The organism is Komagataeibacter saccharivorans, assembly GCF_004348195.1.
Taxonomy (GTDB): Bacteria; Pseudomonadota; Alphaproteobacteria; order Acetobacterales; family Acetobacteraceae; genus Komagataeibacter; species Komagataeibacter saccharivorans.
The window spans coordinates 2,265,315-2,380,657 of record NZ_CP036404.1; the positions used below are offsets into that span (position 1 = coordinate 2,265,315).

The 115,343-nt window shown below is 59.4% G+C and carries 87 protein-coding genes, 1 tRNA gene, 1 other RNA gene and 17 pseudogenes (1 of these 106 only partly in view); 67 read left to right on the top strand and 39 right to left on the bottom strand.

Annotated elements, in window-relative coordinates; translation table 11 throughout:
- Positions 1-149: 149 nt before the first annotated feature.
- Both KSAC_RS10410 and thiC read right to left on the bottom strand, forming a co-directional pair.
- Positions 150-413 carry a DksA/TraR family C4-type zinc finger protein gene (locus tag KSAC_RS10410; RefSeq protein ID WP_102325102.1) on the bottom strand — a complete coding sequence of 88 codons (264 nt, stop codon included), beginning with the start codon at positions 411-413 and terminating at the stop codon, positions 150-152.
- Between the two features lie 184 nt (positions 414-597).
- Positions 598-2,439: a phosphomethylpyrimidine synthase ThiC gene (gene thiC, locus KSAC_RS10415; protein WP_132305331.1), complete on the bottom strand. Its 1,842-nt coding sequence runs from the start codon at positions 2,437-2,439 to the stop codon at positions 598-600.
- Between the two features lie 397 nt (positions 2,440-2,836).
- On the opposite strand from thiC, the gene ade reads away from it, so the two are divergent.
- The 10 genes from ade (at position 2,837) to KSAC_RS10465 (ending at position 14,749) form a co-directional block, all read left to right on the top strand.
- Positions 2,837-4,537 carry an adenine deaminase gene (gene ade / locus KSAC_RS10420; RefSeq protein WP_132305333.1) on the top strand — a complete coding sequence of 567 codons (1,701 nt, stop codon included), beginning with the start codon at positions 2,837-2,839 and terminating at the stop codon, positions 4,535-4,537.
- A 24-nt stretch (positions 4,538-4,561) separates the two neighbouring features.
- Entirely contained in the window at positions 4,562-5,428 is an 867-nt protein-coding gene (locus KSAC_RS10425) for a site-specific integrase (RefSeq protein WP_132305335.1), read from the top strand.
- The gene (locus KSAC_RS10430) at positions 5,421-6,125 is read left to right on the top strand and encodes a hypothetical protein (protein WP_102325106.1); all 705 of its coding nucleotides are present in this window, start codon (positions 5,421-5,423) and stop codon (positions 6,123-6,125) included. Before KSAC_RS10425 ends, KSAC_RS10430 begins: the two co-directional genes overlap by 8 nt.
- Positions 6,122-6,967: a segregation and condensation protein A gene (locus KSAC_RS10435; protein ID WP_118962590.1), complete on the top strand. Its 846-nt coding sequence runs from the start codon at positions 6,122-6,124 to the stop codon at positions 6,965-6,967. Before KSAC_RS10430 ends, KSAC_RS10435 begins: the two co-directional genes overlap by 4 nt.
- A 607-nt stretch (positions 6,968-7,574) precedes the next feature.
- Complete coding sequence (locus KSAC_RS10440) at positions 7,575-8,216, top strand: TonB family protein (RefSeq protein ID WP_132305337.1); 642 nt, start codon at positions 7,575-7,577, stop codon at positions 8,214-8,216.
- An 86-nt stretch (positions 8,217-8,302) separates the two neighbouring features.
- Entirely contained in the window at positions 8,303-9,388 is a 1,086-nt protein-coding gene (locus KSAC_RS10445; protein ID WP_102325109.1) for a MotA/TolQ/ExbB proton channel family protein, read from the top strand.
- A 2-nt stretch (positions 9,389-9,390) separates the two neighbouring features.
- Entirely contained in the window at positions 9,391-9,813 is a 423-nt protein-coding gene (locus KSAC_RS10450) for an ExbD/TolR family protein (protein WP_102325110.1), read from the top strand.
- A gap of 54 nt (positions 9,814-9,867) precedes the next feature.
- A complete protein-coding gene (locus KSAC_RS10455) occupies positions 9,868-10,308 on the top strand; it encodes an ExbD/TolR family protein (protein WP_102325111.1) in 441 nt (146 codons plus the stop codon).
- A gap of 498 nt (positions 10,309-10,806) precedes the next feature.
- A complete protein-coding gene (locus KSAC_RS10460) occupies positions 10,807-13,308 on the top strand; it encodes a TonB-dependent receptor (protein WP_102325112.1) in 2,502 nt (833 codons plus the stop codon).
- Between the two features lie 70 nt (positions 13,309-13,378).
- Positions 13,379-14,749: a nucleobase:cation symporter-2 family protein gene (locus tag KSAC_RS10465; protein ID WP_243705194.1), complete on the top strand. Its 1,371-nt coding sequence runs from the start codon at positions 13,379-13,381 to the stop codon at positions 14,747-14,749.
- Positions 14,750-14,765: 16 nt separating this feature from the next.
- Here the strand turns inward: KSAC_RS10465 and KSAC_RS10470 are convergent, their stop codons facing one another.
- The 3 genes from KSAC_RS10470 to purD all read right to left on the bottom strand — a co-directional run bounded on the left by KSAC_RS10470 (position 14,766) and on the right by purD (position 18,440).
- Positions 14,766-15,578 (bottom strand): IS5 family transposase, encoded by an 813-nt coding sequence (locus KSAC_RS10470; RefSeq protein WP_132303502.1) that lies wholly within the window; start codon positions 15,576-15,578, stop codon positions 14,766-14,768.
- A gap of 55 nt (positions 15,579-15,633) precedes the next feature.
- Positions 15,634-17,034 carry an MFS transporter gene (locus tag KSAC_RS10475; protein WP_110548003.1) on the bottom strand — a complete coding sequence of 467 codons (1,401 nt, stop codon included), beginning with the start codon at positions 17,032-17,034 and terminating at the stop codon, positions 15,634-15,636.
- A gap of 125 nt (positions 17,035-17,159) precedes the next feature.
- A complete protein-coding gene (purD, locus tag KSAC_RS10480; protein ID WP_102325114.1) occupies positions 17,160-18,440 on the bottom strand; it encodes a phosphoribosylamine--glycine ligase in 1,281 nt (426 codons plus the stop codon).
- Between the two features lie 68 nt (positions 18,441-18,508).
- On the opposite strand from purD, the gene xseA reads away from it, so the two are divergent.
- The 4 genes from xseA to KSAC_RS10500 all read left to right on the top strand — a co-directional run bounded on the left by xseA (position 18,509) and on the right by KSAC_RS10500 (position 21,792).
- Entirely contained in the window at positions 18,509-19,969 is a 1,461-nt protein-coding gene (gene xseA, locus KSAC_RS10485) for an exodeoxyribonuclease VII large subunit (RefSeq protein WP_132305339.1), read from the top strand.
- Positions 19,970-20,038: 69 nt separating this feature from the next.
- Positions 20,039-20,377: a BA14K family protein gene (locus KSAC_RS10490; protein WP_180967552.1), complete on the top strand. Its 339-nt coding sequence runs from the start codon at positions 20,039-20,041 to the stop codon at positions 20,375-20,377.
- A 157-nt stretch (positions 20,378-20,534) separates the two neighbouring features.
- Positions 20,535-20,942: a DNA-binding protein gene (locus KSAC_RS10495; RefSeq protein WP_102325117.1), complete on the top strand. Its 408-nt coding sequence runs from the start codon at positions 20,535-20,537 to the stop codon at positions 20,940-20,942.
- 124 nt (positions 20,943-21,066) lie between these two features.
- On the top strand, positions 21,067-21,792 hold the full coding sequence (locus KSAC_RS10500; protein ID WP_102325118.1) for an OmpH family outer membrane protein: 726 nt from the start codon (positions 21,067-21,069) through the stop codon (positions 21,790-21,792).
- A 53-nt stretch (positions 21,793-21,845) separates the two neighbouring features.
- On the opposite strand, the gene ybaK is transcribed toward KSAC_RS10500, so the two are convergent.
- The 6 genes from ybaK to KSAC_RS10530 form a co-directional block, all read right to left on the bottom strand.
- Positions 21,846-22,319 carry a Cys-tRNA(Pro) deacylase gene (ybaK, locus tag KSAC_RS10505; protein ID WP_132305341.1) on the bottom strand — a complete coding sequence of 158 codons (474 nt, stop codon included), beginning with the start codon at positions 22,317-22,319 and terminating at the stop codon, positions 21,846-21,848.
- Positions 22,316-23,065 (bottom strand): SDR family NAD(P)-dependent oxidoreductase, encoded by a 750-nt coding sequence (locus tag KSAC_RS10510; protein ID WP_132305343.1) that lies wholly within the window; start codon positions 23,063-23,065, stop codon positions 22,316-22,318. The genes ybaK and KSAC_RS10510 overlap by 4 nt, the downstream gene beginning before the upstream one ends.
- The gene (gene purF / locus KSAC_RS10515) at positions 23,062-24,576 is read right to left on the bottom strand and encodes an amidophosphoribosyltransferase (protein ID WP_110547999.1); all 1,515 of its coding nucleotides are present in this window, start codon (positions 24,574-24,576) and stop codon (positions 23,062-23,064) included. The genes KSAC_RS10510 and purF overlap by 4 nt, the downstream gene beginning before the upstream one ends.
- 51 nt (positions 24,577-24,627) lie before the next feature.
- Positions 24,628-25,152, bottom strand: coding sequence for a CvpA family protein (locus KSAC_RS10520; protein ID WP_102325122.1), 525 nt, complete (start codon positions 25,150-25,152; stop codon positions 24,628-24,630).
- Between the two features lie 172 nt (positions 25,153-25,324).
- Positions 25,325-25,729 carry a phosphoribosyl-ATP pyrophosphatase gene (locus tag KSAC_RS10525; RefSeq protein WP_132305345.1) on the bottom strand — a complete coding sequence of 135 codons (405 nt, stop codon included), beginning with the start codon at positions 25,727-25,729 and terminating at the stop codon, positions 25,325-25,327.
- Positions 25,730-26,123: 394 nt separating this feature from the next.
- Positions 26,124-27,206 carry a polysaccharide biosynthesis/export family protein gene (locus KSAC_RS10530; RefSeq protein WP_243705196.1) on the bottom strand — a complete coding sequence of 361 codons (1,083 nt, stop codon included), beginning with the start codon at positions 27,204-27,206 and terminating at the stop codon, positions 26,124-26,126.
- Positions 27,207-27,673: 467 nt separating this feature from the next.
- On the opposite strand from KSAC_RS10530, the gene KSAC_RS17530 reads away from it, so the two are divergent.
- Entirely contained in the window at positions 27,674-27,802 is a 129-nt protein-coding gene (locus KSAC_RS17530; protein ID WP_132305347.1) for a transposase, read from the top strand.
- A 481-nt stretch (positions 27,803-28,283) separates the two neighbouring features.
- Here the strand turns inward: KSAC_RS17530 and KSAC_RS17825 are convergent, their stop codons facing one another.
- The 3 genes and pseudogenes from KSAC_RS17825 to KSAC_RS10550 all read right to left on the bottom strand — a co-directional run bounded on the left by KSAC_RS17825 (position 28,284) and on the right by KSAC_RS10550 (position 30,301).
- Positions 28,284-28,616 (bottom strand): integrase core domain-containing protein, encoded by a 333-nt coding sequence (locus KSAC_RS17825; protein WP_408884728.1) that lies wholly within the window; start codon positions 28,614-28,616, stop codon positions 28,284-28,286.
- Positions 28,556-29,340: pseudogene (locus KSAC_RS10545) on the bottom strand (IS5 family transposase). The gene KSAC_RS17825 and the pseudogene KSAC_RS10545 overlap by 61 nt, the downstream one beginning before the upstream one ends.
- Positions 29,341-29,453: 113 nt before the next feature.
- A protein-coding gene (locus tag KSAC_RS10550; RefSeq protein WP_207918678.1) for an IS5 family transposase occupies positions 29,454-30,301 on the bottom strand; the annotation gives its coding sequence in 2 pieces (ribosomal slippage) (positions 29,454-29,947 and positions 29,947-30,301; 849 coding nt in all).
- A gap of 305 nt (positions 30,302-30,606) precedes the next feature.
- Between KSAC_RS10550 and KSAC_RS10555 the strand changes: the two genes are divergently transcribed.
- From KSAC_RS10555 to KSAC_RS17835, 3 genes and pseudogenes are all read left to right on the top strand, one after another.
- Entirely contained in the window at positions 30,607-32,055 is a 1,449-nt protein-coding gene (locus KSAC_RS10555; protein ID WP_132305349.1) for a WavE lipopolysaccharide synthesis family protein, read from the top strand.
- 484 nt (positions 32,056-32,539) lie between these two features.
- A pseudogene (locus KSAC_RS17830) lies at positions 32,540-32,770 on the top strand (transposase); the annotation flags it as partial.
- Positions 32,771-32,851: 81 nt separating this feature from the next.
- Positions 32,852-33,286 (top strand): annotated as a pseudogene (locus KSAC_RS17835) (integrase core domain-containing protein); the annotation flags it as partial.
- A gap of 287 nt (positions 33,287-33,573) precedes the next feature.
- Here KSAC_RS17835 and KSAC_RS10565 read toward each other — a convergent pair.
- Both KSAC_RS10565 and KSAC_RS10570 read right to left on the bottom strand, forming a co-directional pair.
- On the bottom strand, positions 33,574-34,185 hold the full coding sequence (locus KSAC_RS10565; protein ID WP_110548340.1) for a sterol desaturase family protein: 612 nt from the start codon (positions 34,183-34,185) through the stop codon (positions 33,574-33,576).
- Positions 34,186-34,690: 505 nt separating this feature from the next.
- Entirely contained in the window at positions 34,691-36,004 is a 1,314-nt protein-coding gene (locus KSAC_RS10570; RefSeq protein ID WP_165927314.1) for an LTA synthase family protein, read from the bottom strand.
- A gap of 732 nt (positions 36,005-36,736) precedes the next feature.
- On the opposite strand from KSAC_RS10570, the gene KSAC_RS10575 reads away from it, so the two are divergent.
- From KSAC_RS10575 to KSAC_RS10620, 10 genes are all read left to right on the top strand, one after another.
- The gene (locus KSAC_RS10575) at positions 36,737-38,170 is read left to right on the top strand and encodes a capsular polysaccharide export protein, LipB/KpsS family (RefSeq protein WP_243705197.1); all 1,434 of its coding nucleotides are present in this window, start codon (positions 36,737-36,739) and stop codon (positions 38,168-38,170) included.
- 55 nt (positions 38,171-38,225) lie between these two features.
- Positions 38,226-39,515, top strand: a complete 1,290-nt coding sequence (locus KSAC_RS10580) for a capsule biosynthesis protein (protein WP_132306235.1) — start codon at positions 38,226-38,228, stop codon at positions 39,513-39,515.
- Between the two features lie 17 nt (positions 39,516-39,532).
- The gene (locus KSAC_RS10585) at positions 39,533-40,753 is read left to right on the top strand and encodes a glycosyltransferase family 4 protein (protein ID WP_243705198.1); all 1,221 of its coding nucleotides are present in this window, start codon (positions 39,533-39,535) and stop codon (positions 40,751-40,753) included.
- 612 nt (positions 40,754-41,365) lie between these two features.
- The gene (locus KSAC_RS10590; protein ID WP_243705199.1) at positions 41,366-42,529 is read left to right on the top strand and encodes a polysaccharide biosynthesis/export family protein; all 1,164 of its coding nucleotides are present in this window, start codon (positions 41,366-41,368) and stop codon (positions 42,527-42,529) included.
- A gap of 124 nt (positions 42,530-42,653) precedes the next feature.
- Positions 42,654-43,823, top strand: coding sequence for a capsule biosynthesis protein (locus tag KSAC_RS10595; protein WP_110548336.1), 1,170 nt, complete (start codon positions 42,654-42,656; stop codon positions 43,821-43,823).
- Positions 43,824-43,908: 85 nt separating this feature from the next.
- Positions 43,909-44,556: an ABC transporter ATP-binding protein gene (locus KSAC_RS10600; protein ID WP_110548335.1), complete on the top strand. Its 648-nt coding sequence runs from the start codon at positions 43,909-43,911 to the stop codon at positions 44,554-44,556.
- Between the two features lie 714 nt (positions 44,557-45,270).
- Positions 45,271-45,672 carry an HAD-IIIC family phosphatase gene (locus KSAC_RS10605; protein ID WP_132305355.1) on the top strand — a complete coding sequence of 134 codons (402 nt, stop codon included), beginning with the start codon at positions 45,271-45,273 and terminating at the stop codon, positions 45,670-45,672.
- Positions 45,672-47,291, top strand: coding sequence for a phosphotransferase (locus KSAC_RS10610; RefSeq protein ID WP_132305357.1), 1,620 nt, complete (start codon positions 45,672-45,674; stop codon positions 47,289-47,291). The genes KSAC_RS10605 and KSAC_RS10610 overlap by 1 nt, the downstream gene beginning before the upstream one ends.
- On the top strand, positions 47,288-48,037 hold the full coding sequence (locus KSAC_RS10615; RefSeq protein WP_102325126.1) for a glycosyltransferase family protein: 750 nt from the start codon (positions 47,288-47,290) through the stop codon (positions 48,035-48,037). The genes KSAC_RS10610 and KSAC_RS10615 overlap by 4 nt, the downstream gene beginning before the upstream one ends.
- A 56-nt stretch (positions 48,038-48,093) precedes the next feature.
- Complete coding sequence (locus KSAC_RS10620; RefSeq protein WP_132305359.1) at positions 48,094-49,230, top strand: WavE lipopolysaccharide synthesis family protein; 1,137 nt, start codon at positions 48,094-48,096, stop codon at positions 49,228-49,230.
- Between the two features lie 33 nt (positions 49,231-49,263).
- Here the strand turns inward: KSAC_RS10620 and KSAC_RS10625 are convergent.
- Both KSAC_RS10625 and KSAC_RS10630 read right to left on the bottom strand, forming a co-directional pair.
- Positions 49,264-49,933: pseudogene (locus tag KSAC_RS10625) on the bottom strand (transposase); the annotation flags it as partial.
- Complete coding sequence (locus tag KSAC_RS10630; protein ID WP_132303502.1) at positions 49,930-50,742, bottom strand: IS5 family transposase; 813 nt, start codon at positions 50,740-50,742, stop codon at positions 49,930-49,932. The gene KSAC_RS10630 and the pseudogene KSAC_RS10625, both read right to left, overlap by 4 nt.
- A 200-nt stretch (positions 50,743-50,942) precedes the next feature.
- On the opposite strand from KSAC_RS10630, the pseudogene KSAC_RS10635 reads away from it, so the two are divergent.
- Both KSAC_RS10635 and KSAC_RS10640 read left to right on the top strand, forming a co-directional pair.
- Positions 50,943-51,782: pseudogene (locus KSAC_RS10635) on the top strand (IS5 family transposase).
- 9 nt (positions 51,783-51,791) lie between these two features.
- A pseudogene (locus tag KSAC_RS10640) lies at positions 51,792-53,134 on the top strand (IS1182 family transposase).
- A gap of 57 nt (positions 53,135-53,191) precedes the next feature.
- On the opposite strand, the pseudogene KSAC_RS10645 reads toward KSAC_RS10640, so the two are convergent.
- Positions 53,192-54,161, bottom strand: a pseudogene (locus KSAC_RS10645) (Mu transposase domain-containing protein); the annotation flags it as partial.
- 105 nt (positions 54,162-54,266) lie between these two features.
- Here KSAC_RS10645 and KSAC_RS10650 point away from each other — a divergent pair.
- From KSAC_RS10650 to KSAC_RS17840, 3 genes and pseudogenes are all read left to right on the top strand, one after another.
- Positions 54,267-54,749 (top strand): annotated as a pseudogene (locus KSAC_RS10650) (IS5 family transposase); the annotation flags it as partial.
- A 112-nt stretch (positions 54,750-54,861) separates the two neighbouring features.
- Positions 54,862-56,082 carry a WavE lipopolysaccharide synthesis family protein gene (locus KSAC_RS10655; protein ID WP_132305361.1) on the top strand — a complete coding sequence of 407 codons (1,221 nt, stop codon included), beginning with the start codon at positions 54,862-54,864 and terminating at the stop codon, positions 56,080-56,082.
- 119 nt (positions 56,083-56,201) lie between these two features.
- Positions 56,202-56,831: pseudogene (locus KSAC_RS17840) on the top strand (IS5 family transposase); the annotation flags it as partial.
- A 25-nt stretch (positions 56,832-56,856) separates the two neighbouring features.
- Here the strand turns inward: KSAC_RS17840 and KSAC_RS10665 are convergent.
- Positions 56,857-56,991, bottom strand: a pseudogene (locus tag KSAC_RS10665) (transposase domain-containing protein); the annotation flags it as partial.
- 168 nt (positions 56,992-57,159) lie between these two features.
- On the opposite strand from KSAC_RS10665, the pseudogene KSAC_RS10670 reads away from it, so the two are divergent.
- Positions 57,160-58,318 (top strand): annotated as a pseudogene (locus KSAC_RS10670) (IS3 family transposase).
- A gap of 51 nt (positions 58,319-58,369) precedes the next feature.
- Here KSAC_RS10670 and tnpB read toward each other — a convergent pair.
- The 3 genes and pseudogenes from tnpB to KSAC_RS10690 form a co-directional block, all read right to left on the bottom strand.
- Positions 58,370-58,561, bottom strand: a pseudogene (gene tnpB / locus KSAC_RS10675) (IS66 family insertion sequence element accessory protein TnpB); the annotation flags it as partial.
- A gap of 467 nt (positions 58,562-59,028) precedes the next feature.
- Positions 59,029-60,371 (bottom strand): annotated as a pseudogene (locus KSAC_RS10685) (IS1182 family transposase).
- A gap of 66 nt (positions 60,372-60,437) precedes the next feature.
- Positions 60,438-61,153 (bottom strand): IS5 family transposase gene (locus tag KSAC_RS10690; RefSeq protein ID WP_243705372.1). Its coding sequence is split into 2 segments (ribosomal slippage): positions 60,438-60,853 and positions 60,853-61,153, totalling 717 coding nucleotides; the frame shifts between segments, so codons are not numbered across the junction.
- 204 nt (positions 61,154-61,357) lie between these two features.
- Between KSAC_RS10690 and istB the strand changes: the two are divergent.
- Positions 61,358-62,138: pseudogene (gene istB / locus KSAC_RS10695) on the top strand (IS21-like element helper ATPase IstB).
- 90 nt (positions 62,139-62,228) lie between these two features.
- Positions 62,229-62,384 (top strand): annotated as a pseudogene (locus tag KSAC_RS10700) (IS5/IS1182 family transposase); the annotation flags it as partial.
- A 160-nt stretch (positions 62,385-62,544) separates the two neighbouring features.
- On the opposite strand, the gene KSAC_RS10705 reads toward KSAC_RS10700, so the two are convergent.
- Both KSAC_RS10705 and KSAC_RS10710 read right to left on the bottom strand, forming a co-directional pair.
- Positions 62,545-63,345, bottom strand: a complete 801-nt coding sequence (locus KSAC_RS10705; protein WP_110548423.1) for an ABC transporter permease — start codon at positions 63,343-63,345, stop codon at positions 62,545-62,547.
- A gap of 288 nt (positions 63,346-63,633) precedes the next feature.
- Positions 63,634-64,824 carry an AGE family epimerase/isomerase gene (locus tag KSAC_RS10710; RefSeq protein ID WP_243705200.1) on the bottom strand — a complete coding sequence of 397 codons (1,191 nt, stop codon included), beginning with the start codon at positions 64,822-64,824 and terminating at the stop codon, positions 63,634-63,636.
- A 268-nt stretch (positions 64,825-65,092) separates the two neighbouring features.
- Between KSAC_RS10710 and rfaE1 the strand changes: the two genes are divergently transcribed.
- Positions 65,093-66,562 carry a D-glycero-beta-D-manno-heptose-7-phosphate kinase gene (gene rfaE1, locus KSAC_RS10715; RefSeq protein ID WP_132305365.1) on the top strand — a complete coding sequence of 490 codons (1,470 nt, stop codon included), beginning with the start codon at positions 65,093-65,095 and terminating at the stop codon, positions 66,560-66,562.
- Here the strand turns inward: rfaE1 and KSAC_RS10720 are convergent.
- Positions 66,539-67,293, bottom strand: a protein-coding gene (locus tag KSAC_RS10720) for an IS5 family transposase (protein WP_132305367.1) whose coding sequence is annotated in 2 segments (ribosomal slippage) — positions 66,539-66,954 and positions 66,954-67,293 — 756 coding nt in all. Because the reading frame shifts where the segments join, the coding sequence is not laid out codon by codon here. The genes rfaE1 and KSAC_RS10720 overlap by 24 nt on opposite strands.
- Before the next feature lie 217 nt (positions 67,294-67,510).
- Here KSAC_RS10720 and KSAC_RS10725 point away from each other — a divergent pair.
- Together KSAC_RS10725 and KSAC_RS10730 are read left to right on the top strand one after the other, a co-directional pair.
- A pseudogene (locus KSAC_RS10725) lies at positions 67,511-68,275 on the top strand (IS5 family transposase).
- An 83-nt stretch (positions 68,276-68,358) separates the two neighbouring features.
- A pseudogene (locus KSAC_RS10730) lies at positions 68,359-69,164 on the top strand (IS630 family transposase).
- 166 nt (positions 69,165-69,330) lie between these two features.
- On the opposite strand, the gene metH reads toward KSAC_RS10730, so the two are convergent.
- A complete protein-coding gene (gene metH, locus KSAC_RS10735; protein ID WP_132305369.1) occupies positions 69,331-72,840 on the bottom strand; it encodes a methionine synthase in 3,510 nt (1,169 codons plus the stop codon).
- A gap of 187 nt (positions 72,841-73,027) precedes the next feature.
- On the opposite strand from metH, the gene KSAC_RS10740 reads away from it, so the two are divergent.
- The 7 genes from KSAC_RS10740 to KSAC_RS10770 all read left to right on the top strand — a co-directional run bounded on the left by KSAC_RS10740 (position 73,028) and on the right by KSAC_RS10770 (position 84,311).
- Positions 73,028-73,399 carry a hypothetical protein gene (locus KSAC_RS10740; protein WP_102325143.1) on the top strand — a complete coding sequence of 124 codons (372 nt, stop codon included), beginning with the start codon at positions 73,028-73,030 and terminating at the stop codon, positions 73,397-73,399.
- Positions 73,400-73,486: 87 nt separating this feature from the next.
- Entirely contained in the window at positions 73,487-75,727 is a 2,241-nt protein-coding gene (locus tag KSAC_RS10745) for a peptidase domain-containing ABC transporter (RefSeq protein WP_132305371.1), read from the top strand.
- Positions 75,724-77,181 carry an HlyD family type I secretion periplasmic adaptor subunit gene (locus KSAC_RS10750; protein ID WP_132305373.1) on the top strand — a complete coding sequence of 486 codons (1,458 nt, stop codon included), beginning with the start codon at positions 75,724-75,726 and terminating at the stop codon, positions 77,179-77,181. The genes KSAC_RS10745 and KSAC_RS10750 overlap by 4 nt, the downstream gene beginning before the upstream one ends.
- 17 nt (positions 77,182-77,198) lie before the next feature.
- On the top strand, positions 77,199-78,959 hold the full coding sequence (locus tag KSAC_RS10755) for an SEL1-like repeat protein (RefSeq protein WP_132305375.1): 1,761 nt from the start codon (positions 77,199-77,201) through the stop codon (positions 78,957-78,959).
- A complete protein-coding gene (locus KSAC_RS10760) occupies positions 78,916-81,873 on the top strand; it encodes a glycosyltransferase (RefSeq protein WP_243705201.1) in 2,958 nt (985 codons plus the stop codon). Before KSAC_RS10755 ends, KSAC_RS10760 begins: the two co-directional genes overlap by 44 nt.
- A 91-nt stretch (positions 81,874-81,964) precedes the next feature.
- The gene (locus KSAC_RS10765) at positions 81,965-83,032 is read left to right on the top strand and encodes a hypothetical protein (protein ID WP_132305379.1); all 1,068 of its coding nucleotides are present in this window, start codon (positions 81,965-81,967) and stop codon (positions 83,030-83,032) included.
- 25 nt (positions 83,033-83,057) lie between these two features.
- The gene (locus KSAC_RS10770; RefSeq protein ID WP_132305381.1) at positions 83,058-84,311 is read left to right on the top strand and encodes a glycosyltransferase; all 1,254 of its coding nucleotides are present in this window, start codon (positions 83,058-83,060) and stop codon (positions 84,309-84,311) included.
- A 40-nt stretch (positions 84,312-84,351) separates the two neighbouring features.
- On the opposite strand, the gene ppa is transcribed toward KSAC_RS10770, so the two are convergent.
- Positions 84,352-84,879 (bottom strand): inorganic diphosphatase, encoded by a 528-nt coding sequence (gene ppa, locus KSAC_RS10775; RefSeq protein WP_110547539.1) that lies wholly within the window; start codon positions 84,877-84,879, stop codon positions 84,352-84,354.
- A gap of 240 nt (positions 84,880-85,119) precedes the next feature.
- Between ppa and KSAC_RS10780 the strand changes: the two genes are divergently transcribed.
- From KSAC_RS10780 to KSAC_RS10790, 3 genes are all read left to right on the top strand, one after another.
- A tRNA-Ile gene (locus tag KSAC_RS10780) sits at positions 85,120-85,193 on the top strand.
- Positions 85,194-85,293: 100 nt separating this feature from the next.
- Positions 85,294-86,973: an energy-dependent translational throttle protein EttA gene (gene ettA / locus KSAC_RS10785; RefSeq protein WP_132305383.1), complete on the top strand. Its 1,680-nt coding sequence runs from the start codon at positions 85,294-85,296 to the stop codon at positions 86,971-86,973.
- A gap of 74 nt (positions 86,974-87,047) precedes the next feature.
- Entirely contained in the window at positions 87,048-87,578 is a 531-nt protein-coding gene (locus KSAC_RS10790; RefSeq protein WP_243705202.1) for a GNAT family N-acetyltransferase, read from the top strand.
- 86 nt (positions 87,579-87,664) lie between these two features.
- Here KSAC_RS10790 and KSAC_RS10795 read toward each other — a convergent pair whose 3' ends face one another.
- The 4 genes from KSAC_RS10795 to KSAC_RS17305 all read right to left on the bottom strand — a co-directional run bounded on the left by KSAC_RS10795 (position 87,665) and on the right by KSAC_RS17305 (position 90,562).
- Positions 87,665-88,279 carry an MlaC/ttg2D family ABC transporter substrate-binding protein gene (locus KSAC_RS10795; protein ID WP_102325152.1) on the bottom strand — a complete coding sequence of 205 codons (615 nt, stop codon included), beginning with the start codon at positions 88,277-88,279 and terminating at the stop codon, positions 87,665-87,667.
- An 18-nt stretch (positions 88,280-88,297) separates the two neighbouring features.
- Complete coding sequence (locus KSAC_RS10800; RefSeq protein WP_102325153.1) at positions 88,298-89,035, bottom strand: MlaA family lipoprotein; 738 nt, start codon at positions 89,033-89,035, stop codon at positions 88,298-88,300.
- A gap of 417 nt (positions 89,036-89,452) precedes the next feature.
- Positions 89,453-90,403 carry an FAD-dependent thymidylate synthase gene (thyX, locus tag KSAC_RS10805; RefSeq protein WP_132305387.1) on the bottom strand — a complete coding sequence of 317 codons (951 nt, stop codon included), beginning with the start codon at positions 90,401-90,403 and terminating at the stop codon, positions 89,453-89,455.
- An 18-nt stretch (positions 90,404-90,421) separates the two neighbouring features.
- Complete coding sequence (locus KSAC_RS17305) at positions 90,422-90,562, bottom strand: hypothetical protein (RefSeq protein WP_165927315.1); 141 nt, start codon at positions 90,560-90,562, stop codon at positions 90,422-90,424.
- Here KSAC_RS17305 and ssrA point away from each other — a divergent pair.
- The 5 genes from ssrA to KSAC_RS10830 all read left to right on the top strand — a co-directional run bounded on the left by ssrA (position 90,552) and on the right by KSAC_RS10830 (position 94,800).
- Positions 90,552-90,872, top strand: a transfer-messenger RNA (tmRNA) gene (gene ssrA, locus KSAC_RS10810). The two genes, KSAC_RS17305 and ssrA, sit on opposite strands and share 11 nt — an antisense overlap.
- A 207-nt stretch (positions 90,873-91,079) precedes the next feature.
- Positions 91,080-91,664 (top strand): SspB family protein, encoded by a 585-nt coding sequence (locus KSAC_RS10815; RefSeq protein WP_102325301.1) that lies wholly within the window; start codon positions 91,080-91,082, stop codon positions 91,662-91,664.
- A 108-nt stretch (positions 91,665-91,772) separates the two neighbouring features.
- Positions 91,773-93,425 (top strand): fumarate hydratase, encoded by a 1,653-nt coding sequence (locus KSAC_RS10820; RefSeq protein ID WP_118962567.1) that lies wholly within the window; start codon positions 91,773-91,775, stop codon positions 93,423-93,425.
- A gap of 65 nt (positions 93,426-93,490) precedes the next feature.
- Positions 93,491-93,883, top strand: coding sequence for a VOC family protein (locus tag KSAC_RS10825; RefSeq protein WP_102325156.1), 393 nt, complete (start codon positions 93,491-93,493; stop codon positions 93,881-93,883).
- A 5-nt stretch (positions 93,884-93,888) separates the two neighbouring features.
- Entirely contained in the window at positions 93,889-94,800 is a 912-nt protein-coding gene (locus tag KSAC_RS10830; protein ID WP_132305389.1) for an MIP/aquaporin family protein, read from the top strand.
- Positions 94,801-94,809: 9 nt separating this feature from the next.
- Here the strand turns inward: KSAC_RS10830 and KSAC_RS10835 are convergent, their stop codons facing one another.
- Entirely contained in the window at positions 94,810-95,304 is a 495-nt protein-coding gene (locus KSAC_RS10835; protein WP_102325158.1) for a kinase inhibitor, read from the bottom strand.
- 103 nt (positions 95,305-95,407) lie between these two features.
- Positions 95,408-95,635 (bottom strand): hypothetical protein, encoded by a 228-nt coding sequence (locus tag KSAC_RS10840; RefSeq protein ID WP_102325302.1) that lies wholly within the window; start codon positions 95,633-95,635, stop codon positions 95,408-95,410.
- 202 nt (positions 95,636-95,837) lie between these two features.
- Between KSAC_RS10840 and queA the strand changes: the two genes are divergently transcribed.
- Genes queA through KSAC_RS10865 form a run of 5 tightly spaced genes read left to right on the top strand, consistent with a single transcriptional unit; the run spans position 95,838 to position 100,273 of the window.
- Positions 95,838-96,896, top strand: coding sequence for a tRNA preQ1(34) S-adenosylmethionine ribosyltransferase-isomerase QueA (gene queA / locus KSAC_RS10845; RefSeq protein WP_132305391.1), 1,059 nt, complete (start codon positions 95,838-95,840; stop codon positions 96,894-96,896).
- On the top strand, positions 96,893-98,053 hold the full coding sequence (tgt, locus tag KSAC_RS10850) for a tRNA guanosine(34) transglycosylase Tgt (RefSeq protein WP_132305393.1): 1,161 nt from the start codon (positions 96,893-96,895) through the stop codon (positions 98,051-98,053). The genes queA and tgt overlap by 4 nt, the downstream gene beginning before the upstream one ends.
- On the top strand, positions 98,053-99,138 hold the full coding sequence (queG, locus tag KSAC_RS10855) for a tRNA epoxyqueuosine(34) reductase QueG (RefSeq protein WP_207918682.1): 1,086 nt from the start codon (positions 98,053-98,055) through the stop codon (positions 99,136-99,138). The genes tgt and queG overlap by 1 nt, the downstream gene beginning before the upstream one ends.
- Positions 99,135-99,431 carry a ribbon-helix-helix domain-containing protein gene (locus KSAC_RS10860; RefSeq protein ID WP_102325303.1) on the top strand — a complete coding sequence of 99 codons (297 nt, stop codon included), beginning with the start codon at positions 99,135-99,137 and terminating at the stop codon, positions 99,429-99,431. The genes queG and KSAC_RS10860 overlap by 4 nt, the downstream gene beginning before the upstream one ends.
- 26 nt (positions 99,432-99,457) lie before the next feature.
- On the top strand, positions 99,458-100,273 hold the full coding sequence (locus KSAC_RS10865; RefSeq protein WP_110547516.1) for a TerB family tellurite resistance protein: 816 nt from the start codon (positions 99,458-99,460) through the stop codon (positions 100,271-100,273).
- 97 nt (positions 100,274-100,370) lie between these two features.
- On the opposite strand, the gene KSAC_RS10870 is transcribed toward KSAC_RS10865, so the two are convergent.
- Positions 100,371-101,519 (bottom strand): P-loop NTPase, encoded by a 1,149-nt coding sequence (locus KSAC_RS10870; protein WP_132305395.1) that lies wholly within the window; start codon positions 101,517-101,519, stop codon positions 100,371-100,373.
- Positions 101,520-101,765: 246 nt separating this feature from the next.
- Here KSAC_RS10870 and KSAC_RS10875 point away from each other — a divergent pair, with 246 nt between their 5' ends.
- The 4 genes from KSAC_RS10875 (at position 101,766) to KSAC_RS10890 (ending at position 107,195) form a co-directional block, all read left to right on the top strand.
- A complete protein-coding gene (locus tag KSAC_RS10875; RefSeq protein ID WP_132305397.1) occupies positions 101,766-102,926 on the top strand; it encodes an OpgC family protein in 1,161 nt (386 codons plus the stop codon).
- Between the two features lie 77 nt (positions 102,927-103,003).
- Positions 103,004-104,563, top strand: coding sequence for a DegQ family serine endoprotease (locus tag KSAC_RS10880; protein WP_110547513.1), 1,560 nt, complete (start codon positions 103,004-103,006; stop codon positions 104,561-104,563).
- Positions 104,564-104,569: 6 nt separating this feature from the next.
- A complete protein-coding gene (locus KSAC_RS10885) occupies positions 104,570-105,688 on the top strand; it encodes an FUSC family protein (protein WP_102325166.1) in 1,119 nt (372 codons plus the stop codon).
- A 43-nt stretch (positions 105,689-105,731) separates the two neighbouring features.
- Positions 105,732-107,195 (top strand): mannitol dehydrogenase family protein, encoded by a 1,464-nt coding sequence (locus KSAC_RS10890; RefSeq protein ID WP_132305399.1) that lies wholly within the window; start codon positions 105,732-105,734, stop codon positions 107,193-107,195.
- A gap of 18 nt (positions 107,196-107,213) precedes the next feature.
- Here KSAC_RS10890 and KSAC_RS10895 read toward each other — a convergent pair whose 3' ends face one another.
- Positions 107,214-107,762 carry a GNAT family N-acetyltransferase gene (locus KSAC_RS10895; RefSeq protein ID WP_243705204.1) on the bottom strand — a complete coding sequence of 183 codons (549 nt, stop codon included), beginning with the start codon at positions 107,760-107,762 and terminating at the stop codon, positions 107,214-107,216.
- A gap of 81 nt (positions 107,763-107,843) precedes the next feature.
- Between KSAC_RS10895 and KSAC_RS10900 the strand changes: the two genes are divergently transcribed.
- The 3 genes from KSAC_RS10900 to mdoH all read left to right on the top strand — a co-directional run bounded on the left by KSAC_RS10900 (position 107,844) and on the right by mdoH (position 111,986).
- The gene (locus KSAC_RS10900) at positions 107,844-108,188 is read left to right on the top strand and encodes a winged helix-turn-helix domain-containing protein (protein WP_110547510.1); all 345 of its coding nucleotides are present in this window, start codon (positions 107,844-107,846) and stop codon (positions 108,186-108,188) included.
- A 127-nt stretch (positions 108,189-108,315) separates the two neighbouring features.
- Positions 108,316-109,821 (top strand): glucan biosynthesis protein, encoded by a 1,506-nt coding sequence (locus KSAC_RS10905; RefSeq protein WP_110547509.1) that lies wholly within the window; start codon positions 108,316-108,318, stop codon positions 109,819-109,821.
- Positions 109,809-111,986, top strand: coding sequence for a glucans biosynthesis glucosyltransferase MdoH (gene mdoH, locus KSAC_RS10910; RefSeq protein WP_102325170.1), 2,178 nt, complete (start codon positions 109,809-109,811; stop codon positions 111,984-111,986). The genes KSAC_RS10905 and mdoH overlap by 13 nt, the downstream gene beginning before the upstream one ends.
- A gap of 21 nt (positions 111,987-112,007) precedes the next feature.
- On the opposite strand, the gene KSAC_RS10915 is transcribed toward mdoH, so the two are convergent.
- Positions 112,008-112,523 carry a hypothetical protein gene (locus KSAC_RS10915; RefSeq protein ID WP_243705205.1) on the bottom strand — a complete coding sequence of 172 codons (516 nt, stop codon included), beginning with the start codon at positions 112,521-112,523 and terminating at the stop codon, positions 112,008-112,010.
- A gap of 688 nt (positions 112,524-113,211) precedes the next feature.
- Between KSAC_RS10915 and KSAC_RS10920 the strand changes: the two genes are divergently transcribed.
- On the top strand, positions 113,212-114,528 hold the full coding sequence (locus tag KSAC_RS10920; protein ID WP_102325171.1) for an MFS transporter: 1,317 nt from the start codon (positions 113,212-113,214) through the stop codon (positions 114,526-114,528).
- A gap of 397 nt (positions 114,529-114,925) precedes the next feature.
- On the opposite strand, the gene KSAC_RS10925 is transcribed toward KSAC_RS10920, so the two are convergent.
- Both KSAC_RS10925 and hisC read right to left on the bottom strand, forming a co-directional pair.
- Positions 114,926-115,204 carry a mitochondrial import receptor subunit TOM20 gene (locus tag KSAC_RS10925; RefSeq protein WP_102325172.1) on the bottom strand — a complete coding sequence of 93 codons (279 nt, stop codon included), beginning with the start codon at positions 115,202-115,204 and terminating at the stop codon, positions 114,926-114,928.
- Positions 115,205-115,335: 131 nt separating this feature from the next.
- Positions 115,336-115,343: the final stretch of a histidinol-phosphate transaminase gene (hisC, locus tag KSAC_RS10930; RefSeq protein ID WP_132305401.1), read on the bottom strand. It continues 1,063 nt past the right edge of the window; 8 of the gene's 1,071 nt are visible here — the last part of the coding sequence; its start codon lies beyond the right edge, outside the window; its stop codon occupies positions 115,336-115,338.

Consider the following 115,343-nt stretch of genomic DNA (forward strand, 5'->3'; position numbering starts at 1 on the left):
CAGTCTGGCCGGATCATGCCTGAGACGGTGGGTGAGCGGATTGGTCTGGATTGATGCCGCAACCCGCCATCCCGGATTGGGTGGCAGTTCTTGTCAATAGGCAGGTCTGTGGTCATGTCCTGTGATACGGGATCGGTTCCCACGGGCTGCTAGCGAAGCTGGCTGTCCTTGCTTCCCCGGCGGTTGATGCCGGTGAAGACCGGCTTTCTGTCGCGTTCCGACTGGCAGTCGATGCACAGCTTGACGCCCGGCATCGCCTGCTGTCGGGCCGGGGGGATGTCTTCCCCGCATTCACGGCAACTGGTTTCGCTTTCGCCTGTGGGGATATGGGACCGTGCCCGTTTGACTGCGTCTGCTATCGTATCGTCGATCTGATCCTGTACGGCTCCGTCGGGAGCCCAACCGGTGGCCATGCGTGTTCTCCTGAAACGAAAGCACGCAGTATATCGCGTGGCGTATGTTCAGACAAAACGGTTCGTGATCGATATGACCGGAATTCGGTGCCAGCCCCGATGAGGCGGCGGGCGACGGGTCTGTGGTCCGGCACCCGTGCAGCAGCAGGCAGACATCTGCCGCACGGGCTGGATGGAGCGGCCGTTATTCCGCAGGCGTGACCGTTTCCTCAACGGGTACGTAAATGCGGTTGCCGCTGTTGCGGAATTCTTCCTTTTTCTGTTCCATGCCCGCCATACGTTCGGCATTGGCCTTCAGATCGTGGCTTATGCGCATGGAACAGAATTTCGGCCCGCACATGGAACAGAAATGCGCGTTCTTGTGGGCTTCACGCGGCAGGGTTTCATCGTGGTACGCGCATGCGGTATCCGGGTCGAGTGACAGCCTGAACTGGTCATTCCACCGGAAATCGAAGCGCGCGCGGCTGATGGCGTCATCGCGTATACGGGCTGCCGGGTGTCCCTTGGCCAGGTCGGCGGCATGGGCCGCAATGCGGTATGTGACCACACCGACCTTCACGTCATTGCGGTCGGGCAGGCCAAGATGTTCCTTGGGGGTGACGTAACACAGCATCGCCGTGCCAAACCACCCGATCATGGCGGCCCCTATGCCTGATGTGATGTGGTCATATCCCGGTGCGATATCGGTCGTGAGCGGGCCGAGGGTGTAGAACGGTGCTTCCCCACATTCGCGGAGCTGTTTTTCCACATTGACCTTGATCTTGTGCATGGGCACATGGCCCGGCCCCTCGATCATGACCTGACAGCCTTTCGCCCATGCGATTTTCGTCAGTTCGCCCAGTGTTTCCAGTTCGGCGAACTGTGCGGCGTCATTGGCATCCGCAATCGAGCCGGGACGTAGCCCGTCACCGAGCGAGAACGAGACATCATAACGGCGCATGATGTCGCAGATTTCCTCAAAATGTTCATACAGGAAGCTCTCGCGGTGATGGTGCAGGCACCATCCGGCCATGATCGACCCGCCGCGCGAGACGATGCCCGTCACGCGGTTGACGGTCAGCGGCACATGGCGCAGGCGCACCCCGGCATGGATGGTGAAATAGTCCACGCCCTGTTCCGCCTGTTCGATCAGCGTATCGCGGAAGATTTCCCATGTCAGGTCTTCAGGTACGCCATTCACCTTTTCCAGCGCCTGATACAGCGGTACCGTGCCGATGGGTACCGGCGCGTTACGCAGGATCCAGTCGCGGATGTTGTGGATGTTGCGCCCGGTGGACAGGTCCATGACCGTATCCGCGCCCCAGCGGATGGCCCAGACCATTTTCTCCACTTCTTCCGCCACCGAGGAGGTAACAGCCGAATTGCCGATATTGGCGTTGACCTTCACCAGAAAGTTGCGCCCGATCACCATCGGTTCCAGTTCGGGATGGTTGATGTTGGCGGGCAGGATGGCGCGACCCGCCGCGATTTCGGCGCGCACGAATTCCGGTGTGACGAAGGCGGGGATGTCCGCGCCAAAATCTTCGCCATCCGCGCGGCGTTCTTCCGCGTGCGCATCCATGGTGGCGCGGCCAAGGTTCTCGCGGTGGGCGGCGTAGATCATTTCTTCGGTAATGATGCCGGCACGGGCGAATTCGTACTGCGTGACCATCTGCCCCTGCCTGCCTTCATGCACCGCATGGGGGGCAGGGCAGGCGGGGACCAGATGTTCGCCCTGGGCGAAGCCGTTGTCTTCCGGGCGTACGGCGCGGGGTGTCACTGTGGGCAGGTCGCGTGCCGCAATCCACGGCGCACGCACCGGATCAAGCCCGCTTCGTACGTCGATGCGTGCCGTCGTATCGGTATAGGGGCCGGATGTGTCGTACACCCGTACCGGCGGTTCGTTCGCGCTGGGTTCCAGCGCTATTTCACGAAAGGGCACGCGGATGTCGGCGTGTCCGACGGGTGATGACCAGACCTTGACGGACCCCAGTATGGGGCCGGTGGTGACATGGTCGGGAGATGAAGGCGAAGCAACGGACGACATGGCTATGCTCCTCGTTTCCTCTCCGACAGGGGGTGTGGGGAGAAAACCGGGCTATGCGCCTGTATGCGCATGACCTTCGGCCACAGGGGCCAGCAGGGGTATGCCGATTGTCCGCACCAGTCCCTCCGCCGGTATGAGCCGGATCAGGTTCCCCGGGACGCACCATGCGCCCGGAAGGGTCCCCGCGCGCATGACCGGGTCATGCCAGCGGTATCTCAGCCCCTTGCCGGGACTCCCCTTGGTCGTTTCAGGATCATGAATCCTGCCGTCCTTGTCAACGATATTGCGAAAAGCGGGGCAGGCGGGGCGAAAAAGAATCCGTGTGCCGATTTGCCATCCGCGCCGTTGTGATAGAGTGCGGGCAGGCAACATCTTTTTTCCGGGGAAGCAGGACAGTATGACAGGCAGCGCCATTTCAGATCGGATTGCACAGGGCAGCGGGCGTGTGGTGGCGGATACCGTCATCAGGAACGTGCGCCTGTTCGATCTGGTGACCGGGGCGCTGCTGCCGACCGACATCGCCATGTGTGGCGATACCATCGTGGGCACGCTGGACAGTTACGAAGGCGCCACGGTGATCGAGGGGCATGGCCGCATCGCCGTACCCGGCTTTATCGATACGCATCTGCATGTCGAATCCTCCCTGATCACCCCGTTTGAATTCGACCGCTGCGTCCTGCCCCATGGCGTGACCACCGCCATCTGCGATCCGCATGAAATGGCGAACGTGCTGGGCCGTCCCGCGCTGGATTACTTTACCGAAGCGGCGCTGCGCACGGTCATGGACCTGCGGGTCAATCTTTCAAGCTGCGTGCCGTCCACCGCGCTGGAAACATCGGGCGCCACGCTGGGTGCTGCGGACCTGCTGGCCTATCGTGACCATCCCAAGGTGATCGGCCTTGCGGAATTCATGAACATTCCCGGCGTGCTCAATGGTGATCCGGTATGCATGGAAAAGCTGGAAGCCTTTGCCGGCGGTCATATCGACGGCCACGCCCCGCTGCTGCGCGGGCGCAGGCTCAACGGTTATCTTGCCGCGGGCATCACCACCGACCATGAGGCCACGACGGCGGAAGAAGCGCTGGAAAAGGTACGCAAGGGCATGATGGTGCTGATCCGCGAAGGATCGGTATGCAAGGACCTGCGCGCGCTGGTGCCGCTGCTCAACCCGGTTACGTCCCCGTTCTTCGCCTTCTGCACCGATGACCGCAACCCGCTGGAAATCGCGCATGAAGGTCATCTGGATTACCTGATCCGCCTTGCCATCTCGCTGGGCGTGGAACCGCTGGCGGCATATCGCAGTGCCTCGCTCAGTGCGGCGAACGCCTTTGGCCTGCGCGACCGGGGCCTGATCGCGCCGGGACGGCGGGCGGATATCGTGCTTCTGGACGACCTGCGTGAATGCCGGGTGTCGGACGTGATCAGCGCCGGGCGACTGGTCAATGATGCGCTGTTCGCCGCGCGTGAGATCATCCCCCCCGTTGGCATCGACAGCATCAACCTGCCCGCGCCCGTGACGGCACGGGACATGGAAATTACGGGCAGCGGCACGCAGCGTCCCGTGATCGGCCTGCTGCCCGGCCAGATCATCACACCCTTCCTGCATGCCGACCTGCCGGTGCGTGACGGGATTGTCCAGCCGGACCCGGCGCAGGACATCGCGCGGATCTGCGTGGTGGCGCGCCATGGCCATAATGACAATATCGGACGCGGGTTCGTTAAGGGGTTTGGCCTGTCGGGCGGGGCGCTTGCATCCTCCGTCGGGCATGACAGCCACAACATATGTGTGGTCGGCATGAACGATGCGGACATGGCGGTTGCGGTCAACCATCTGGAAAAGACCGGCGGCGGGTTCGTGGTGGTGCGTGACGGCAAGGTCGTGGCCGACATGCCCCTGCCGGTTGCGGGCCTGATGAGCGATGCCCCGTTCGAGGCCGTGCGTGACCAGCTTGAGATCCTGCGCGCTGCCGCCCGTGCGCTGGGCTGCGAACTGGATGAACCATTCCTGCAGCTTGCCTTCCTGCCGCTGCCGGTTATTCCGCACCTCAAAATTACCGATTTCGGCATGGTGGATGTCAACCGGATGGAGCTGGTCTGACACAGGCATGGATGGGAACGGTCCATGACAACGGTTGCTGAGGCCCCCGCGCGGGAAGCCACGGCCACCCTGCGTGCCTACCGTGCCGACTGGGTGCATTTCACCCAGTGGTGCGCGGCGCAGGCCGTATCCCCCATTCCCGCCTCGGCGGAGGTGGTGGCCGCCTATCTGCGCAGCCTGACGGAATTCGCCCCCGCCACCATCCGGCGCAGGCTGGCGGCGATCGGCAAGATGCACCGTTTCAATGAAATGCCATGGGATGTAAGGGACCACCGCGTGCAGCACGCGGTGACCGAAATGGTGGAGAAAACCGCCACCCCCGCGCTACCCCCGGCCGTCGTAACGCCGGAGATGCTGCACGCCATGGTCGCGCGGTGCGGGGACGGGGTGCGTGGCCTGCGTGACCGCTGCCTGCTGCTGTTCGGTTTTGCCGGGGCGCTGCGTCGTTCCGAACTGGTGGGGCTTCAGGTGGAAGACGTGCAGCCAGACCACGGACAGGTCGTTTTGATGATTCGGGATGAAGGCGGCGCGCAGCCCGTCATCCTGCCCCGGGCGCAGGACCGGACGCTTTGCCCGGCTACGGCATATGCGGCGTGGCAGCAGGTGGCGCACCGGCTGACTGGCCCGCTGTTCCGTGGCATTTCAAAGGGGGAGCGCATAGGCGGTCGTGCCCTGACCCCCTATGCCGTAACGCGTATCCTGCAGCGCCGGGCGCTTATGGCCGAACTTCCGCCTGATACGGTCGCCCGGTTAAGCGCCCATGCGCTGCGCTCCGGTTTTATCCTTGATGCCCTGCGGCGCGGGATGGAAACCACCGAACTGTGCCGCCATACCCGCTACCATGATCCACGCGCCCTGCGCCCTTATGAACGGCAGCTTGCCGATGGCTGAAAACCTGCGTCTGCCCTGGGCTGACCTGCCACCTCCCGCCGTGGCGGAGGAAGAGCCAACTGCCACGCCCGCCCGCCGGACACCGGCACGGCGGGGGCGACGGCCTCTTTCATCGTGGCCCAAATCCTCCGAACCTGCGCCGTGGAAGGGGTGGCACCTGCTGGTCCATGGACCCGATGCGGCCATGGATGCGTTCGTGGCGCAGGCATCCGGCCCCGGCCTGATTCCATGGCCGTTCGATGCCGAGCGGGTGGAGGAAGATGTGTTCGCCCTTGCCATCGGCGCCAGTGGCAAGGGACCGGGGCGCAGCGGTCTGTCGGTGGAAGGGTGCCGGATACTGGCCCGCCAGTTCCGCGAGGCGGCGGAAGTGCGTCATGCCCGGCTGGCCCTGCGGTCGGGTGCGGCCTGTCCGCTGGACTTTCACCGTCTGGTGCCGGTGCCGCAGCGGATACTGGAACTTGGCGCAACGCATCCCGATGCGCGGGCATGGTTGCGCACGCACTGGGGAATAGCCGAAGCACCGGTGCAGGTCAGCCTGCTGCCCCGGCTGAAGGCAGGTCGCCGCCTGCCGCGCGATCACCGGGCAGCCGTTTACGGGTTCTTTACCCGCAATGGCGCGCCCGCCCCTGTGGTGCGTCGTCTTGAGGAGCATTTCCCAACCCTGACCTTCCGGCTGTCGGAACGGTCGCTGGCATGAACGCGCAACTGGGCCTGTTTGACAGTGGCATGCCGGACGGGGGGGAGCCGGTCATCCGGCTGGAAGCCTATCAGGGCGGGCTGTCCCATCTGCTGCAACTGGCGCAGGCGCGCGAAATCGATCTGGGCCAGCTTGATATCGTCGCCCTGATCGACCAGTTGGCGGAAGCAGCGCGCATCCATGCGTCCCTGCCGCTGGGCATGAAGGCGCAGTGGGCGGTTATGGCATCGGGCCTTCTGCTGCTGCGCTCGCGGCTCATGCTGCCGGTCGATGATCCCCGCCAGCAGCAGGCCACGCAGGAAGCGGCCGACCTGCGTTCGCGCCTGATTGCGGCGGAAAACGCTACCCGCCTTGCCGGATGGCTTGCCGCGCGTGAACAGCTTGGGCACGACGTTTATGGTTTCGGGGGCGCAATACACGGCGATACGGACGAATCGATGCCGTGGGAAGTTGACCGCATCGAATTCCTGTGGGGCTGTCTTGCCGTGTTTGATGGCAACTGGGGCGTCATGCCGGTGGAAAGTCCCGCCTACGCGCCGGTCCAGCTTGACCTGTTTTCGGTAGAGGATGCGCGGGTGCGGGTGCGCTCCTGTCTGGCGCGGGCGCGCGAACGCGTGCCGCTTGAACGCATGCTGCCCGATTCCATGCGGAAGGGACCGCCGGGGCGCCTGTCCACCGGCCAGCGCCGCTCGGCTTGGAGCAGCACCTTTTCGGCCTGTCTGGAAATGGTGAAACAGGGCGAGGCGCTGGCCTTTCAGGACGCATCCGAAACCCTTCCGGCCTTCAGTGGCGTGCCCGATGCGGCCACCCCGGATACGCAATCCGTTTTCGCCAAGAAATAAGGGTGGCGGGGGACGTGATCTGTTGCAACCTATACTGATCCACGGCAGACTCGTATCGAATCCGAAATATTATTATGCCCGCCCGGAAGGCCACGGAAAGGAGGAAAGATTTTTTCGGGCGTTTTTTAACACTTTGCTTGACTAGGATTTTTTTTTGATGAAGCTGGAACGAACGGTTTTTCAGCGATCTTTCGAACGGTGGTGAAAACGGGTCCATCGGACCGTTTCCCGCCCCCTCGGTATGTTTCGCAAAGTTATGACGTGCACATAAGTTTATTTCGGATAAAATCGGGGTTGATTTCGAGATGTTAATAATGTTTATGGATAAAACGTGATGAATGAGTGGCTTGGCCTGTCATGGCGGCATGTATCGGGTGCTTCGGCACCTGCCTGCATGTTGCCGGAAGTCGCGGCGGTCGTGTTCTCCTGTTCCGCCAGGAGGGATGATTGCCGTGCTTCAGGGCCGGGTCAGGGAGAACAAGGCGGATCGCATCAGTCGTTTCGTAGAAATCTGGTCATACTCCCGCAGTAAAATTGGTGAAATCAGAACATCTAGAATAATTTTTGTAGTAATTCCTTCCTAAAACTATGCCGTTCTGAGTGAGGTATGGGTATGACGTATGCGGAACAGAGTGACAATACACTACAAAAGGTGATAATTTTCGCCATTGTCCTTGTGTTCGAAGCGGCGCTGGTGATGGCACTTTTGTTTGGGCTTCACTCACCACCTGATGCGCCAAAAGAACCACCGCGGCCGCCGGTGCAGGTGCACATGATCAAGGAGCCGCCGCCGCCGCCGCCGGAAATCACGCCGCCGCCGCCGCCCTATATTCCGCCGCCGAAGATTCAGGTGCCGACGCCGCCGCCGCCGATGCGCGTGACGCACACGAAGCCGCCGAAGGCCATGCCGCCCGTAAAGGCCATGCCGCCGTCCGATGCGCCCGTGTCCAACGCCCCGCCGGTGCCCGACCATTCGGCCGGAACGTCGCCGCTGAACCATGTGGTGCCGGAATATCCGGAGGAAATGTCGGAAGAAGGCCGTGAAGGCGTGGTCTCCGTCGCCTGTGACGTGGAGCCCAGCGGCGAGACCAGCAACTGCCAGGTCGTCAATGTAAAGGGTGGCGAACCGTTTGCTGAAGCCGCGCTGAAGGCGGTCCGCCGCTCACGGTATGCGCCGGCTGTTAAAAATGGTGTGCCCGTCAAGGAATATCACCATCTCTATACGATCACGTTCAGTCTGAATGACTGAGCCTGAATGTTAGGTCAGGCACGGCGGGGGCCGGCAGCACCCCGCCGCCTCGGAAAAAACATCCTGCTCCAGAGGATTTTGGTTAAATGATCAGACTGCATCGTAAACACACTCTTGTTGCCTCGGCCGCTTTCGCTGCCATGCTGTGTGCTGCCTCTCCGCTCGCAGCGCTGGCACAGGATGCCGCCCCGGCCGCGAACGATGCGGCCACGGCACCCGCACCGGCGGTTTCCGCTCCGCCGACCGATGGCAGCGGCGCGGCCGCCACGCCGGCTCCGGGTGCGGATGCCCCGGCTGCACAGACGCCTGCCCCGGCAGATGGCTCGGCACCTGCGGCCCCCACCCCGACCGACGCGGCGCCTGCCGCCCCGGCCGATGCGCCCGCCGCTCCGGCGCCCGCTCCCGCAGCGGATGCGACGCCTCCCGCCGATGCCCCCAAGGCACCCGAAGGCAATCCCTACGGTCTGGGCGCGCTGTGGGCCAACGGTGACTTCATCGCCCGTGGCGTGCTGCTGATCATGGTCTTCATGTCGCTTGGCACATGGTACATCATGATCACCAAGTTCTTCGAGCAGGCCCGCGTCATGGCTGCCGCCAAGAAGGTGATGAGCGATTTCTGGACCAAGGGTTCCATCAAGGACGGCGCCGCCGCCCTGCCCGCGAACTCTCCGTTCCGCTACATCGCCGATACGGGTGTGAAGGCTGCTGAGCACCACGAAGGCACGATGCAGGAATCCATCGACCTGCACTCCTGGACCACCATGTCCATCCAGCGTTCGGTTGACGTGATCCAGACCAAGCTGCAGGGCGGCCTTGCCTTCCTCGGCACGGTGGGTTCGACCTCTCCGTTCGTGGGTCTGTTCGGCACCGTGTGGGGTATCTATCACGCGCTGACCGCCATCGGCATCGCGGGTCAGGCTTCGATCGACAAGGTTGCAGGTCCGGTTGGTGAATCGCTGATCATGACGGCCATCGGCCTTGGCACCGCGGTGCCTGCGGTTCTGGGCTACAACCTGCTGGTGCGCCGCAACAAGGGCGCCATGGACAAGATCCGCAACTTCGCGGCTGACGTGCAGTCGATCCTGATGGGTGGTTACCGCCATGGTTCGGAAATCACCATCCATCCGGACAACTCCCCGACCACAACGACTATCGATAACCGGGTGGCCTGATCATGGGTATGCAAGTTGGAGGTGGCGGCGATGAAGACGAGGTGGTGTCGGCCATCAACACCACACCGCTTGTCGACGTCATGCTGGTGCTGCTGATCATCTTCCTGATCACCATCCCCGTCGCGACACACACTATCAAGGTCAGCCTCCCGATGGATGCGAACCAGCCCACCCGGACGATGATGAACAACGTCGTCATTGCGGTGACGCCACAGGGGCAGGCATACTGGGATGAAACGCCGCTTACCAGTTATGCCGACCTTGAGTCCCACCTGGAGCACGTGGCTGCGCAGAATCCGCAGCCACAGATCCAGATCCGTGGTGACCAGGCATCGAAATACGAAGGTGTGGGTCGTGTGATCGCGGCCTGCCAGCAGGCAGGTATCGTCCACATCGATTTCATTACCGAGCAGCCGCACGGCTGATATCCATTCCCGGCCGGGGTCTGATCCCCGGCCAATTTCGGGAGAGTAGACACCATGGGCATGAATGTCGGCTCAGACAGCACGACAGAGGATGAAGGTATTGTCGATATCAATACCACGCCCCTGATTGACGTCATGCTGGTGCTGTTGATCATGCTGATCATCACCATTCCGCTTCAGACGCATTCAGTTTCGATCGACCTGCCGCAGGGTAATCCCCCGCCGTCTTCTGTCCAGCCGGACCCGGTTGTGGATACTGTGGCGATCGATTTTGACAACACTATCACCTGGAATGGTGAACCGGTTCCGGATGATGCAGCCCTTCAGGCCCGTTTTTCGGAAGCGGCAGCCCAGCCGGTCCAGCCCGAGATGCACATCCATCCGGATCGTCTGGCCAGCTACAAGGTTGTGGCACGGGTTCTGGCTGATGCGCAGCGCCTGGGTGTGAGCAAGCTTGGCATTATGGGCAGCGACCAGTTCATGGATGCGCAGTAAGGCTTCTGCATTCCTGATAATGGTATGAATCCGCATGACAGAACGGCCCTTCCGCAAGGAAGGGCCGTTTTTTCGTACCATCATGCAAGATGTCAAAACTGCCTATTTTAAAGGCAGCCGGCCTGTTTCACCTGTGACATTAAAGCCACGAAATACACATTGTTGACGGTGAGATCGGCTTGGTCACGCAGGAACATTCATGGCAGGAATATGGAATATTTCTTGTTTTTTAGGGGGATAGAGCTTATTTGCCCCTTCCGGCAACGGTGTGTTGTCAGATAGATAAACAGCCCGTTGCATTTTTTGAGCTTTCCGTGTCCATGTGTATTTCTTAAGTCAACATATATGCGGAATGTTTAGTTTCCGTAACTACTTCAGCATTACCGAACAGGACGGGACCTGCTGGTAGGAAGGCAGACGGGGATGGCTGCCGCTGGAAAACAAAACCGTATGGCAGCCCCGAAAAGCGGTGCGCCAGACAGATTTGCGGGGGAATGAATGAAGACGGGCCGGGATTTCTATAGCGCAGTGATACGTCAGGTACGGAACGCGGGGGGACGCACCGGACTTGCGGGACTGTGCATGCCGGGGCTGAAAACGCGCCTGCGTGCCATGTCGTGCCTTGTGGGCACGGTCTGCATTGCCTCGGGTGCTGATGGCTGGGCGCAGGCGGCAACCACCACCACGCAGCCGGCGCAGCAGCATGCGACGACAAAGACGGGTGCGACGCCTGCCGCCAGGCACACCACGACTGCCGCTACCGCGCAGCCCGCCGGGCTGGTCAACCATCAGGCTCCCGAAGTCATCAACGTGGCGCGGTCCCGTCAGGCCAATGACGGCGGCGGCGGCATGATGCGGCTGGAAACGGCGCCGCATGCGGTCCAGACCGTGGGCAAGCAGTTCATTGACATGCGCAGCCCGACCAGCACGGCGCTCGATCTCGTCAAGAATCTGCCCAGCATGAACGTGACCACGCCTGATTCGTCAGGCATGGAAGGCGGCCAGATCCAGACCCGCGGCCTGACCGATCTGGATATGGGTCTCATGGTTGATGGCGCCCCGGCTGCCGCTGCCAAATACATGGCGGAAGACATCGATTCCGAAAACCTGGATAGCGTCGAAGTCACGCCGGGCAGTTCCGGCACCGACCTGCCGGTCATGTCGGCGGCGGGCGGCGTGATGAACGAGCATTCGCACACGGCATCGCACAAATTCGGCGGCATGACGGATTTCTCCTACGGGACGAACAACCTGTCGCGTGAATTCATCCGTCTGGAATCGGGCGACATCGGCAAGACCGGCCTGCGCAGCTACTTCTCGTTCTCCAACACGCATGCACGGTCGTGGATGGGGTCGGGCATCAACCAGCGCAAGCATATTGATTTCGGTCTGCAGAAGGACTGGAACAACGGTTCCACGGCCCGGCTGTTCCTGTCATGGAACTCGGAAGATTTCACCATCGACGCCTATCCCGACAGCACGGCATTCGAAGCCTACAAGCACGGTGGCACGGGCTATGGTCGCAATTCCGATCCGACCAGTGACAACTACTGGAAGAACAACAACGACCACTGGAACCAGATCTTCCTGACGGCGCCGATCCACGTCGTGCTGCCCGCCAAGTTTACGTTCGACCTGCAGTCCTATTTCAGCTTCGGTCAGGGCTGGGATGCTTCGCCGGGTAATAACACCGCGTACGGCGCCAACTACTCCCCATCCGAAGGGCGCAACTATACCGACTACTTCCTCGAAAACGAGTCCCGTCAGGTCGGTGTAGTGGCCAAGCTGGGTTATGATATCGACCGGCACAACCACGTTTCGGTTGGTTACTGGTATGAAAACAACCAGACGATCCAGTCCTATCCGCTCAGCTACACCATGGCGAATGGCGCGGCTCCCAGCCCCAATGCCTCGGCGTACCAGAATACGTATTCAAACGAGACGTTTGGCGTATCGGGTGTGAATGCGGGCTATGAACTGCATGCCCTGTTCATTCAGGACACAGCCAAATATTTCAATGACAAGCTGCAGATTCACGCAGGCTTCAAGTTCGTCATGTCCGATGCATGGAACAAGGGCTGGAATTCAGCCGCCAATGGCTGGACCTATGGCAAGAACCTGACGCCGGGGGCATCCGTTGGCCATAATGGCGCCAATACCACCGAACCGCTGCCGCAGCTTTCGATCGGCTATACCTTCAACGATCACCATCAGATCTATATCAATGCCGAAGGGGACTACCGCCAGCCGTCCGCCGTTGATCTGGGGTGGCTGACGCCTGTAACGGGTCAGTCGATGCTGAAGAACCAGTATTCCATCAAGGAAGAACTGGGCTATCGCTATCACGACAAATACGTGATGTTTGATCTGGCGCTGTTCAACTACAACGTGACCAACCGCCTGATGGACACCTATATCGGTGCGAACCAGTACATGCCGATCGAGGCGGGCAACCAGACGATGCGTGGTTTCGACGCCATGGTTGCCACCCGTCCGTTCCATGGTTTCAGCCCGTACGCATCGTTTGAATACCTGCATGCGACCCAGGATTCGAACGTCACGGACCCCACCTCGGGCATTACCTATGCCGCGAAGGGCAAGCAGGCGATCATGGCGCCGCATATCATGGCGAATTTCGGCCTGACCTATAAGTACAAGGGCTTCTTCGCCAACGGCAGCGTGCATTACACCGGTGCGCAGTCCGTGGCACTTGATAACAGCGAGCGCATTCCCGGCTACGTGACGGATACCCTGTCGCTTGGCTATCACTTCAAGCCGTTCATGTATGCGAAGTCGCCCACCTTCCGCCTGAACTTCACCAACCTGACCGGCTCCATCGTCCGGACGGGCGCGATGGGTGCGATCTATCACGCTGGCACCCAGGGTGGTTACCCGGTCTATTACGGTGCGTCCTCGGCCATGGGCCGCTATGCGAATGGCAACTCTTTCATGGTTGAACCGCGCTTCACCATGACAGGCACCATTTCCACCTCCTTCTGATCATTAATCGCGCACGGGGAACCCCGCCTTTGCTCCAAAGGCGGGGTTCTTTGTGTCAGGACCATCGCACATGGCGGAAAAAGCCATGCAGCAGGGGAATGGAACTGTGACAACGGGCACGACACACCCGGTTGATGAAATGCTGCCAGCGGGCATGCTGTTTGCCTTTGGTCTCCAGCACGCACTGGTGATGTACGCGGGCACCGTGGCGGTGCCGCTTATCTTTGCCGCCGCCATGCACATGTCAGCCGCCCAGACGGTGTTGCTGATCAATTGCGGGCTGATGACATCGGGCATCGCCACGATCGTGCAGAGCATCGGCTTCTGGAAATTCGGCTCCCGCCTGCCCATCGTGCAGGGGTCATCCTTCGCCATGCTGGCATCCATGCTGCTGATCGGGCAGATTTATGGCGTACCCTCGGTTTTCGGCGGGGTGATCGGGGCCGGGCTGGCGATGGTGCTTCTGGCGCCGGTCATGGCGCGGCTCATGCGGTATTTTCCGCCGGTCGTGATCGGCTGCCTCATCACCATAATCGGTCTGACGCTGGTTCCGGTGGCCGGGCGCTGGATTGGGGGCGGGACACCGGGTGCGCCCGGTTTCGGCAGTGTTGCGAACCTGCTGCTGGCCTTTGTCACCATCCTCATCACGGTGGCGGTACAGGCATGGGGCAGGGGATTCCTGGCCAATATCAGCGTACTGGTGGGGCTGATCGCGGGCAGCATTCTGGCGGCGCTGTGTGGCATGGGACATTATGGCATGGTGGCGGATGCGCCATGGTTTGCCGTCAGCATGCCCTTTGCGTTCGGCCTGCCGGAATTCCACCTTATGCCGGTGGTCATCATGCTGCTGAGCATGGTCATCATTGTTGCGGAAACCACCGGCAACTGTCTGGCCATAGGTCGTGTGGTTGACCGGCCCGTAACGGATGCAACCATCGCGGGCGCCCTGCGGGCCGATGGGCTGTCCACCGTGCTGGGCGGACTGTTCAACAGCTTTCCCTACAATGCCTTTACGCAGAATACCGGGCTTATCGCCATAACCGATATCCGCAGCCGCTTCGTTGTGGCGGCGGCGGGCGTGGTGATGATCGTGCTGGGCCTGTTCCCCAAGCTGGGTGCGCTGATCGCGGCCTTGCCGCCACCGGTTCTGGGGGGCTGCGGGCTGGTCATGTTTGGCATGACCACGATCGGCGGCGTGCGCGAACTCCTGCATGTTCCCTTCGAGGGCACGCGTAATGGCCTGATTGCCGCCGTGTCCATCGGGCTGGGCGTGCTGCCCATGGCGTGCCCTGACCTGTTCACCCACCTTTCCGGATTGTGGCGACTGTTGCTGGGCAACGGCGTGCTGCTGTGCATCCTGTCCGGTGTTCTCCTGAACCTGCTGGTGGGTGCAGGGGAAACCGATGCGGCGGATGGGAAAGGAGAACGGTCCGGCTCCTGAACCGGGCTAGAGGGTGTTATGCACTTTGGGCGAGCAGTTGAGCGGCATTTCTGAGCATGAAGCCAGCGAAGGCGATGGTGTGCATTGCGGCGAGGGTTGAGGCGCAGCGCTCGTAGTCTTTTACGAGCCTTCTGCACCGTGTCGCCCATGCGAACGATCTCTCCACGATCCATCGTCGGGGCAGCAGCACAAAACCCCGCTTTGCCTGAGGCAGCCTGACGATTTCGAGGGTGATATCCTGCTCTCTGGCAGCTTTCGCCGGTTTTGATCCGGTATAGCCCTGATCAGCCCATGCCAGTTCAACGCTACCGTCTGTTGCCTGCTGAATGGCTTGCGCGAGCGGAGCGACTTCTGCCCGATCATCTCTGTCTGCCGGGGTGACGTGCAGGGCCAGAAGATGCCCTAGGGTGTCGACCGCCATGTGCAGCTTCGATCCCTTTTTTCTTTTCGCGCCATCATACCCGGCGCGTGAACCACTCTCAGGGGTTGAGCGCAGTGTCCGGCTGTCGATAATCGCCGTTGTCGGCTCGGCCTGCTTTCCTGCAGCCAGACGCAGCACGGCCCGGAGATCGTGGACGACAACCTCGAAACATCCTGCGTCCATCCAGCGCCGGGATTGCTGATAAACCGCAGTCCACGGTGGCAGATCGTTCGGCATCGCGCGCCATGCTATACCGTAACGGATCACATACCGCAGGCCGTTGAACAACTCTCTCAGATCATGATGTCGCTGCTCTGCATCCTCTTTCATCAGAAGGAGATAGGGAACAATCAGAGACCACTCTTCGTCACTGATATCAGACGGATACGGTTTGCGAGCAGTATTCATCCACATATTCTGCAACAATTACACAAAAAAGTACATAACACCCTCTAGGGATGGGTCAGCGCGTGGCGGTGGCTGATGCCGGGCGGAAGGGGAGCAGCCGGGCGGCACTGCACAGCATGCCGGTAAAGGCGACAATGGACCCGAAGCCAAGGCAGCTCCGTTCCGCGTCATGCGCGATCAGGCCAAAGGCCATGGCCACGCACATGGCACCCGTCGCCTGTCCGCATTGCCGTGCGATCTGGACCATGCCCGAGGCACTGCCCGACCGCCCCGCCGGGGCGGTGACCATCATGATGCGGTTGTTTGGCGGCTGGAAAATGCCGAATCCCATGCCCGCTACCGCAATGCGCCACGCAATGTCGAACCAGCCGGGATCGGGTGGCAGAAGGTAGAGGGCCAGAAAACCCACCGCCGTCACGCACAGCCCGATCGAGGACAGGATGGCTGCGGGCACCTTATCCGCCAGTCGGCTGATGACGGGGGCCACGGCCATGATTCCGACGGGCCATGGCGTCATGAGCAGCCCGACGATGGAGGGCGGATAATGGAACAGGGCCTGTAGCGTGAACGGAAACGAAACCATGAACAGGTTTGACGAAACAAAGCCCAGAAACCCCACAAGCGTGCCCATGCGGAAGGCGGGGATGCGCAGCATGTCGACCGGGAACATGGGATGCGCCTGCCCGCGCTGACGGCGCACCAGCAGCCAGCCCGCCACAATCCCGGTCAGGGCCAGCAGCACGACCCGGCTGGTATCCGCGTGGTGGGCAATGGAATCACCCGCCATGATCAGCGCGCCGAAAGCCAGCACGTTCAGCACCGCGCTTGTCCCGTCAAACGATGACGGATTGATGGGCGTGCGCGGCAGGGAGATCAGCGCCAGCACAAGGGCGGTCAGCCCCAGCGGAATGTTGATGAGGAACAGCCACGGCCACGTGGCGAAGGACAGGATGATGGAGGCCACGGTGGGTCCGGCACCCACGCCCATTGCCACCATCACACCGTTCAGCGCGATGCCGCGCCCGATGATGGCATGGGGATAGATGAAGCGGATCAGCGCAATGCTGACGCTCATGATGCACGCGCCGCCCACGCCCTGTACCGCACGGGCGAGGGACAGGACCAGCAGCGTGTGGGACAGGGCGCAGAACAGGGAAGCCACGGTAAACAGCGCCAGCCCAAGCTGGCACAGCCGCGAAAACCCGATCCGCGTGCCAAGGGCCGCCATCGGCAGTAGCGAGACCACGCTGGCCAACTGGTAGGAATTGACGATCCACACCGCCGAGGCGGGTGAGACATGCAGGTCCGCCCCGATGGTTGGCAGCGCCACATTGGCAATGGCGTAGTCAAGCAGGGCAAGCAGCACGGACAGCGCCACGGCGGTCATCGCGCGTACGCGTGCCGCGCCATGCAGGCCTTCGCCTTCGATCAGGACAGGTTTTACGTGGGGAGACATGGGCACGGGCTTTTCGGGCGATGGGGGCAATATGTTCTGATTGGTAAACGATATGCGAGCGTGCCACCTGCATCAACACCCGTCCGGGGCGGGGCAGGTATGGCGATGGCCCGAAAGCCGCGCGGTCAGTCCTGTGCCGCCAGCGCGCGCTGGCCGATATCGTGGCGGTAGACGGCATCGGGCCAGTCGATCGCCTTTACGGCCTGATAGGCATGGTCGCAGGCTTCGCGCAGCGTGTCCGCCGCCGCACATACGGCCAGAACGCGGCCACCGGCAGCCACCAGGCGACCTTCATCATCCAGCTTCGTGCCTGCCTGGAACACCTGCACGCCGGGTATGGCCGCGGCGGCTTCAAGATTGCGGATGGCCCCGCCCGTGACCGGTTTGCCCGGATAGCCCCGCGCGGCCATGACCACGCTTATGGAGGACTGGCTGGAAAAACGGATATCGGTCCGGTCCAGTTCGCCCGCCGCCACGGCGGCAAGGGCGGCCAGCAGGTCGCTTTCCAGCCGGATCAGCAGGGCCTGTGCTTCCGGGTCGCCCAGCCGCACATTATATTCAATCAGCTGCGGTCCCTGCGGTGTCAGCATAAGGCCCGCGAAGATGATGCCGGTAAACGGCGTGCCCCGTCGCGCCATCTCGCGCAGCATGGGGCGCACCAGCAGGTCAAGGGCGGCTTCCTGCCGGTCGCGGTCGAAGCCGGTGGGGGGCGAGACCGCGCCCATGCCGCCGGTGTTGGGGCCGGTATCGCCATCGCCAATACGCTTGTGGTCCTGTGCGGCACCAATCAGCACGGCGGTTTCCCCGGCGCAGAAAGCGAACAGCGAGACCTCATCGCCGATCAGGCAGTCCTCGATCACCACGCTGTGGCCTGCCTGACCCAGCGTGCCGTCCGTCATCATGTCGGTGATCGCCTGTTCGGCTTCCGCGACACTCTGCGCGACGACAACGCCCTTGCCCGCGGCAAGTCCGTCTGCCTTGACCACAACGGGCGCGCCGTGGCGGCGCACGTAATCCAGCGCGGGCCGTGCCGCGTCGAATCGTGCCCAGCCTGCTGTGGGAATGCCCGCCGCGTCGCATATTTCCTTGGTGAAGGTCTTGCTGCCTTCCAGTGCCGCCGCCGCCTGCGTGGGTCCGGCACAGGCAATGCCGGCTTCGCGGCAGGCATCAGCGATTCCTGCGACCAGCGGTGCTTCGGGGCCGGGAATGACAAGGTCGATGCGCTCACGCCGCGCCAGCGCGATCAGTCCGGGTACGTCATCCGCGCGCACGGCGCAGTTCGTGCCCAGCGCCGCCGTGCCCGGATTGCCCGGCGCGATGAACAGGGCGTCCAGAAGCGGCGACCGCGCAATGGCAGTGGCCATGGCATGTTCACGTCCGCCCGATCCAACCAGCAGCACCCGCATCACTCTCGTACCTTCCGTTTTTCATCTCTGCCCTTTCGGGGTGGCCGTCTCTATCATACCTTGGGCGAATGGATGAACAGTTTCCCGACTCGGGGCCCATCATGGGCGGCAACACACCTGAATTTTCGGTTTCCGAAATTTCGGGCGCCATCCGCCGTACGCTCGAAGGTACGTTCGGCCGTATCCGCGTGCGGGGCGAGATTACCGAATTCAAGCGCTACCCGTCGGGGCATCTGTATTTCTCGCTCAAGGATGAAGGGGGCAAGCTGTCCTCCGTCGTGTGGCGCGGGACGGTCTCGCGCCTCGGGCTGAAACCCGAAAACGGGCTGGAAGTCATCGCCACGGGCAAGATTTCCGCGTACGGCGAGCGGTCATCATACCAGATGGTGATCGACCGGCTGGAATATGCGGGCGAGGGGGCATTGCTGGCCCGCATTGAACGCCTGCGGCTGCGGCTGGCGGCCGAAGGGCTGTTCGATGCCGGGCGCAAGCGGGCGCTGCCCTTCCTGCCCCGTGTCATCGGCGTGGTGACATCGGCGCAGGGTGCGGTGCTGCATGATATCCGCACCACCATTGCCCGCCGCTTTCCCCTTCCGGTTCTGGTCTGGCCGGTGCCGGTGCAGGGAGAAGGCGCGGCGGAACGGATCGCCCATGCGATTGCCGGTTTCGATGCTGTTGACGGCAGGGGAAGCGTGCCCCGTCCCGATGTGCTGATCGTGGCGCGTGGCGGGGGTTCGCTGGAAGACCTCATGGCGTTCAACGACGAAGTCGTGCTGCGTGCGGTGGCAGCCTGCCGCATTCCGCTCATTTCCGCCGTCGGTCATGAGACGGATACCACCCTGATCGATTTTGTATCCGACTGCCGTGCCCCAACCCCCACGGCGGCGGCGGAAATGGCGGTGCCGGTCCGCATGGAGCTTGAGGCCGGCCTGACACAGCGTGAGGCCCGCCTGCGCAGCGGTCTTGCGCGCAGCCTGCAACTGGCCCGGGCGCGTCTTGACCGGGCGGCAGCCAGCCTGCCGGACCTGCCCGCCGTGGTGGAGGGCGCCCGGCGGCGGCTGGATGACCGGAGTTACCGGCTGGATCTGGCGTTACCCACCCATATGCGCCACCTGCGCGCCAGCCTGCGCAGCGCATCCGACCGGCTGCCCGCCCCGCAGATGATCCTGGCGCTGCGCCGCGCGGACCTCGCCCGTGTGGATACGGCGTGCCAGCAGGCGATGACGGCGTACATCAACCGGCGCGAAGCCACGCTGGGCGGCCTGCGTGTACCGCCTGCGGTGCTGGTGTCACAACTGCGCGCCTGCGCCAGCCGCCTTGCGGGAGAGGGTGGGCGACTGGCTTCCCTCTCTCCGCAGGCCGTGCTGGAACGGGGTTACGTGCTGGTGACGGATCGGAAGGGCAAGCCACTTTCGCAGGCGGCGCAGGCGCGCAGGGCAGCACAGGTCGTCCTGACCTTCGCCGATGGAAAGGTTGCCGCCCGTCCCCTGCCATCGGGTGAGGCCGCGCAGCAGATTCTCGATCTGTAACGCATTACGGACAAGGCATATGACAGCATGACACGATGGACACGACTATACGCCACAGGCATGGTTTTCATGGCGCTGGCTGGCTGCACGCATCAGCCGCACCAGCCCCGCCCGCGCGTGGCGGGAGCCGCGGCATCCGTGCCGGGACGTATCCCGCCGCAGGGTTTCGCTCCTGGCCTGACCGGGGAAGAAGGGGCACCCCCGCCGGGTGTCGTCCTGACCAATGACCCGTCCGCCCCGGCTGACACGCCCCTGTGCGGTCATGCCGTGCGCGAAGCCAACAGCATCGGGGCGACGGTACATCCGGACATTACGCCCGTGGTCAGCAGTTGCGCGGCCAATGCCTGTTTCGATGCGCAGACGGGCACCTATATCGCGGCGGATGGCAGCCGCCGGGTCTGTCGCTAGACCAGCCCGCGTAATTCCGTATGGGTCATATACCGGGTATGGTCGGACCAGAGCCATATTCCAATTGACTTTGCGTGTGGGGATGGTTGACCCTTGAGCTACCATGACCGTCCCTACATCATCCGGTACGACAGGTGATTCACAGGCGACAGTGCACATGTTCCCCCTCAGGCGCATGCTGTCGCTGCCTGAGGCTGCGGAATATATCGGCATTACGCTGCTGCGGCTGCGCTGCCTGCGCCTTGTGCGCGCCGGGCCGCATGCCGCCATGCGCAACGGGCGTGAAGTGATGTTCCGGACCGAGGATCTGGATGCGTATGTGGATACGCTCTACCGTCGCGCCAACATCTCCCATGCCGAACAGGCCCGGCATCGTAACGAATGGCGTGGCAGGATCGCGGGTCTGTCCGATACGGCGCGGGGCAGCATTTCCGATTCCTTCATGCAGATCGTGACGCGTGACGAACTGCTGGAAACCGGGACGAACCGGGGGTTCCGGGTGCTGTTCCTCGGCGGGCTGTGCCTCATTTTCCTTTCCCATACGCCGCTGATCTGGCGGCTGTAGCGCAACAGGACGCCCATTTCGGGGCAGATGCATTTTTTGGCTGTGCGGGTATGTTCTTTCGCCATACGATCCGCTACGCAGAAACCACGATAGCGGAACAATAATGGATCGGATAATGACAGGTATGCGCAGCAGCATTATGGCCCGGACCGGACACGCGCGCCTGCGGGGCGCGTTTTTTGGGGCGGCCCTTGCGCTGACCCCGGCCATTGCCATGGCGCAGGATGCGGGCAACCAGCAACAGCAGAGCCCCCCCATCCTGCCCATGCCGCCGGTGCCCGACTTCAAGCCGCTGCCTGCCGGTACCCGGCCCGCAGCACCTGTCATCGGCATTTTCAACACACAGCAGATCATGGCGCAGTCCACTGCCGTGCAGAAGCTGCAGACCGAACTGGGTACGCGGCGCGAAGCCCTGGTGCGTGATGTCCGGGCGGAGGATGCCCAGCTTCAGGCCCTGCGCCAGTCCATCATCAAGGCGGGAAAGGCCCCCACGCCCGAGCAGCAGCAGGACCTGCAGAAGCGTGTGATGGCTGACCGGACCAAGTTCGGCAACCGTAACCGCATCCTTGAAGAGGACGCGCAGGTCGCCCTCAATCAGGTCCAGCGTGAAATGCAGCAGGTCGTCAGCGCCATTGCCGCGGCACGGGGCATGACCATGGTGCTGCAGGCTGGCACTGCCGCCCTGCATGACAACAGCCTTGATATCAGCGATCAGGTTGTGACCTACCTCAATCAGGCGCTGCCGACCGTCTACCTGCCCGGACCGACGGAAGACCCCGAGGAAATTGCCAAGAGCGGCAAGTACCCCGTCATGCCGTTCCAGCCCAGCGATAATGGCGGCGGCGAGTAATACAGACCCGATCATCCAGTCCCTGCGGTCCGGTACCGCAGGGCTGGCATGATTTATGCCAGAAGATCTGCCGTAATGGCCCCGGTGACCGCAATGGCATCGGCTGCGGCAAGGCGGACCAGATAGCCGCGTTTCCCCCCGTTTATGATGACATAGGGCTGCATCAGCGCTTCCTGCGCCAGCGCGGTGCGCACGCGGCGGCGCTGTCCGAACGGGCTTATGCCGCCCACGCGGAAGCCGGTGTTACGCTCGGCTACGGCAGGCGGCATCATTTCGGCTGACTTGCCGCCAAATGTAGCAGCCACCTTCTTCATGCTGATGCTCTCGGCCACCGGTACCACCACGCAGGCCGGTTTCCCGTCCACCAGAACCATGAGCGTCTTGAATACCCTTGCTGGTTCCTCCCCGATGGAGGCCGCGGCATGGTTGCCCGTCTGCCCGGCAGCAGGGTCATATCTGTATTCAATGACCGTAAATGCGATGCCTGCCTTTTCCAGTGCGGCGGCGGCGGGTGTTGCCTTGCTCATGCATGTAACTCCGGCTCGGGCACCGCCTGCACGTAGCAGCCCTGCGGCTGGGGACCGGGCAGGCACAGGCGGATGATCTGCGGGGCGATGGCCTGCGGTGTGGTCAGGCTGGCCATATCCAGCGCGGGCATGGCCAGTCGGCGCAGGCGGGTGGCGACCATGCCGGGTTCAAACAGGTTGATGCGTAAGGCGCTGTGCGGGGGCAGTTCCTGCGCCCATGTCCGGACAATGGCGTCCTGTGCCGCACGGCTTGCCGCCACCATGCCCCAGAACGGGGCGGGCTGGCAGGCATGGCGGTCCGTCAGGAAAACCGCCCGTCCCGCCTGCGAACGTTCCAGCAGGGGGGCGAGCGTGCGGATAAGCCGCCATGTCACGCCCGGTCCTGCATGCAGCGCGCGTTCCATGTCCTGTGGCCGGATATGGGGCAGGGGGGAAAGCAGCCCCAGTTCCCCGGCACAGTGGACCAGAATATCCAGCCCCCCTTCCTGAAGGGCTATGGAGGGACCAAGCGTATCCAGCCGTTCGCCATCCAGCAGGTCCAGCGGCAGCAGGACGGCGTCCTGCTTCGCATGCTGGCGGATCAGATCATCCGTCTGTTCCAGCCCGCCCTGCGTGCGCGCCACCAGAATGCAGCGTGCCCCCGCCTGTGCGAGGGCTACGGCAACCGCGCGCCCGATCCCGCGGCTGGCCCCGGTTACAAGGGCGGTACGCCCGTGCAGGTCTGGACTGGCGGGCTGGTCGTTCATGCAGGTTCGGGGTGGTGTTCGGCTTCGTAATCCACCAGTTCGATCGGGTAGTCACCGGTAAAGCAGGCATCGCAGTAACGGTTGCACGCGTCCTTGCGGTCCTTGTAGCCCAGCGCGCGGTACAGCCCGTCGAAGGAGATGAAGGCGAGGCTGTCCACACCGATCAGCTTGGCCATTTCCTCGACATTGTGCTGTGCGGCGAGAAGCTGGCCGCGTTCAGGCGTGTCGATCCCGTAGAAACATGAATGCGTGGTGGGCGGCGACGAAATGCGCATATGCACTTCCTTCGCGCCCGCTGCGCGCACCATGTCCACGATCTTGCGCGATGTCGTGCCGCGCACGATGGAATCATCCACCAGCACCACGCGCTTGCCATCCAGCACGGGGCGGTTGGTGGAATGTTTCATCTTCACGCCCAGATTGCGGATCTGGTCGGTCGGTTCGATGAAGGTGCGGCCCACGTAATGGTTGCGGATGATGCCCAGTTCGAACGGGATACCGCTTTCGGCGGCGAAGCCCATGGCAGAAGGGACACCGGAATCCGGCACGGGTACGATCACATCTGCTTCCACCGCACTTTCGCGCGCCAGCTCGACGCCGATCTGCTTGCGGGTGTCATACACGGCCTTGCCATCCATGACGGAATCGGGCCGGGCAAAATAGATGTATTCGAACACGCAGAAGCGCGACTGCTTGCTGCCAAACGGCTTGAGGGAACGGATGCCGTCATCATTGATGATGACGATCTCGCCCGGCTCCACGTCGCGCACGAACTCGGCCCCCACGATGTCCAGAGCACAGGTCTCGCTTGCCAGCACCCATGCGCCTTCCGTGCCGTTTTCCTCCCGGATGCGGCCAAGGATGAGCGGTCGTACCCCCAGCGGGTCACGCACGCCAATCAGTGCCTCACGCGACAGGACAATAAGCGAATACGCACCCAGCACCTGCTTGAGCGCATCGATCAGCCGGTCCACCACATTCGCGTAGAGCGATATGGCGATGAGGTGGATGAACACCTCGCTGTCGGTGGTGGACTGGAAGATGCAGCCGCGGCGCACCAGCGCCTTGCGCAGGGTTTCGGCATTGGTCAAGTTGCCGTTATGGGCAACCGCGAGGCCACCGAATTCGAAATCGGCAAACAGCGGCTGCACGTTACGGATAAGCGTGGCACCCGTAGTGGCGTAGCGGTTATGGCCAACCGCGCAGTGGCCGGGCAGGGTGGCCATGACGCGGGAATCACCAAACACGTCCCCGACCAGTCCCAGTCCCTTATGGGTATGAAAGCGCGTGCCGTCATACGACACGATGCCTGATGCTTCCTGCCCGCGATGCTGGAGCGCATGCAGCCCCAGTGCCGTCAGGGCGGAGGCGTCATTGATGTTCCATACGCCAAATACCCCGCATTCCTCATGCGGCTTGTCATCATCGTGTCGCCACTGGGCGGCGATATCGTCGCGTTCCGACTGCGTGGGGGAATTGTCGGAAGCGGCATGGAGGCGGGTGCGGGACATGGTCAGCGATCTTTCCTTGACGGACGGAGGCGGCGGGTACCGACGAAAGGTTCAGATGGGCGCGTCATGCCGCGTCCCGGCGGGTTGCGCAAGATGCACATGGAAGTTATCGGGCGAGAAAGCCTTCAGATAGGCCATGCTGGTGCCGATAAGGGGCGTAATGCGGCTTGAGCGCATCACATCGGGCCATTCCTCCTGCGGTACAAGGGCAGTGATGCCGGCATAGAGCACCACAAGAAGGATATAGCCCCGCGCCAGCCCGAACAGCAGGCCCAGCACACTGTCCAGCCCGGACAGGATGGAACCCTGTACCGCCCGTCCTGACAGATGGGCAGTCGTGGTGAAAATAACAAGAAGGACCAGAAACAGCACGACGAAGGACGTGATGGCGGCCAGCGTGTGGTTACTGATCCATTGCGCGGCATAGGGTAGCAGCGCGCCATACCAGGCTACCGCCAGCACTGTCGCCATGACCCAGGCGGCAAGCCCCAGTACTTCGCGCGAGAATCCACGTACTGCACCAACTATTGCCGACAGGCCGACAATGGCGATGCCTGTGATGTCAATCCAGTTCATGCTTGCCGATTATGCTGGGTGTCGGCAGGCATATAACGGGCACGGCCCCGGTCATCTGTCGCACTGTTCTCCGTTATTCGGCCAGCGGCCAGCTTATGCCACCGCCATGGCAGCGCGCATAGGCAAAAAAGTGGAGGCCAGCCATTTCCCCGCGTGGGCACGTAGTCGGGTTTCAGGGCAGTTTGGTGGTGCGAATTTTCCACGGACGCTTGCGCGCAAGGGCTGGGCCTGACTTGCGCTCCGTCGTGTTCAGGGCCAGCAGCAGGTTGCCCATGCGGGTGCGGCGGTCAAGCTCGATCCATACATCCTCAGGGCTGACGGCCTGTGCCGCCCAGATTTCCAGCAGATGGACCAGCACATCCGCACTATGGGCGATCAGGCCCGCGCGGTCTTCCGTCATGAGATCCATCACGCACTGTTCGGCCGCACAGGTAAAAGCCCGCCCCGCGCGACGGGCGCGGGCAGGGTCCTGTGTCGTATCCTTGCCGGGGATGGCACGGCCCGACCGGTCCTGAAACGGGCCAAGCGCATGGGCCGCACCCGACTGGCTGGCTGGCGTGTGATGGGGGCGGGACATGAAACGATGATGGGGATTATTTCACGTGCGGTCAACAAGACCCGTCCCGTATCGGCCCAGTGTTTTTTCAGGTCGGATTGAGCAGGGCATGCGCTGGATTGCGATCCGTTGCATACGCGACAGGACAGGGCCAGCACCTGGCATTGTGTGCATTTGATCATTGCGGAATGGTAAAAATGATCCGGGGGCGACTTCCCGTCTCCTGTTTCCTGCCCCGCCTGAGACACACCTTCTGGCAGCGTTGGAAAGCTGATCCTGAACAGGGAGGAAGACAGGGAGCAAAAGGTAAGAGATAACCCCAGATGGTAATATCTCTTTTCCACGGTGTCAGATGGCGCGTCGTAATGGTGTCGCCGATGATTTTCCTACACCATTACATGAACAGGGTCACCGCTCAGCGGGCTATGCCCCCCATTGATGTGCCGGGGGAGATGATGGTGGTAATCAGGCCAAAGAATTTATAGAATTTGTTGCTCGAAGAGTTGGCAATATAAATCAGGTCCCGATCCCGCATCATGAATTTCTGTGCTAGGAAGAAACTGGCCGGATTCATCATATCCAGCTGGTAAATGATGGGCGCAGTGGTTGCATTCTGGTCTACTGGCATGCCCAGTCGCCGCAGAATATCAGCATTTTCAAAGCGGAACACATAAACCGCATTCGGATCGGCGCGCGAATCAATCGGGCCGCCATTGCGGGAGACAGCTTCGGCCATGGTCAGTGTCGGGGTCGTGAACTGGGTCTGGGTAACCCGGCCGCTGGCGCCGAAAACCGTGAAGCTGCGGGGCTGGAAGGTCAATTGCACACGGTCGCCCGGCTGCACCACGATGTTCTGCTGTGGGTCAATTTCTATCGTTTTCAGCGGCATCTCGGCGATGCGTCCGTTACGGGTCAGCCGGACGGTATAATCCTCATGCGCCTGAGCGGGATGGTCCTGTCCCCCGGCGAGGGCGATGACATCCAGAATCCGTTCGCGGTTGGGGGTCAGCGAAATGCGGCTGGGATGCTGGACAGCGCCATAAACCATGACCGAATTGGCGATATCGGTGGCGATACGGACCATGACCTGCGGCGACTGGGATTTGCCTTTCAGTTGCGCGGTGATGGCCTCAACGGCCTGACTGGTCGTCAGACCCGCTACATGCACCTGACCTGCAAAGGGGACCGTAATGTTTCCGGCACTATTGACACTGAGCAACGGCAGGCTGGAACTGCTGGAACTGCTAGGTATCGCATTATTTCCTGGCGCCATGCCAATTAGAGGGGGGCTGAAAAGCGCGCTACCGACTTCATATATCGCAACCTGTAGCACATCACCCGGGCCGATTGTGTCATTCCTGGTTTGATGGACCGGCGCGTTTCCACTATCCAGATTGCTGAACTGGGGGGGGGCTTCACTTTCGAGCAGCGTGATGAGATCCGGGCTGATCTGTACGATCGCGTATCCGACCGTATTCTTTTTCGGGTCGCGCTGCATGTGATTGACCTGCGCTTCTGTCGGACCGCTGTCAGGCAGGGAATTACATCCGGTCAATAGCAACAGAAGCCCCCCCGCGACCGCGAAGCGTCTTTTTCTGCGCATGCTAGATGGAACGGGGCCCAAAGTTTTCGGAAAACAGAAGATGGTCAATGTGACACCGCGGATGAAGGTTTAAGGTGAAGCCGGTAATCAGGGTAGGCAAGGCACATGCATGCATCCAGCACGTCATGGATATAAAGCCCCGAAAAAATGGTGGGGCCTTTTATCAAATTCTGTTTCAACTGACTATAGGTAAAGGCCAGATCTGATATTGGATGTAGCCGTAAAGAAGATTATGAAGGGATATTTCCCTGTGAATCAATGCGCTATTGACTGAACTGTGGGTTGGCAACAGCCTGTATCCCTTTGGCACATCAGTTGAGTCCCATATCCAGTCCTGATGTGTGAGGGGAGGCAGCAGCACCATGCGTTACATGATCGACTACAGCATTAGTTTAAAGCGCATGCCGAATGACCTTCCTTCGTGGTCGTCGGTCTATTGGCAATTCCGTCGCTGGATGATGGCGGGCGGCTTCGATGTAGTGGTGGCCTGATCTGCATATTGCTTTCGGTGCGTAGGGTGTAACCTCTACGGAGGCCATTATAGCCAGCCGGGCTTCCCGCTCAACGCCGGAAAGTGAATCATGCGTTGTATATGGTGGAGGATAAACGCAAAAAGGGATCAAGGTTCCATCTTGGCGGTAGACGGTAGATCTACCTGCCAGACCCTGCATGTCATATCGGCAGTCGTGACGATTATTGTGTCGAGGTCGGACGTTTCGCTGTCACCATTTCGGATACGACGGACGGAAATCCTTGAACTTGGCTTATGTTGATCAGGGCTATATGGGAAAAAAGCCTGCTGCGGCACCCTTGAGGTCGTCAGCTTGCCTGCGACCAGACGAAGCTTGGTTCTACTCTCATGCTGATGGGTAAGAGATTTTTCGCATGGGCCACACACCTCACAAGCTCATCAGGAATTGCGAGGGTTAAGCCTCAATCTTCGCACGTCTCCATGTTGTCACGGCCGCATGTTTATGCTCTGAAATGCTTAAGATGGTAATATTCTCTACTACATGACGTGCCCCTCTTTTTGTTACCACTCAAAAGAGAGTTCTCGGTTTTTATGGTTTGGGGTTGATGGGATGGCAAGCGTCTCGGGGGGCATGCCCCCGAGACGCGTATCTGGCGACCTGATCCGGTGTCCTGCCATCGTGGGCGCACCGTATTGTAGTCTTCCTCCCAGTCAGCCAGAATCTGGCGGGCATGCGTCAGGGACGTGAACAGCGTTTCGTTGAGAGCCTGAATCAGAAAGCGGTTTGATTGATTTTCCTCAGAACTCTGCGGATATGGGCGATCATCAACCACGCGTGGGATGACGCGATTGTTGCCTCGACATCCTTCGTGAGGCGGCGGCAGCGTCAGGGCCATGCAAAGCTGCGCTCCACGATCCAGCGTTTGGGCAGGACGACGAAGCCTTCGGCCTGATCGCTACGCCTGATGATTTCGATCGTCCATCGACCGAGTTCAGCCAGCGCACCACGCAACTTCTCGCCAGCATATCCCCCGTCACCGATCAGATGGCGAAGCCAGGGAAACAATGAGCGTATTCTGGTTGCTACCAGCGGCGCGCCATCACGATCCTGAACGTCGGCAGGATGTACGACAGCAGCCACGACATGACCCGGCGTGTCGGTTGCGATATGCCGCCTGCGGTCCCTGATCTTCTTGCCCGCGTCATAACCGCGTGGGCCGCCATTTTCAGCGGTTTTAACCGACTGGCTGTCGATAATGCCCACTGAAGGCGTGGCGTCCCGCCCGTCCTGTTCACGCGACAGGATCACGAGAATATGGTTCATGGCTTCCCATCGTTCCTTGCGGATCCAACGGTAGAAATAGCCCTGTAAGGTTGTGAAGGCCAGAAAGTGCCGGGGCAACTGCCGCCATTGGCAGCCGGTCGTGACGATATGGAGGATCGCCTCCACGACCCGGCGCAAATCCGTACGTCGTGGTCTTCCCGGCCGCTTCTTCTCGGGCATCTGCGGTGCAATAGCGCCCACTCCGCATCGCGAAGGTCGCTTGCATATTCCAAGTCGTCCCTTTGATACTACGCGCGGGTGATTTCAGTCTAGGCCATCCTGATCTCATCAGGTTCTCGCAAACCCATGAATCATAACCCGCTGAAATAACCTAACTAATTTTCGGTCAGACACTTACATTCGCCAGCATGTGATCAGTGAATGTGTTCATTAAATTCTGTAACATGTCTCTTAAAGTCCACGCTGTTGACGAGGCTATGGACTTTTCCCAGTCTTTGGCGAGCCGCCTGCAGCGACCGAGCCAAGCGAATGTTCGTTCGACCACCCAGCGGCGAGGCAGGATTTCAAAGTCCTTGGCTGTGTCTGATCGCCTGATGATTTCGACCGTCCATTTTCCCATGCTCGCGAGCGCGGATCGCAGTTTATTACCGGCATAGCCGCCATCGGCGAAGATGTGGCGCAGCCATGGAAAGTGTTTGCGTATTGCCGCCAGGACATCGACAGCCCCGTCACGATCCTGAATGTCAGCGGCATGAACAAGGAGGAAGATCAGGAAGCCGCAGGTATCCGTCAGAATATGGCGCTTGCGACCTTTGACCTTCTTTCCAGCGTCATAACCGGAAATTCCCCCACTTTCCGTGGTTTTCACCGACTGGCTACAATCACGCCCGCGCTCGGGGAGGCCTCACGCCCTTCGATCTCCCGCAGGTTCATGACCAGTACCGTGTTCATCGCTTCGAACAGTCCGGCATCACGCCATGCGTAAAAGTAGCGCCTGACGGTCGAGACCGGTGGAAAGCATTTCGGCAGCAGACGCCACGCACACCCACCCGAGGCGATATAGAGTATCGCGTTTACAACCTCGCGCATATCCGCCGTGCGAGGCCGTCCGCCTCGTTTCGCCGGGGGCACGAACGGCATAATCAAAGCCCACTCGGCATCCGTCATATCCAATGGATATTGCAATCCCTCCCGGCTATGTTCGTGTCGGGCAATACCAGTCCATGCCACCATTCACTCCATCTCTTCGCAAAGACGGATGAATCACAACATGCTGGTATTGTTCAAAAACTTTCGGATTAGGCTCTTAATAAATGGCATGATTTTCTAAATTTCTTTCATGCTAATTGGTTTTTTGCGGGAATCATATGATTTATTTATTGAGTATATTCTGCAGTAATTATTATAAAATACTTTATGTAAACAGAATATGATTTTCTTTTCATGTTTTTTTGTGACCTAATATGAAAAAATCATTTCACATGAATTCGATATTATGATATAAAAAACAACATATATAAACTTTATTTGGCATAAATATGATGAAAATAGATAATAAATCAATAAGTATTGTTATACATGGTGGATGTTTCGAGAAAGATGCAGCCGATGTTGCAAATATACTTATTAATTATAGAAAAACATTTGAAGAATCAGAAATAATATTTTCTATATCCAGTTCGGATTTTATAGATTTCGATCTTTCTAATGAGAAGTCTGTATTTTCGTTTAAGAAAAATATGGTAAGTTTTTGTCATATTGTTAATAAATATGCCGACAAAATAGCTTATTCCTATATGGCTCAGCCTCTTCCTCCTGTTTTTCGGGGGGCACCTAACTGTCATGCCAATCATATGATTGAATCTGCCCGCAATGGGTTGGCATTGGCATCAAGAGAGTTCGTTCTGAGAACTAGGAATGATTTGCTCTTCAAAGATAGATCTATTGTAGAAGAATATATTAAATTATCTGAAAATTACTATAGGAAGGGGAAATATACAGTTTTCTCGTCTCCTGTTATGATTTCTTCACTGTACACGCTTAATCCCTTTGCCGGAGGTAGGTTGCCATTTCATTATAGCGATTGGTTTAACTTCGGCAAGTTGGTTGATATCCGTCCCATATGGGATGTACCTTTGGTTACATTGGATTTTATGACGTACTACAGTACTAATTATTATATGCCAGGAAGTAAGGAAAAAGAACGAAATTTCAATTCACGGACTGCTATAGAGCAGTATGTATATTTTAGCTTTTTTTCTAAAAAATTTAATAAATTCAAGCTTGATTACCATAACGATGATCGCTCTATTATGGAATCCATACAGGTATTATTAGATAATTTTATTATTTCTGATATTTATTATCTAAATGTATATTATCCAAAATACCTAAATGGATTCAATTCATATGGCGATAATAACACAAGAATCATGCAGCGTGCGTGGGAATATTTGTCCACTCATAGAAATGTAAACCCAGCTGAATTTCTTCATGTTCCTCGTGATAAAATCCGTCAGTACGCTCCTGTTATATTCCCACTGAAAATAGGCACGGAGCAACTCCATACGAAAACAGGTTTTCATTTTGGGAAAAGCATTGTTATCCCTTATGATGCGCCGCCAGGTGTTGCGTGCTTCGGCCCCTACATTACGCTAGGACAGGGTTCCTATGCTGCACGTGTTTCTTTGTCTGCTTTGTATCCAGAAGATGAACAATGCACAATAAAAATATCTGCCACAGGAGAGGAGGGAAAAATAGTTCTTGGATCGAGAGAATATAATTTTGATAAGGTTGAAAATTATAGCCATGAATTAGTTTATTTGGATTTTGAATTTGAGAATACGTATGAAAATCTTATCGAATTTGAGATTGTTATCGAGACATTTTCTAAAGTAGATCTTTCAATTGATTATATTTTGCTATCAAAAGTAGAAAATAAGGCAAAAAACAATTTCCCACTTATTAATAAACTTCTAAAAATTTAGGTATATATCTTATTCATTAATTGAATATCGGAGTTGCTCCGATTTTTATCAAGAATTATCTACGTTTTTGGTTGAAGTTCTGACTTAGGATTAGGGCCCGTTAATTTATTGAATGGGGCTGTGACTGATGGTTCATAGGTTTGCGTGGAGGCAAGCCTGTGAACACCTTGTTTCTGTTATCTGAAAGTCAGATGGTAGAGATCGGGTTGTTTTCCCCTCTGGCGCATGAACTGCTGCGGATGGATGATTATCCGTGTGATCCGTAACGGGCTTAAATGAAAAGATCTGCCAAAGGTGTATGATTCCCCTAACAGCCTGTCGGGTTGGGGTGCCCTGTGAAGGGGTGAGGTTGTAAGGTGGTGAGATGAGCAGCTTCATCCCGTTTGACCGGTCTCAGCCGTATCTTCTGCCACCTGATCTGAAGTCGTGGCTTCCGGCTGATGATATGGCGCATTTCATTGTCGCAGCCGTTGAGCGGGTTCCGATGAATGCGTTCTGCGTGCCAGTGCGCACGGGAGGCAAGGCGCAGTATCATCCGCGCCTGATGTTGGCCCTTCTGATCTTCAGTTACGCGAACGGGTTGTTTTCCTCACGCCGGATCGAGAGGGCGACATATCGCGACATCGGTGTGCGCTTCGTGGCGGCGAACCTGCATCCGGATCATGATACGATTGCGACCTTCCGCCGGACGAACCGGACAGCCATTGAAGCTGCATTTGCGCAGGTCCTGCTTCTGACGCGCGAGACAGGTCTGCTGCGTCTGGGTGTCGTATCGATCGACGGCACGAAAATCGATGCCGACACGTCATTATCAGGTGGACGTGTGGCGCGGGAACTGACGGTCCTGGTGGAACGATATGGCAAACCCTTCATGATTGTCAGCGACAACGGTACGGAGTTCACATCCCATGCCATCCTGAAATGGGCCGATGAGATGAAGGTTGAATGGCACTATATCGCCCCCGGGAAACCGCAACAGAACGGCTTTGTCGAAAGTTTCAACGGCCGGTTGAGGGATGAATGCCTCAACGAGACGCTGTTCACGTCTCTCAGCCATGCCCGACAGGTTCTGGCTGACTGGCGGGAAGACTACAATACGGTGCGCCCCCATTCCCAGCTGGGTGGCAGGACACCGGATCAGGTCGCCAGACAAGTGTCTCGGGGGCATGCACCCGAGACACTTGTCATCCCATCAACCCAAAGCCATAAAAAACGGGAACTCTCCTTTTGAATGGATACAAAAAAGGGGGCACGTCAATGTCTAGAAAACTAAAAGACAGGCGACGCATAGCAACCGTATACGGACGATGCGCTCATGCATTCCATGTTCGCAATTTGCATTGCGGCAAACTGTATCTTCTATTTTAAAGAATGAGTCCAGACCTAAGCCGCGTCAATTGGAAGGGAATGCCTGAAGAACGATTGGACGGCTATTTTAAATCGCTTGGGATTTTCAAAATTTTTGGCGAACCCTAAAGGTTTCTGTTATGCAGGCATTAATAAATTCTTAAAATATACTCAATGTATTTTGGTTCTGAACACACGGTCCAGAAAAATAGCCGTAATCGCAAAATTTGATTCTGGCGCAACATAATGATGCTGAACGTGATGTTTCTTTATGGAACGCAGGACCGGCAGCCGCATGGGAAACTGATGGCAGGCATAATGCACTACGTCATAAATGACATATCCCATGATAAAGCCAGCAACAAAGCACCCACCGTTACCCATCCCGCCGATCATGACCCCGCCTGCCCACAGCAAACCGGCCAGCGGGATGGACAGCCCCAGCGGCATGAGGTTGCGCAGCGGGTGATTCGGCTGAACATGGTGGTTGCCATGCAGCATGAAGATCAGCGCCTGTCCAATACGGGAACGAAGCTGCAGGTGGAAAAGAAAACGGTGGGTGAAATATTCGACCACGAACCACACGGCAAAACCACTGCCGGTCGCCAGCAGGAACGCGCCATAGGAATGGCTGGCCTTTCCCCCTACAATGAGCAGGACAAGCAACAGCGCACTCCAGACCAATACGAAGGTCCGGAAAGAAATTTGCGTCAGACGCTCAAGAATCTCGTTCTGAAACAGACGAACGGGAGCCTCATTATGTGATCGGGACGGGCGCTTCATATTCCCATTTTCCGTTTTCAGTCTTTTATTTTAGACGCATTAACAAAACTCTACAAGCCGGGATATTAATGCATACCGTATCAATACCATGCTTTCTTTAACCCTTTGGGGAAGGACATACCATTCCTGTCCGGGGGACTGGCTGGAAAAAACCGCCATCATCTTAACGGGACGCAGACAGGTGCGCAGAGTTGCATTGTAGCCGCACTTCCTTCCAATCCCGTCATGTTTCTACCGTCCTGAGGCCGTTTAGGGATTGCGCCCCGCTCTCTCCGGGCATTCCTTACCCGTGTGGGTTGATACCCGCAATAGAAGCCGGGACGGGTCGGTATCATCATGTGCATGGGGGATTGCAGAACTGCATATCGGTAGACGATATCGGCCTGCCGCCTTTTCCTCATCACGCCTATGCTCCATGACCTTTCCTCCTCGAAGGCTTCTGATCGCGGGGATCAAGAATGTGACGCGGGGGATGTCAGTTACAGCTTTCTGCGTCCCCATACAGTCATCGTTCCAGTGCGCGGGCTTCGATCAGATCATGAAGGCCTGCAGGAGAAATGTTCTGTGCGGATAAAGCGTTTTTATGGCCGGAAAGAGGAAAATCCACGACAACGAAAGGCGTATGCCGCGCCCCGCCGGGAACAACCGAACCGGGGATGGACGGGCGATGATCCCCAAAAAATACCAGCGTGGCCTTACAGTCCCGCTCCTGAAACCCCTTAACCAGCGCGGCCAGCATCTGATCGCTGCCCTGTAAATGGCGCAGGTAATGGGTCACACCCTCGCCTTTCCCGTTTGGCCAGGGACCGTGATTTTCCATGGTCACGGCATATACGAACAGGGGTTCCGCTCCCTCCGCATCGACCAGCCGAAGGATCGCATCCGCAACATCACAGTCCTGCGTGTAGGGCATACTGGCGGACTCAGCATGAGCAAAGGCATCATCGCCGATCAGGCGCTCGAAACCGATGGCGGGCATAAGGCGGTCCCGACCGTAAAACCCCAGATCGTGCGGATGGACGAACACGCTGCGGTATCCTGCCGCACCCAGTCGGTATGGCAGTGCGAATTCCTTCTCCCGCGCAGCTGTCAGAAACGGGTCGAAATAACGGAAACCGAGCTGTGCTTCCGTGCGTCCAAACAGCACGCCGTATTCCGTGCGCATTGTATAAGCACCAAAACCACTGACCTGTAGTGCGCCCCATGCGGATGCAGTCGCCTGTGCACTCAGCAGGCCACTCATGATCGGCAGGACAGTTTCGCTCAGGCCAAGGGTGTAAGGGTCAGCAAAGGATTCACACTGCACCACCACTACCACATCCCGCGCGGGTTTGGCCGTGGATGGCACCGGCGGCGGTGGAACACCCTCAGGCTCCGCCTGCCAGCGACGCCAGTAAAGATAAAGCGAACCGATCAGCCCCAGACGGCCAATATCCTTACTGATATCCGGCACCGGTGCCCAGCGTGACACGGGCACGAGCCGCAGCCCAAGGGATGCCGCGACCACCATGCACAGCCCGGCGATTCGCGTGCCCGGTCGCAGCCCCTCAACGGAGACATAAATAAATAAGGCGGGAACAATCAGCACGATTGCAACCACCGCCACCCGCGCGAGCGGAGGAATGGAAAACAGATAAAATTTCGGATTGCGCAGGAAACTTTGCGCAACAACCACATCGCTGAACAGCAGCGGCTCACCCAGAAGCGACCATTTTATGTTGGAGGCCACAACCCCCACCACAGCCAGCAGCACCATGACGCAGCCCGACAGCCACGCCGAGCCGGAAAGAAAGGCACACAGGCCATAGATCTGCCCCATGATCAGACCATGGATGACAAAGCGGGGATATGACCACCCCACCTGAACAGATGGCCGCGTCAGGCGTTCTGTCAGGAAGGTTATAAAAAACGCCGTCCCGAAAACTGCCACAGGAAATCCAAAGTTTGATGCGATGTTCATTCCAACCTGCTTTTCCAACCCATCCTACAGGCAGAACATGCCCCATACCATCCAGCCCGCCGCACTTCGCTTACCCGGCATGAAAGGACATAAACAGTGGATACGGCACAATGACCCTTCTCTTTTGATTTTCTGAATATATAACGTGTCGGCTGATGCTGGCACCCCAGATGCCGCATCGCCATAATATTGACAATCAGGAAGACAGATACACGGACTGATGAAACAAGAATAATGAGAAATTGAATTATGCCCCCCCTCTTACGGTCCCCCCCAATGCGCAGGGGTATGCCTTCCCTTTCTGTCAGCCGTTCTTCCTGTCATCCCGCAGACCGTACCGCTACACTTGCTCCCGACGATGAAGATACTGCAAATCTGATCGTAAGCGGACGTATTGGTGGGACATTCTGGGGTCCAGCGCCGCATGTAACGCGGCCCATCGTGATATGCGATGGCCATCTTCCCGCAGCGGACCAGAAGCTGGCCTCCCGCCTTCTGTCATGGGCGCTACGGCACTATCCATCTGAGAGTCTACTGCTGGTTGTCCGTCATCCCCACGGCTCAGCCGTAAGGATTGCACGACGCCACGGCGTGGCCGTCACAGATGCGCAGGTCGATCCGCATGCCCTGCTGGATGGCGCGCGCGAAGTGCATTGCACGGGGCCGCATGATCTGGCCGATCTGGCCGCCATGCGTGGCCTGCCGGTTCTCGTACATAGGGAAACCGGCGCTCTCCCCACCGTCTGGACACGATCAGATGCCTGCCTCCGCCTGATCCGGGGCACGCGGTATATAGACCCCTATACCGGAAAGCCGATCGGATGCCGCGAGGCCATCGCAATCCTTACGCTATGGCATCGCACGATCCTGTCCAACCGACAGGTCGCGGCCTGCGCGGGCATGTCCCTGTGGAAACGGCGCAGGATTGCCGAATTCCTGGCTACAGCCCCCGGTTCACCACCCTTCATCCGTTATCCCAGTGCGCTTCGGCGCATTAAGCGTTCCCGGTTCGGCCACGATGCACAGGGTGTCGCCGTGTGGGCCACGCGCATTCCGCAGGGGCTGGAAGCAGCAGCCCGTACTGCCGGGCTGGAAATCTGGCGGGTGGAAGACGGGTTCATACGGTCCGTTGGTCTGGGCAGTGGATTACAGGTACCGTGTTCCATTTTTCTCGACCGGCGGGGAATTTATTACGATCCGTCCCGCCCCAGCGATCTTGAGCATATACTGGCAACCCACCCCTTCGACGACACGCTGCGTGAACGGGCACGGAAACTGATCGACCTGGTGGTCGCAGGCGGCATTTCCAAATACGGTGTCGATACGGATGGAGCATTACCCGAACGGGCGGATGCGCCCGCCGGCAGGCGTCCCGTCATTCTGGTGCCCGGTCAAGTCAGTGATGATATGTCGGTCCTGCTGGGTGGAGGGACCATTACCAGCAATATGGATCTGCTTCGCGCCGTCCGTGCCCGGAATCCGGACGCTGTCGTCATTTACAGACCTCACCCTGACGTGAATGCAGGGCATCGCGCGGGGGCATTGAATGACGCGGAAGTAAGGCAATATGCTGACCAGATCAGTCGCGGCGGCTCCGTCATCTCCCTTCTGTCGAAGGTGGATGCGGTTCATACGCTGACATCCCTCGCCGGGTTCGAGGCCCTGCTGCGCGGGGTGCAGGTCGTTACTTATGGCGCGCCATTTTATGCCGGATGGGGACTTACCACAGATCTGGGGCCGGTTCCCCATACGCGTCGGCATCGCAGCCTTACGCTGGAAGAACTTGTCGCGGGCACACTACTCCTTTATCCGTCATATATTGACCCGCTAACCCGCCTGCCGTGCGAACCTGAAATGCTTATTGACAGAATCCAGGATGCACGGCTGTGGCGTCCCACTTTACTAATGCGCGCGCGCGAAATACAGGGGCGGGTCAGGCGCAGGCTTGGCCAGATGAAAACGGAACGGGTTACCCCTGTTGCAGGTGAGAAACAAAATACAAAAAGGGCAAACCCTGATGCATGATCCTTTCGTCAGGAAAGAGACATCACCCAGGCGGTTTCTTCTGCTTCAGGGACTGATGGGGCCTTTCTTCCGCATGGTCGGGATCGCGCTGCGTAAAAGCGGGCATGAGGTTTACAAGATCAATTTCAATGGGGGCGACCAGCTATTCTGGCGCCTGCCCCATGGCATTGATTATACAGGCGACGGGCAGCACTGGCCCGCCTTTCTGGAAGACGTGATCAACCGCCACCAGATTACGGACGTCATGCTGTTCGGGGATTGCCGTCCGATGCATAAGGCCGCGATTGAATTCTGCGGCCAGCGCCACATTCCGGTCCATGTATTCGAGGAAGGCTATATCCGCCCTGACTGGGTCACGCTGGAAGTGGACGGGGTAAACGGCAATTCCAGCCTGCCGCGTGACCCTGCGTGGTACAGGGCGGAGGCGGCCCGTCTGCCACCCGCACCAGTACACAATACGGTTCCCTCATCCTTCCGCAGGCGCGCACTGGAAGCTGTAGCCTATAATGCTGCTGACATCCTGACCCGGTGGTATTTCCACAAATGGAATGACTACCGTCCCTGGCATCCATGGACCGAAGGGATCGGCTGGCTCAAGCGCCTGCGTAACCGCAAGGCTGCCGAAATCCTGACACAGGAAATCATGCAGCATATTACCGATAGCGGTCACCCCTACATGCTGTTTCCGTTGCAGCTTGATGCGGATGCACAGGTACGTCTCCATTCATCGTTTGCGGGCATGGAACCCGCGATCCGGCGTGTCATCAGTTCCTTCGCGGCCCATGCACCATCTGATACCGTCCTGCTGATCAAGGAACATCCCCTTGATAACGGCGTGCGGGACTGGCGCAGCCTGATCAATGATATCGCCCGCGAACATAAGGTAGGCGACCGGGTTTTCTACATTGAGACGGGCGACATCGCCCTGCTGGTGCAAAAAGCACGGGGTGTCGTCACCATCAACAGCACAACGGGCACGCTGGCGCTTGCCTGTGGTGTGCCGGTGCTGGCGATGGGACAGGCTGTATACAACATTCCCGACGTAACCGATCAGTGCGACCTGGATACGTTCTGGGTATCTCCCACACCGCCCGACAAGGCGACCTATGATGCTTTCCGCCGGGTGCTGATTGACCGCTGCCTGATCCCCGGCGGCTTCTTCTCCGAACAGGGCCTGAAACAGCTGATACAGGGCGTGCTTGAGCGGATCAGCCGCAGTCCGGCTCCCGAACGGATCGCATCGGAAACCGTCGCCAGCGGCACACCGCACTTCAGGCTCCACCTTCCCACCCGGAAACCGTCGCGCGCAAGCCAGCCTACTGTCGTGACCCACGACCGGGTATGAATATTTTGTCAGGTCGTATGCCACAGATTTTTATGGATGTTTCGCGGCTGCTTTCGCGTGCCGGCAATCCCGTACCCACAGGTATCGATCGGGTTGAGGTGGAATATGTCCGCTATCTGCTGCGCCACGCAGCCGAGCGGACCATTTTTACCGCGATCCACCCACTGGGACATATCGGGCTGCTGCAGCGCGATGAGGTCATTGCATTCATCGATCAGATGGAAGCGGTATGGAACGGCGAAAAAGTATCGCCCCGCACCACAAAATGGACGGCCCGGCACCTGACCTTTGTCAGGACGCTGGCATCAGGCTCCGCAGTGCAACCGGGCGGCATATACCTGCTGGTATCCCATCATCACCTGACACGTCCTGACTCCATTGCGCGCTTCCTGCGCCGTCACAGGGCCGTATTCGTACCGATGGTGCACGACCTGATTCCCATCGAATTTCCTGAATACGCACGACCTGCCGAACCAGAGCGTCATCTGCGCCGCATCACCACCGTTACGGATCTGGCCGACGGTGTCATTGTGCCATCCAAGGCAGTCGAAGCCTCCCTTGCTCCCTTCATCGCCCGGTCGGGACGGAAGATAACGGTAAAAACCATTCCGCACGGCCTGCACCTGCATGCAATGCGCGAAGAGACCGCAACCATGCCCCGCACATCGCAGGACCAGCAGCCCTACTTCGTTTCCCTTGGCACCATCGAACCCCGGAAAAACCATCTTCTGCTCCTCAACCAGTGGCGGAACATGGTTCAAGAACTGGGGGAGCACGCGCCGCAACTGATACTGGTCGGACGTCGGGGCTGGGAAAACGAAAACGTCCTCGACATGCTGGAGCGCTGTCCGGCCCTTCAGGGTCATGTTATCGAACATAATGACCTGTCAGATCCACAGGTTGTCGCCCTGATGCGCCGTTCGCAGGGACTGCTGTTCCCCTCCTTTGCGGAGGGTTTTGGCCTGCCTCTGGCTGAGGCCCTGATGCTGGGTGTTCCCTGCATATGCAGCGACCTGCCCGTTTTCAGGGAAGTTGCGGGGGATGTGGCACTTTATCTGGACCCCACCAATGGACCGGCATGGCAGACAGCCATCATGGACCATATGCCCGACCGCCATCCGAAAAGACCCGGTCCCGCAGATATTGCACCACTCGGTTTCGCCGACTGGCCCGTCCGCGCGGCCGAAGGCGTTGCTTTTGCGGACGCCATTGCGACTGAACATCACATATCAGGTTGAGGGCTGTCCGGATATTCCCTGCTTATCGGGAGCACCGATATACTGCTGGCGGATTTTCTGGATAAAACTGAAGAAATTGTAGGGAATCAGAGTCAGGAAAGTAACAAAATCTGGCAGCCGCCGGGAGGGCAGAGTATCACAGCCTGTATCCGCCGAAAAAACCGGCAATCAAGGTCTGATTGCCACTGGCATCTGCATAATCAGGAGCCATCACATCAAAAATATGTTCAGAACGCTAAAGAACTGCCAACGTCCTGCAACCCCGATATGGATTGCTGCGCTCACACATTCACAGCGCGCTGCATCTCCTGTCTTAAAGCGTATGGCCTGAACCGGAATCGTAAGTAGATTCTTTAGCCGGAGCCATTCATTTTTTGAGGGGGTTACCCTGTGCATATGGCCAGTTTAAATAGAATCTGATAAAAGGTCTGACCTTCAATTCTCAGCTTTCATATCTGTAGGCATGTAGGTGCGCCTTGCGGGTCTGATATCGGCTCTACCATAACTTTTATCTGCGGTGTCCCATTGACCATCTTCTGTCTGTTGAAAAAATTGGGTCCAATACAATCTCCTGCCCTGAAGAGAGGATGCCTTGTCGCAATCGGGGGGGGATTGTTGCTTCTGGCGGGATGCAATTCGCTGCCAGACAGCGGTCCAACAGAAGCTCAGGTTAAACATTCGCAGCGTGACCCGAAAAAAAATAACCTTGGTTATGGCATCGTTCAGATTAGCCCCGAACTGGTAGCTTTGCTACAAAGTAAGGCTCCTCCACTTTTCAGCAGTTTCGACGTCGAAACTGCTGGGAGCGCCTCTCATGCCAGTAATGATACGGTTGGCCCTGGGGATGTCCTGCAAATATCCATATATGAAGTCGGCAGTGCGATTTTCAGTCCCAGCAGCGCGACGATGGCTGCATCTACTGCAGGGGGCACCAATGCGATGCCCACTTCGTCTACCGCTTCCAGTCTGCCACCTGTCAATGTGGATGGAAGCGGCAACATCGAAATTCCTTTTGCCGGTCAGATCCATGTTACGGGAATGACCACCAATGATGTCTCTCTGGCCATCGCAGCCAAGCTCAGGCAGAAATCAATGGCGCCGCAGGTCGTGGTGCGTATTGTCTCTGATATTGCCAATTCAGTTATGGTTTACGGGGGCGTCAGGCATCCCAGCCGTATAACCCTGACACCGAATCAGGAGCGGATTCTGGATGTTATCGCTCTCGCCGGCGGAGAAGATCATACATCCCAATCGGATGAAGATTACACTGTCAGGCTGATACGCAATGAGCAGGTTGCCGAACTGCCCCTTAAAACCATAGAAAACGACCCGCAGCAGAATATTGTCATGCAGCCGGGCGACCGGGTGCAACTTGTCTTTCAGCCGCGTAGCTACACGGTTTTTGGTGCGAGCGGACAGGTTACCCAGACCCAGTTTTCAACGCCGACACTGACCATGGCCGAGGCCATCTCACGTGTGGGTGGTCCAATAGATTCCCGGGCAGACCCAAACGCGGTTTATCTGTTCCGTTTTGAAAGTGCTGATGTCTTGCGTCATCTGGGCATGCCCATTGATGAAAACGCAACTACTGGGCCAGTTATCTATCAACTCGACATGATGAATCCTAGTAATTATTTTCTGGCAGATAAATTCATGATGCGTGACCGGGATCTACTGTACGTCGCTAATTCTTCAAGTAATAAATTTTATAAATTCTTCGGATTAATCAGTACTCTTGTTTCGCCAGGCATTACAGCGGCTTGGATAGCAAAATAATGAGTAGGCGCCAGGAATATAAGGTTTTTATGAGGATGTATGTAATGCCCTGTATGGGTGATCATATCCTTGGAAAAGCTCTGCCCAATATCCTCTCCTGCGTTTTTGACCGGAATGATGCTCCATGAATATCGACATACACACTCATGATGGTGAAGATCAGTATCAGGAGGACTCCCTGCTGACCAAGATATTAAACTGGTTTCGGGGGCATATATACTTTGTTATATTCGTTCTGGGCCCAACGTTCATAACATTCCTTTATTTATCGCTCATAGCAACACCGCAGTACATATCTGAAGCGCATTTCGTAGTGCGTGGGCATTCAGCCCAGTCGGGTATATCCCTGAGCAGTATTCTGCAATCCAGTAGCGGGGGGAGCGGCTCCACGTCTGAAAATACGTATGTAGTTCAGGATTATATGCAATCACGTGATGCGGCTGAACTGCTTATCAAGCAAAATAAATTGCTGGATGTGTATTCTCGCCCTGAGGCGGATTTTCTGGCGCGGTACCCATTTTTTCTTTTTCAAAGAAACTTTGAGCATTTTTATAATTATTACAAAAGACATGTCCTGGTTGAACAGGATTCGGAAACGAATATTTCTATTCTGACGGTTCGCACTTTCCGTGCAGAGGATTCTCAAAAAATTGCCCGAGCTTTGTTGGACGCTGGCGAGAACCTTGTAAACGATATTAACCAACGTCAGAGGGAAAACCTGATTCGTGCAACTAGCGCAGAAGTGAAGACAGCCGAATCCAAGCTGCGCGATCTTAACCAGAAGCTGGCTGAATATCGTAATGTTGTCGCTTTAATTGATCCCATGCGGCAATCTGGCCCCATGGTTGGTTTTGTTACCAGTCTTCAGAATATGCTGACATCTACCCAGATGCAGTTGAATCAGCTACGCGAGGCTGCTCCCAATAGTCCCTTGATATCTGCTTACCAGCATCAGGCCGATGTCCTGTCTGAGCAGATCAAGAAATCAGGAAGTGAGATTACAGGGTCCGACACATCCCTCGTGCCCAAGATTACCGGGTATGAAGACCTTATGGTACAACGGGACATCCAGCAGCGGATTTTGCTCAGTAATGTTGCATCGCTTGAAGGAGCTAAGCAGCAGGCAAACCAGCAGATGATCTACGTTGATGAGGTCGCTCAGCCAAATGCTGCTGATTGGCCCGAATATCCTCGCAATATCGTTGTGCTTGTCATTGTCTTTTTTTCCTGTCTGGGACTTTTTGTTATGGGTCGTCTGCTTATTGCCGGTGCACAGGAACGCCACCTTCGGTAATTATGTGTAATCTATGATTCGTCCTGAATATTCGCTGAATAGGCAGGCCTTCTGCCTTTCAGTTTTTTGAGGAAAAAATCCTGACATGTTGCGTTGTATTGATATTGTTAAAGATTATCATGTAGACGGGCAGACAAGGCGAATTCTTGATCACGTCAGTTTCCAGGTTGAGCGCGGAGAAAAGCTAGGAATTCTCGGAAGGAATGGCGCGGGTAAGTCAACACTCATTAAGATTCTTGGAGGTGTTGAACTGAGTACTTCCGGTCGGGTTCAACGCAATATGTCAGTTTCCTGGCCCCTTGCATTTGGAGGTGCCTTCCAAGGAAGCTTAAGTGGACTGGATAATCTACGATTTATTTGTCGAATATATAATCTTGATTATAAAAAAACCCGTAAATACGTTGATGATTTCTCGGAACTTGGGAAACAATTAATGGATCCAGTCAAGACGTATTCTTCAGGAATGCGGGCTCGGTTGGCATTCGCTCTTTCTGTAGTTATTGAATTTGATTGCTATCTTATTGATGAAGTCATCATGGTGGGCGATGCTCGCTTTTTTGAACGCTGTCGGGACGAACTCTTTATCAAGCGTGCCGATCGTGCCCTTATTATTGTCTCACATGATATGAACTTTATTAAAGAGATATGTGATAAAAGTGCAGTCATTCACAATCGAAAAATGATAGAATGCCCAAGTGTGCAGGATGGTATCGATTTATATCATTCCTTATAAATAAAATATAAAAGTAATTCCCATAATTTTAGAATCGTGGCCGATTTGTTTAACTGTTTAGACGCTCCACGGTGGGTAATTCACAGGTTTGTAGAAGGTCAAGCCTGTGGGCAGCCTATTTTTTACTATAAAAAAGTCAGATGATACGGATTGAGTTGTTTTTTGCAGGCGTATGGCCGCGCGAGGACGATCGTCACATGCAGTGGGACCATGTATGTGATTCGTAATGGGCGGAAGATGATACGGGAGCATATGAACTGCACAAGACCTTATACAACCGGTTTATCAGCTGGAGCCGTGGCTTTCGTCCAAGCATTCTATATCCGCGCAGAGATCCGGTAGTCGCCTGTCCCAAATGGGTTTATGAGCATCGGCATCTGCTTTGAAATTTATGGGCAAAGAGTTCAAGGGATGGCGGGCTGTCGCGCTCCCAATAGCGAGAAGATAGACGCATCCTTCTTCTCCGTCATTCTCATTGCCGCCTCAATAGGTTACATCAAGACCTAACCGGTTTTGGATGCAAAGCTTGCGACTGCTGTATTGTCTATCGTTCGGACAATCTGCGTGTGGTTATGAAATTCTCTTCCCGTTTCGTGAAACACGGGCGTCATCAACCTGATACTAAAACACCAATAACATTTCCAAACAGAATGGAGATGATATAATGGGCGACCACATCATATAGCGCGTTACGTAGGGCTGGCAGGAGATAAGATGAAGAATCTTGTAATTGACTTGGATTATACGATTTGCACACCGTATGAAAATGAAGATCAGATCGAAGATCCTGCTTTAAAATATAGCCAAGCTGCCCCCATTCCAGATATTATAAAAAAAATATGTGAATATAAGAAAAACGGATTTCATATTACCATCCACACAAGCCGTAATATGCGGACATACAATGGTGATGTCTCGGCCATCATAAAGAACACTTTGCCCATTATCACGGAATGGCTCGAGAGGCATAAAGTGCCTTATGATGCAATCGTCGTTGGTAAGCCCTGGTGTGGAAATGATGGGTTTTATGTGGACGACAAGGCGATTCGTCCGTCTGAATTTCGTGATCTAAGCTACGATCAGATTACAGAACTTCTCAATAAAGAGAAAATATAATGAGCAGCGCTTACTTTATCATTCTGAGCGGGGCATATATCTGCCCGGAGCTGGTTGCAGAATTTGGAAATCTTCCACCTGCGTTTCTTCCTAATGGTGGTCGTCGTCTTTACGAAGACCAGTTGAAGCAGGCAGTCGCTCTGAATGCGCAGCCCATTATTGTGCTGCCTGATAATTATCCTCTGCCGCATTATGATATGGAGCGTATTGAAGCTGCCAATATCCATATTGAACGGGTTCCGCCGACGGCGTCCATCTTGGAAAGTCTGTCGCAAGGACTTGCTTCTGTAGAGAAGGGTAGTTCTGTATATGTTCTATTTGGCGATACGCTGATCGAAAGCGCGTCGCCTTGGCCGCAAAATGGTTTTGCCGCTGGCGGTACCCATCATCTTGCTCGGTGGAGCGAGTTTGAAGTTAAAGATGGTCAGTGCGTTTTCTACGAGTATCAGCGCGACAGCGAACGGACCACCGATATCGTTGCTGGCTTCTTCAATTTCCATAACGGCGATGCGTTCAAGGGGCTTGTCCAGTCGAACCTGGTGCACAAGCGGAGCTTCATTGAAGTTCTGAATGAATATGCCCAGGAAAATACGCTTGAGCCCATATACGACATAACGTGGCTGGATTTTGGCCATCTTTATACCTACCATCAGTCCCGTTGCCGTGAACTGCTGGCCCGGTCCTTTAACAGCATCGTGAGTGATGGCTGCTCGGTAGTCAAAACGGGAACTCCCGAACGTAAAATTTTTGCGGAAGCAGAATGGTTCAGGAATCTGCCTCCCAAGCTACGTCCCTATACGCCGCATTTCATTGATGCCGGCCTTGCGGAAACGTATAGCTATGAACTGGAATATCTATATTTTCCCCTGATATCCGAACTCTTCTGCTTTGGGCGACTTCCTGGCCATACATGGGAACTGATCTTGGGCAACTGCATGGATTTCCTTGGGAAAATGCAGTCCATCCGGCCCAAGGCTTTTGAAATCGGTGATAATTATCCTGCGATCTTCTTTAACGATATGATCCAGGGAAAGACAGGTAAGCGACTGGAAACCTTTGCACGGGACAACGACATCTCCCTGACAAAGGAATGGCGTTACAATGGCAAGGCTGCACCTTCATTGCAGGCACTTGGTGAAGAACTGATCGCGGCCATTCCGCCCACCACGCAGGAAGATATCACCATGTGGCATGGTGATTTCCACTTCGGAAATATTTTCTATAATTTCCGCTCAAACCGCGTCAACGTGGTAGACCCGCGGGGCATGTTGTCAAATGGCACCCTTACCATGTTCGGGGATGCGCGCTACGATATTTCCAAGCTTGGGCATTCCATATTCGGGTTTTATGATTTCCTGATCGCAGACAGGTTTGATCTGCAATCTTCCGATTATGACCTAGATCTGAGTTTCGGCTCAGACCCGGCGCGCGAACATCTGTTGAATCTCTATAAAAATACGCGTGTGGGGAAATATGCCTGCATGGACCGTTCGGCCATCGCGATGACAGCGTTGCTGTTCCTGAGCATGCTACCACTCCATACAACCAACAAGAAGCGCCAGAAAGCGATACTCGCCAACGCATTCAGACTGAAAGAGATGATGGAGACAAGCGCGTGATTATTTTTCCTATGGTCGGGATGAGCCGTCGTTTTCGTGAAGCCGGATATGCAAAGCCCAAGTATATGCTACCGCTTGGCAAGCATACCTGTTTTGATTATTCCGTGATGGGATTCATCAAGGCCGCTCAGGACGATACCCTTACTTTTGTCATGCGCCGGGATTTTGATACGCCAGATTTTGTTCGTCAGCGTCTGGATGCCCTTGGAGTGACCAATGCACGCCTCGTTATCCTTGACGAAATGACGGCAGGGCAGGCGGAAACCGTTGAACGTGGCATTGATGGTATCACGGATGCGGGCCCCAACGGCATGACTATTTTTAACATAGATACTTTCCGCCCTGGTTTTACGTTTCCTGCGCAGCTTCACCAGAAAGATGGTTATCTGGAAACCTTCGTAGGCGAAGGCGATAACTGGTCGTTTGTCGAACCCGATGGCAGCGATCAGAATCGCGTTATCCGCACTACTGAAAAAGAGCCGATTTCGCGCTTTTGCTGCACAGGACTTTATCAGTTTGCCCAGGTTGATGCTTTCCGTTGGGCCTTGAACGAAGAACGGAAAAATCCAAGCAAGAACGAACTGTATGTAGCTCCGATCTATAACCATCTGATCAAAGCAGGGAAAGAAATCGGATATACCGTTGTTCCTAAGGAAGACGTTATATTCTGTGGCGTGCCTGCGGAATATGAAGCTCTGATTGCAGATGGTGGCGAAAAATTAGCTAGCATCTTCGCTTCAAACTGAATGGACTACGCTTGTTAATTTAATACATGCGTTAATATTTGAGTCTGGAGATTTTTTTGTCTGCCGAATTTATTATTAAAGAGCTAGAGGGCCTTGCTGAGGATGGAGCACAGCTTTCCATCGTCATGCAGGGGCCTTTATTAAAGACGAACCTCAATGACTGTGCTCTGATCTGCCGTCATTGGCGCCAGCTATTTTCGCAGGCAGAAATTATATTTTCAGTTTCATCATGTGATTTTCTGAAATCTGGGAACCATATTTCTGGATTGTTCCCAGATGATTTTGTAACGACGGTCGCTGAATTTGATACAATTAAAAGAAATTCTCTAAAAGTTTTGTTTGATTGTGCAGATATCATTGTAAAATCTCGTGATGAAATACCACTTCCGCCAATAAAAAATGATACCAATTCTTTAAATAATATAAACCTACAGATAGAGTCTGCAAGGAAAGGTCTGGAATGCGTTTCCAGAAAATACACGCTTCGAATCAGAAGTGACTTATGCTTCACAAGTAAAAAATTTATAGAAATATATAAAAATAATCTATTTAGACCACGAGGGAAATATGGAGTTTTCTCTCAAAAAGTTCTTATATCAGAAACTTTTACGATAAACCCCATAACACTATATAAAATGCCGTTCCATTATAGTGACTGGTTCCATTTTGGGTTAAGCAAAGACATAAAAGATTTATGGGAATGTGTAAGGAAAATCTCTTTTCCAGATAGTGTTTACTATCAGAGCAATAATTTTTTAAAAAATACAAACCTACTGGAAAAGAGATTTCTTATCAGGCTGGCTTGTGAACAGTATATCCATTTTCCTTATTTCAAAAAATCATTTCCGCATTTAAAACTTGATTATCATAATGATACAAAATTCGTGAAAGAGTCTTTGTACATTATGGCAGATAATTTCATTGTAGCCAATTTAAGAGATATGAATGCTTATATAAAAAAATATCAGCATATTGTAAGGAAAATGAGCAAGCATACACGGATCGAATGTATGTCACAGGCTATTTTAGATGAAATTATAGAAGATCCACAAAGTAATATTGATAAAGTTTTTTCAAAACAAACAAAAATATCAAATGACAGAATGTTTTGGGCGCATGATCGCAGAACAGCTCTGTTTAGGCGTTTTATTAAAAAGGTTAACCGCTTTCTTGCTTGGTACAGAAGTAGTTAGAGCCAGTTTAGAAAATCTATGGATGAGCGTTTCGGCCCTCATGGCGACGAGAATCATGGCCTTTGATACGTCGGTGCGACGCTCGTAATTCCGGACTAGGCGCCGCCATCTGGTCATCCAGCTGAAGGTTTGCTCCACGACCCATCAGCGCGGCAGCACCCCAAACGCTCGGGCACTCTTGCGATGGTGGATGATCTGAAGGACGAAGTCGAAATAAATTTCCTTGTCCATGAGCTTGAGCCGATCGCAGGCGCCATCGGCGAACAGGTGCTTTATCTAGGGCCAGATCATCTGGGCACCTGCACTATCCGAGATACCGGCAGAAGCAAGATTGATCATCAACAGGCGTCCGTCCATATCGACGGCAATGTGGCGCTTGCGGCCGACGACCTTCTTACCGGCGTCGTAACCTCCTGTTTGGGCGTGAGACACCTTGATGCTCTGGAACAGGAAGCGTTGGGCCTGTTCGCGAAACCAGCCGTGAACAGTCCACCCGTGCCCGAAATGGATCGGCAGCATCCGCCAGCCACTGCCTGAACGCACCAGATGGCGCACCGCGTTGATCACCTCGCGGAACTCAATTTAACGCGGCCTTCCTCGCCGTCCGGGGGAGGGGCATCAAAGGTGCGATCCGCTCCCATTCCTCATCCGTTATGTCAGACGGATAGCGTTTCGTCTTGCGGGTGATCCTAGAGGGTGTTATGCACTTTGGGCGAGCAGTTGAGCGGCATTTCTGAGCATGAAGCCAGCGAAGGCGATGGTGTGCATTGCGGCGAGGGTTGAGGCGCAGCGCTCGTAGTCTTTTACGAGCCTTCTGCACCGTGTCGCCCATGCGAACGATCTCTCCACGATCCATCGTCGGGGCAGCAGCACAAAACCCCGCTTTGCCTGAGGCAGCCTGACGATTTCGAGGGTGATATCCTGCTCTCTGGCAGCTTTCGCCGGTTTTGATCCGGTATAGCCCTGATCAGCCCATGCCAGTTCAACGCTACCGTCTGTTGCCTGCTGAATGGCTTGCGCGAGCGGAGCGACTTCTGCCCGATCATCTCTGTCTGCCGGGGTGACGTGCAGGGCCAGAAGATGCCCTAGGGTGTCGACCGCCATGTGCAGCTTCGATCCCTTTTTTCTTTTCGCGCCATCATACCCGGCGCGTGAACCACTCTCAGGGGTTGAGCGCAGTGTCCGGCTGTCGATAATCGCCGTTGTCGGCTCGGCCTGCTTTCCTGCAGCCAGACGCAGCACGGCCCGGAGATCGTGGACGACAACCTCGAAACATCCTGCGTCCATCCAGCGCCGGGATTGCTGATAAACCGCAGTCCACGGTGGCAGATCGTTCGGCATCGCGCGCCATGCTATACCGTAACGGATCACATACCGCAGGCCGTTGAACAACTCTCTCAGATCATGATGTCGCTGCTCTGCATCCTCTTTCATCAGAAGGAGATAGGGAACAATCAGAGACCACTCTTCGTCACTGATATCAGACGGATACGGTTTGCGAGCAGTATTCATCCACATATTCTGCAACAATTACACAAAAAAGTACATAACACCCTCTAGCCATCCGGCCCCTCTGTTCTGGCGCCCACAGCCAGAGCTTGAATCATATCTTGCCGATTGTCCAAACAGGCTCTGAGTGTCTGATCGAAAATGAGTTGAGTGATTTCAGCCGGTTATGTTTCATGGGTTTGCGAGAACCTGATGAGATCAAGATGGTTTGGACTGAAATCACCCGCGCGCAGTATCAAAGGGACGACTTGGAATATGCAAGCGACCTTCGCGATGCGGAGTGGGCGCTGGTTGCGCCGCTGATGCCCGAGAAGAAACGACTGGGCAGACTACGATGTACGGATTTGCGCCGGGTCGTGGAGGCGATCCTCCATATCGTCACGACCGTACAGGGCTATTTCTACCGTTGGATCCGCGAGGGACGATGGGAAACCATGAACCATATGCTCGTGATCTTGTCGCGTGGGCAGGATGGGCGAGACGCCACGCTTTCGGTGGGCATTATCGACAGCCAGTCGGTTAAAACTGCTGAAAATGGCGGCCCACGCGGTTATGACGCGGGCAAGAAGATCAGGGGCCGCAAGCGGCATATCGCGATCGACACGCCGGGTCATGTCGTGGCTGCTGTCGTACATCCTGCCGACGTTCAGGATCGTGATGGCGCGCCGCTGGTAGCGGTCAGGATACGCTCATTGTTTCCCTAGCTCCGCCATCTGATCGGTGACGGGGAATATGCTGGCGAGAAGTTGCGTGGTGCGTTGGCTGAACTCGGCCGATGGACGATCGAAATCGTCAAACGTAGCGATTGGGCCGAAGGCTTCGTCGTCCTGCCCAAACGCTGAATCGTGGAGCGCAGCTTTGCATGGCTCGGACGCTGCCGCCGCCTCACGAAGGATGTCGAGGCAATAATCTCGTCATCCCATGCGTGGTTGATGATTGCCCATATTCGCAGAGTTCTGCGGAAAATCAATCACACTGCTTTCTGTTTCAGGCTCTTAGCAGCCTGTCGGGTTGGGGTACCCTGTGAAGGGGTGAGGTTGTAAGGTGGTGAGATGAGCAGCTTCATCCCGTTTGACCGGTCTCAGCCGTATCTTCTGCCACCTGATCTGAAGTCGTGGCTTCCGGCTGATGATATGGCGCATTTCATTGTCGCAGCCGTTGAGCGGGTTCCGATGAATGCGTTCTGCGTGCCAGTGCGCACGGGAGGCAAGGCGCAGTATCATCCGCGCCTGATGTTGGCCCTTCTGATCTTCAGTTACGCGAACGGGTTGTTTTCCTCACGCCGGATCGAGAGGGCGACATATCGCGACATCGGTGTGCGCTTCGTGGCGGCGAACCTGCATCCGGATCATGATACGATTGCGACCTTCCGCCGGACGAACCGGACAGCCATTGAAGCTGCATTTGCGCAGGTCCTGCTTCTGACGCGCGAGACAGGTCTGCTGCGTCTGGGTGTCGTATCGATCGACGGCACGAAAATCGATGCCGACGCTTCGAAATACCGTTCCCTGCGTTACGACCGGATCAGGGCGCTGCGCAAACAGCTGGCGGTGGATATCGCGAAACTGCTGGAGCAGGCGGAGCACGCAGATGCCACAGATAGCGATCCGCAGGCATTGCCGGAAGAGCTGGCCCGACGGGAAATACTGAAAGCGAAGCTGGACGAAGCCTGCGCCCGGCTGGAAGCAGATGCGAAGGCGCAGGCCGAAGCTGCACGTCCGGCATACGAGAAAAAGAAGGCGCGTATGACGCAAAAACAGGGCGTCGCGGCCGGGCGCCCAAACCGCCTGATGATGAACCACTACCTGAGCGGCAGATCAGCCTGACCGATCCCGACAGCCGCCTCATGCGGCGTTCGGACGCCCACGAGTTCCGGCAGGCTTACAATGCCTAGGCCGTGGTCTGCGCCGAAGGCAGTCAGCTGATCGTGACAACCGACGTTGTCGCCACGTCAGCGGACGCGCCGTCCTTTGCCAGCACCGTGCTGTCGATGGAAAACACGATCGGTCTCCCAAATACAGTGCTCGCCGACACCGCTTACGCCAACGGGCAGGCGGTCCGGGACCTGCGGAAAAAAGGCATCGATCCGCTGGTCGCCATCGGACGACCTCGCGCCCGCAGACCATATGATTTCCGGCCCCCTCCTGAAAACAGGGAGCCGCGCCGGATAACCGAACCCTGGCGGCTTGCCATGAAGGACAGGCTGGAAACCACAGATGCCGGAGATGTTTACAGACTACGAAAACAGACCGTTGAACCGGTCTTTGGAATTATCAAAAGCATCATGGGGTTCAGAAGATTCAGTCTGCGCAGCCTTGCAAAAGTCACGACCGAATGGACACTCGTCGCTCTCGCATACAACTGCAAAAGAATGGCACGGCTTCACGCAGCATAAGCCGGGTCAGCCTCGGCGTCATCCGCCGCAAAATGCCCAACCCGACAGGCTGCTAGGTCGCCTGAGCAGTTGATCCTGCAGGGTCCGGAAGGGCGGCTGGCAATTCGGTAAACGGCGCGCCATTGCGCAGGGCGCCCGGTTTGCGCTGTATGATCGCCAGATAATGCCGCCAGTCATACACCGTGCGGCCTGGCACGCCATGCGAACGCGTGATGATCCGGTCATGCACGCACAAACCCTGCCCTTCGGCGATAATGCGCAGCCTGTCGGGATAAACCCGCAGGCTGACCGGACGATTGGCAAAGGAGGCCGGCACGCTATAGCGGTTGCCTTCGAACTGGATCAGACAGGTTGGTGAGACGCGCTTGGTCTGTTCGACAAACCCGTCAAAGAAGGGACGCCCCGGCACCATGAGGTGAGGACGCTCGCTGGCATGGACCTCGGCGATGGTCCGGGCCAGTTCGATATGCTGCAGCCGTTCCCATCAGTCTAGGCAACGGGCTTCCAGTCAGGCGTTCAGCGCCCCCAGATCCGGAAAGACGGGCAGATCCTGCCAGATCTGGCGCCGGGCATCCTGCAGCTTGATGCGACGCCCGGCAGTTACCGTCCAGTCCTCGCCCCGGTCAAACTGGAAGGCTTCCCCGGGCTGGAAGCGCAGGGGCACGAAAACACCACGACCCGTTGTCTGGCGTGCTTGGTGCTGTTCGTGTTTCCACTGCCGGATGAAAGCAGCCACCCGTCCATAGGATCCATCATAGCCCAGTGCCACAAGATCCTCATGCAGTCGCCGCGCCGTGCGCCGGTTCTTGCGGGAGCGGGCGGCTTTCAGGACCAGCCATCCCCTCAGCCTGTCAGCAAACGGGTCCAGTCGGCTGGGACGTTCGGGGATCTGGAACCGCGGTTCAATACTCTGTGCCCGGAGATATTTCCGGATCGTATTGCGTGACAGCCCCGTCCGGCGTTCGATCTCGCAGATCGGAAGATGATCCCGGGAGTGCCACCGACGGATCACACTCAGAAACTCCATGCCTATCACTCCTCAAACCCCCAGCAGATGATGCCGGGGAGTGTGAAGGCATGGGTCAAATCTCGATGAAAATTTCCGGCCTACCCGGGGCAGTTCTCAGTGAAAATCAACAGCCAGTCGGTTAAAACTGCTGAAAATGGCGGCCCACGCGGTTATGACGCGGGCAAGAAGATCAGGGACCGCAGGCGGCATATCGCAACCGACACGCCGGGTCATGTCGTGGCGACTGTCGTACATCCCGCCGACATTCAGGATCGTGACGGCGCGCCGCTGGTAGCAACCAGAATACGCTCATTGTTTCCCTGGCTTCGCCATCTGATCGGTGACGGGGGATATGCTGGCGAGAAGTTGCGTGGTGCGCTGGCTGAATTCGGCCGATGGACGATCGAGATCGTCAAACGTAGCGATCGGGCCTAAGGCTTCGTCGTCCTGCCCAAACGCTGGATCGTGGAGCGCAGCTTTGCATGGCTCGGACGCTGCCGCCGCCTCACGAAGGATGTCGAGGCAATAATCTCGTCATCCCATGCGTGGTTGATGATTGCCCATATTCGCAGAGTTCTGCGAAAAATCAATCAAACCTCTTTCTGATTCAGGCTCTGAGTGATTTGAAGACCGTCATTGATGACGTTATCATTTTAATATAAATATGATATATAATTAGTCACATTCTATCGCATAAACAGATGGGTAAAAATAAAATATGACTAACAGCACAATAAAAAAAGATGACATACTAAATTCTTTGTCAATCGTAGTACAAGGGCCTTTGTATGACTGGAATATTGTCCAGACTGCCCAATTAATATCGCAATGGCGGAGTATTTTCCCAAAATCTAAAATTATTTTTTCGATATCGCAATCGGATCTTATAATTTTCGAGGGTTCAGGAATTATTCCTAAATTACGTATTGTTAGAATACATAGAAACAATATTGTATTCCAAGATGCACTGGCATTAATAGATAAGTTTTGCGATATAGTTGTTATGTCGGACTCGGCCATCGTGTTGCCACCCGTCAAAAGCGGCCTTCGTGAAAATAATTGTAACCTCCAGATAGAAGCCGCCAAAGCTGGACTCAGGCTGGTAGATACAGATTATGTTTTAAGAATTAGAAATGATATTGTTTTTTCAGATACATCATTAATAGATTACTATATTGATAATTACAATCTTCCCCGCGGAAAATATGCCGCGTTAAAGCAACGTGTATTAATTTCTGAATTCTTTACGCTTAATCCATTCACATTTGAAAAACTTCCTTTTCACTATAGCGACTGGATGCATTTCGGTCTTATCGAAGATGTAAAAAAATTATGGGATGTTCCATCCTATGGCATAATTGATGCCACTTATTATCAGCGCAATACTTATAAGAAAGGCTCCGGACCACGGGAAAATACGTTTATTAGCCGATATGCTGTCGAACAGTATCTAGCCATAACTGTTTTCAAAAAATTCTTTCATAATATAAAACTAGATTACCACAATGACACGGCATCAATAAATGAGTCTCTTTATATACTCGCAGACAATTTTATAATATCTGATTTTACAAAAACAAAAATTTACTTTGCAAAATATCAACACATAATGCGACACAACAATATTAATATTGTATGCATGACCCATGAGGCATGGAAAAAAATCGTTTTCAATGCAGAGAAAAATATTAATATTCAATATTTATTCAAGAAAGAAATTGAAATTGCAAATAAATCATTAAAAAATAATCCAAATAATGAGGATTTCCCTCCACCAAAAGATATAATGACAAAAATTTTCTTTAAAATATTGATTTACTTTTTGAGTGAAAATAAAAAAAATAAATTGAAAAGAAACCCCAAGAAGTTTTTTGCCGATTCCAAAAACTCTATTACAAAACGTTTTGGAGAAAAATATATATCTTCAATGGGTCTATAAACCAGATTTCTTAATCATATTATTATGATCTTGTTAGGCCCTAAATAACAGAACAGGCTGCACAGCTATTTATGATGAGCATGATGCAGCCTGTCTTTTCTGATCAGGCCTAGTCTGTCTTGGAGCCGCTGATCGAGAGAGTCTGTCCGAAGGGCAAAACCCCGCCGAGGAACCTTCGATGGACGATATCGGTGATTTTCTGGCGCCATCAGAACGGCGCGAAGTGGCGCGTCCTGCCGTCCGGGTTTGGTCCTTGGTGGATTGCCGCACAACTGTTCATTCGCTGGTCGAAGCCCGGTGTCTGGGAGCGCCTGTCTGAAAAGGTCAGGGGCACGGACCCGGCACCGGGCATGGTTTTTCCTGATGGCACGACGATCCGTGCCCATCACAAGGCGGCCGGAGCCACCAAAAAAGGGGATACGACGAACGTCACAGGGATCGTGAGGCGCCTGGCCGCTCATGTGGAGGTTTTGGCGCCAGGGCCTGCGTAGCCGCAGATGGTCATGGCAGGGCACTGTCTTTCACGCTTTCGCCCGGACAGGCACATGAACTGCCATCCGCGTATTCCATACCCACCGACCTATGTCGTCTGTGATCGTGGATATGCCTCGCATAAATTCCGTGAATATCTCTGGGACCGGGGAGTTCGTCCCGTCATTCTGCCAAGGAAGAATGATCCGAAAGTCGCCTGTCCCAAATGGTCTTACAGACACCGGCATCTGGTCGAAAACCTGTGGGCGAAGCGTAAGCATCCGGGGAGTGCCGCGTGCGTGTTCAGGGGGCATGGGTATTCTGGTGCTGTCCTGAGGTTTTCCAGTTCCATGGCAGGAGTTCGTGCAGGCGTGAGACCGGCAGATCGTTGATCCGGGCAAGGACGTCAGCGAGCCAAGCGTGGGGATCGATTTCCGACCTGCCGGTTTCCATGTCGGCCATAAAAACACGGATCGACCCGGTTGGGTACCAGCAACTGCGCTCAGCCTGCTAGTTCCAGCCGCCATGTGTGCTGCGGATAGAGGAGGCCCCGGAAAATCGGACAGGGTGATAAGCTATCCCCGGCCTGGATAAGGACAGGGACTGATGGGCAAGGTTACGAGGAAACGGTATTCGTGTGAGTTCAAGTCTCGTGTGGCTCTTGAGGCGATCCGTGGCGAGCAGACGTTGTCGGAACTGGCGTCGAAGCACGGTGTGCATCAGACGATGATTGCCCAGTGGAAGCGTCAGGCGATCGAGGGCATGGCAGCGACCTTTTCGGGCAAGGCCGTTGCGGAGCCTGCGACGAGTGCGGCCGAGGTTGAGAAGCTTCATGCGAAGATCGGCCAGCTTTTGGTGGAACGGGATTTTTTGCGGGATGCCTCTGTTCGCTTGGGCGTGACCAGAGGCGGGAAATGATCGACCCGCAACGTCCCCGCTTGCCGATTGTCAGGCAATGCACCTTGCTGAGGCTCAACCGATCTGGGGTATATTATCAGCCTGCGCCCGAAAACGCGTTCAACCTGATGCTGATGCGGTTGATCGACGAACAGTTCATGGAAACGCCGTATTATGGCGCCCGGCAGATGGCGCGGCACCTTCGCCGTCTGGGCCATGAGGTAGGCCGCAAGCGGATCGGACGGCTGATGGCCCGGATGGGGCTGTTGCGATCTACCAGAAACCCAGGACGACGGTGCCCCACCCGGAGCATCGCACATATCCTTATCTCCTGCGGGACCTGACGATCGACAGGCCCAACCAGGTCTGGTGTTCGGATATCACCTACATTCCGATGCGCCGGGGTTTTCTGTATCTGACGGCGATCATGGACTGGGCGACGCGCAAGGTTCTGGCCTGGCGCCTGTCCAATACCATGGATGCGGACTTCTGCATCGAGGCCTTGTAGGAGGCGTTGGCCCGCTACGGGACGCCGGAGATTTTCAACACGGATCAGGGCAGCCAATTCACCACGCCGCGCTTCACCGAAGTGCTGCAGGGCCGGCAGATCCGCATCAGCATGGACGGGCGCGGCCGCTGGATGGACAATGTCTTCATCGAACGGCTCTGGCGGTCATTGAAATATGAATGCGTGTATCTCCACGCTTTCGAGACCGGCTCGGAACTTCGTGCCGGCCTGGCGAAATGGATTGGTCATTATAATTCGCGGCGCCCACACTCGGCGCTCGCTGGACGCACGCCCGATGAGGCGTATCATGGATCCGCTCCGACACCGAGAAATTGGCGGCATAGCAACATCGGGCGATAGCTTATTCAACCCGCAAATCTGTCCGAACAAATGGGGCCACCTCTGATGCCGCCAGTCGATCCCTTCCAGCAGGTAGCCGAGTTGGGCGGCAGAAAGAGCCACCACGCCATCCGCCGGCGACGGCCAGATGAACCGGCCGCGTTCCAGCCATTTGGCGTAGAGCGACAGGCTCGGCATGCCAAGGCGCATGTCAATCGAACCCGTTGCCAGCCAGACCCGGACGCCCGACGGAACCGGGATCATCGCCTCAGCAGCGTCAGCACACGCGCGACCAGATCCAGGTCCGTCCTAGTCGTCACGCGCAGGTGCAACCCGTCAGGCAGCACAATCTCCAATCCCGTGTCCGCGCGCCCGTCGAGCAATGTCGGACCCGACGGCAAGGTCGGGAGCGTCACCGCCAAGAAGCCCCGATCCGTCCCGCCGCCGACGCCGCTCCACACCCGTGATGATTTCCATCCGATCTTCCGCTCTTAAAAACGTCCTTAAGCTCGCTCTTAAGATCAGAAATCACTGTTCACCCCAGCAAGGCGATCTTCACCGGACGGATACGGCGAGGCTCAAGGAATGACAGGCTGTCACAACCCGATACGAGAAGACAGCCTCATCCTTCCTTTCCGTCATTCTTATCGCTGCCACAGCAGACTACATCAAGCTCTAACAGCCTGTCGGGTTGGGCATTTTGCGGCGGATGACGCCGAGGCTGACCCGGCTTATGCTGCGTGAAGCCGTGCCATTCTTTTGCAGTTGTATGCGAGAGCGACGAGTGTCCATTCGGTCGTGACTTTTGCAAGGCTGCGCAGACTGAATCTTCTGAACCCCATGATGCTTTTGATAATTCCAAAGACCGGTTCAACGGTCTGTTTTCGTAGTCTGTAAACATCTCCGGCATCTGTGGTTTCCAGCCTGTCCTTCATGGCAAGCCGCCAGGGTTCGGTTATCCGGCGCGGCTCCCTGTTTTCAGGAGGGGGCCGGAAATCATATGGTCTGCGGGCGCGAGGTCGTCCGATGGCGACCAGCGGATCGATGCCTTTTTTCCGCAGGTCCCGGACCGCCTGCCCGTTGGCGTAAGCGGTGTCGGCGAGCACTGTATTTGGGAGACCGATCGTGTTTTCCATCGACAGCACGGTGCTGGCAAAGGACGGCGCGTCCGCTGACGTGGCGACAACGTCGGTTGTCACGATCAGCTGACTGCCTTCGGCGCAGACCACGGCCTAGGCATTGTAAGCCTGCCGGAACTCGTGGGCGTCCGAACGCCGCATGAGGCGGCTGTCGGGATCGGTCAGGCTGATCTGCCGCTCAGGTAGTGGTTCATCATCAGGCGGTTTGGGCGCCCGGCCGCGACGCCCTGTTTTTGCGTCATACGCGCCTTCTTTTTCTCGTATGCCGGACGTGCAGCTTCGGCCTGCGCCTTCGCATCTGCTTCCAGCCGGGCGCAGGCTTCGTCCAGCTTCGCTTTCAGTATTTCCCGTCGGGCCAGCTCTTCCGGCAATGCCTGCGGATCGCTATCTGTGGCATCTGCGTGCTCCGCCTGCTCCAGCAGTTTCGCGATATCCACCGCCAGCTGTTTGCGCAGCGCCCTGATCCGGTCGTAACGCAGGGAACGGTATTTCGAAGCGTCGGCATCGATTTTCGTGCCGTCGATCGATACGACACCCAGACGCAGCAGACCTGTCTCGCGCGTCAGAAGCAGGACCTGCGCAAATGCAGCTTCAATGGCTGTCCGGTTCGTCCGGCGGAAGGTCGCAATCGTATCATGATCCGGATGCAGGTTCGCCGCCACGAAGCGCACACCGATGTCGCGATATGTCGCCCTCTCGATCCGGCGTGAGGAAAACAACCCGTTCGCGTAACTGAAGATCAGAAGGGCCAACATCAGGCGCGGATGATACTGCGCCTTGCCTCCCGTGCGCACTGGCACGCAGAACGCATTCATCGGAACCCGCTCAACGGCTGCGACAATGAAATGCGCCATATCATCAGCCGGAAGCCACGACTTCAGATCAGGTGGCAGAAGATACGGCTGAGACCGGTCAAACGGGATGAAGCTGCTCATCTCACCACCTTACAACCTCACCCCTTCACAGGGTACCCCAACCCGACAGGCTGCTACGGCGTGTCGTCAGTTAAGCAGGATGATGATTGAGGCGAACTGCACGGCTGCGAGGAAGGTCGATTTCAGTTTATCGTAGCGGGTTGCGATAGCACGAAACTGCTTGAGTTTATTGAAGAACCTCTCAACAAGGTTCCGTTCACGGTAGCGAGAAAAATCGGTTTTCCGTCGTGTCGTTCTGTTGTGTTTTGGCGGGATGACCGGGGTAATCCCGCGCTGTATCAGCCGATCGATCAACCTGTCCGCGTCATACGCTTTGTCAGCAAGGAAAGCATCCGGGTCGATGTTTTCCAGAAGCGGTTCTGCTTGGGTGATATCGGCATCCTGTCCCGGTGTGATGCCGAGTTTCACCGGATTGCCCAGAGCGTCGCAGATGGCATGGATCTTTGTAGTCAACCCGCCTCGTGATCGTCCGATGGCCTGATCCGTGCCCCTTTTTTGAGAGCTCCGGCACTATGCTGATGCGCCCGGACAATTGTGCTGTCGATCATCATGTATTCGTTGTCGTGATCAGCGGCCAGATAACGAAATATCCGTTCGATGACGCCGCTTTCACACCAGCGGCGCAGACGCCGGTGCACGTTTTTCCAGTCCCCGAAACGGGCAGGAAGGTCGCGCCATGGAATACCCGCGCGATAGCGATACAGCACCGCCTCCACGAACAGACGGTTGTCCGCCGCAGTGCCGCCGACATAGCCTTCTCGACCGGGAAGAAGATCCTTTATCCGCTCCCACTAGTCATCGCGTAAACTATAGCGCCGCATCTGTCTGTCTCCCTCAAAAAACGGGAAAACAGTCAGCACACGCAGACACAAAGTACAACCCTCACATGCCACATTCAGAGCTTAACTGACGACACGCCGTAGTGCTCGAACACGAACCGTGCGCCGATACAGGGCGGTATGACATTCTGCGAAGGGACAGCCGCCATGCGTCATGATCCCGCCGCCGCTTCACTTGTCGTCATGCTCCGTGGATTGCGGATGTATGGCATGTCCTAGGCTGCGGCTGACCGCATCGAGCAGGGCGCACCCGCCTTCGAGGCGGCCATCCCCATCCTCTCGCAGCTTCTGAAGGCGGAGCTGGCTGAACGCGCAGTGCGCTCCATCGCCTGCCAGACAAAGACAGCCCGGTTCCCTGCCTACAGGGACCTGTCCGGGTTCTCCTTTGCCGATACGCAGGTCAACGAGCCCATGGTCCGCCATCTCCATGGCGGGGACTTCATCGAGCGTGCTGAAAATATCGTGCTGATCGGCGGTCCGGGAACCGGGAAAACCCACCTGGCGACCGCGCTGGCCATCCAGGCGATCACCTATCACAGGAAGAAGGCGCGCTTCTGCGTCAACGGTCGACCTGGTCAATGCGCTCGAACACGAAAAGACCGCCAGCCGCGCCGGGCAGACTGCCGACAGGCTGCTCCGCCTGGATCTCGTGATCCTTGATGAACTCGGTTATCTTCCCTTCAGCGCGTCTGGGGGCGCCCTGCTGTTCCATCTGCTCAGCCGCCTCTACGAGCGCACCAGTGTCATCATCACAACCAATCTGAGCTCCAGTGAATGGGGACACGTCTTTGGTGACGCGAAGATGACAACGGCGCTCCTCGATCGGCTGACCCATCACTGTCATATTCTCGAGACTGGAAATGACAGCTACAGGTTCCGCGCCAGCACTGCTGCGTCAAAAAACAGAAAGGACAGATCCCCTTCTTGACCGCCCGCATGACTATGCCTGAAATAGCATCTGACTGGGTCAATTCCTGAGGCAAAACCCGGGTCAGTTCTCAGTGAAAATCAACACTGACGCCCTTATGACTTCCGGCCAGAGCCCGCCATCCAAGGAGCCGCGCCGGATCACCAAACCCTGGCGCCTGGAAATGAAGGCCAGGCTGCAACAGAATGGACGCTCGTCGCCCTCGCATACAATTGCCGCAGGATCACGCGACTGAAAGCCGCATAAACGCCATCGCCTCCGTCACTCATCACTACGGCAGAGCCCAACCCGACAGCCTGATAGGACTTTATTTTACCCTAATCGATTTACGTAATAGTTTTGTGATGAGCGGGTGCTCGTATAACACACCCGCACAGGCATCATTGCAATAATAAATATATATTAATCATTGCACCAAAATATAGCGTCGTATCCGTATTGTTAAATAAAACCCGATTATAAGTAGTAAGAGGGTGATCCAGCAGTCATAAAATATATCATAGTGGGCATGTGCGTTTAGACCAAACTGTCCTTCCCGGATCATTTCTATATTGTCGACACTCGGGGAAATCATCATGTACCATCTATATTTGGGCGGAAGCCAATCTACCATGGAAAACGCCCCGGTAAATGGCAGAGAAAGATAACTCAGAACGCCGACGGCCTTTTCAACCAGATCAGATATTTCACTTAAAGAGGCAAAAATCATGGCGATTGCTATACACAGCAGCATATGGAATGCCATGCCTAAATATATCATACCATAATATTGGGGAGGCTTCATGAAACCGGTAAATATTGTCCCACACGTGACAATCACCCCTGCCATCAGGGTGCCGGTTATTTCCAGAAACGTTCGAGCCAAGATAATCGATGCTGGCGTAACCTGACGGTGAAACAATAAACTGCCGTTAGCTTCAAAGGCCTTGACGGAATGACCTAAACAGTGCCGCCACATGGTAAGAGGAATATAGCCGGTCACCACGATTGCTGTCATAGGCAGGCCATGTTCATGTGAGGGACGTATCGCTGTCCACAAGATGATAACGCCCGTACAAAATAGAACAGGCTCCCCCAAGACCCATAAGAAGCCAAGATTTTCTCGACCGTAACGTGTATGGATTTCACGCATCATCAATGCATAAATGACCTGTAACTGGACTCTGAAATCTACTTTCAGCTCCTTTATTTTGTCATACATGGTCATTGACGTTCTCATCGGATATCATGCTTTCAGGACCTTATTTCTGTAGAGAGTATAGAATAAAAATGCCTGTGAAGCGAGGGGGGCGGTCTGCCGTCAAAAAGATACCCCTTTCTGTTGAGAAGCCATGCCCTGACAGTCTGATCAAAGGCCGTAATCCATTCATGGAGAAGGGCACTATGTCATGCCATTTAAAAGACCTAATGATGGAGAAGATTGCTCGTTATCAGACGATGTGACAGGTTTCCGCATTTGTATCTGCTAGCGCAGAAAGGACGGAGCACACGGGAATCAATTGGGTTGTGCCGACACTGCGGTCTGTTCCTGCGTAACGGACACCCGCGCGATTTCCCGGGCCGCACCGTAGATATGGTAAAGCGAACTGGCAGGCATATAATCAACGAGCGTAAGCCCGTCAGGCGTCAACCTGTCTACCCAGCCACCATGCAGGCGTGCCGGTGCATAAAGGGTAAAAAACCGTGTAGCCTGCATAGACAGGAGCGTCCTGTCACAGGGCAGTCCGTTTTTCAGGCGCTGGCACAGCAGGCGCATGAATTCGGTCTGGGGCCATATGCGGGTGGATAATTCAAGCTGCGTGCCGGATTCCGTAATTGCATCATATACATCGGCTGTGTCGGGAGCGGTCCCATGGCGACTGCCTGTCTGGAAAAGGCCATCGGCTACCCGCAGCAGGGCATCTTCATGGGACTCGCCGGACGCTAGTGTGCAGTATTCGGTAAACAGCCACGACCATTCGAAAAGATGACCGGGCTCTACCCTGTTCTGGCCTGCAGGCTGCAACGGGATCCATTTGGAATCAAAGTATTCCAGCAGCATTCCCGATCCGGGATCGATAAAATGTTTCAGGGCCAATGCAACGATCTGCCGGGCATAATCGAGATAGAAACTGTCAGAGGAGACTTCAAAGAGGGCGAGATAAGCCTCCAGCAGATGCATGTGCGGATTCTGACGGCGGATCATGTCGGGCGTCGGCATGGCGTCACGATAGCCACCGTTTTCCGCCTTGAAGATCAGGTCAATTTCCAGAACGGTCTGGCGGGCCGTAGCCAGATAAGTCCCATTACCCGTAAGGCGATAGGCCCATGCGTAACCAAAAAGAATGAACGCATGTGCATACAGGTCGCGCGTACGATTGCCCGGCCTGCCATCGGGCGCGAGGGAGAAAATCCATCCCTTTTCCCCATCGCTGCCATGGTAGCGCCGGCCAATCTCCTCCAGACAGTCAATTGCCTGTTCCGCCGCATCATGCACGCCATCCAGTGCGGCACGGCAATAGGTCGCCACCTGACGGGCCTGCACCATCAGACGCAGTTCCGGTAGCAAAACCGGCGTACCCTCAAAGGTCAGACGTTCGTGGTAAAGTGTTCTGCTGCGGTCAAAACCACACTGGCTCCACAGGGGAAGTGCCGATTCCTTCAGCCAGTCCTGCCACATGGTCTTACACAAGCCGAAGTCAATCATCAGGGGTTCCGCAAACACGAAGGACTGAAAATATGGACAGGAACCATCACCCTATCAAGTGCCCTGTCCCATTTCCGTGTGCCTGCCACAATCCGCATGGCGATACAAAACTGTTTTCGTGAAATACAACTCGTGAACGCCAGCAGGCTGGGATACTCCCATTGGCAGAACGACCTGTAACCCAGACCTGTCCGTTTTTGATGGGTGAATTTTCATGATGTTGCCTGTATCTATATCCCTGTAACCCACTCCTGATCGTAAGAAGTTCATGATTGAAAATTTCCAGTTTGGCTCTCTGGTCGTCATCGGTGATCTTCTTCTGGATCAATACATCTATGGTTCGGTGGAACGGATTTCACCTGAAGCGCCGGTGCCAGTGCTCCGGCGCGACCGACAGGCTTCCGTGCCAGGGGGCGCTGCGAATGTCGCGGTCAATGCGGCAGCACTGGGCTGTGCCGTAAAACTGATCGGTGTGGTGGGCTGCGATCCCGCGGCGGATGCGCTGCACAATGCGCTGGCGCCATGGGACACTATCGACTGCACCGGCATTCTGGCGGACCCTCAATGGACTACCATTACAAAAACGCGCGTGCTGAGTGGGCGCCAGCAGATCGTGCGTATTGATGATGAACGCATTGAAACACCGTCGGTACAACTGACCGCCCGGCTCATCGCTGCTGGCAAGGCTGCGATTGCCACATGTGATGTGCTGGTCTGTTCCGATTACGCCAAGGGCGTATTGTCCGAGGATGTTCTGGCAGAACTTATAGCGACCGCCCGCAGTCGGGACATTCCCGTTATCGTCGATCCCAAACGCAGGGATCTGGCGGCTTATCGTGGCGCTTCGCTCATTACTCCAAACCGCAAGGAACTGGCCCAGGCGACCGGCTTGCCCCTGCACACGCATGATGAAATCGAGTGTGCCGCTCGCGCGGCATCGGCCGCGTTTGGGGGGGATGTGCTGCTAACCCGCTCGGAAGAGGGCATGACCCTGTGGCGCACGGATGGAACCATGACCGATGCGGCCACCCGTAAATCGGAAGTCTATGACGTGTCCGGTGCGGGCGACACGGTTGTGGCAACGGTGGCGGCAGTGCTGTCCGCTGGCCAGACACTGGATACGGCCATGGTGATTGCGACCACAGCAGCCTCCATCGCTGTTGGCAAACTGGGCACTGCAAGCGTGTCAAAAGAGGAACTGAGCCGCGCGCTGCGGGCTGAAATGGTTGAAACCGGGCAGACCCTACCCCTCGATCAGGCAGTGCAGGTGGTCCAGAACTGGCGACAGCATGGCGCGCGGGTCGTTTTTACCAATGGCTGTTTCGATCTGGTGCATCCCGGTCACATTGCACTGCTGCATGGCGCTGCCCGTGAAGGGGACAAACTGATCGTGGCGATCAATAGCGACCAGTCGGTCAGGCGCCTGAAGGGTGAAAGCCGACCGGTGCAGGATGAGCAGGCACGTGCGATGGTAATCGGCGCCCTGCGGGATGTGGATATGGTGGTGATTTTTGATGAGGACACGCCACTTGAGACGATCAGGGCCCTGAAACCCGATGTTCTGGTAAAAGGCGCTGATTATACTGAAGAAAATGTGGTTGGCGGCGATTTCGTCAAGCAGAATGGCGGTCGGGTCGCGTTGATCGATATTGTTTCCGGTCGCTCGACAACATCGCTGGTCAGGAAAATGCAGCAGGCGGTTTACGGCGTGTCGTCAGTTAAGCAGGATGATGATTGAGGCGAACTGCACGGCAGCGAGGAAGGTCGATTTCAGTTTATCGTAGCGGGTTGCGATAGCGCGAAACTGCTTGAGTTTATTGAAGAACCTCTCAACAAGGTTCCGTTCGCGGTAGCGAGAAAAATCGGTTTTCCGTCGTGTCGTTCTGTTGCGTTTTGGCGGGATGACCGGGGTAATCCCGCGCTGTATCAGCCGATCGATCAACCTGTCTGCGTCATACGCCTTGTCAGCAAGGAAAGCATCTGGGTCGATGTTTTCCAGAAGTGGTTCCGCTTGGGTGATATCGGCATCCTGTCCCGGTGTGATGCCGAGTTCCACCGGATTACCCAGAGCGTCGCAGATGGCATGGATCTTTGTAGTCAACCCGCCTCGTGATCGTCCGATGGCCTGATCCGTGCCCCTTTTTTGAGAGCTCCGGCACTATGCTGATGCGCCCGGACAATTGTGCTGTCGATCATCATGTATTCGTTGTCGTGATCAGCGGCCAGATAACGAAATATCCGTTCGATGACGCCGCTTTCACACCAGCGGCGCAGACGCCGGTGCACGTTTTTCCAGTCCCCGAAACGGGCAGGAAGGTCGCGCCATGGAATACCCGCGCGATAGCGATACAGCACCGCCTCCACGAACAGACGGTTGTCCACCGCAGTGCCGCCGACATAGCCTTCTCGACCGGGAAGAAGATCCTTTATCCGCTCCCACTGGTCATCGCGTAAACTATAGCGCCGCATCAGTCTGTCTCCCCCAAAAAACGGGAAAACAGTCAGCACACGCAGACACAAAGTACAACCCTCACATGCCATATTCAGAGCTTAACTGACGACACGCCGTAGGAAGGCAGTTACTGGGCAGGCAACTTCGAGTTGATAGATGGGTTAATTTAAAAAAACAGGGCCTGTTAGGTCCTGAATGACAGAACGGGCTGCACAGCTATTTATGATGAGCATGATGCAGCCTGTCTTTTCTGATCAGGTTTGGTCTGTCCGGAAGCCTTTGATCGAGGAAGTCCACCCGAAGGGCAAGACCCCGCCGAGGAACCTTCGACGGACGATATCGGCGATTTTCTGGTGCCATCAGAACGGCGCGAAGTGGCGCGCCCTGCCGTCCGGGTTTGGTCTCTGGTGGATTGCCGCACAACTGTTCATTCGCTGGTCGAAACCCGGTGTCTGGCTGCGCCTGTCTGAAAAGGTCAGGGGCACGGACCCGGCGCCGGGCATGGTTTTTCCTGATGGCACGACGATCCGTGCCCATCACAAGGCGGCCGGAGCCACCAAAAAAGGGGATACGACGAACGTCACAGGGATCGTGAGGCGCCTGGCCGCTCATGTGGAGGTTTTGGCGCCAGGGCCTGCGTAGCCGCAGATGGTCATGGCAGGGTGCTGTCCTTCACGCTGTCGCCCGGTCAGGCGCATGAACTGGCATCCGCTTATGCTCTACTCGACGACCTGTCGCATCCACCGACCTATGTCGTCTGTGACTGTGGGTATGCCGCGCAAAAATTTCATGAATATCTCTGGAACCGGTGATCCCGCCAGGAAAGAATGATCCAGAATCGCCTGTCTCAAATGATCTTACAGGCATCGGCATCTGGTCGAAAACCTGTGGGCGAGGCTCAAGGAATGGCGGGCTGTCGCAACCCGATACGAGAAGACAGCCTTATCCTTCCTCTCCGTCATTCTCATCGCGGCTACAGCAGACTATATCGAGGCCTAATACTAAAGGATGTAGCCACTGACTCGTGTGTGAAGTGACGAATGGTGTTGGCTCGATTCTCTTGCTGCGGGAGGAACTGGCTGATGACGAGAGCGGTGAAGCTACGGGATGACTATTCGGCCTCTGACCCTGGCGGCGATCTGTGACGGAGCGAGCCGCACCGATGCGGCCCGGGTGGTGGTATGGACCGCCAGACATTGCGAGACCGGGTTCACCGCTTCAATGCCGAAGGGCTCGATGGCCTGTGCGGCTATCAGCACCCGGCCGCGTCATCCGGGGCAGGGTCCTGCCGTCATGGAGGCATTCAAAAAAACTTCCCCGCATCCTGAGCGGCCATACCGGCCCTCTGCCAAAGGGAAAGCCGATCGAGATATGGTTCCAGGACGAGGCCCGCATCGGCCAGAAGAACGGCATCGTCCGACAATGGGCCAGACGCGGCACGCGGCCACGCCAGCCGGTTGACCAACGCTACGAAAATGCCTAGCTGTTCGGGGCGATCTGCCCGGCGCGCGGCAAGGGCGCCGGCCTGGCGCTGCCGTTCATCGGTACGGCCAGCAGGCAATTGCATATCGAGGAAATCTCGCGCTGCATCGCTCGCGGCGTTCACGCCGTCGTGCTGCTCGATCGCGCAGGATGGCACATCACCGACAGGCTGAAGCTGCCCCGCAATGTCAGCCTGATCTTCCTGCCGTCCCGTGCTTCCGAACTGAGCCCGGTCGAGAATATCTGGCAGTTCCTACGCGCCAACTGGTTGTCCAACACCGTATTCGACGGCATCGAGCATATCATCGACGCCGCCTACTGCGCCTGGCACAACCTTGTCGCCCTGCCTGATACCATTCAATCCATCGGTCTCAGAAAGTGGGCTTACACAGATCAGTCTCTATAACCGTTGGTATAATACGATGTACACAGCGGCCCGGATTTCATAAGCATGAGCCCTGTGCCGGGTACCAGTCGTTTTGGTCTACCTTTCCTTTCGGACGGAGCGGCATGTGTATCCATTATTCCGGATCACATACCGCCGCCTGCGACGCAGTATGGTATGCCCTGCGTCAGATCGAGAAGTACTTGGCGTGCGGGTTCAGGATCACGAGCGCCGATGTGGACTGTTCCGGATGAAGCTGAAAGCCGTCTGTCAGTGATACACCGATCTTTTCCGCATCCAGCAGTTTCAGGATCGGTTCCTGTTCCTCCAGTCGGGGGCAGGCGGGGTAGCCGAATGAATAGCGTGAACCCCGGTAACCCTGCTGGAGCAGTTTCGCCATGTCGCGGTCATCCTCGGCCGCGAAACCCATTTCGGCGCGGATGCGCTTGTGGGTGTATTCCGCCATGGCTTCCGCCATTTCGACCGACAGGCCATGCAGGTAGAGGTAATCCTTGTAGCGGTCAGCCTCGAACCATTCCCGCGCCCGGTCCGATGCATCCTGCCCTACGGTTACGACCTGCAGGCCGATTACGTCGCGCTGGGCGTCGTCGATATCGCGCACGAAGTCGGCAATGCACGCACCGTCCTCACGCGGCTGGCGGGGCAGGGTGAAGCGGGCGACTTCATTCGTGCCATCCTCGCCAAACAGCACAAGGTCATTGCCTTCGCCCGCCGCTTTCCAGTAGCCGTAGCTGGCGCGGGGATGCAGGATGTCCTGCTCTGCGCATATGGTCAGCATCTGACGCAGCACCGGACGCAGTTCCTTGCGCGCCCAGACCATGAAGTCATCCAGCGAACGGCCCTGTTTACGGAAGCCCCACTGGAACTGGTACAGCGAGCGTTCATTCAGGAACGGCAGTACCGCCTCCGGTGTCGCTTCCAGAACGCGTGGTCCCCAGAAGGGCGGGGTGAGGACGGGTTCGTCTGCGGTCATGCGCGCGCGACGGGCACGGCTTGCGGCGACATCCACCGGGCCGAAGCCCCGGGTCGACGCCTCCTCGATATCCTGCGTACGGTTGGTGCGGGTGGCCTTGCCTGCGCGGCGGGACTGGATGGCGGCAAGATAGGTGTCGAACTCGCCCTTCACCACCTTGTCCATAAGCGACAGTCCATCGAATGCGTCACGCGCATAGGCCACGCGCCCGCCTTCGCCATAGGCGGCGGTGCAGTCCTCCTCCACATAATTGCGGGTAAGGGCGGCGCCTCCCAGCATGACGGGTGCATCAATGCCCTGGCGGTGCATTTCCTCAAGGTTTTCGCGCATGATGACGGTGGACTTGACCAGCAGGCCGGACATGCCGATGGCATCAGCCTTGTGTTCCCGGGCGGCGGCGATCATGTCCGCCACCGGCACCTTGATGCCAAGGTTGATGACCCGGTAGCCGTTATTGGTCAGGATGATGTCAACAAGGTTCTTGCCGATGTCATGCACGTCACCCTTCACGGTGGCCAGTACCATGGTGCCACGGACCTGGCCTTCGGTGCGTTCCATGTGGGGTTCCAGCCAGGCCACGGCAGCCTTCATCGTCTCGGCGGACTGGAGCACGAACGGAAGCTGCATCTTGCCTGCGCCGAACAGTTCGCCCACCACCTTCATGCCATCCAGCAGCACGGTGTTGATGATGTCCAGCGGGGCCATGTCGCGCATGGCTTCAGCAAGGTCATCTTCCAGCCCCTTGCGGTCGCCATCGACAATGCGGTCCTTCAGGCGCTCGGGCGCGGTTTCGGCCCGGGCCTTCTTGACCGCGTCGGCGGCCTTGCGGTCGGCGAAGATTTCCAGCATGCGCTGCAGCGGGTCATAGCCTTCGCTACGGCGGTCAAAGATCAGGTCTTCGGCAACCTTCACCTCTTCCTTCGCGATCAGGTGCAGCGGACGGATCTTGGATACATGCACGATCGCCGCCGTCATGCCTGCACGCACCGCATGGTCAAGGAAGACGGAATTCAGCACCGCGCGCGCCGCCGGGTTCAGGCCGAACGAAATGTTCGACAGCCCGAGCACGATCTGGATATCGGGGAAACGTTCGCGGATCAGGCGGATGCCCTCCAGCGTCCATTCCCCCAGCTTGCGGTCATCTTCAGTGCCGGTGCCGATGGTGAATGTCAGCGGGTCGATCATCAGGTCGGATTGCGGCAGGCCATGCTTCCCGCACGCGAATTCGACCAGACGCGTGGCGATGCGCAGCTTGTCTTCCGCCGTCTTGGCCATGCCGACTTCATCAATGGTCAGCGCGATGACGGATGCCCCGAACTTGCGCGCCAGCAGCATGCGTTCGCTGGCGATCGCCTCCCCATCCTCGAAATTGATGGAATTGATGATCGGCTTGCCGCCATGCAGCTTCAGTGCGGCCTCGATCACGGGGGTTTCGGTGGAATCGATCACCAGCGGCGCATTGACCGAGGCGGTGAAGCGGGTCACGACCTCGTTCATCTCGCGCATTTCATCCCGGCCGACGAAGGCGGTGCAGATATCCAGCGCATTCGAACCTTCAGCCGCCTGTTCGCGGCCAAGGGCCACGCAGCCGTCCCAGTCGCCCGCTTCCTGCAACTGCCGCCATTTCTTCGACCCGTTGGCGTTGCAGCGTTCCCCGATGGAGAAATAGCTGTTTTCCTGACGCAGCGGGACCTGTGAATACAGGCTGGCGACCGACGGAATCCACACCGGCTTGCGTGCCACGGGTGCCGGGCGGATGCGGCCCGTACCTTCCGCGCGGCGGCGCAGCATCTGGTCCAGCGCCTGCGTATGCGGGGTGGAGGTGCCGCAGCAGCCGCCGATGAGGTTGAGCCCGTCCTCGGTAATGAAGCGGTCAACCCAGCTTGCCATTTCCTGCGGGGTCAGGGGGTAGTGCGTCTTGCCGTTGACCAGTTCGGGCAGCCCGGCATTGGGCTGGACCGAGATCAGGCCCGGCCAGTTTTCGGCCAGCCAGCGTACATGTTCGGCCATTTCCTGCGGGCCGGTGGCGCAGTTCAGGCCCATGAGCGGCACGTCCAGCGCGTTTATGACCGTGGCTGCCGCCGCGATGTCGGGCCCGACCAGAAGCGTGCCGGTCGTCTCGACCGTGACCTGCACGAAAATGGGGGTATCCGTGCCCATCTCCGCCCGCGCGATCTTGGCGCCATTGACGGCGGCCTTGATCTGGAGCGTGTCCTGACACGTCTCGATCAGCAGGCAGTCCACGCCCCCTTCGATCAGGCCACGGCACTGTTCGGCCAGACCGGCTTCCAGCGTGTCGTAATCGATATTGCCCAGCGAAGGCAGCTTGGTGCCCGGCCCGATGGAGCCGACGACATAGCGGTGGCGCCCGTCCGAAAAGCTTTCCGCCGCTTCGCGTGCAAGATGGGCTGCCGTGCGGTTGATTTCCCGCGCCCTGTCTTCCAGCCCGAATTCACCCAGCGTGATGGGCGAGCCGCCAAAGCTGTTGGTTTCCACCATGTCTGCCCCGGCCTCGAAATAGCCACGGTGGATTTCGCGTACCAGTTCGGGGCGCGACAGGTTCAGGATCTCGGTGCAGTTTTCCTGCCCCCAGTAATCGCGCTCGACTTCCAGATCCAGTAGCTGCACGCGGGAGCCCATGCCGCCGTCACACAGCAGAACCTGGTCGCGAAGGGCATCGAGAAGATGGGGACGAGTGGTCATTGTTATCCTGAAATCTCATGACAGGGGCATGTCACCACGCGCGGGCGGCAGGTTCAGGCCCGTATTCCGGCTGTCTTGCATTGGGTATGTCTGGTGCTCTTTATTCCCCCAACTTCCGGCCGGTGTCCAGTATCATTGCCCATAAGGGGAGAATGCCGTCGGCCCGGCCCGATGAACGGAGAAAGTCATGACCGCTGACGGGCGTATCCCACTGGAATTCGTGACCGCCATACCCGTCCCGCGTTCCGATACGCTGCTGGTGGTGGGCGATGGCCGCACGCCGCCAGCCGTCGGGGCATGGGCCGATGTGGCGGTGATCAACGCCGTAACGTCCCCGTTCGCGCATGTGGCCGGATGCCTGTGCTGCACGGGGCGGGGCGAGGGGATCGCCGCCGCACTGGGCGATATATTCCGCAGGCGTGCCACGGGGGGCGTGAAATGGTTCACCCGCATCATCGTGCTGCCCCCGACCGGGCAGGAGGCGGCATGGCGTGCGGCGCTGGCGGGGGACGTGCTGGCCAGCGCGCGTTTTGCCATATGTCCGCCGGGGCCTGCATGAAAACATGACCTGTTAAGGAACCCTTCAGCTTTGTGTCCCTAGATCTGGTGGCCGTGATGGACAGAACCTGCAAAGCAAAGGGATGCCGTGGGCCATTCAGACCAGACAGCGGACCAGGCGGGCGGCCCGTCCCGCCCCGCGCCAGCCCTGATCCGGCTACAGGCGGTGCTGCGTGCGGCACGGTTTCACGGCATTGATCTTGATGTGCATGATTTCGTGGGCGCATCCGACGATGCGGCTCCTTCCATCCCCGCCCTCGCACGGTGGGTGGAGGAAAATGGCGGGACCGCCCGTGGCTTGCACCTGCAATGGCGCGACCTTGTTCGCCTGCGTGATGTCCCGCCCGTAGCCCTGATGTTCAACGACGGTTCGGCAGGGCTTATGGTCGGTGCGGACGAGGTGAATGGCGTCATCTGGCTGGTCGATCCGTTCGCCAGTCCCGACAGTCCGCCTGTCGCGGTCGATGAACTGCGCCTGTGCGCCGTATGGGGGGGCGACGTGCTGCTGGTGCGCGGGCGCGGTGGTGGGGCACCGGTCGAGGAACCGGTCGATTTCGCATGGCTGCGGCGGCTTGTACTGGGGGAACGGCGGCTGCTGCGCGATGTGGTTCTGGCTTCCGTCGTCATAAGCGTGCTGGCGGTTTTTCCACCGCTGATCGTGATGCAGGTGATCGACCGGGTGGTCAGCTTCCATTCCATGGCCACCCTCATTTCCCTGACCGGGCTGGTCGTGGTCATGGCGTTTTACGAAATCCTGCTCAGCTACGCGCGGCGCGAACTGACGCTGGTGCTGACCACGCGGCTGGATACGCGCATCTCTCTGGCGGTTTTCGACCGGCTGCTTGCCCTGCCTCTGGAGTTTTTCGAACGCGAGCAGACCGGCAACGTGATCGGCCGCGTCAGCGCCATCTACAGGGTGCGCCAGTTCATGACCGGCAGGCTGCTCAGTACCTTTCTCGACCTGTTCACGCTGCTGGTGGTGCTGCCTTTCCTGTTCTGGCTCAGCTTTTCGCTGGCGTGGATGACCGTGGCGGCGGCGGCCCTGATCGGCGGCATCATATTGGTGGCGATGCCGGGCATGGGGCGCATGGTGGGGCGGCAGGTCCGTGCCGAAATGGACCGTAGCGCCACGCTGTACGAAACCGTCGCCGGTATCCGTACGGTCAAGACACTGGCGCTGGAACCCGTGCGGCGGGAAGCATGGGATGAAAAAACAGCATCTGTCGTAACGGCATCGCTGGATGCGGGACGCATGGGCAACTGGGTGGCGAGCGCCGTCATGCCGCTGGACCTGTTCATCAATCGCGGCATCATCCTTGTCGGTGCGTACCTGGCCCTGACCGCCCCCACGGCGGACATGGAAGCCGGGGCGCTCATGGCGTTCATGATGCTGGGGGGGCGCGTGGCAGCACCGCTGGTGGGCATGGCGCGGCTGATCGATGACCTGAACGAAGTGCGCAGCGCCCTGTCCGAAGCGGGCTCCGTGCTCAACCGCCCGACCGAGACGCGCGCCCTTACCACCGGCCTGCGTCCGCCCATCCGCGGCGCGCTGGCGTTTTCGGATGTCTGTTTCACCTATCCCGCCGCATCCGGTCCAGCCCTGTCGGATGTCACGTTTTCGGTGCCTGCGGGCACCATGCTGGGGCTGGTGGGGCGCAGCGGGTCGGGCAAGTCCACCATCACGCGGCTGCTGCAGGGCGTCAGCCGCAACTATACGGGGCAGTTGCGCCTTGACGGCATCGACCTGCGCGAGATCAACCTGACCTACCTGCGCCGCTCGTGCGGGGTGGTGCTGCAGGACAATTTCCTGTTCCGGGGCACGATACGCGACAACATCATCGCCGGTCGTCCCGGCCTGACGCTGGAGGACGTGATCCGCGCCGCCCGTCTGGCGGGGGCGGAAGAGTTCATCGAACGGATGCCGGCAGGCTACGATACGTGGATCGAGGAAGGTTCCACCAACATCTCCGGCGGACAGCGGCAGCGGCTTGCCATAGCGCGCGCGGTGATTTCCGACCCGAAGCTCATGATCCTTGATGAGGCGACCTCCGCCCTCGATCCGGAAAGCGAGGCCGTGGTCAACGCCAACCTGCGTCGCCTCGCCCACGGTCGGACCATGGTGATCGTCTCGCACCGTCTCGCCTCGCTGGTGGACTGCAACCAGATCTGTGTGATGGACCGGGGACGTGTCGCGGCCATCGGCACGCATGCCGAACTGCTGACGCGCAGCCCCATCTACCGCACCCTGTGGATGCAGCAGAACCGTTTCAACGATGGTGGCGGCAACGATGCGCCGCCCCCGTCCTCCCTGCATGGAGACGCGGCATGAGCGACGGCGACCTCGCCCCCCCCGCGCCGGACGATGCGGGCGATGATGGCGTGGGCGGTATCCTGTCCGTCCTGCCGCCCCCGGTCGCGGATGTTCCGGCCGATCTGCCGCCCGCGCTGCTGGCGTTCTACTCACCCAGTGCCGCGCTGGTGGATCTGCCGCCATCCGATGCGGCGCGGTATGTGGTCTGGCTGGTCGCGGCCCTTGCCGGGGCGGGTCTGCTGGTCATGACCTTCTTCCCGCTGGATCGGGTCATCAGCGTGAATGGCACACTGACGCCCTTTGACGAGACGATGGTCATCCAGCCGCTGGAAACCTCGCTCATCCGCTCGCTTGACGTGCATGAGGGCGATACCGTGCATAAAGGGCAGGTGCTGGCCCGTCTTGATCCGACCATGACGGATGCGGATGTGACCAACCTGCGCCATCAGGTCATGGCGTACCGGGCTGAGGTCGCGCGCCGTACGGCGGAAGCGGCGGGCAGGCCCTACCGGGCTGACATGAACGACCCCGCATCGGTGCAGGAGGCGGCAGCCTATCTGCGCCGGCAGGCGGAATATGACGCGCAGATGGCCGGGTATGACCGTCAGATCGCAGCATTGCAGAGCGAACTGCAGGGCTATGAGGCCAGTGCCGCGATGTATGGCGCCCGCGCGCGCGTTGCCCGCGACGTGCAGGACATGCGCCAGCGCCTGCAGCATGAACAGGTCGGCAGCCGCCTGTCCACGCTGGCGGCACAGGACACCCTGATGGAAGTGGTGCGTTCGCAGGTATCCGCCCGGCATGAGGCCGACAGCACGCGCGCCCGGCTGGATGCGATGAAGGCGCAGCGCGATGGCTACGCCAGCAACTGGCACGCGACCGTGTATCAGGATCTGGCGCTGGCCCAGCACCGGCTGGCGGATGCCGATGGCAGCTACAGCAAGGCCATGCTGCATCATGACCTGATCGTCATGCGGGCGGATCGTGACGCGGTGGTGCTGAGCATCGCGCACCTGTCCGCCGGTTCGGTCATTCAGGCGGCCAGTCCGCTCATGACGCTGGTGCCGACCGGCAGCCACCTTGATGTGGAAGCGACCCTGCGCGGCGTGGATGCGGGTTATGTGCGTGCGGGCGATCCGGCACTGCTGAAATTCGCGGCCTTTCCCTACACCCAGTACGGCGGCGGGGAAGCGACCGTGCGTGTCATCAGCGCGGATGCCTTTGCCGGTCAGCCTGCCCGCGCGGGCGGCGATGCCCAGCAGGGCAGCGACGGGACCGGCGATCCGCTGACGGTCTATTACCGCGTGCGCCTGTCAGTCGACCGTTACACCCTGCATGGGGTGCCGCCCTTTTTCCAGCCCCGGCCCGGCATGCCGGTGGAAGCCGACATTCATGTCGGGCGGCGGACCATGATGCAGTATCTGCTCAACCGCCTGCTGCCCGCCGTGACCGACGGCATGCGCGAACCTTAGGCCGGGGGCGCACGGTCATGCGCAGGCTCCTGTCGGGATTGCGGGATGGTCTTACCCCCGCCGCGCGCTTCCGGCGTGCATGCGACCTGCTGGAACGCGAAGGGCGCGCGGCACAGGGGTTTGCGCTGCTCGGGACACTGGCGCGCGGGGGCATGCTCGCCGCGCAGTATCAGGTGGCCCGCGCCTATCTGGAGGGAACGGGCGTCCCTCCAAGTCCGGTCGAGGGCCTGCGCTGGATGCACGAGGCCGCGACCGCAGGCCATGTGGAGGCCGCTTTTTCCCTTGCCCTGCTGCTGCTGGGGGCGCCGCCCCGTACCGTTGGGGCTGACAGCCTGCTGCCTGTATCCCTGCCCGAAGGTATTGCCGGATGGCCCGATCCTGTTGCCGCCACCACATGGGCCGCGTGCGCGGCGGAAAAGGGCCTGCCGGATGCGCAGGCTTTGTACGGCTATCTGCTCGCTACCGGCCCGGATAGCGTGCGGGACCCGCAGGCGGCGCGGTCATGGTGCGCACAGGCCGCACGGGCAGGCTGCCCGCAGGGTGATCTGGGTCTGGCGCTGGCGCATCTCAGCGCATCCGGCATGGCACCCGGCAGTGATCCCGATGCGGTCGCGGCACTGACCCGCGCGGCACAGGGGGGGCTGCCGACGGCGCAGTACATGCTGGGCCTGCTGCATGAGCGGGGCTGGGGCGTGGCGCAGGACCGGGCACAGGCCGCGCACTGGTACGCATGTGCCGCCGGGCAGGGCATACGGCCGGCACAGGCCCGTTACGGCGCCCTGCTGTTACAGGGCGTGCAGGGAGCGCGCGATGTCATGGCCGCCGAGACATGGCTGCGTCGTGCCGCCCATGCCGGGGACCGTGAAGCCGCCTCCCTGCTGGGGGACATGCACGCGCGCGGGGAAGCCGCCGTGCCCTGCGCCCATGAAGCCGCGACATGGTACCGCATGGCGGCGGAACAGGACCATGCCGTGGCCTGCCGCATGCTGGGAATGCTTTACATACAGGGGCGTGGTGTTCCCGCCGACCTTACGCTGGCCCGTATGTGGGTGAAGCGTGCGGCCGTGCTGGGTGATGTCGCGGCCATGACCGACCTTGCGGCAACCCTGCTGACGGAGGGAGCGGAGGCAGACGCGCCGGGTATTGATTTTCATGCGGCCGCGCAGGCGGGCGATCCGGTGGCCGCCTTCAATCTGGCGGTCAGCCTGTACCGGGGAACGGGAACTGCTCCTGAACGCAGGCAGGCCGTCATATGGATGGAACGCGCGGCCCGGGCGGGTGTGGTCAATGCGCAGTACTGGCTGGGACGCATGCTGCTGGGTGAAGGGGGCGGAACGGCTGATCCGATACGTGCCCGCCAGTGGCTGGAACAGGCAGCGGAACATGGCCTGCCCGATGCCTGCCTTGTCGCGGCCCAGCTTCGGCTGGATGGCCATGGGGGACCGCGCGACCATGCTGGCGCGCTTGCCCTCTATCATGTGGCGGCGCGTGCCGGGCGGGTCGAAGCCATGTTTTCCCTTGGGGCCATGTACGGTGGTGGCCACGATATCGCGCCCGACCGCATGCAGGCGCTGCACTGGTTCCGTCAGGGCGCACAGGGGGGCAATGCCCTGTCGCAGCTCATGCTGGGGCGGTATATGGCCCGCGGGCTGGCGGGGCCGGCAGACCCGGTGCAGGCGCGGGAGTGGTTCGCCCGCGCGGCGGCGCAGGGGCTGGGCGCGGCGCAGGATGAATGTGACCGGCTGGCATGGGTGGAGGCAGACCATACCGCGTCCTGAATCCGGTCCATCCGTTGCGCCGGGCGCGGATGTGGCGGCCGCCGTGGGGCATGCCCGGCTGCTGGCGGGGCAGGGACGGCATGCGCAGGCCCTTGCGTGGATGGAACGCGCGGCGCGGCTGGCACCCGATGACAGGGCTGTGCTGTACGCGCTGGCTGCGGTTCGGCTGGGTGCTGGCGATGGCACGGGTGCCGCGGAAGCGGTGGAAACCGTCATGGCCGCAGGGCAGGGCTTTCGCGCGGGGCTGCGCCTGCTGGTGCTGGCCTGTTGCGCGGCGGGCGCATGGGCGCGCGCGGCGGTAGCTCTGGAGCGGTTTTTTACCCGATACGGCTTTGATCCGGCACTGTCCGTTCCGGCGGATCTGACATGCCAGCATATGGGCCGGTCCAGCTGGTGCGCGCTGGACGGAGGACGGGGCGTGCTGCATTGGGGCGGCCTGCCACAAGGATGCGTGCCGGTGGTCTGGCTGGACGGCAGCAGGTTCGGCCCGCGTCGTGTGGCCGGCACGTCCATGTCCCTGCCGCCGCGCTGGCGGCAGGCGCGGGAAATCGGGATATTGCATGATGGCATGCCCCTGCTGGGCGGCAGCCCCGATCCGGTGGCCTTATGCCAGGTCGCTGGTGTTGCGTTGCCAGACGGGCAGGGCATTGCGGGATGGGCGATCATGCCCGCCCGCCCGGAGGGCCGCCCCGCACTATATCTGATGGATGCACATGGCAGGCGGCGGCTGAAGCTTACACGCAGGATCGTGCCGATGGCGGCGGCCAGCGCCGGTCCTTCCACGTCGGTATGGGCATTCCGGGTCGGGTGGGCAGATATCGCTCCACAGGGATGCGTGCGCATTGTCACGGGGCAGGGGCGGGATCTGACCGGTTCTCCTCTCCCGGTCCGCCTGCCACGCGCGCGACGGGTCTTTCCCGCCATGCGGGCGCGCGGGGATGGACTTCTACACCCGCCCGGACGCGCCGCGCGCTGCCGGGTCGTGGTTGCGGTCCATGCGGACCGGGAGCGCACCCTCGCCTGTCTGGACAGTGTGCTGGCGACGCTGGCCCGACGTGTGGAAGGGCCAGTAGTGGAAATCATGGTGGTGGATGATGCCTCCCCTGATCCCGTAATGGCCGCTGTACTGGATGATCTGGCGACGCAGGGGCGGATCGTGCTGCGGCGGCATGAAACCAACCGGGGCTATCCCGCAGCGGTCAATACGGCGCTTTCTGATGTGGCCGGGATGGATGTCGTGCTGCTGAACAGCGATACGCTGGTGGCCGATGGCTGGCTGGATGAAATGCTGCGGGCAGCCTATGCGCGCGCCGATGCGGGCACTGTATCCCCCCTGTCGAACGATGCCACGATCCTGACATGGCCTGATCCCGAACGGCCATCCCCACTGGCTGGCGGGATGGATGATGTGCGCCACTTCATGGCCGCGGCATTAACGGCCAATGGCGGGCAGGGCCCTGAAATTCCCACAGGCCACGGTTTCTGCATGCTGATCCGCCATGACTGCCTGCGTCATACCGGCCTGTTCCGTCCCGAACTGTACGGCCGGGGATATGGGGAGGAAAATGACTTCTGCATGCGCGCCCGGCTGGCGGGATGGCGGCATTATGCAGCGCCCGGTGTATTTGTGGGGCATGCGGGCGGTGCGTCCTTTGGTCTCAGCCGTCCGGCGCTGCAACAGCGCAACCACTGGGTGCTGAACCGGCTGTTTCCCGGCTATGACCGGCTGGTTCAGGACCATATCGCGGCCGATCCGCTTGCCGCTGCCCGCCAGCGCCTGTCACTGCTGGTCTGGCATCGCGCCGTCCTGCGCGCGGGACTGCGTGGTACGGTGCTTCTGGTCAGCCACGGCAGGGCGGGCGGCGTGGCGCAGGTCGTGGCCGACCGCGCGCGGATGTGGCTGACGGAGGGCGTGCTGCCTGTCGTTGTGGAACCGTTTCCCGATGGTTTTGTCATAAGGGATGGCAGGCATGAGGGGTCATGTCCGCCCCTGCATTTCGTATGGCCCGCACAGGGCGCGGCCCTTGTGGCGCTGCTGCGCGCGCTGGGGCTGGAGCATGTCGAAATCCACCATCACATGGGCCATGGCGACCGGGCGCGTGAACTGTGCCAGCAACTGGCGGTGCCGTATGACCGGTATGTGCATGATTACGCCGGAATCTGTCCGCGCGTTACGCTGGTTGGCAGGGAGGGCCGTTACTGTGGCGAACCTGACATTACGGAGTGCCGGAGATGTGTCCGCGCACTGGGGACGCGGGTGGAGGAAACGGATGCTGATCGCCTGCGGCGCAAGACAGGATGCGACCTGAGCCGTGCGCGGCGCGTGGTCGTACCCTGCGCCGATGTGGCGCGCAGGCTGGCGCGCTATTTTCCCGATATCCGGTTCGGGACGGAACCGCTCGAAGATGACCGCCCTGACCAGACCCTGCGGCAGTTTGCCCAGCCCCTGCACGATCATTCCCTGACCCTTATGCCGGATACGGGGTTGTGCCGGGTCGTGGTGGTGGGCGCGATCGGGCCGGACAAGGGATATGCGGTCCTGCTGGCCGCTGCGCGGGATGCGCGCATGCGTGACCTGCCGCTGGAATTCGTGGTGGTGGGACATACATCCGATGACGCGCCGCTTCTGGAAACGGGGCGGGTATTCATTACAGGTCCCTACGAACCGGGGCAGGCCGTGGCCCTGATACGGTCCTGTGGGGGGCAGGTGGGGCTGGTGCCATCCATCTGCCCCGAGACATGGTGTTTTACCCTGACACTTCTGTGGCGGGCGGGGCTGCGCAGTGTCGCCTTCGATCTCGGGGCGGTGGCGGCGCGTATCAGGGCGACGGGGCGCGGGATATGTGTGCCGCATGGTCTGCCCGTTCACCAATTGAATACGTTTTTACTGTCTTATGCCTCTGCCCGTTCATGACCACAGGAAAGAGGCCTGTCTTGATCCCTATCTCTCCCGCCGGTCAGCCCGCCGTATTCCCCCCCTTTTTCCGTAATGCGGGGAGAGGGTGATGGAAAGCGGACACGCTGCCGCCCGTACGGGGCAGGCCGATACGATACAGGCCACCGCCCGGCTCATACGGCTGGCAGAAGGCACATACTGCATTTTCCATGCTGCTCCTCCGGCGGATATGCGGACTGGCGGGCTGTCAGGCATGCGGATCAGTTCCCCGCCGGGAATGACGGCGGTGCAGGTCAGTACGTTCGACGCGGATGGCTGGATCGGGGGGCGCGATGGCGCGGCGCTGGTCCGCATACCCGCGCGGGGCGCCGCAGTTCTGGTCACGACCTACCACGATACGGAGCATGCCCGCGACCTGCCCGGATTGCAGGTGGTCCGCCTGTCCGGCGGGACCGGACGCGTGGCGCCGCCTGTATCCGACCCCGACCCTGCGGAGACCGCCCTGCCGGCAGGGGATCATGACGGAAGCATGACCGCCCATATCCAGCGCCGGGGCGATGTAAAAGCCCCGCTTGGGGCATGGATGGGCAAAACCGGCAGTGGACAATGGATGGAGGGATTCGCCATTCAGCCAGGCAGTGCTGTGGCGGTGGATGATCTGGAATATCAGGCCATTCTGGGTCAGGACTGGTTTTCCCCATGGATTGGCGGTGGGGAATATTGCGGCAGCCGGGGCATGGCGCTGCCCATACTGGGCCTGCGGGTCCGCCTGAAGGGGAAGGCGGCGTCGGCGTTCACCTGTCTGGTCGAAGCCAGCTTCATTGATGGCAGCCGTGTCGGCCTGGCTGAAGACGCGCCCGTCATGGCCCCGACACAGGCGCCGCTGGAAGCGTTCCGTATTGAATTACGTCCCTGCCCGTCCCGCTCCGTGCTTCGTCCATCCGTACCGGAAGATGCGGCGGAAGAAGCGCTTCTGGCTGCCCTGACGCCCGCAACCCAGCCGGTCCGGTCATCGCCGGGACAGGTAAGGCGGATGCCTGCGGAACAGTCGATGGAAACGTCCGATGATCTGGTGGTGGAAGGGATGTCACAGGGGAAAGCTGCGGCCGTCCCCGTGGCATCCGCATCTCCCCGCCGGCGTAGGGCTACGCGGCGGCGTAAGCCAGCGGGATCATGAAGGTGGCAAGGACAGGAGCTTCCTTATGAAATACCTGTTCGTGCACCAGAATTTTCCTGCCCAGTTCGTGCATCTCGTGCGCGCCCTGACGGTGCAGGGTGGTAACGAGATTGTTTTCATAAGTGAATCGGGCCGTCTGCAGATACCGGGCGTACGCCGGGTATCGTATCGCATGCCACAACCCGCGCGTGTGGATGCCCCCGCGCCGGTGGATGAACTGGCCAGGGGCATGCAGCGTGCGGCGGCGGTTGCGCGTGCCGCGCGTACCCTGCGCGATCTGGGCTATGTTCCCGATATCATCATCGGCCATCACGGCTGGGGCGAGATGCTGGACCTGCCCGATGTGTACCCGGATGTCCCGATACTGGGCTATTATGAATTCTTCTATCGGCCCACGGGGCTGGATGTGGGTTTTGATCCGGAATTCGCACCTCCAGCCACCGTGGCCCCCCTGATCCGTGCCCGCAATACGCTCAACCTTCTGGCGCTGGCCGGAGCAGGCTGGGGGCATACCCCGACCCATTTCCAGCGCGATACCTATCCCGACTGGGCGCGCGACCGCCTGACCCTGATCCCTGAAGGGGTGGATCTGGAAAAATGCGTGCCCGATCCCCATGCGCGCATGCAGTCCTTTACGCTGGGCAACATTCATGTCCGGCCGGGGGAAAAGCTGGTCACCTATGTCGCGCGGGATCTGGAGCCCTATCGGGGTTTCCATGTTTTCATGCGTGCGCTGCCGCGTATCCTTGAACACAGGCCGGATGCACGGGTCATTGTCGTGGGGGGGGATGGCGTCAGCTATGGCGCGCGGGCACCGGGCGGGATGACGTGGCGGGTGCATATGATGGCCGAAGTCGGCCGGACACTGGATATGGAACGGGTCCATTTTGCCGGGCGCGTGGATTATGGCAGTTTCTGCCGCCTGCTGCAGCGTTCGGACGCGCATGTCTATCTGACATATCCGTTTGTGGTGTCATGGTCGCTGCGCGAGGCCATGGCCTGTGGCTGCGCCATTGTGGGCAGCCGGACGGCCCCGGTGGAGGAATTCCTCCATGATGGCGTGACTGCGCGCCTTGTCCCCTTCCTTGAACCGCAGCGTATCGCCGATGGCGTTGTGGAACTGCTGGAAGACCGGCGGCTGGCCCGCAGGCTGCGCGCCAGCGTGCGCGAACACGCAGTCGCCACGCTGGACATGCGTACCTATCTGGACCGCTATCACTGGCTGATCGGCCAGCTTGTGGCCTGTGGCGGGCGGCCCGCGCTGTGCGACGTGGCCTGACCGCCGGATCCCGACGGACCCGGCGGCTGCACCCTGGGGCTTACTTGCCCGCTACGGCCTTGATGGATTCAACAATCGCCTCACCGGCGGCCTTCTTGTCGGCCCAGCCCGATACCTTGACCCACTTGCCCTTTTCCAGGTCCTTGTAACGGGTGAAGAAATGCTCGATTTCCTTCAGCACGATCTCGGGCAGGTCTTCCAGCTTCTCTACCTTGGAATAGTAGGGGTGGACCTTGTCGTGCGGGACGCAGATGATCTTTTCATCCTGTCCGCTTTCGTCTTCCATCTTCAGCATGCCGATGGGACGCGCGCGCACCACGCAGCCGGGCACCACGGCGGCAGGCATCAGCACCAGCGCGTCGGTCGGGTCGCCATCGGCGGCCAGCGTGTTGGGGATGAAGCCATAGGCTGCGGGATAGACCATGGGCGTGAACAGGATACGATCGACCACGACCGCGCCGCTGTCCTTGTCGATCTCGTATTTGACGCCGGAACCCTGCGGGATCTCGATGACGACATTGATGTCGTCGGGAACGTCCTTGCCGGGTGAAATCTTTGATACGTCCATTGCTTCCAGACCTCCTGCTGCCTGTGTGCTGTGCCGTAACAGCATGCTGTCGCGGCGTGATTTTACGGCGGTGACGGTATAGCCCCCACGCTTTGCCGCGCAAGCCATGTTCTGCCGGCATGTGCCGCGCATCATGCTTCCTTTTGCCATCGCGGCTGGACGGCATGGAAAAAATGCGCGGAAATGGGTGCATGGATCTTGCCAAATCCCTCCACATGCGCGAGATCAGGGGCTGCCTGCGCGCCCGTAGCTCAATTGGTTAGAGCGGGCCGCTCATAACGGCTTGGTTGCGGGTTCAAGTCCTGCCGGGCGCAGGCTCTTTAGCATGCAGCACTGCACTGCGGCGCGTCCCGCGCCCGATCGTGTGGTGCGGGTCACTTGCCATTTTCTCTCAGTTATCAGGAGCCGACCGTCATGGCCGCCACGCAATATGTCTATGTGATGAAGGACCTGACCAAGGCGTATCCGGGTGGGCGTGAAGTCTTCAAGGGTATCACCCTGTCCTTTCTGCCGGGCGTCAAGATTGGTGTTCTGGGCGTCAACGGCGCGGGTAAGTCCACGCTGCTCAAGATCATGGCGGGCGTGGAAAAGGAATTCGGTGGCGAGGCATGGGCCGCCGAAGGTGCCCGCGTGGGTTATCTGGAACAGGAACCCAAGCTGGACGAAAGCCTGACCGTTGGCGAGAACGTGGCGCTGGGCTTTGGTGAGCTGAAAAAGGCCGTGGACCGCTTCAACGAAATTTCGATGAAGTTCGCCGAACCCATGTCCGATGACGAGATGAACACCCTGCTGGCCGAACAGGCCGAACTGCAGGAAGTGATCGACGCGGGCGACGGCTGGGAACTGGACCGCAAGCTGGAAATCGCCCTTGAGGCCCTGCGCTGCCCGCCTGCCGACAGCCAGGTGGACAAGCTGTCCGGTGGTGAGCGTCGCCGTGTGGCCCTGTGCCGCCTGCTGCTCGAAAAGCCTGACCTGCTGCTGCTTGACGAACCGACCAACCACCTTGATGCCGAGAGCGTATCGTGGCTGGAAAAGACGCTGCGTGACTACGAGGGCACGGTGATGGTCATTACCCATGACCGTTACTTCCTTGATAACGTCACCAACTGGATTCTGGAACTCGAACGCGGCCGTGGCTATCCGTTCGAGGGCAACTACTCGTCGTGGCTGACGCAGAAGCGCAAGCGTCTTGCGCAGGAAGAGAAAGAGGAAAGCGCACGCCAGCGCGCCCTTGCCGCCGAGCAGGAGTGGATTGGCTCCTCCCCCAAGGCGCGTCAGGCCAAGAGCAAGTCCCGTATCGCGCGGTATGAGGAAATGCTGGCCCAGAACGCCGAGAAGGCCGGTGGCGTGGCCGATATCGTCATCCCGCCCGGCCCGCGTCTGGGTGGCACCGTGATCGAGGCGGAGGACCTGCGCAAGGGCTTCGGCAACCGCCTGCTGATCGATGACCTGAGCTTCAAGCTGCCGCCCGGTGGAATCGTGGGCGTGATCGGGCCGAACGGTGCGGGTAAATCCACGCTGTTCAAGATGATCATGGGGCAGGAAACGCCCGACAGCGGGTCGCTTACCATCGGCGAGACGGTCAAGCTGGGTTATGTTGACCAGTCGCGTTTCAGCCTGGATGACGACAAGACCGTGTGGGAGGAAATCTCCGGCGGGACGGACGTGATCTACCTTGGCAAGCGCGCTGTGCCGTCACGCGCCTATGTCGGGGCCTTCAACTTCAAGGGACCGGACCAGCAGAAAAAGGTTGGCGTCCTGTCGGGTGGTGAGCGTAACCGCGTACATCTGGCCAAGATGCTGCGGCAGGAAAGCAATGTCATCCTGCTCGATGAGCCGACAAACGACCTTGACGTTGACACCCTGCGCGCACTGGAAGACGCACTGGCCGAGTTCGCGGGCTGCGCGGTCATCATCAGCCATGACCGTTGGTTCCTTGACCGTCTGGCGACCCACATCCTCGCCTTCGAGGGTGACAGCCACGTCGAATGGTTCGAAGGCAACTTCCAGGCCTATGAGGAAGACAAGCGCCGCCGCCTGGGACCGGACGCGACCGAGCCGAGCCGGATCAAGTACCGTCCCATCGAACGCTGATTCCATTTGCCACCCGCCCTGTTATCTGCGTCAATAACGGCAGGTCGATAAACCCTGCCGGGATGGAGGCAGCCATGGGTGGCAGATACCGCATACAGACAGGCCGGATGCGGCTTGATCCGGTTTCCTGGGCTGATCTGGAAGATGTGGCGCGGCTCAAGGCCAGCGCCGGGGTATCCGGTCGACTGGCGACCGGGGTATCCAATCGTGTCCTGAGTGAACAGGACATGATGACCGATCTCATGACATGGGGGCGGGAAGGTGTTGGCATGTTCACCATCCGCCAGCAGGACCGTTTTATCGGTCTGGCGGGGGTCCAGCCTTCCGCCACGTCACCTGACTGTCACGAACTGCAGTTCGCCATTGTCCCGCAGGCCCGTGAACCCGGCCTGTCGCGCGAAGCCGCCAGTCTGGCGCTGGCCTTTGCCCATGAAGGAGGCGTCAGGCGGATCATTTCCTATGTAAGGGAAAGCGACATCATGGCCCGGCAGGTCTTTGGCGGGGCGGGCATGAGCGTATGCGATGCGCAGCCCGTGCCGGGGGGCGAAAACATCCTGCTCTATCAGAGCGTGCGTAACGGGACGGATGCCGCCTGCCTGCATTAAATGAACCTGCATTAAAAAAGCCGGTAGGAATGCTACCGGCTTTCTGGCGTCCATCTGCCCGCGTTGATGACGGGCAGGCACAGGGATCAGTGGTGGTTGGCGATCTGCTTGTCGAGCGCATGCAGCAGCGCATCCACATTGCCGCTGTTGCGCGCGATGAAGGAGCTGTAGTCCTGCCGCTGCGTCAGGCGCAGGCTCGCGCCTTCGCCCACCACATCGACGACCTTGGGGCTGCCGCTTGCGGTGCTGATGATCCACTGCGTATCGGCACCCGGCTGGCCGGGACGGTTGATGACGGTGGACACCGCCGTATCGTCACCGGACGGGGCACTTGTGCCGACCACGAATGTCACGCCACGGTAGTCTCCGATCTTGTCGGTAATGGCGTTGACCAGCACTTCATGGAACAGCTTGATGTAGCGTGCCTGCTGTTCGGGGGTTGCGATGCGCCAGTAGCGGCCAAGGCAGTAACGCCCGATGGCGTCCACATCGACGTACTGGTTGAGAAGGGGCAGGATGTCCTGCTTCTTCTTTTCCAGTGGCATGTCGCTGTTGACGATGCCGACCAGCTTGTTACCGAACATGGAGACAAAGGAACGGGCCTGCGTGAGTGCATCAACCGCCCATGCTGAGGCAACAGGCGTGGCGGCACAGGTTGCCAGCAGAGCCAGTGCGTGGCGACGGGGGATGGCTGTCTGCATCGCTGTATCCCTTTTTGGTTATCTTGTGTGGTACCAGTCGGGCACGGTGGCCCGGTGGTCGTTCTTTATGGCTTCGGCCATGGCCTGCCGCTGCTGCTGGTAGGCGCTGCGGATGGTGGCATAGGGATCGAGCGAATCCTTCATGACCTGATCGAGCGCATCAACGTTGGTGGCCATGCCGTTGATGGTGCCCATGATGTTATAGGCCCAGTTGAAGGTGATCAGTCCATAGCCCCGGGGCACGTAGTTCCACGGCGACAGGCCGGTATCGATACCATAGCCGATCCCGTCACGGAACGAGGACGGACCCAGCACCGGCAGGAACAGGTAAGGCCCGGACGGCACGCCCCATGTCGCCAGCGTCAGGCCGGCGTCGTTGTCATGGTGCTTGTAACCGGCATAGTTCGCAACGTCGATCAGCCCGCCGATACCCGCCGTCATGTTGATGCACCAGCGTACGAAGGCGTCGCCCGCGCGGCGCGGCTTGCCCGCGCCCACGTCGTTGAAGAACACGACGGGTTCGTTCATGGTCTGGTACAGGCTGCCGAACGAATTGCGCAGCGGGCGCGGCACGGCCCAGATATAGGCCTTGGCGACCGGGCGCAGGGTATATTTGTTGGCCCACATCGTCACATCGAAGGCCTTGCGGTTCAGCTTTTCGTATTTGTCGTTGGCTTCCTTGTATTCAGCCAGCGCATCCGGATCGGTGGGCGGGGGGGCCGCACATCCGGCAAGCCCGAGCAGGCCGAGTGCCACCCCTGCGACGCGAATCGCCGAACGACGCAGGGACGGGAACGGGCGGGACGACCAAGAATTCGATCCTGTCTCTGCTCGCATGCTCGTTTCCGCTTCCCTCTGTCTTCGCTTCCCCGCCATGTGATGGCGGAATGGCCCAATGCGTTTGAAGAATCCTGAACCGGGCGCAACGCCCTTTCTTGCGTCACTCTCTAGCATGGGAATGCTGTTGTGCAATCCGCTTGCCATGGGATCACGGGCATATTGTGTCTGCATTGCAGCAGCAACATGGGGGCTAACCGGCGATGGCAACCGCCATATGCAGGCCATGCCGGTGGAATTGCCCCATGAAGTGTGACGTAGAATCCACAGCCCATGGCCATGACGGGTCGTGCTGGCTGTGGTGGCTCATCACGGTTTATTGACCGGAGCCGGGGGTCAGACCGTCAGCCGGGGCGCGATTTCGGGAAACATCTCAGCCAGTTCGCGGATCTCGCGCTTGGACAGCCCCTGCGCCGCCGGATCGACCGGCTCGCCGCTCATGGCCGCACGCAGCACGCGCAGCGCCGGACCGGACAGCAGCATCGCATCGCGCATGTAATCGGTGAAAGCTTCGAATGTCAGCGGCGCCCATTTTTCGACAAGGCCCAGAATGGCGTCCGCATAGGCGCGGATTTCGTACTGGGCGTGGCTGTCGGCGCGAAGGCGCAGGAAATGCAGCAGGTTCCACAGGTTAATCTGCCAGTAGAACTGCGTCATGATGTTGACCGGCAGGTTCATGCGGGCCAGTTCGCGGGCCACCGACGGGCGGGAGGGGTCGCGCGTCTGTCCGTTTTCGTCCTCGTTGAGCAGGTCCACATAATGGTCGTAGCAGCGCGAGGCGTCATCGCGCAGGATGTCGAGTACCTGCTGCGCCTGTTCGGGGGGCAGGCTGTCGGCACGTCCCTGCTTGTTGTTGGTGGACTGGGTGGCGATGTCTTCGGGCCGGGGGAAGTAGAATTCCTTTTCCAGAACGGAATAGCGCGCCGAGTATTCATTGATGCTGGCGGTGCGGTGGCGGAACCACTGGCGCGTGACAAAAATGGGTGCGCGCACATGCAGCTTCAGCACGGCCAGCTCGAACGGGCTGGTGTGGCGGTGGCGCATGAGATAGCGGATCAGCCCCCGGTCATCGGACGTGCTGCGCGTGCCCTTGCCATAGGATACGCGGGCACCCTGCACCACGCCGCTATCGCCACCCATGTAGTCCACCGCGCGGACGAAGCCGGTTTCCAGTACGGGGACGGGGGCATACAGCACGTCTTCCATCGCGGGTACGACAAGGCGGCGTGTCTGCGCCCACCCGGCGCGGGCTGCCTCGATTGCCGATTTCTGCTCACTGGAAAACATGTATCCTACCGTCCTGTGCTATATGGCCTGCATGGCGGCAACGGCGGCGCGACCGCGGATGGCGCGGATGTCTTTGCGCGCGCCGTCCGCCGCCCCGGCAACATGCCATATCTGGCCGCACCCGACCAGTGGCTTCGCCGGCCTGATGCCCCTTGCCATATGCCTTGGCGCTCCCTATGTTCACAGGTGCAGGAGGGGCTTGCCCCTTGGCTATGGCGATAAACGGCGCGTGGAATAAGTGTTGTGGACCCGGGGGCGGTACCCGGCGTCTCCACCATTTTCCCCTTTATGGGGAACAGGGGGACGAAACAGGCTCGACACGCATGGTAAAGACCCGCCTTTTGCCCGGCATTGTACCACCGTTATCGGGCTAAATCACAAGTGCCAACGATAACTCTGAGGTGCTCGCTGTCGCTGCATAAGCGATAAGCGCGGTTCGGGAGGGCACCGGGCAACAGAAGCCCTCCCACCTCTGTCTTTTTCGTTTTTCTTTCGCATGGGTCAGGCTACGGGCGTGGTATCCGCTTCGTGAAGGAATGGGTCATGCCGGTGGGTTGCCATCACCGGAAGTTTGACGCACAGCTTGCTACTGTGGCACGGCGTGGTCCGAACCCGCATGTCTGCAAAAATCCGCTCCGGCGCGTGCGTCCGGGCGGATGTCACGGAGAAGTCCGAAATGTCCGATGATCACGACGAGGAAAACGGTTTTGACACCGCCATTCCCGACTGCCTCATGCCCTATGATTCCTGGATCGAGGATGCCTACCGCCAGGTCATGCTGCACGCGCTCGAGCATGCGGCGGCGCACGGGCTGTCAGGCGATCATCATTTCTACCTGACATTCCGGACCGACTGGCCGGGTGTGGAAATGCCCGACCACCTGCGCGCCCAGTATCCCCATGAAATCACCATCGTCATCCAGCACCAGTTCTGGGGCCTGAAGGTGGACCGGGCGCAGCAGACCATATCGGTCGGGCTTTCGTTCGGGGGGATTCCCTCCACGCTGGTCATTCCGGTGTCGGCAGTCTCGGCCTTTGCCGATCCGCATATCCGCCTTACGCTGCGCTTCACCGTGCCCGAGCACGCGCCGATGGCCACCATGCCCGAAAATGTGGTGCAGGTGCAGCCTGCAGGGGAAGCCCCGGCGGAGTCGCAGCCAGCCGCCGGGACGGATGAGGAAGAGGAAACGGACCGGAACGAAAGCTCGCAGGTCGTGAGTCTGGCCGCCTTCCGCAAGCGGGGGCCGGGGGGACCGGGCTGAGCCACACCATCCATCCGGGTGCGCCGGATGCACCGGACGCGCCCTGGATTACCTGAACGCCGCCACCTGGAAACAATCCGGGGGAGATAAGGCAGAGGAGACCGTCCGTTGAATGTATCCGCACCCGCGCGCAAACCATTTGTGTTTGGGCCGCTATTCCCGTTGCATGATGATGATACGCCGTGGAAGAAACTGGAGATCGAGGGGGTGACCACCTCGGTCCTTGGTGGGCGCACGGTCGTCCATGTCCGGCCCGAAGCCCTGACCGCGCTGGCCGCGCGTGCCTTCAACGACGTGGCGCATCTGCTGCGTCCCGGCCATCTGGCGCAGCTTGCCAGCATCCTCAAGGACCCCGAAGCGTCGGATAACGACCGTTTCGTGGCGCTGGACCTGCTCAAGAACGCCTGCATCGCCGCAGGCGGCGTGCTGCCGATGTGTCAGGATACCGGCACGGCCATCGTGTATGGCAAGAAGGGACAGCGTGTCTGGGTTGATGGGAATGAGGAGGAAGCCTTCTCACGCGGGGTGTACGACACCTATACCGGCACTTCCCTGCGCTATTCGCAGATGGCCCCGCTTTCGATGTTCGAGGAAGTGAATACCGGCACCAACCTGCCGGTGCAGTTCCACATCTCGGCCACCCCAGGCGATTACCATGCCGAACAGATGGACCTGATGTTCGTCGCCAAGGGGGGTGGTTCGGCCAACAAGACCTTCCTGTTTCAGGAAACCCGCGCCCTGCTGTCGGGTAAGGAAAACCTGCTGAAATGGCTGGATGGCAAGATCCGGACGCTGGGCACGTCGGCCTGCCCGCCCTATCATCTTGCCGTCGTGATCGGTGGCATGTCCGCCGAGCAGAACCTCGAGACGGTAAAGCTCGCCTCGACCCGCTGGCTTGACAGCCTGCCCACGCAGGGAAGCCCGCAGGGCCATGCCTTCCGCGATCTGGAAATGGAAGAGGAAATCCACAAGCTCACCCAGCGTCTGGGCATCGGCGCGCAGTTTGGCGGCAAGTATTTCTGCCACGATGTGCGCGTGGTGCGCCTGCCGCGTCATGGCGCGTCGCTGCCGGTGGGGATCGGGGTGTCCTGTTCGGCGGATCGTCAGGTGAAGGCGCGCATCAATGCCGATGGCATTTTCCTTGAACAGCTTGAGACCGATCCGGCACGTTTCCTGCCCGAAACCACGGATAACGACCTTGAGGGAGAGGCGGTGAAGATCGACCTCAACCTGCCCATGGACGAAATCCGTCGCAAGCTGTCGCAGTATCCGGTGCGCACGCGGCTTTCGCTCAGCGGCACGATGGTGGTGGCCCGTGACATCGCGCATGCCAAGTTCCGCGAACGGCTGGAAAAGGGGGAGGGGCTGCCCCAGTACCTCAAGGATCATCCCGTCTATTACGCCGGTCCCGCCAAGACGCCCGAAGGCATGCCCACCGGCGCGTTCGGTCCCACGACCGCCGGTCGCATGGACAGCTATGTCGCCATGTTGCAGAAAGCGGGCGGATCATATGTGATGCTGGCCAAGGGCAACCGCTCGCGCGCGGTGCGTGATGCGTGCAAGGAATATGGCGGATTCTATCTTGGTTCCGTCGGTGGTCCGGCCGCTCGCCTTGCGCAGGATTGCATCCGCAGGGTCGAGGTGCTGGAATACCCCGAACTGGGCATGGAAGCGGTGTGGAAGATCGAGGTCGAGGACTTCCCGGCCTTTATCGTGATTGATGACAAGGGTAATGATTTTTACGATGGCCTGACCGGCTGAACGTGACCCCTGCGGTCCGTCCGGCCTGCCTGTAGGGCCGGACATACCGGAGGTTTGTGAACGCCATGCGTTTTACCGTCGATCGTCTTGACCACCTTGTGGTGAGTGTCCGTGACCTTGAGGTCTCGGCCTCATGGTTCCAGCGTGTACTGGGCATGGAACGTGAGGAATATGGCCGCAACAACCGCACGGCCCTGAAATTCGGCGGCCAGAAAATCAACCTCCGTCCCCACGGGGCGGAGGGATGGGTCACGGCGGAAGACGCCCTGCCCGGCACCAATGACCTGTGCTTCATCACGGCCGTCAACAGTGCCGACGTGATCGAACATCTTGAAAAATGCGGTGTGCGCGTGACGGAGGGGCCGGTGGCCCGCCTTGGCGCGCTGGGACCGGTTACATCGGTCTATTGCCATGATCCCGATGGCAACCTGATCGAGATCGCATCCTATCAGGGGTAGGGGCGATGGCGGCTGGTACCCCATCCGCATCGCCCCCTTCCGCGCCGCAGGTCCGTCCTGTTGACCACCTGTTCTACCCGCACCCGCTGGATCGTCCGCTGGCGGGTGCGGCCCGGCCCGACCATCCGTTTCACCTGCGCCTGTACGCGTGCGAATTCATGGGCACGGTCGTACTCATGCTGGTGGGGATCGTCACCAATGTGCTGATCGGGGCGGCGGCCAGTCCGCTCGCCCCAAAGTTCGCGGGCCATCCGGTCCTGCGGGTCGGGATGGAGGGCCTGTTCTTCGGCGCAGGGGGAACGCTTGCCGCGCTATCCCCCTTCGGTCGGGTCAGTGGCGGCCATGTCAGCCCTTCCGTCTCGTTTGCCTTCGCGCTGGCATCCCGGCTCGCATGGCGGGACATGGTGGGCTACATGCTGGCCCAATGCGCGGGCGCTGTGGCGGGTACGGCCCTGCTGGCGCTGGCGGGGCGGGTTTTCCCTGCCTGGGGGCACTGGGCGGTCATGGACCATTACGCAGGCACAGTCCCCAATCCCGCCGTGCCTGCAAGCTGGCCCTTCATGGGTGAAGCAGGGGCGACGATGCTGCTGATCGCGGGTGTCCTGCTGACCGGCAGCCACGCGCGGCTGCGCTGGCTTACGCCGCTTCTGTCCGGTCCGCTGTTTTTTATGCTCAATCCGTTCGAGGCATGGCTGTCAGGCGACAGCACCAATCTGGCGCGCAGTCTTGGTCCCGCCGTTTTCTCCGGTCAGTGGCATGCGTTCTGGATTTACTGCACGGCCCCGTTCTGCGGGGCGGCCCTTGCGGTCGTGCTGCTTGTGCATACGGGTCTGTTCGGCAGGGTGCGGGTGCTTGAGGCGCGCGTCGCCCATTTCGGGCATCATGGACGCGCGCCTTTCCTGCTGCCGCGTATCTAGGCGCAGGGTTTATCTGGGCTGCTTGCCATAAACCGCCGTAAGCGTGGCCGAGGCAAGACGGTGCTGGTTGATGACAAAGCCCACCATGGCGCCCGACGCATCACTGGGCAGTTCGATCCGCTCGATATCCAGCGCATGGATGGTGAAGATGTAGTGATGGTCCGGTCCCGGCGGCGGTGCGGCGCCACCATAGACATTCCCGCCAAAATCGGTGCGCGTCATCTCGGCGGGTTCGGGCAGGCTGTTGTCACCCGATCCGGCACCTGCGGGCAGGGAGGATACGGTGGCCGGGATGTTGATGACGACCCAGTGCCACCAGCCCGATCCGGTCGGGGCATCGGGGTCATACATGGTGATGGCGAAGCTTTTGGTGCCCGTCGGCGCATCCTGCCACGCAAGCGGGGGGGAGATATTGCCGCCGGAATGGCCCATGCCGTCGAATACCTGCGCCTGGGGCAGGCGATCACCATCGTGAAAGCAGCGGCTGGTCAGTGTAAAGGTCATGTCGTTTTCCTGCTCTGCGCGCAGTGGGAAGGCATATCGCACATCCCGTTGCCGGGTAGCGCCCGGACAGGGCGCTGTCATCCGGCAGGGATGTGGAAGGGACTTACCAGTTCTGGCTGATCAGCCAGAATTCCTCGGATGTCAGGGTAATGGCCTGATCGCCGTTCTTGCTTTCGGCTGCGGCGCGGGCCAGGGCCTCGATCCGCTGGATCATCAGCGTCTTGCGCTGGTGGGCTTCGGTGCGGTCCTGTTCCTCGACCGTTTCCAGCACATGCAGGGCGGTCTTGCAGGCCTTGGTGATGCGTACGGCATCCAGTGCTGCGTAGGACATGGTGATTTCTTCCTTATGCTGTCGCATCCGGCATGCGGAGGCGGGACGAAAAAATTCCCGCAGGGGAATCGCTGCGTTATTGTGGCGCTCGCCGCCGGTTCTGTCCAATATCCCGGCGCGGGCGGCAGATGGCCCGCGGCTTCATGGCGAAGGGCGTAGTTCGGGCTGGCAAGTATCGTGCGGATTCCGTAAAGGGGGCCGCATGACGGATCTGGTTTCTGATTTCGATTTCACGCTTCCCTCCGAACGGATCGCCGACCACCCGGCCCGCCCGCGTGACAGCGCGCGCCTGCTGGACGTGCCGGTGGAAGGCCCGATCATGGATCGCCACATGCGCGACCTGCCGGGCTGCCTGCGGCCGGGCGACATTCTGGTGGCCAATGATACGGCGGTGATCCCGGCCCAGCTATCGGCCATGCGCGGGGCCGCGAAAATTGGCATCACGCTTGACCGCATCCTGCCCGATGGCACGTGGCACGTGCTGGCGCGCAATGCGCGCCGCCTGCATCCGGGCGATACGCTGACCTTTGGCGAAAGTCCGGTCACGGCGCAGGTGGTCAGCCGTGGCGACGCGGGTGACGTCACCCTGCGCTTTTCGGCGGAGGGGGAAGCCTTCGATCAGTTCCTGCATGATGCGGGCCGTCTGGCGCTGCCCCCCTATATCGCCCGTCCCGAAGGCCCGACGGAAGAAGACCGTCGGGATTACGCCACCATCTTCGCACAGCATCGCGGCGCGGTCGCCGCCCCGACGGCGGGGCTGCACTTCACGCCTGGCCTGCTGGCGGCGCTGGATGCGGCGGGCGTGCTTCGCCAGACCCTGACGCTGCATGTGGGGGCAGGCACCTTCCTGCCCATGCGCAGCGAACAGATATCCGAACACCGCATGCATGCCGAACGCGGCACGATCAGCCCCCATGCAGCCGAACGCATCAACGCCGCGCGTGCGGCGGGCGGGCGTATCATTGCCGTGGGCACGACATCGCTCCGCCTTCTGGAAAGTGCGACGGATGAAAACGGCATCGTACATCCCTTCCATGGCGAGACCGCCATCTTCATCCGGCCCGGTTACCGCTTCCGTGCGGTGGACATGCTGCTGACCAATTTTCACCTGCCGCGTTCGACGCTGTTCATGCTGGTCTGCGCCTTTGGCGGCTATCGCCGCATGCACGCTGCATATGAACATGCCATCGCCAGCGGTTACCGTTTCTATTCCTATGGCGATGCCTGCCTGCTGCATCGCGCCGAGGGAGACCTGCCATGACCTCTTTCCGCTGGCGTCCGGAAGCGCGTGCGGGCCATGCCCGCGCGGGCTGGCTTGATACCGCCCATGGCAGCGTACCCACGCCGACCTTCATGCCCGTGGGCACGGTTGGCACCGTCAAGGCGATGACGATGGACAACGTGCGGTCCACGGGTGCCGGGATCGTGCTGGGCAATACCTATCACCTCATGCTGCGGCCGGGGGCCGAGCGGGTGCGCGAACTGGGCGGCCTGCACCGGTTCATGGACTGGCCCGGACCGATCCTGACGGATTCGGGCGGGTTTCAGGTCATGTCGCTCGGGCCGCTGCGCAAGCTCGATGCCGATGGCGTCACCTTCCGTTCGCATATCGACGGCTCGAAACACCGCCTTTCCCCCGAACGCTCGACCGATATCCAGCATGCGCTCGATGCCACCATCAGCATGTGCTTTGACGAATGTCCCGCCCTTCCGGCGGAAGCGGACGTGATCGCGAAATCCATGCGCCTGTCCATGCGCTGGGCCGAACGGTGTCGTGATGCCTTTGTCCAGCGCCCCGGCTATGCGCAGTACGGCATCATTCAGGGTGGTACCGAACCGGAACTGCGCGCCGAAAGTGTCAAGGCCCTGACGGGTATCGGATTCGAGGGATATGCCATCGGTGGCCTCGCGGTGGGGGAAGGGCAGGAACTCATGTTCTCCACCCTTGATGTGACCGTGCCGCTGATCCCCGATGCCAGCCCCCGCTACCTCATGGGCGTGGGAACCCCCGATGACCTGCTGGGCGCGGTGGAACGCGGGGTGGACATGTTCGACTGCGTCATGCCGACCCGCGCGGGCCGCACGGCGCGCGCCTATACCGAACGCGGCACGCTCAACCTGCGCAATGCCCGGCATGCCACCGATTCGCGGCCCATTTCGCCGCATTGCGACTGTCTGGCCTGTTCGCGCCACAGCCGCGCCTATCTGCATCACCTGTTCCGGGCGAATGAAATCCTCGGCCCGATGCTGCTGACATGGCATAATCTTGCCTATTACCAGCGTCTCATGCGCGGGATGCGGGCGGCGATCGTCGATGGCGGCTTTATGGCCCACGCCACCCACCTGCGCGCGCAATGGGCGCTGGATGACTGGAGCGGCGATGAAATGCCCTTTCCCGACATACCACCGGTTGCCTGATGGCCGGGCCGTGCGCATCGGCCATGGCTGATCCGGTGCGCCTTGCCGCAGCCATTGCCGGCCATGCACGGGCACTGGGCTTCGATGCGGTCGGATTCGCCCCGGCGCAACTGGATGATGGCGTGCGCGCCCGTCTGGCCGCGTTCGTGGAAAACGGCTTCGCCGGCAGCATGGAGTGGATGGCGCAGCGCATGGAACAGCGCGGTGACCCGCGGGGCCTGTGGCCCGAGGTACGCAGTGTGATCGCGCTGGGGGTCAGCTACGCACCGGGGGAAGACGACCCGCTTGCCACTACCCGCCAGCCTGAAGCGGGCAATATTTCCGTTTATGCCCGCCATCGTGACTATCATGATGTGGTCAAGGGCATGCTCAAGCATCTGGCCCAGTTCGTGGTGAATGCCGGGCGGCGGCAGGGTGCCGGTGCGGCGGAGGTCAAGGTGTTTGTCGATACCGCCCCGGTGATGGAAAAACCGCTGGCGCAGAATGCCGGGCTGGGCTGGCAGGGCAAACATACCAGCCTCGTTTCCCGCCAGCATGGAAGCTGGCTGTTCCTGGGGGAGATCTACACGACGCTGGACCTGCCGCAATCCGTCCCTTCCGGCGGGGGATGCGGCACCTGCACGCGCTGTCTCGATGCCTGCCCGACCGGTGCGTTTCCACAGCCGGGGATAATGGATGCAAGGCGGTGCATTTCCTATCTCACGATTGAAAATCGCGATCCCATCCCCCATGAATTCCGGCCCGCCATGGGCAACCGCATCTATGGCTGTGACGACTGTCTGGCCGTCTGTCCGTGGAACCGCTTTGCACGGGCGACGAACCACATGAAGCTTGCCGCACGCGATGACCTGCGCGCACCTGCGCTGCGCGATCTGGCCATGCTGGATGATGCGGGATTCCGCGCGCGGTTTTCCGGCTCACCCGTCAAGCGCATCGGTCGCAACCGGTTCGTGCGCAATGTGGCCGTGGCCATCGGCAATAGCGGACGGCCCGAACTGCGGCCCGTGGTGGCCGCCCTGTGCGCCGATGCGGACCCGGTGGTGGCGGAAGCCGCGCAGTGGGCCACCGTGCGGCTGCCGTCATGAACGATCATGCCCTGCCGCTGCCCGCGCAGCGGGGTGCCCGCCCGTTGCACAAGCGCAGCCTGAACCTGTCGGGCCACCGGACCAGTGTCGCGCTGGAGCCCGAGTTCTGGTGCGCCCTGAACCTGATTGCGCAGAAGCGCGCCCTGACCCTTGCGGGACTGGTGGGACAGGTCGATGCGGCACGCCCGCCGGACCGCCCGCTTGCGTCGGCCCTGCGGGTGGAGGCATTGCGGGAATGGATGCCTGACCTGACGGAAATGGCTGATAACAACAGGGAAGATCAGTTGGGTTGAGCCCGCATCCGTGCTAGCGTCGGGGCATGGCGATATGGGGCAAGATTTTTGGTGGCGTTGCGGGGTTCGCGGTGGGCGGCCCCATGGGGGCTGTCGTCGGCACCGCGCTGGGCCATGCGGCGGATAACGGTTCCCTGCTGGAAACGCCGGTAGGGGGCTGGACCGACCGCTGGGGTCCGCGCATGAACGCGGACCCGCAGGGGGCCGCGACCTTCATTGCGGCCAAGATGGCCGGGGCGATGGGCAAGCGCGACCAGATGTATGGTCTGGTCATCATCATCCTTTCGGCCAAGATGGCGAAATGCGATGGCGCGGTGAACCGGGCCGAGATCGACGCCTTCAAGCGCCGTTTCCACCTTCCGCCCGAAAACATGAAGGAAGTGGGGCGCCTGTTCGACAGCGCGCGCCAGCGCACGGATGATTACCGGGCATTCGCCACCGAGCTGGGCCGTGCCTTCGCGGGGCGTACCGGCATGCTGGAGGAGGCGCTGGCCTCCCTGTTCGTGATCGCCCGCGCGGATGGCGAGATCAACGCGCAGGAGGAAGCGTTCCTGCGCGGTGTGCACAAGGCGTTTGGACTGAGCCCCGGCGCATGGGATCGCGCGCGTGACGGCGGTGCCCGCCCCGGTGTGAGCGAGGTCGACGCCTATGCCGTGCTGGGTGTCAGCCGGGATGTGAGTGATGAGGAAGTGCGCGTGGTCTGGCGGCGTCTGGTGCGTGAACACCACCCCGATGTCATGTCGGCGCGCGGCGCCACCCCGGCCCAGCAGGCACAGGGTGCGGCCCGCATCGCGCAGATCAATGCGGCCTGGGACCGGATCAAGCGCGACCGCAGGCTTTAGCGGCTGACCTGTCCCTGATTCCGTCAGGTCAGGAAGGCGGCATGGGTAACGGTGCGGAACCGGCCCTGTCGATCCCGCGCCGGTTCTTTTCCGTCCGTCAGGTGGCGGCCTTGTTCTTCTTGTCCAGCAGGCGGCGCAGGGCGCCGGCTACCGTGTGGGCCAGCGTGCGATAGGCCTGTCCCGCGGCACTTTCGGGTGCGGAGATCACGATTGGCGCGCCTTCATCCGCGCTGGCGCGGATATCGGCCAGAAGCGGGATTTCGCCCAGGAAGGGTACGCCCAGCTTTTCCGCTTCTGCCCGTGCGCCACCATGGCCGAACAGTTCGGTACGGTGGTTGCAGTTGGGGCAGCAGAAATAGGACATGTTCTCGACCACGCCCAGAACGGGCACGTTCATCTTCTCGAACATGGCGACGCCACGCCGTGCGTCCAGCAGCGCGATATCCTGCGGCGTGGAAACGATGACAGCCCCCGCCAGCGCGGTTTTCTGCGCCAGTGTCAGTTGCGCGTCCCCCGTGCCCGGCGGCATGTCCACCACCAGCACATCCAGCGCGCCCCATTCCACATCGCCCAGCAATTGCCCGATCGCGCCCATCACCATCGGCCCGCGCCAGATCATGGCATCATTCTCGTTCACCAGCATGCCGATCGACATGGCGGTGATGCCCCATTTATGCGGGGGCACCAGATGGCCATCGCGCACCTCTGGCCGGTTGCTCACGCCCATCATGCGGGGCAGGGACGGCCCATGAACATCCGCATCCAGCAGGCCAACCTTCAGTCCTTCCTGTCCCAGCCCCACCGCCAGATTGACGGCGGTGGTGGACTTGCCAACCCCTCCCTTGCCGGACGCCACGGCAATGACCACGCCCACGCCGGCAGGGAGCGGGCCGGTGGCCGCCTTGCCGGGCCTGGCCCCAAGGTTGAGCGGGCGGTGGCCGCTGGCGGCAGGGGGCGGCGTATCCTGCGCAGGCGCACCCTGTGGCGGGGCAGCACGATGCGCGGTCAGGATCACGCTTGCAGCGGTGCAGCCGGGTACCGCCGCAACAAGGGCGCGTTCCAGTTCCGGCAGGAGCGGCTGCAATGCCGCCGCGCGCGAGCGATCGGTCGCAATGGCGACATGGAGCACACCGTCACGGACCATGAATGCGTCCAGGCTGCCCAGCGTGGCGACGCTGGCCGATCTGTCAGCCGTATGGACCTGTTGCAGTACGGTCTCGATGGTGTTCCGGTCGGGACTGGTCATGCGTGTGCGCTCCCTGCTCTGTCGCCCCTGCGGTATAGAAGGGGCGGCCCGTGGCGGTCGAGTCATGAAACGGCGGGATGACGCATTTGACCGGTGACGGGCGCGGGCAGGGCATGGTCATGCGGGACGCGCGCGCCATATGTGCGGTGGGGGAATGGTCAGCCCGCGGGTTTGCTGCTTTACGCTTCCCCCATTACATGAAGGGCACGGCTTTCATGGGTGTCGTTCAGGCGGGCAGGGATTACGATGGGCACTTCCACTCCACAGGCGGCTGTACCGCACCGGCGGGATCATCGGGTCGATGCCCTGCGCGGCGTGGCGCTGCTTATGATGTGTATCGACCACATCCCGCAGGACGTGCTCAACCGTTTCACCATGCGCAATGTCGGTTTTGCCGATGCGGCGGAGGTGTTCGTGCTGCTGGCGGGTTATGCGTCGTGGCTGGCTTACGGGCGCGGGTTTGCCAGAAAGCCGGTGCCCACCGTCCTTGCGCGGATCGGGCGGCGGTGCTGGCAGCTATATGTATTCCAGATCGTGATGGTGGTGGTCTGTGTCGCCACCATTCGCATATGGCGGAATTTCTGGCCCGTTCCTGTTGATTTTCTGGAGCCCGAACTGGCGCATGGGCTGGATTCGGTATGGCGTGTGCTGTCGCTGGTCGCATTGCCGGGCAACCTGAATATCCTGCCGCTGTATATCGTGCTTCTGCTGGGGTTCGCGCCGCTTTACGTGCTGCTGCGCCGGGCGGGGACTGCCGTGGTGCTGGGGCTGAGCGGGCTGGTATGGCTGGTGGTCAATATCAACCCCCGGCTGAACTTTCCCAACTGGCTTGACCCTGACGGATGGTTCTTTGACCCGCTGGCATGGCAGTTCCTGTTCGTGCTGGGGGTATGTGCCGCGCGTGTGGCGGGCCAGCACGATGGCAGCCTGCCGCGTTCGCGCCTGCTGGCATGGGGATGCGCCATGTATCTGGTCTTTTCAGGCGTGCAGTCCTTTCCGTGGACGCAGTGGGGTTTTCATGACCTGCGCCCCGTCGTCATGGCGGTACCGGACAAGATGATCCTTTCGCCGTGGCGTCTGGTTGACGTGCTGGCGGTGTTCTATCTGGTTCAGTCCTCACACGGGGCGACGCGGCTGGCGAATACGCGTGGCGGACAGCTTATGGCGCTGTTCGGGCGGCATTCGCTGGAAATCTTTACCATGGGTACGATCATCGACCTGTATGGCCGTCTGGTACTGACCAGTTTTGGCACCGGATGGGTGATGCAGGTGGCCGTCAACGTGGTGGGGTTCGTGGTGCTGCTGGCCGTGGCGCGGATGAAGGAACGCGCGCGGGTGGCCGCCCGCACCCCGCCGCAGCCGAAACCGGACGACCTGCACGCGGCCGCGCCGTTATGCCGTAACTGAGGGCGTGGTTTCCGTGCCGGTGACGGGCGTGGTATAGGTACGCCATTCAATCCCGTTAAGCAGGATGTATGTGCCCCATGTCTTTCCGTGCCGCTGCGTTTTCCCGATCCTGCCTTGCCATGGGGCTGCTCACGACACTGGGGGCCACCGGCGCGTATGCGGCCGATCCCGCGCCTGCCCCGGCATCCGCGACACCGCTTCACCTGCCGGGTGAAGGACGCAACATGCCCGACAGCTTTGCCGATCTGGCGGCACGGCTGCTGCCTGCGGTTGTCAATGTTTCCACCACCGAGATGGTCCGCCCCGGCGAGGACGATGATGAAGGCGGCGATGACGGTGACAGCACGCCGCAGGTGCCAAACTTCCCCGAAGGCTCGCCGTTCGAGAAGTTCTTCCACGATTTCATGAACCGGCAGGACAGCCCCAACGCCCCGCCGCGCAAGATGCAGGCGCTGGGCTCGGGCTTCATCATCGACCCTTCCGGCGTGATCGTGACCAACAACCATGTCGTGCGCCATGCCGACCAGATCACCATTACGCTGCAGGACAATACCGTGCTCAAGGCGCGGCTGCTGGGTCATGACGACCGGACCGATCTGGCCGTGCTGAAAGTGGACAGCCCCAAACCGCTGCCCGCCGTGCCCTTTGGCGACAGCGACCATGCACGGGTCGGGGACTGGGTGCTGGCCATCGGCAATCCGTTCGGCCTGTCCGGCACGGTTACGGCGGGGATCATTTCCTCACGCGGGCGTAATATCGAACAGGGGCCGTACGATGATTTCATCCAGACGGACGCCCCCATCAACAAGGGGAATTCCGGCGGCCCTCTGTTCAACCTGCGCGGTGAGGTGATCGGGATCAACACGGCCATCTTCTCCCCTTCGGGCGGGTCGATCGGGATTGGCTTCTCCATCCCCTCCGCCGAGGCGCGGGGCATCATCGAACAGCTTCGCCATCATGGCACCGTCACGCGCGGGTGGATCGGTGTGCGCATTCAGGACGTGACGCAGGAAATCGCCGACGGGCTGGGCCTGCAGAACGCCCATGGCGCGCTGATCGCAGGTGTCGAACCCAAGGGACCCGCGGCCGCGGCCCATCTGCAGACCGGCGATGTGATCGTCAGCCTGAATGGCAAGGATATTGATGGCCGCGCACTGCCCCGGCTGGTGGCCGAACTGGCGGGTGGCAGTGTCGCGCATCTGGGCGTGTGGCGCAAAGGCCAGCAGACGAATGTCGCCATCACCATTGGCGCCCTGCCCGAAGAAAAGGCCGCCAAGGACGATCCCGACCATGCGGCCGCGAAAAAACCGGCGCAGGGCAGCGTGGCCGTAACGGGCATGGGCTTCACCGTGGGCGAGATCGACGACATCGCGCGGCAGAAATACAACATGGCCGAAGGGCAGAAAGGCGTGCTGGTGACCGGCGTGACCGAGGACAGCCCCGCTGCGGAAAGGGGCCTGCGTCCCGGTGATGTGGTGACGGAAGTGCAGCAGTCTGCCGTCAACGCGCCAGCCGACCTGCGTCGCCAGCTTGATGCCGCGCGTGCCGTGCATCGTAAGACGGTCCTGTTCCTTGTGCAGAATGCCGATGGCCTGCGCTGGGTGCCCTTTCCCCTGCCGGATAATCCCGGGCACTGATCGCACATGCACGCACGCATGAAAATCCTGCTGCATTCGATCATGCAGCAGGGCACATGGCGGCAGGTGGTGCGGATGAGCGTCTCGCTCGTCCTGTCCGGCATCGTTGCGGCCATGATCCATCTGGACGAACCGGTCTGGGCGCTTATCACCTCCGTCATCGTCATTACCCAGACGCGCCTGACCCAGACCCTTTCCACCGGGCGCGAACAGATTGTCGGCACCCTGATCGGGGCTGCCGCCGGTATGTCGGCCATCGCGCTGGAACAGTGGTATGGGTTTTCCCTGTTCGTGGTGTTCTGGGTGATGCTCATGCCGCTGGCCGTTCTGGTGGCGTTGCGACCCAAGATGCGGGTGGCGATCGTAACCCTGATGGTGGTGCTGCTGTTTCCATCCAGCGGCGCGCCGTTTTCGCGGCCCCTGCAACGTATCGCCTCGATCATGACCGGGGTTGTGGTGTCGTTTGCGGTCTCGTTCTTCGTCCTGCGGAACGAGGCGCGGCGCGAAGTGCTGACCAATTCCGCCAGCCTGCTGCGCAGGCTGGCCGATCTGGTTTCGTGCGCCCTGCACCAGCATCCCGATTATGATGCGCTGGCTACGGCGGATGTGATGTGCCGCACCCTGTTGCAGGACATCAATGACGGGGTGCAGGAAGCCGAGGTCGAACATCCCGGCACCCTTGCGCGGCATGACCCGCTGGTGGCCCGCCTGCCGGGACTTTTGCGTCGGGTCCGTGCGGATGCTATCTTTATCGCACGCGCGGCGGTTGAAGGTGAAACCGCCCGTACGGGTGACATGCTCGAACATGAGCGCGACATGCTGGCGCAGATACTGGGCCAGATGGCCGATCGCTGCGATGCGCTGGCGGCCAGCCGCCGTGGCCATGCCCCCGCGGATGAGGGCATGCGCGACATTGTGGACCGGCTGGAGCGTCAGGCAGGGGAACACTGGACCCCCGTCATGCGTTTTGCCCTGGGACTGTTGCACGCCGATATGCGGCTTGCCGTGTGCAATATCTGGTCTGATGGGCAGACCGACGAAAGTCCGTTCCCCCCTGCGGGAGACCCGGTTCTGGCCGAGGTTTCGTTCGGGCCACCGGGCGCCAGCGTGCCGGTGAAGCGATAGGGCTGCCGCGCGAACAGACATAAACAGGAGTTCAAAAGACACCATGCTGAATGAAACAACCCTGAATCATCTTCCCGCTGGCGTGCAGGCGCCGGGTTACCAACCGGCGGAGGTGGGACGAGGGATCGTTCATTTTGGTGTTGGCAATTTCTTCCGTGCGCATGAAGCCTGGTACGTGGATAAATGTCTCGCCCTGCCGGGGCAGTCGGAATGGGGCATTGTCGGGGTGGGCCTTGGTGGCGGCGCACGCGGCGCGGCCAAGGCGAAGGCGTTTCAGGAACAGGACTGCCTGTATTCCCTGACGGATGTGACCGCCGATGGCGCGCGCAGCGTGCGCGTGATCGGGGCGTTGCGCGAATACCTGCTTGCCCCCGCCAATCCCGAAGCCGTGCTGACCCGCCTTGCCGATCCGCAGACGCGAATCGTCAGCATGACGATTACCGAAGGCGGCTACAACATCGATGAGGAAACGGGGCGCTTCCGCCTCGATACCCCTGCCGTCCGTGCCGATCTGGAAAACCCGGGCACCCCCGCCACCGTGTTCGGTTACGTGGTGGAAGCCCTGCGCCGCAGGCGGGATGCGGGGATTGCGCCGTTTACCGTGCTGTCCTGTGACAACCTGCGCAGTAACGGCCATGTCGCGCATGAGGCCTTTGTCGGGTACGCACGCGCGCTGGATGCGGATCTGGCCGCATGGATCGACGCCAACGTGACCTTCCCCTGCGCCATGGTGGATCGCATCACCCCCGGCGTCGATGACGCGACCCGCAAGGCGCTGAACAAGGGCAGCGGTCTGGATGATGAACTGCCCGTCCTGGCCGAGGATTTCAGCCAGTGGGTGCTGGAGGACAAATTCTGCAATGGCCGCCCGGCGCTGGAAAAGGTCGGTGTGGAGTTCGTGGATGACGTTGCCGGTTACGAGCAGGTGAAGGTGCGCATGCTCAATGCCGCGCATCTGCTGCTGGGTTCGGCCGGGCTGCTGCTGGGTTACCGCTACGCGCATGAAACGGTGCAGGACGCGGATCTGGAACGTCTGGTCAACGCATACTGGATGCAGGACGCCATGCCGCAGATCGATGCGCCGGAAGGTGTCGATCTGGATGCCTATCGCCAGCGTCTGCTCAGCAGGTTCTCCAATCCGTCGGTGGCTGACACGCTTCTGCGCATCTGCAGTGATGGTGCATCGAAGGTGCGTGTGTTCTGGACCGATACGGTGCGTCGTTCGCTGACCAGCGGGCGGCCGCTTGAGCGTATTGCCTTCGGCATTGCCGCCTATCTGGAAATGCTGCGCGGACATGATGAGAAGGGGCAGGCGTACAAGCCGGTCGAACCGACGCTGAATGAGAAGGATCTGGCGCTGGTTCGTGCTGATGACCTTGCCGCGGCCCTTGCCCTGCCTGCCTTTGACGGCTGGCGTGACATGGACACCACGGCGCTGGACGCAGCGGTGGTTGCAGCCCGCAAGGCCATCCGCGACAAAGGACTGCGCGCCGTGCTTCCGGTGTGATCCGGTTTTATCCCCCGCTTATGTGCCGGGGGAAAGGGGCCTGCGCATCGGGCAGGCCTCGCTGCCATAGGTCGCGGCGATATGGGGTGGGATGTCCGCAATGGGGGTGAAGCCCAGATGCGTCCATAATCCACGCGCGGCCGGTGTCGCCATAAGTGCCAGCCAGTGCAGTCCGTGCTGGCGGGCCCGCCCTGTAACGATTTGTAATGCGCCCCGTGTTGCACCCTGCCCGCGCAGGGCGGGGAGGATGGCGATGTCATGGATGTACCAGCAATCGGGCTGTTCAGGCAGGGTATGGAGGTACGTATCCAGTGCGGGCGGAGATGCGACGCGCCCCGGATGGCTCAGAACATATCCGCCCGGATTGCCGCGCGCATCGGGCAGAATCAGGCATCCGGACGGACATAGCCTGCGGCGTTCATCCAGCACGTCGCGCCGCTCGGGGTAGTCAGGATGGAGTTGTGTCGCCACCGCGACAACGCCATCCAGATCGTCAGCCCGCATGGGCCGCCATGGGTTCGCGGGGGGTATCGTGGTCGGTCCGGTGGAGGGGATGGATGGGCACATGGGGGAAAATTCCGTTCCAGAAGAAGCCGTTTCCGGTAGAAGGGACGGATGATATAGCTGCCGGCGGGAGTACGGAAAACCATGACAAAAATGCGCCTGACAATACGGCTTGACGCAAATGGCAACCCGCTGCTGGGGCACGGCAAGATCAGGCTGCTGGAACAGATTGGCGAGACGGGGTCCATTTCCGCCGCCGCCCGGGCGATGGGCATGTCATATCGCAGGGCATGGCTGCTGGTCGAGGCGATGAACACCGCTTTCACGCATCCCCTGGTGTCTGCCCGCCCCGGTGGTGGGGGTGGTGCGGGCCTTTCGCCCGAAGGGGAAGCGGTACTGCGCCTGTACCGGGAAATAGAGGATGCGGCCCGCGCCGCTGCCGCGGGACCGCTTGAAACATTGGCGGGCATGTGTTCATCCCCGCCGTGAAAAAGCCATAAGCTGTCACGATCACACGTATTACCGCCCCGGCTTTACCAATAAACAAGAATAGTGTGTCAGCGCGTTAAATAAGAAAAATGAACTGGAGTTCAACTCAGTGTTACGACGTGATTTCATGAAAGCGGGTACCGCCCTGTCTGCCCTGTCTCTGGTGGGTATGGGGGCGGCACGACCTGCCGGTGCGGCTGAAAGCAGTAACTTTGACTCCACCACGGTGCGTACGCTGGCGCACCAGCTTTCACAGCAGGCTTACCAGCCGCCTTCACAGACCCTGCCTGCCCCGCTGCGTAACCTGAATTTCGATCAGTACAGTTCCATGGCTTTCCGTTCGGAACAGGCATTGTGGCATGGCGAGAATCTGGGCTTCGATGTCGAGTTCTTTCCCCGTGGCTATCTGTACGCCCCCCGGATCGAAATGAACGAGGTGATTGACGGACAGTCCCGTCCCATCACCTTCAACCCGGACATGTTTACCTATAACGATCCTGCCCTGCGGGTGAGTGACGATATCGGCTTTGCGGGGCTGCGGCTGCGCGCGCCGATCAACACGCCCGGCGTCATGGAGGAATTCTGCGTCTTCCTCGGCGCATCCTATTTCCGCGCCGTGGCGAAGGGACAGAATTACGGTCTGTCGGCACGCGGCTTCGCCAATGGCACAGGCGATCCGGCGGGTGAGGAATTTGCCCTGTTCCGCGCGTTCTGGCTGGAAAAGCCCAAGGCGGGAGTGGACAGCGTGGTCGTTCATGCGCTGCTGGACAGCCCATCGCTTGCCGGTGCGTTCCGTTTTACCATCCGCCCCGGCGAGACCACGGTATTCGATGTCCAGTCCTACCTGTATCCGCGCAAGACCCTTGCGGAATCCGGGATCGCGCCGCTTACGGGCATGTTCTATTTCGATGCGAACGACCGCGCGCGCGTGGATGACTGGCGTCCCGCCGCGCATGATAGCGAGGGCCTGCTGATGTGGACGGGCAGCAGCCAGCAGTTGTGGCGGCCGCTACGCAATCCACGTGATCTGCAGTTCTCGGCCTTCAGCGATGTCAGGCCGCATGGTTTTGGCCTCATGCAGCGCAAGCGGGCCTTTACGGATTTCGAGGACGTGGCCCTGAATTACGAAAAGCGGCCTTCCCTGTGGATCGAACCGATAGGCGACTGGGGTGCCGGTGCCGTCGATCTTGTCGAGATCCCCACACCCAATGAGGTGAATGACAACATCGTCTCCTTCTGGCGTCCGCAGGATGGCCTGACCGCGGGACGGGAATACATATTCACCTATCGCATGTACTGGGGCTGGGACACGCCCTGGCCCACGCGGCTTGCCCGTATCGCGGCAACCCGCGTGGGTGAGTCGACGGATGATTCGCATACCCGTTTCTTCGATCTCGACTTTGTCGGCGCACCGTTCGACCACCTGCCCGAAAATCCGCATTTCCACCTGCAGTGTCGCACTTCGGCTGGGGAGATACGCAATGTGGTGGTCGAACCGGTTCCCCCCATCCATGGCTGGCGCAGTACGTTCGAGTTCGCGCCCGGCGATGCAAAGGTGGCTGAACTGAACTGCGTGCTGGCCGATGACAACGGCCCCGTATCGGAAGAATGGGTGTATCGATGGACGCCGTAGGGGAAGTTCCTCCGTCCGGGCCGCCGGCGGGGGCGCCGTCCACCCTTCTGCCGCAGGGCTGGGCGGCGCTGCCACCTGCGGCACCGCTGGACATGCCCGTTCATGCGCTGGCGGATGAACCGGACCTGCATGGGCGTGGTCGTGTGCCGGTCAGCCAGTGGAAGCTGATCCACCTGCGGCGTCTGCTGGTTATCGGGGGCGCCGTCGTCATGACCGGGCTTGCCGGTTATGAAATGGATCTGGTGTTCAATGCCGTTCAGCGTTCGGTTGCCGGCATGGTGATGCTGGTGCTGTTCGTCGTGCTGTTTTTATGGATCGGGCTGGCATTTACCTCGGCCATTGCCGGGTTCTGGTCGATGCTCAACCATGGTGGTCTGGGGCTGGGGATCGAGCGCACCGGGCCGCTGCCGCGCCTGTCCAGCCGCACGGCGCTGCTCATGCCCACCTATAACGAGGACCCTGGCCGGGTCATGGCGGGCCTGCGCGCCACCATCGACAGTCTGAGCGCCACATTGCAGGAACGCGCCTTTGACGTGTTCATCCTCTCCGACACCACCGATCCGGACGTATGGGTGGCGGAAGAAGCCGCCTATATGGCGCTGTGCCGTGCGACGGGGTGGGGCGGGCGGCTGTTTTACCGTCGCCGTGCCGTCAATACCGACCGCAAGGCCGGGAACATCGCGCAGTGGGTGCGCAGCTATGGCGCGGCCTACCAGCAGATGATCACGCTGGACGCCGACAGCATCATGTCAGGCGACGTGATCGTGCGGCTGACCGCCGCCATGGAGCGTAATCCCGGCGTGGGGCTGATCCAGTCCCTGCCGGTGATCGTGAACGGGCGCACCCTGTTCGCCCGCATGCAGCAGTTTGCCGGACGTGTATACGGCCCGCTGATCGCCCACGGGATCGCATGGTGGCATGGATCGGAAGGGAATTACTGGGGGCATAACGCGGTCATCCGCACCCGGGCTTTTGCCGAACAGGCCGCACTGCCGCACCTGCCGGGCCGCAAGCCGTTTGGCGGGGCGATCATGAGCCATGATTTTGTCGAAGCCGCCCTCATGCGCCGGGGTGGCTGGGCAATCCACATGGTTCCGGCTCTACACGGATCGTATGAGGAAAGCCCGCCCTCCCTGACCGATATCGCCATCCGCGACCGGCGCTGGTGTCAGGGTAACCTGCAGCATGCCAAGGTGATATCCGCCCGGGGCCTGCACTGGATCAGCCGCATGCACATGCTCATGGGCATCGGGTCTTATGTCACGTCGCCGCTGTGGCTGGTCTTCCTGCTGGTGGGCATCGTGGTTTCGCTGCAGAATCGGTTCTACAAGCCGGAATATTTTGGGGATACCAAGCTGCTCTATCCCCACTGGCCGCATGTTGACCCGGTGCAGGCCGAATACATGTTCCTGGGTACCATGTTCGTGCTGCTGGCGCCCAAACTGCTTGCTTATGTCCTGCTGCTGCTGGACGGGCCGCTGCGGCGCGGCTGTGGGGGCGCGATTGCCGCGGCCGCATCCATTGTGGCTGAAACGCTGGTGGGCGGCCTGCTGGCCCCCATCGCCATGATGATCCAGACCGGGGGCGTCCTTTCCATCCTGATGGGGCGTGATTCCGGCTGGAACGCCCAGCGGCGCGATGCGGGCGGCCTGCAGATCATGGCCAATGTGCGGCTGTACATGCTCCATACCATACTGGGTCTGGCACTGGCCGCCGCCGCATGGAGCGTCTCGCTGCCGCTGTTCCTGTGGATGCTGCCGGTCACCCTTGGGCTGGTCTGCGCCATTCCGCTGGCCGTGCTGACCGGAAGCGTTGCGGTGGGACAGGCATTCCGTCGCGTCCGCCTGCTGCTGATACCCGAAGAAACCGCACCGCCTTCGGTTCTGAACGAGGCCGTGACCTATATGGACCAGATGGCGGGCCATCCGGTGCAGGAAGCCATTGCCGCCCTGCGGGCGCGGGCGGGGCTGCTGCGGGTGCATGAAATCATGCTGCCGCCACCACGCCGCAAGGGCGACCCGATCAATCCGGCCCTGCTGGTCGGGCTGCTGAAACTGCGCGAGGCCCCTGATGTGGAAACGGCGGTGCGTGAACTCAACCGTGCGGAAAAATCCGCCGTTCTGGGCAATGCGGAGGGGCTGCGCCTGATCGCGCAGCTTCCCTGACGCGCCCGGACTGTGGGGCCGTCAGTCGCTTGACGTGCCCTGCGGGGCGGAAATGACTTCCTCCCCTTCATCCGAACCATCGACCGACATCACCGCATCAAGCGCATTGCACAGTTTCTTCTGGTTCGCGCTGGCGGACGAACCGGGTGCTTCGCAGAATTTGGCGGCATCGGGGACACAGGTTTCCGTCGCGTCCTCATAATCGGACGTCATCACGTCATGCGCCAGCGACAGGTTGGGGTTATGCGCGCTTTCGCCTGCTTCCTCGATAATCTTTTCCATCTTGTGCAGGTCATCGAGCTTGTCGAGGCATGCCTGACTGGCCAGATCCGGCTTGAGTCGCAGCACATCCAGCGCGCGCTGGACTTTCTGCACCGACAGGCTCTGCCCATGGGCGGGCGCGCATAGCAGCGGGGAAGAAAGCAGTAACGCGATCGGCAGTGCGGCAAGGCGTAGAGACGGGTTGATGTTCACCGTGACCGTTCCGTTTGTCCATATCCCCGGCATGGGTGATGCGGCAGGCAACGGCAGCCGCATGCGGGAGTGAGGCCCCGCCGGACAGGCGGGAGCGGGAGGAGACTATGACAGGAACCCATCCGTTATGAAAGATGGTCCAGACGCTGGGCGCATGCAAGGTCTGCGCAAAATGTGATCCAGAATCTTCTGATATAATAAGGGACAAATGGGAATTGCGTCAAAAATTTGAGAATTCCCTTACATTCATGCGGTTTTTTGAGTATAGATTGATCCCACTGAATATATTTTTTGCGCTTTGGCGGAGGTTGGAAACTATCGCATCACTGTGAAATCGTTCGAAACTGCAACGATTTTGTATATCTGTTCAATTAATGGTCTTTCTGGCGGTGAGAGATCACATAATCGTACCGGCTATTCGGCACGTTTTTGTGTTTTTTCATCAATTTGTAATGAAAGTCGTGCCACAGGGCACGTTTTCCTGCTGGATTGACGAATTCTGTCGGTGACATAGAGGGGAAAGCGCTTTTCCAGCCCGATGCGCTGCTGGTCCGGCGCTGAAATCCGCGCCACGTTTTCCCTGCTGTAACCGGCCCGGGCGCCCGCATGCCCGACCTTATGAAACTGAGGTTCCGCACTGGAGTTCCGGGCAAGGCCCGGATTGTGCGGACGCAGCCTGCATCGACGCTCCGCAATGAGGTGGAGCCCCTCATCTTCGTGTCGGCTGCCTGTGAAAGAGGAGTATCTCCCCTTGAAACAGACAGACAATCTGTCCGAATCAACGTCCTTCGCTGACCGGCTTGGCATTCCGGCACCCCTGTTCTGGGGTTTTGTCGGCCTGCTGTTCTTCATGATCGGTGATGGGGTGGAGGCCGGCTATCTGGCCCCCTATCTGGAGGGGCAGGGCATTTCATCGCGCAATACCGCGCTGCTGTTTACCATTTATGGTGTGACCGTCTCGCTGTCCTCATGGGCATCGGGGCCGCTGTCCGATCTGTGGGGCCCCAAGCGGGTCATGTGGATCGGCCTTGCCATCTGGGGCGTGTTCGAGGTCGTCTTCCTGACCTTCGGCGTGGCCGTCAACAGCTATCCCATCATGCTGGCCGCCTATACCATGCGTGGCTTTGGCTATCCGCTGTTCACCTATGGCTTCCTGGTCTGGATCGCGGCCGCGACCCCGCCGCGTCAGCTTGGCTCGGCCGCGGGCTGGTTCTGGTTCGCCTTCTCCGGCGGACTGCCCACGCTGGGTTCGCTGTTCGCCAGCTTCTCCATTCCGCTGATTGGCGAAATGGCGACGTTCTGGTCCTCGCTGGCGCTGGTCATGTTCGGTGGCCTGCTGGCCCTGCTGATGACGCGTGAGCCCATCGGTTCCCGCCGCCTTGCCCCAGTGGGCACGAAGCCCGGCACGATCTTCTTCAGTTCGATCAGCATCCTGTGGCGTGAGCCCAAGACGTTTGTCGCCATGATCGTGCGGACCATCAACACGTCGTCCGAATATGCGTTCCTGGTCATCATGCCGGCGTTCTTCACCAAGGTGATCGGCTTCTCGCTGTCGCAGTGGCTGCAGCTTCTGTCGATCATCTTCCTGTCGAACATTCTGGTGAACCTTGTGTCCGGCATCACGGCTGACCGTCTGGGTCACCGCACCGTTGTTGCCCTGTTCGGCTGCGTGGGTGCTGCGATCACCGTGCCGCTGTTCTACTATGTGCCGCAGATGTTCCCCGGCAACTTCCCCATCGCGGCTGCCATGGGTGCGCTGTATGGCGCGACGATTGCCGCCTTCGTGCCGCTGTCCGGTCTGGTGCCGCAGATCTGCCCGAAGGAAAAGGCTGCCGCCCTGTCCGCTCTGGGTCTGGGTGCCGGTGCCAGCACATGGGTTGGTCCGGCCATTGTGACGTGGTTTGAAAGCTGGCGCGGGATCGAGGGGATCATCTGGATCTTCTCCGGCCTGTATGTTGCCTCGGCCCTGATGACGCTGGTGCTGACCGTCTCGCCCGAAGCCCGTCGTTACATTGACGCCGCTGCCGCACGCGGTGATGTGGCGGAAGAAGTGACGCTTGGTCACTGATCCATCATGAATCCTGATCCGGTCGGGTGTTCCGATACGGGTGGAAAACGGGTCTGCCGCAAGGCAGGCCCGTTTTTTATTGTCCTCAAGGTTGCAGGTGAGATGACAGGCTCAGCCTGAAATGCTGGCGTTCAGGGCGATTTTCCCGCGGGCTGGCGCAACCGGTCGTATGGACGGAAACCGGGCAATAGCCGAAGTTTCTGGTGAGGATTTTTTCAAAAAGATTCGAAAAAAAACACAGTCTTCTTGAAAAAAGGCGGCATCCGGAAATGCTCACCTGTCAACCGTATGTTTTCAGGCAGTGACGCACCGATGCGATGAACCATAGGGCGGAAATATGAGGCGACAGGGCATGAAAAAGGCCGGTCCCCATGGGGCCGGCCTTTTTCATGTCTGTTCAGATGCTGCGTTCAGGCCGCCTGCGCGGGCTGCGCGGCCGGTCCGTGCCGCCGGGGCGGGGGGTATTGCGCTGTTCCCCGGTCTTTAGCGCCGGGGCTGCGCTGATTTCGCTTTCAAGCTGGCGGATGCGTTTTTGCACGCTTTCGCGCAGGGCGGGCGATGTATGCGATTTCATGGAAGCCAGCGTTTCGCGCAGGTCGCGCAGTTGCTTCTGCTTTTCAGGAAGCGTGCGACGGATCGGCTGGTTGTCGGACATCTGTCCGTGGAATGCGCGCATGATCAGGTATCCTGTGGACCTCGGGTCCAGGAAATGAGTTGTTAACCATATGTGGAAAGGTGGACAGCACGTACTGACCCGTAGCCCGCCTGTGGGCGGGGCAGCGGGTGCAGTGTGTGATGAACCGGGGGCTAGCCCC

Bases quoted from the DNA above. Each gene is read 5' to 3' on its own strand.
- ade (WP_132305333.1), top strand. From the start codon at position 2,837: ATGACAGGCAGCGCCATTTCAGATCGGATTGCACAGGGCAGCGGGCGT.
- KSAC_RS10905 (WP_110547509.1), top strand. From the start codon at position 108,316: ATGAAAGCGGGTACCGCCCTGTCTGCCCTGTCTCTGGTGGGTATGGGG.
- KSAC_RS10450 (WP_102325110.1), top strand. From the start codon at position 9,391: ATGGGTATGCAAGTTGGAGGTGGCGGCGATGAAGACGAGGTGGTGTCG.
- KSAC_RS10465 (WP_243705194.1), top strand. From the start codon at position 13,379: ATGGCGGAAAAAGCCATGCAGCAGGGGAATGGAACTGTGACAACGGGC.
- KSAC_RS10430 (WP_102325106.1), top strand. From the start codon at position 5,421: ATGGCTGAAAACCTGCGTCTGCCCTGGGCTGACCTGCCACCTCCCGCC.
- KSAC_RS10565 (WP_110548340.1), bottom strand. From the start codon at position 34,185: ATGAAGCGCCCGTCCCGATCACATAATGAGGCTCCCGTTCGTCTGTTT.
- KSAC_RS10555 (WP_132305349.1), top strand. From the start codon at position 30,607: ATGATGAAAATAGATAATAAATCAATAAGTATTGTTATACATGGTGGA.
- KSAC_RS10610 (WP_132305357.1), top strand. From the start codon at position 45,672: ATGAGCAGCGCTTACTTTATCATTCTGAGCGGGGCATATATCTGCCCG.
- metH (WP_132305369.1), bottom strand. From the start codon at position 72,840: ATGACCACTCGTCCCCATCTTCTCGATGCCCTTCGCGACCAGGTTCTG.
- KSAC_RS10875 (WP_132305397.1), top strand. From the start codon at position 101,766: ATGGGCACTTCCACTCCACAGGCGGCTGTACCGCACCGGCGGGATCAT.
- rfaE1 (WP_132305365.1), top strand. From the start codon at position 65,093: ATGATTGAAAATTTCCAGTTTGGCTCTCTGGTCGTCATCGGTGATCTT.
- KSAC_RS10705 (WP_110548423.1), bottom strand. From the start codon at position 63,345: ATGACCATGTATGACAAAATAAAGGAGCTGAAAGTAGATTTCAGAGTC.
- KSAC_RS10755 (WP_132305375.1), top strand. From the start codon at position 77,199: ATGCGCAGGCTCCTGTCGGGATTGCGGGATGGTCTTACCCCCGCCGCG.
- KSAC_RS10825 (WP_102325156.1), top strand. From the start codon at position 93,491: ATGCGTTTTACCGTCGATCGTCTTGACCACCTTGTGGTGAGTGTCCGT.
- KSAC_RS10630 (WP_132303502.1), bottom strand. From the start codon at position 50,742: ATGAATACTGCTCGCAAACCGTATCCGTCTGATATCAGTGACGAAGAG.
- KSAC_RS10655 (WP_132305361.1), top strand. From the start codon at position 54,862: ATGACTAACAGCACAATAAAAAAAGATGACATACTAAATTCTTTGTCA.
- KSAC_RS10770 (WP_132305381.1), top strand. From the start codon at position 83,058: ATGAAATACCTGTTCGTGCACCAGAATTTTCCTGCCCAGTTCGTGCAT.
- KSAC_RS10840 (WP_102325302.1), bottom strand. From the start codon at position 95,635: ATGTCCTACGCAGCACTGGATGCCGTACGCATCACCAAGGCCTGCAAG.
- ybaK (WP_132305341.1), bottom strand. From the start codon at position 22,319: ATGAGCAAGGCAACACCCGCCGCCGCCGCACTGGAAAAGGCAGGCATC.
- KSAC_RS10740 (WP_102325143.1), top strand. From the start codon at position 73,028: ATGACCGCTGACGGGCGTATCCCACTGGAATTCGTGACCGCCATACCC.
- KSAC_RS10520 (WP_102325122.1), bottom strand. From the start codon at position 25,152: ATGAACTGGATTGACATCACAGGCATCGCCATTGTCGGCCTGTCGGCA.
- thiC (WP_132305331.1), bottom strand. From the start codon at position 2,439: ATGTCGTCCGTTGCTTCGCCTTCATCTCCCGACCATGTCACCACCGGC.
- KSAC_RS17305 (WP_165927315.1), bottom strand. From the start codon at position 90,562: ATGGCAAGGGGCATCAGGCCGGCGAAGCCACTGGTCGGGTGCGGCCAG.
- KSAC_RS10500 (WP_102325118.1), top strand. From the start codon at position 21,067: ATGCGCAGCAGCATTATGGCCCGGACCGGACACGCGCGCCTGCGGGGC.
- purF (WP_110547999.1), bottom strand. From the start codon at position 24,576: ATGTCCCGCACCCGCCTCCATGCCGCTTCCGACAATTCCCCCACGCAG.
- KSAC_RS10895 (WP_243705204.1), bottom strand. From the start codon at position 107,762: ATGTGCCCATCCATCCCCTCCACCGGACCGACCACGATACCCCCCGCG.
- KSAC_RS10580 (WP_132306235.1), top strand. From the start codon at position 38,226: ATGGGGCCTTTCTTCCGCATGGTCGGGATCGCGCTGCGTAAAAGCGGG.
- KSAC_RS10525 (WP_132305345.1), bottom strand. From the start codon at position 25,729: ATGTCCCGCCCCCATCACACGCCAGCCAGCCAGTCGGGTGCGGCCCAT.
- KSAC_RS10425 (WP_132305335.1), top strand. From the start codon at position 4,562: ATGACAACGGTTGCTGAGGCCCCCGCGCGGGAAGCCACGGCCACCCTG.
- KSAC_RS10765 (WP_132305379.1), top strand. From the start codon at position 81,965: ATGGAAAGCGGACACGCTGCCGCCCGTACGGGGCAGGCCGATACGATA.
- KSAC_RS10915 (WP_243705205.1), bottom strand. From the start codon at position 112,523: ATGCGGCTGCCGTTGCCTGCCGCATCACCCATGCCGGGGATATGGACA.
- KSAC_RS10490 (WP_180967552.1), top strand. From the start codon at position 20,039: ATGGCGCTGGCTGGCTGCACGCATCAGCCGCACCAGCCCCGCCCGCGC.
- KSAC_RS10410 (WP_102325102.1), bottom strand. From the start codon at position 413: ATGGCCACCGGTTGGGCTCCCGACGGAGCCGTACAGGATCAGATCGAC.
- KSAC_RS10470 (WP_132303502.1), bottom strand. From the start codon at position 15,578: ATGAATACTGCTCGCAAACCGTATCCGTCTGATATCAGTGACGAAGAG.
- KSAC_RS10445 (WP_102325109.1), top strand. From the start codon at position 8,303: ATGATCAGACTGCATCGTAAACACACTCTTGTTGCCTCGGCCGCTTTC.
- KSAC_RS10880 (WP_110547513.1), top strand. From the start codon at position 103,004: ATGTCTTTCCGTGCCGCTGCGTTTTCCCGATCCTGCCTTGCCATGGGG.
- KSAC_RS10475 (WP_110548003.1), bottom strand. From the start codon at position 17,034: ATGTCTCCCCACGTAAAACCTGTCCTGATCGAAGGCGAAGGCCTGCAT.
- KSAC_RS10460 (WP_102325112.1), top strand. From the start codon at position 10,807: ATGAAGACGGGCCGGGATTTCTATAGCGCAGTGATACGTCAGGTACGG.
- KSAC_RS10870 (WP_132305395.1), bottom strand. From the start codon at position 101,519: ATGACCAGTCCCGACCGGAACACCATCGAGACCGTACTGCAACAGGTC.
- purD (WP_102325114.1), bottom strand. From the start codon at position 18,440: ATGCGGGTGCTGCTGGTTGGATCGGGCGGACGTGAACATGCCATGGCC.
- KSAC_RS10710 (WP_243705200.1), bottom strand. From the start codon at position 64,824: ATGATTGACTTCGGCTTGTGTAAGACCATGTGGCAGGACTGGCTGAAG.
- KSAC_RS10570 (WP_165927314.1), bottom strand. From the start codon at position 36,004: ATGGGGCAGATCTATGGCCTGTGTGCCTTTCTTTCCGGCTCGGCGTGG.
- KSAC_RS10605 (WP_132305355.1), top strand. From the start codon at position 45,271: ATGAAGAATCTTGTAATTGACTTGGATTATACGATTTGCACACCGTAT.
- KSAC_RS10585 (WP_243705198.1), top strand. From the start codon at position 39,533: ATGCCACAGATTTTTATGGATGTTTCGCGGCTGCTTTCGCGTGCCGGC.
- queG (WP_207918682.1), top strand. From the start codon at position 98,053: ATGGCCGGGCCGTGCGCATCGGCCATGGCTGATCCGGTGCGCCTTGCC.
- KSAC_RS10900 (WP_110547510.1), top strand. From the start codon at position 107,844: ATGACAAAAATGCGCCTGACAATACGGCTTGACGCAAATGGCAACCCG.
- KSAC_RS10860 (WP_102325303.1), top strand. From the start codon at position 99,135: ATGAACGATCATGCCCTGCCGCTGCCCGCGCAGCGGGGTGCCCGCCCG.
- thyX (WP_132305387.1), bottom strand. From the start codon at position 90,403: ATGTTTTCCAGTGAGCAGAAATCGGCAATCGAGGCAGCCCGCGCCGGG.
- ppa (WP_110547539.1), bottom strand. From the start codon at position 84,879: ATGGACGTATCAAAGATTTCACCCGGCAAGGACGTTCCCGACGACATC.
- KSAC_RS10510 (WP_132305343.1), bottom strand. From the start codon at position 23,065: ATGAACGACCAGCCCGCCAGTCCAGACCTGCACGGGCGTACCGCCCTT.
- KSAC_RS10865 (WP_110547516.1), top strand. From the start codon at position 99,458: ATGGCGATATGGGGCAAGATTTTTGGTGGCGTTGCGGGGTTCGCGGTG.
- KSAC_RS10925 (WP_102325172.1), bottom strand. From the start codon at position 115,204: ATGCGCGCATTCCACGGACAGATGTCCGACAACCAGCCGATCCGTCGC.
- queA (WP_132305391.1), top strand. From the start codon at position 95,838: ATGACGGATCTGGTTTCTGATTTCGATTTCACGCTTCCCTCCGAACGG.
- KSAC_RS10440 (WP_132305337.1), top strand. From the start codon at position 7,575: ATGGGTATGACGTATGCGGAACAGAGTGACAATACACTACAAAAGGTG.
- KSAC_RS10830 (WP_132305389.1), top strand. From the start codon at position 93,889: ATGGCGGCTGGTACCCCATCCGCATCGCCCCCTTCCGCGCCGCAGGTC.
- xseA (WP_132305339.1), top strand. From the start codon at position 18,509: ATGGATGAACAGTTTCCCGACTCGGGGCCCATCATGGGCGGCAACACA.
- KSAC_RS10530 (WP_243705196.1), bottom strand. From the start codon at position 27,206: ATGCAGCGCGACCCGAAAAAGAATACGGTCGGATACGCGATCGTACAG.
- tgt (WP_132305393.1), top strand. From the start codon at position 96,893: ATGACCTCTTTCCGCTGGCGTCCGGAAGCGCGTGCGGGCCATGCCCGC.
- KSAC_RS10750 (WP_132305373.1), top strand. From the start codon at position 75,724: ATGAGCGACGGCGACCTCGCCCCCCCCGCGCCGGACGATGCGGGCGAT.
- KSAC_RS17530 (WP_132305347.1), top strand. From the start codon at position 27,674: ATGCGTTACATGATCGACTACAGCATTAGTTTAAAGCGCATGCCGAAT.
- KSAC_RS10790 (WP_243705202.1), top strand. From the start codon at position 87,048: ATGGGTGGCAGATACCGCATACAGACAGGCCGGATGCGGCTTGATCCG.
- mdoH (WP_102325170.1), top strand. From the start codon at position 109,809: ATGGACGCCGTAGGGGAAGTTCCTCCGTCCGGGCCGCCGGCGGGGGCG.
- KSAC_RS10890 (WP_132305399.1), top strand. From the start codon at position 105,732: ATGCTGAATGAAACAACCCTGAATCATCTTCCCGCTGGCGTGCAGGCG.
- ettA (WP_132305383.1), top strand. From the start codon at position 85,294: ATGGCCGCCACGCAATATGTCTATGTGATGAAGGACCTGACCAAGGCG.
- KSAC_RS10835 (WP_102325158.1), bottom strand. From the start codon at position 95,304: ATGACCTTTACACTGACCAGCCGCTGCTTTCACGATGGTGATCGCCTG.
- KSAC_RS10885 (WP_102325166.1), top strand. From the start codon at position 104,570: ATGCACGCACGCATGAAAATCCTGCTGCATTCGATCATGCAGCAGGGC.
- KSAC_RS10495 (WP_102325117.1), top strand. From the start codon at position 20,535: ATGTTCCCCCTCAGGCGCATGCTGTCGCTGCCTGAGGCTGCGGAATAT.
- KSAC_RS10595 (WP_110548336.1), top strand. From the start codon at position 42,654: ATGAATATCGACATACACACTCATGATGGTGAAGATCAGTATCAGGAG.
- KSAC_RS10600 (WP_110548335.1), top strand. From the start codon at position 43,909: ATGTTGCGTTGTATTGATATTGTTAAAGATTATCATGTAGACGGGCAG.
- KSAC_RS10435 (WP_118962590.1), top strand. From the start codon at position 6,122: ATGAACGCGCAACTGGGCCTGTTTGACAGTGGCATGCCGGACGGGGGG.
- KSAC_RS10795 (WP_102325152.1), bottom strand. From the start codon at position 88,279: ATGCAGACAGCCATCCCCCGTCGCCACGCACTGGCTCTGCTGGCAACC.
- KSAC_RS10815 (WP_102325301.1), top strand. From the start codon at position 91,080: ATGTCCGATGATCACGACGAGGAAAACGGTTTTGACACCGCCATTCCC.
- KSAC_RS10455 (WP_102325111.1), top strand. From the start codon at position 9,868: ATGGGCATGAATGTCGGCTCAGACAGCACGACAGAGGATGAAGGTATT.